General features: G+C 69.7%; 114 protein-coding genes and 1 pseudogene. 45 read left to right on the top strand and 70 right to left on the bottom strand.

Annotation, left to right across the window (positions count from 1 at the left end; genetic code table 11):
- Positions 1-404: 404 nt before the first annotated feature.
- A complete protein-coding gene (locus ACFXC1_RS33380; protein ID WP_381249849.1) occupies positions 405-1,208 on the top strand; it encodes a C40 family peptidase in 804 nt (267 codons plus the stop codon).
- Between the two features lie 178 nt (positions 1,209-1,386).
- A complete protein-coding gene (def, locus tag ACFXC1_RS33385) occupies positions 1,387-2,013 on the top strand; it encodes a peptide deformylase (protein ID WP_381249852.1) in 627 nt (208 codons plus the stop codon).
- A gap of 13 nt (positions 2,014-2,026) precedes the next feature.
- Here the strand turns inward: def and ACFXC1_RS33390 are convergent, their stop codons facing one another.
- Positions 2,027-3,310, bottom strand: a complete 1,284-nt coding sequence (locus tag ACFXC1_RS33390) for a geranylgeranyl reductase family protein (RefSeq protein ID WP_381249855.1) — start codon at positions 3,308-3,310, stop codon at positions 2,027-2,029.
- A gap of 98 nt (positions 3,311-3,408) precedes the next feature.
- On the opposite strand from ACFXC1_RS33390, the gene ACFXC1_RS33395 reads away from it, so the two are divergent.
- Positions 3,409-3,915 (top strand): GNAT family N-acetyltransferase, encoded by a 507-nt coding sequence (locus ACFXC1_RS33395; protein WP_381249857.1) that lies wholly within the window; start codon positions 3,409-3,411, stop codon positions 3,913-3,915.
- Positions 3,916-4,035: 120 nt separating this feature from the next.
- On the top strand, positions 4,036-4,350 hold the full coding sequence (locus tag ACFXC1_RS33400) for a PASTA domain-containing protein (RefSeq protein ID WP_019074295.1): 315 nt from the start codon (positions 4,036-4,038) through the stop codon (positions 4,348-4,350).
- 16 nt (positions 4,351-4,366) lie between these two features.
- Here ACFXC1_RS33400 and ACFXC1_RS33405 read toward each other — a convergent pair whose 3' ends face one another.
- The 4 genes from ACFXC1_RS33405 to ACFXC1_RS33420 form a co-directional block, all read right to left on the bottom strand.
- Positions 4,367-5,071, bottom strand: coding sequence for a demethylmenaquinone methyltransferase (locus tag ACFXC1_RS33405; RefSeq protein ID WP_381249860.1), 705 nt, complete (start codon positions 5,069-5,071; stop codon positions 4,367-4,369).
- A gap of 69 nt (positions 5,072-5,140) precedes the next feature.
- Positions 5,141-6,472 (bottom strand): acyltransferase family protein, encoded by a 1,332-nt coding sequence (locus ACFXC1_RS33410; protein WP_381249863.1) that lies wholly within the window; start codon positions 6,470-6,472, stop codon positions 5,141-5,143.
- Positions 6,469-8,868, bottom strand: a complete 2,400-nt coding sequence (locus ACFXC1_RS33415) for a bifunctional polysaccharide deacetylase/glycosyltransferase family 2 protein (RefSeq protein WP_381249865.1) — start codon at positions 8,866-8,868, stop codon at positions 6,469-6,471. Before ACFXC1_RS33415 ends, ACFXC1_RS33410 begins: the two co-directional genes overlap by 4 nt.
- A gap of 19 nt (positions 8,869-8,887) precedes the next feature.
- On the bottom strand, positions 8,888-9,196 hold the full coding sequence (locus ACFXC1_RS33420) for a hypothetical protein (RefSeq protein WP_381249868.1): 309 nt from the start codon (positions 9,194-9,196) through the stop codon (positions 8,888-8,890).
- 401 nt (positions 9,197-9,597) lie between these two features.
- Here ACFXC1_RS33420 and ACFXC1_RS33425 point away from each other — a divergent pair, with 401 nt between their 5' ends.
- Positions 9,598-10,635, top strand: a complete 1,038-nt coding sequence (locus ACFXC1_RS33425; protein ID WP_381249871.1) for a chitinase — start codon at positions 9,598-9,600, stop codon at positions 10,633-10,635.
- A gap of 77 nt (positions 10,636-10,712) precedes the next feature.
- On the opposite strand, the gene ACFXC1_RS33430 is transcribed toward ACFXC1_RS33425, so the two are convergent.
- The 5 genes from ACFXC1_RS33430 to ACFXC1_RS33450 all read right to left on the bottom strand — a co-directional run bounded on the left by ACFXC1_RS33430 (position 10,713) and on the right by ACFXC1_RS33450 (position 15,676).
- Positions 10,713-11,117 carry a hypothetical protein gene (locus ACFXC1_RS33430; RefSeq protein WP_381249874.1) on the bottom strand — a complete coding sequence of 135 codons (405 nt, stop codon included), beginning with the start codon at positions 11,115-11,117 and terminating at the stop codon, positions 10,713-10,715.
- A 7-nt stretch (positions 11,118-11,124) separates the two neighbouring features.
- The gene (gene mqnC, locus ACFXC1_RS33435; RefSeq protein ID WP_381249876.1) at positions 11,125-12,324 is read right to left on the bottom strand and encodes a cyclic dehypoxanthinyl futalosine synthase; all 1,200 of its coding nucleotides are present in this window, start codon (positions 12,322-12,324) and stop codon (positions 11,125-11,127) included.
- Positions 12,325-12,396: 72 nt separating this feature from the next.
- A complete protein-coding gene (locus ACFXC1_RS33440) occupies positions 12,397-12,978 on the bottom strand; it encodes a hypothetical protein (protein ID WP_381249879.1) in 582 nt (193 codons plus the stop codon).
- A 7-nt stretch (positions 12,979-12,985) separates the two neighbouring features.
- Entirely contained in the window at positions 12,986-14,767 is a 1,782-nt protein-coding gene (locus ACFXC1_RS33445) for a serine/threonine-protein kinase (protein WP_381249881.1), read from the bottom strand.
- Between the two features lie 60 nt (positions 14,768-14,827).
- Positions 14,828-15,676: a menaquinone biosynthetic enzyme MqnA/MqnD family protein gene (locus ACFXC1_RS33450; protein ID WP_381249884.1), complete on the bottom strand. Its 849-nt coding sequence runs from the start codon at positions 15,674-15,676 to the stop codon at positions 14,828-14,830.
- A 286-nt stretch (positions 15,677-15,962) separates the two neighbouring features.
- Here ACFXC1_RS33450 and ACFXC1_RS33455 point away from each other — a divergent pair, with 286 nt between their 5' ends.
- Positions 15,963-16,166: a cold-shock protein gene (locus tag ACFXC1_RS33455; protein ID WP_003992177.1), complete on the top strand. Its 204-nt coding sequence runs from the start codon at positions 15,963-15,965 to the stop codon at positions 16,164-16,166.
- 157 nt (positions 16,167-16,323) lie between these two features.
- On the top strand, positions 16,324-17,025 hold the full coding sequence (locus tag ACFXC1_RS33460; RefSeq protein ID WP_381249887.1) for a class I SAM-dependent DNA methyltransferase: 702 nt from the start codon (positions 16,324-16,326) through the stop codon (positions 17,023-17,025).
- On the opposite strand, the gene ACFXC1_RS33465 is transcribed toward ACFXC1_RS33460, so the two are convergent.
- From ACFXC1_RS33465 to ACFXC1_RS33495, 7 genes are all read right to left on the bottom strand, one after another.
- On the bottom strand, positions 16,978-17,502 hold the full coding sequence (locus ACFXC1_RS33465; protein WP_381249890.1) for a hypothetical protein: 525 nt from the start codon (positions 17,500-17,502) through the stop codon (positions 16,978-16,980). The genes ACFXC1_RS33460 and ACFXC1_RS33465 overlap by 48 nt on opposite strands.
- Entirely contained in the window at positions 17,499-18,008 is a 510-nt protein-coding gene (locus ACFXC1_RS33470; RefSeq protein ID WP_381249892.1) for a hypothetical protein, read from the bottom strand. The genes ACFXC1_RS33465 and ACFXC1_RS33470 overlap by 4 nt, the downstream gene beginning before the upstream one ends.
- 7 nt (positions 18,009-18,015) lie before the next feature.
- Positions 18,016-19,290: a WXG100 family type VII secretion target gene (locus tag ACFXC1_RS33475; RefSeq protein WP_381249894.1), complete on the bottom strand. Its 1,275-nt coding sequence runs from the start codon at positions 19,288-19,290 to the stop codon at positions 18,016-18,018.
- A complete protein-coding gene (locus ACFXC1_RS33480; RefSeq protein WP_381249897.1) occupies positions 19,290-19,592 on the bottom strand; it encodes a DUF6317 family protein in 303 nt (100 codons plus the stop codon). The genes ACFXC1_RS33475 and ACFXC1_RS33480 overlap by 1 nt, the downstream gene beginning before the upstream one ends.
- Positions 19,592-20,080 (bottom strand): SAV_915 family protein, encoded by a 489-nt coding sequence (locus ACFXC1_RS33485; protein ID WP_381249899.1) that lies wholly within the window; start codon positions 20,078-20,080, stop codon positions 19,592-19,594. Before ACFXC1_RS33485 ends, ACFXC1_RS33480 begins: the two co-directional genes overlap by 1 nt.
- A 200-nt stretch (positions 20,081-20,280) precedes the next feature.
- The gene (kstD, locus tag ACFXC1_RS33490) at positions 20,281-22,053 is read right to left on the bottom strand and encodes a 3-oxosteroid 1-dehydrogenase (RefSeq protein WP_381249902.1); all 1,773 of its coding nucleotides are present in this window, start codon (positions 22,051-22,053) and stop codon (positions 20,281-20,283) included.
- A gap of 97 nt (positions 22,054-22,150) precedes the next feature.
- On the bottom strand, positions 22,151-24,064 hold the full coding sequence (locus ACFXC1_RS33495) for an AMP-dependent synthetase/ligase (protein WP_381249904.1): 1,914 nt from the start codon (positions 24,062-24,064) through the stop codon (positions 22,151-22,153).
- A 352-nt stretch (positions 24,065-24,416) separates the two neighbouring features.
- On the opposite strand from ACFXC1_RS33495, the gene ACFXC1_RS33500 reads away from it, so the two are divergent.
- A complete protein-coding gene (locus ACFXC1_RS33500) occupies positions 24,417-25,265 on the top strand; it encodes a MaoC family dehydratase (RefSeq protein ID WP_381249907.1) in 849 nt (282 codons plus the stop codon).
- A gap of 207 nt (positions 25,266-25,472) precedes the next feature.
- Positions 25,473-26,762, top strand: coding sequence for a DUF6716 putative glycosyltransferase (locus ACFXC1_RS33505; RefSeq protein ID WP_381249910.1), 1,290 nt, complete (start codon positions 25,473-25,475; stop codon positions 26,760-26,762).
- 4 nt (positions 26,763-26,766) lie between these two features.
- Here the strand turns inward: ACFXC1_RS33505 and ACFXC1_RS33510 are convergent, their stop codons facing one another.
- The 6 genes from ACFXC1_RS33510 to ACFXC1_RS33535 form a co-directional block, all read right to left on the bottom strand.
- Positions 26,767-27,432 (bottom strand): TetR/AcrR family transcriptional regulator, encoded by a 666-nt coding sequence (locus ACFXC1_RS33510; RefSeq protein ID WP_381249913.1) that lies wholly within the window; start codon positions 27,430-27,432, stop codon positions 26,767-26,769.
- A gap of 27 nt (positions 27,433-27,459) precedes the next feature.
- A complete protein-coding gene (locus ACFXC1_RS33515) occupies positions 27,460-27,759 on the bottom strand; it encodes a DUF4229 domain-containing protein (protein WP_381249915.1) in 300 nt (99 codons plus the stop codon).
- Between the two features lie 98 nt (positions 27,760-27,857).
- A complete protein-coding gene (locus ACFXC1_RS33520; RefSeq protein WP_381249918.1) occupies positions 27,858-28,382 on the bottom strand; it encodes a GNAT family N-acetyltransferase in 525 nt (174 codons plus the stop codon).
- A gap of 10 nt (positions 28,383-28,392) precedes the next feature.
- Entirely contained in the window at positions 28,393-29,556 is a 1,164-nt protein-coding gene (gene mqnE, locus ACFXC1_RS33525; RefSeq protein WP_019074323.1) for an aminofutalosine synthase MqnE, read from the bottom strand.
- A gap of 48 nt (positions 29,557-29,604) precedes the next feature.
- Positions 29,605-30,060: an Lrp/AsnC family transcriptional regulator gene (locus ACFXC1_RS33530; RefSeq protein ID WP_262063773.1), complete on the bottom strand. Its 456-nt coding sequence runs from the start codon at positions 30,058-30,060 to the stop codon at positions 29,605-29,607.
- A 49-nt stretch (positions 30,061-30,109) separates the two neighbouring features.
- A complete protein-coding gene (locus tag ACFXC1_RS33535) occupies positions 30,110-30,796 on the bottom strand; it encodes a UbiX family flavin prenyltransferase (RefSeq protein WP_381249922.1) in 687 nt (228 codons plus the stop codon).
- A 102-nt stretch (positions 30,797-30,898) separates the two neighbouring features.
- On the opposite strand from ACFXC1_RS33535, the gene ACFXC1_RS33540 reads away from it, so the two are divergent.
- Complete coding sequence (locus tag ACFXC1_RS33540) at positions 30,899-31,504, top strand: rhomboid family intramembrane serine protease (RefSeq protein WP_381249925.1); 606 nt, start codon at positions 30,899-30,901, stop codon at positions 31,502-31,504.
- On the opposite strand, the gene ACFXC1_RS33545 is transcribed toward ACFXC1_RS33540, so the two are convergent.
- Genes ACFXC1_RS33545 through ACFXC1_RS33555 form a run of 3 tightly spaced genes read right to left on the bottom strand, consistent with a single transcriptional unit; the run spans position 31,495 to position 34,416 of the window.
- Entirely contained in the window at positions 31,495-32,052 is a 558-nt protein-coding gene (locus ACFXC1_RS33545) for a Uma2 family endonuclease (protein ID WP_381249928.1), read from the bottom strand. The genes ACFXC1_RS33540 and ACFXC1_RS33545 overlap by 10 nt on opposite strands.
- Before the next feature lie 13 nt (positions 32,053-32,065).
- The gene (gene mqnP, locus ACFXC1_RS33550) at positions 32,066-32,968 is read right to left on the bottom strand and encodes a menaquinone biosynthesis prenyltransferase MqnP (protein ID WP_381249931.1); all 903 of its coding nucleotides are present in this window, start codon (positions 32,966-32,968) and stop codon (positions 32,066-32,068) included.
- Entirely contained in the window at positions 32,965-34,416 is a 1,452-nt protein-coding gene (locus ACFXC1_RS33555) for a menaquinone biosynthesis decarboxylase (RefSeq protein WP_381249934.1), read from the bottom strand. Before ACFXC1_RS33555 ends, mqnP begins: the two co-directional genes overlap by 4 nt.
- Before the next feature lie 332 nt (positions 34,417-34,748).
- Here ACFXC1_RS33555 and ACFXC1_RS33560 point away from each other — a divergent pair, with 332 nt between their 5' ends.
- Entirely contained in the window at positions 34,749-35,048 is a 300-nt protein-coding gene (locus tag ACFXC1_RS33560; RefSeq protein WP_381249936.1) for a PLD nuclease N-terminal domain-containing protein, read from the top strand.
- A gap of 96 nt (positions 35,049-35,144) precedes the next feature.
- Positions 35,145-36,572 carry a purine-cytosine permease family protein gene (locus ACFXC1_RS33565; RefSeq protein WP_381249939.1) on the top strand — a complete coding sequence of 476 codons (1,428 nt, stop codon included), beginning with the start codon at positions 35,145-35,147 and terminating at the stop codon, positions 36,570-36,572.
- On the opposite strand, the gene ACFXC1_RS33570 is transcribed toward ACFXC1_RS33565, so the two are convergent.
- The 3 genes from ACFXC1_RS33570 to ACFXC1_RS33580 all read right to left on the bottom strand — a co-directional run bounded on the left by ACFXC1_RS33570 (position 36,548) and on the right by ACFXC1_RS33580 (position 38,567).
- Positions 36,548-37,216, bottom strand: a complete 669-nt coding sequence (locus ACFXC1_RS33570) for a hypothetical protein (protein WP_381249941.1) — start codon at positions 37,214-37,216, stop codon at positions 36,548-36,550. The genes ACFXC1_RS33565 and ACFXC1_RS33570 overlap by 25 nt on opposite strands.
- Positions 37,217-37,325: 109 nt before the next feature.
- Complete coding sequence (locus tag ACFXC1_RS33575; RefSeq protein WP_381249944.1) at positions 37,326-38,171, bottom strand: SDR family oxidoreductase; 846 nt, start codon at positions 38,169-38,171, stop codon at positions 37,326-37,328.
- A 54-nt stretch (positions 38,172-38,225) separates the two neighbouring features.
- Entirely contained in the window at positions 38,226-38,567 is a 342-nt protein-coding gene (locus ACFXC1_RS33580; protein ID WP_381249947.1) for an ArsR/SmtB family transcription factor, read from the bottom strand.
- Positions 38,568-38,659: 92 nt separating this feature from the next.
- Here ACFXC1_RS33580 and ACFXC1_RS33585 point away from each other — a divergent pair, with 92 nt between their 5' ends.
- Positions 38,660-39,655 (top strand): quinone oxidoreductase family protein, encoded by a 996-nt coding sequence (locus ACFXC1_RS33585; RefSeq protein ID WP_381249950.1) that lies wholly within the window; start codon positions 38,660-38,662, stop codon positions 39,653-39,655.
- Positions 39,656-39,678: 23 nt separating this feature from the next.
- On the opposite strand, the gene ACFXC1_RS33590 is transcribed toward ACFXC1_RS33585, so the two are convergent.
- Entirely contained in the window at positions 39,679-40,095 is a 417-nt protein-coding gene (locus ACFXC1_RS33590; RefSeq protein ID WP_381249951.1) for a PNPOx family protein, read from the bottom strand.
- A gap of 67 nt (positions 40,096-40,162) precedes the next feature.
- Positions 40,163-40,846: a hypothetical protein gene (locus tag ACFXC1_RS33595; RefSeq protein WP_381249953.1), complete on the bottom strand. Its 684-nt coding sequence runs from the start codon at positions 40,844-40,846 to the stop codon at positions 40,163-40,165.
- A gap of 116 nt (positions 40,847-40,962) precedes the next feature.
- Between ACFXC1_RS33595 and ACFXC1_RS33600 the strand changes: the two genes are divergently transcribed.
- Complete coding sequence (locus ACFXC1_RS33600) at positions 40,963-41,421, top strand: MarR family winged helix-turn-helix transcriptional regulator (protein WP_381249955.1); 459 nt, start codon at positions 40,963-40,965, stop codon at positions 41,419-41,421.
- 77 nt (positions 41,422-41,498) lie between these two features.
- On the opposite strand, the gene ACFXC1_RS33605 is transcribed toward ACFXC1_RS33600, so the two are convergent.
- Entirely contained in the window at positions 41,499-41,612 is a 114-nt protein-coding gene (locus tag ACFXC1_RS33605; protein WP_381250201.1) for a DUF397 domain-containing protein, read from the bottom strand.
- Positions 41,575-42,522, bottom strand: a complete 948-nt coding sequence (locus tag ACFXC1_RS33610) for a helix-turn-helix domain-containing protein (protein ID WP_381249958.1) — start codon at positions 42,520-42,522, stop codon at positions 41,575-41,577. The genes ACFXC1_RS33605 and ACFXC1_RS33610 overlap by 38 nt, the downstream gene beginning before the upstream one ends.
- A gap of 117 nt (positions 42,523-42,639) precedes the next feature.
- On the opposite strand from ACFXC1_RS33610, the gene ACFXC1_RS33615 reads away from it, so the two are divergent.
- On the top strand, positions 42,640-43,269 hold the full coding sequence (locus ACFXC1_RS33615) for a DUF7848 domain-containing protein (protein WP_381249961.1): 630 nt from the start codon (positions 42,640-42,642) through the stop codon (positions 43,267-43,269).
- A 76-nt stretch (positions 43,270-43,345) separates the two neighbouring features.
- Here ACFXC1_RS33615 and ACFXC1_RS33620 read toward each other — a convergent pair whose 3' ends face one another.
- Together ACFXC1_RS33620 and ACFXC1_RS33625 are read right to left on the bottom strand one after the other, a co-directional pair.
- Positions 43,346-44,014: a hypothetical protein gene (locus tag ACFXC1_RS33620; protein WP_381249964.1), complete on the bottom strand. Its 669-nt coding sequence runs from the start codon at positions 44,012-44,014 to the stop codon at positions 43,346-43,348.
- Positions 44,011-44,505, bottom strand: a complete 495-nt coding sequence (locus tag ACFXC1_RS33625; RefSeq protein ID WP_381249966.1) for a sigma-70 family RNA polymerase sigma factor — start codon at positions 44,503-44,505, stop codon at positions 44,011-44,013. Before ACFXC1_RS33625 ends, ACFXC1_RS33620 begins: the two co-directional genes overlap by 4 nt.
- Before the next feature lie 238 nt (positions 44,506-44,743).
- Between ACFXC1_RS33625 and ACFXC1_RS33630 the strand changes: the two genes are divergently transcribed.
- The gene (locus tag ACFXC1_RS33630; protein WP_381249969.1) at positions 44,744-45,664 is read left to right on the top strand and encodes a transglutaminase-like domain-containing protein; all 921 of its coding nucleotides are present in this window, start codon (positions 44,744-44,746) and stop codon (positions 45,662-45,664) included.
- Positions 45,665-46,002: 338 nt separating this feature from the next.
- Here the strand turns inward: ACFXC1_RS33630 and ACFXC1_RS33635 are convergent, their stop codons facing one another.
- Entirely contained in the window at positions 46,003-47,262 is a 1,260-nt protein-coding gene (locus ACFXC1_RS33635; protein WP_381249972.1) for a PucR family transcriptional regulator, read from the bottom strand.
- 100 nt (positions 47,263-47,362) lie between these two features.
- Here ACFXC1_RS33635 and ACFXC1_RS33640 point away from each other — a divergent pair, with 100 nt between their 5' ends.
- The 4 genes from ACFXC1_RS33640 to ACFXC1_RS33655 all read left to right on the top strand — a co-directional run bounded on the left by ACFXC1_RS33640 (position 47,363) and on the right by ACFXC1_RS33655 (position 52,587).
- Positions 47,363-47,821 carry a nucleoside deaminase gene (locus tag ACFXC1_RS33640; protein WP_381249975.1) on the top strand — a complete coding sequence of 153 codons (459 nt, stop codon included), beginning with the start codon at positions 47,363-47,365 and terminating at the stop codon, positions 47,819-47,821.
- A complete protein-coding gene (locus tag ACFXC1_RS33645; RefSeq protein ID WP_381249977.1) occupies positions 47,814-48,779 on the top strand; it encodes an isopenicillin N synthase family dioxygenase in 966 nt (321 codons plus the stop codon). Before ACFXC1_RS33640 ends, ACFXC1_RS33645 begins: the two co-directional genes overlap by 8 nt.
- A gap of 128 nt (positions 48,780-48,907) precedes the next feature.
- Complete coding sequence (locus tag ACFXC1_RS33650) at positions 48,908-51,049, top strand: hypothetical protein (protein WP_381249979.1); 2,142 nt, start codon at positions 48,908-48,910, stop codon at positions 51,047-51,049.
- Positions 51,046-52,587, top strand: coding sequence for a type 1 periplasmic-binding domain-containing protein (locus tag ACFXC1_RS33655; RefSeq protein ID WP_381249982.1), 1,542 nt, complete (start codon positions 51,046-51,048; stop codon positions 52,585-52,587). The genes ACFXC1_RS33650 and ACFXC1_RS33655 overlap by 4 nt, the downstream gene beginning before the upstream one ends.
- A gap of 15 nt (positions 52,588-52,602) precedes the next feature.
- Here the strand turns inward: ACFXC1_RS33655 and ccsB are convergent, their stop codons facing one another.
- The 7 genes from ccsB to hemL form a co-directional block, all read right to left on the bottom strand.
- Entirely contained in the window at positions 52,603-53,685 is a 1,083-nt protein-coding gene (gene ccsB / locus ACFXC1_RS33660) for a c-type cytochrome biogenesis protein CcsB (protein WP_381249985.1), read from the bottom strand.
- On the bottom strand, positions 53,682-55,418 hold the full coding sequence (gene resB, locus ACFXC1_RS33665) for a cytochrome c biogenesis protein ResB (RefSeq protein WP_381249986.1): 1,737 nt from the start codon (positions 55,416-55,418) through the stop codon (positions 53,682-53,684). The genes ccsB and resB overlap by 4 nt, the downstream gene beginning before the upstream one ends.
- 3 nt (positions 55,419-55,421) lie before the next feature.
- The gene (locus tag ACFXC1_RS33670; protein WP_019075722.1) at positions 55,422-56,183 is read right to left on the bottom strand and encodes a cytochrome c biogenesis CcdA family protein; all 762 of its coding nucleotides are present in this window, start codon (positions 56,181-56,183) and stop codon (positions 55,422-55,424) included.
- Between the two features lie 6 nt (positions 56,184-56,189).
- On the bottom strand, positions 56,190-56,792 hold the full coding sequence (locus tag ACFXC1_RS33675; RefSeq protein WP_381249989.1) for a TlpA family protein disulfide reductase: 603 nt from the start codon (positions 56,790-56,792) through the stop codon (positions 56,190-56,192).
- A 77-nt stretch (positions 56,793-56,869) separates the two neighbouring features.
- Positions 56,870-58,168 carry a polysaccharide deacetylase family protein gene (locus tag ACFXC1_RS33680; RefSeq protein ID WP_381249992.1) on the bottom strand — a complete coding sequence of 433 codons (1,299 nt, stop codon included), beginning with the start codon at positions 58,166-58,168 and terminating at the stop codon, positions 56,870-56,872.
- 161 nt (positions 58,169-58,329) lie between these two features.
- A complete protein-coding gene (locus tag ACFXC1_RS33685; protein ID WP_381249995.1) occupies positions 58,330-59,028 on the bottom strand; it encodes a histidine phosphatase family protein in 699 nt (232 codons plus the stop codon).
- A complete protein-coding gene (gene hemL / locus ACFXC1_RS33690) occupies positions 59,025-60,392 on the bottom strand; it encodes a glutamate-1-semialdehyde 2,1-aminomutase (protein ID WP_381249998.1) in 1,368 nt (455 codons plus the stop codon). The genes ACFXC1_RS33685 and hemL overlap by 4 nt, the downstream gene beginning before the upstream one ends.
- A gap of 283 nt (positions 60,393-60,675) precedes the next feature.
- Between hemL and ACFXC1_RS33695 the strand changes: the two genes are divergently transcribed.
- Together ACFXC1_RS33695 and ACFXC1_RS33700 are read left to right on the top strand one after the other, a co-directional pair.
- The gene (locus ACFXC1_RS33695; RefSeq protein WP_381250001.1) at positions 60,676-61,347 is read left to right on the top strand and encodes a hypothetical protein; all 672 of its coding nucleotides are present in this window, start codon (positions 60,676-60,678) and stop codon (positions 61,345-61,347) included.
- Positions 61,348-61,492: 145 nt separating this feature from the next.
- Positions 61,493-61,702: pseudogene (locus ACFXC1_RS33700) on the top strand (ASCH domain-containing protein); the annotation flags it as partial.
- 139 nt (positions 61,703-61,841) lie between these two features.
- Here the strand turns inward: ACFXC1_RS33700 and ACFXC1_RS33705 are convergent.
- The 3 genes from ACFXC1_RS33705 to ACFXC1_RS33715 all read right to left on the bottom strand — a co-directional run bounded on the left by ACFXC1_RS33705 (position 61,842) and on the right by ACFXC1_RS33715 (position 64,614).
- A complete protein-coding gene (locus tag ACFXC1_RS33705) occupies positions 61,842-62,198 on the bottom strand; it encodes a hypothetical protein (RefSeq protein ID WP_381250004.1) in 357 nt (118 codons plus the stop codon).
- 77 nt (positions 62,199-62,275) lie between these two features.
- Positions 62,276-62,824 carry a hypothetical protein gene (locus ACFXC1_RS33710; RefSeq protein ID WP_381250007.1) on the bottom strand — a complete coding sequence of 183 codons (549 nt, stop codon included), beginning with the start codon at positions 62,822-62,824 and terminating at the stop codon, positions 62,276-62,278.
- 2 nt (positions 62,825-62,826) lie between these two features.
- On the bottom strand, positions 62,827-64,614 hold the full coding sequence (locus tag ACFXC1_RS33715) for a DEAD/DEAH box helicase (protein ID WP_381250009.1): 1,788 nt from the start codon (positions 64,612-64,614) through the stop codon (positions 62,827-62,829).
- Between the two features lie 302 nt (positions 64,615-64,916).
- On the opposite strand from ACFXC1_RS33715, the gene ACFXC1_RS33720 reads away from it, so the two are divergent.
- The gene (locus ACFXC1_RS33720; protein ID WP_381250012.1) at positions 64,917-65,735 is read left to right on the top strand and encodes an SAM-dependent methyltransferase; all 819 of its coding nucleotides are present in this window, start codon (positions 64,917-64,919) and stop codon (positions 65,733-65,735) included.
- Here ACFXC1_RS33720 and ACFXC1_RS33725 read toward each other — a convergent pair.
- Both ACFXC1_RS33725 and ACFXC1_RS33730 read right to left on the bottom strand, forming a co-directional pair.
- Positions 65,732-65,872, bottom strand: a complete 141-nt coding sequence (locus ACFXC1_RS33725; protein ID WP_381250015.1) for a hypothetical protein — start codon at positions 65,870-65,872, stop codon at positions 65,732-65,734. The genes ACFXC1_RS33720 and ACFXC1_RS33725 overlap by 4 nt on opposite strands.
- Positions 65,869-66,201 carry a hypothetical protein gene (locus ACFXC1_RS33730; RefSeq protein WP_381250017.1) on the bottom strand — a complete coding sequence of 111 codons (333 nt, stop codon included), beginning with the start codon at positions 66,199-66,201 and terminating at the stop codon, positions 65,869-65,871. Before ACFXC1_RS33730 ends, ACFXC1_RS33725 begins: the two co-directional genes overlap by 4 nt.
- A gap of 166 nt (positions 66,202-66,367) precedes the next feature.
- On the opposite strand from ACFXC1_RS33730, the gene ACFXC1_RS33735 reads away from it, so the two are divergent.
- Both ACFXC1_RS33735 and ACFXC1_RS33740 read left to right on the top strand, forming a co-directional pair.
- The gene (locus tag ACFXC1_RS33735; protein ID WP_381250019.1) at positions 66,368-66,541 is read left to right on the top strand and encodes a hypothetical protein; all 174 of its coding nucleotides are present in this window, start codon (positions 66,368-66,370) and stop codon (positions 66,539-66,541) included.
- A gap of 57 nt (positions 66,542-66,598) precedes the next feature.
- Positions 66,599-67,969, top strand: coding sequence for a histidine-type phosphatase (locus tag ACFXC1_RS33740; RefSeq protein WP_381250022.1), 1,371 nt, complete (start codon positions 66,599-66,601; stop codon positions 67,967-67,969).
- Between the two features lie 130 nt (positions 67,970-68,099).
- Here the strand turns inward: ACFXC1_RS33740 and ACFXC1_RS33745 are convergent, their stop codons facing one another.
- The 4 genes from ACFXC1_RS33745 to ACFXC1_RS33760 all read right to left on the bottom strand — a co-directional run bounded on the left by ACFXC1_RS33745 (position 68,100) and on the right by ACFXC1_RS33760 (position 72,141).
- Complete coding sequence (locus tag ACFXC1_RS33745) at positions 68,100-69,551, bottom strand: sensor histidine kinase (RefSeq protein ID WP_381250025.1); 1,452 nt, start codon at positions 69,549-69,551, stop codon at positions 68,100-68,102.
- Positions 69,552-70,304 carry a response regulator transcription factor gene (locus ACFXC1_RS33750; RefSeq protein ID WP_381250028.1) on the bottom strand — a complete coding sequence of 251 codons (753 nt, stop codon included), beginning with the start codon at positions 70,302-70,304 and terminating at the stop codon, positions 69,552-69,554.
- A gap of 161 nt (positions 70,305-70,465) precedes the next feature.
- Positions 70,466-71,053 carry an FMN reductase gene (locus tag ACFXC1_RS33755; RefSeq protein ID WP_381250031.1) on the bottom strand — a complete coding sequence of 196 codons (588 nt, stop codon included), beginning with the start codon at positions 71,051-71,053 and terminating at the stop codon, positions 70,466-70,468.
- A complete protein-coding gene (locus ACFXC1_RS33760) occupies positions 71,050-72,141 on the bottom strand; it encodes an LLM class flavin-dependent oxidoreductase (protein WP_381250034.1) in 1,092 nt (363 codons plus the stop codon). Before ACFXC1_RS33760 ends, ACFXC1_RS33755 begins: the two co-directional genes overlap by 4 nt.
- A gap of 126 nt (positions 72,142-72,267) precedes the next feature.
- On the opposite strand from ACFXC1_RS33760, the gene ACFXC1_RS33765 reads away from it, so the two are divergent.
- The 4 genes from ACFXC1_RS33765 to ACFXC1_RS33780 all read left to right on the top strand — a co-directional run bounded on the left by ACFXC1_RS33765 (position 72,268) and on the right by ACFXC1_RS33780 (position 76,545).
- On the top strand, positions 72,268-73,092 hold the full coding sequence (locus ACFXC1_RS33765; RefSeq protein WP_381250037.1) for a DUF6597 domain-containing transcriptional factor: 825 nt from the start codon (positions 72,268-72,270) through the stop codon (positions 73,090-73,092).
- A 77-nt stretch (positions 73,093-73,169) separates the two neighbouring features.
- Positions 73,170-74,603 (top strand): MFS transporter, encoded by a 1,434-nt coding sequence (locus ACFXC1_RS33770; RefSeq protein WP_381250039.1) that lies wholly within the window; start codon positions 73,170-73,172, stop codon positions 74,601-74,603.
- A gap of 89 nt (positions 74,604-74,692) precedes the next feature.
- Complete coding sequence (locus tag ACFXC1_RS33775; protein WP_381250042.1) at positions 74,693-75,856, top strand: sensor histidine kinase; 1,164 nt, start codon at positions 74,693-74,695, stop codon at positions 75,854-75,856.
- Positions 75,853-76,545: a response regulator transcription factor gene (locus ACFXC1_RS33780; RefSeq protein WP_381250045.1), complete on the top strand. Its 693-nt coding sequence runs from the start codon at positions 75,853-75,855 to the stop codon at positions 76,543-76,545. The genes ACFXC1_RS33775 and ACFXC1_RS33780 overlap by 4 nt, the downstream gene beginning before the upstream one ends.
- Here ACFXC1_RS33780 and ACFXC1_RS33785 read toward each other — a convergent pair.
- Both ACFXC1_RS33785 and ACFXC1_RS33790 read right to left on the bottom strand, forming a co-directional pair.
- Positions 76,514-77,071, bottom strand: a complete 558-nt coding sequence (locus tag ACFXC1_RS33785) for a hypothetical protein (protein ID WP_381250047.1) — start codon at positions 77,069-77,071, stop codon at positions 76,514-76,516. The genes ACFXC1_RS33780 and ACFXC1_RS33785 overlap by 32 nt on opposite strands.
- Positions 77,072-77,280: 209 nt before the next feature.
- Complete coding sequence (locus ACFXC1_RS33790) at positions 77,281-78,171, bottom strand: NADP-dependent oxidoreductase (RefSeq protein ID WP_381250050.1); 891 nt, start codon at positions 78,169-78,171, stop codon at positions 77,281-77,283.
- A gap of 148 nt (positions 78,172-78,319) precedes the next feature.
- On the opposite strand from ACFXC1_RS33790, the gene ACFXC1_RS33795 reads away from it, so the two are divergent.
- Positions 78,320-78,718, top strand: a complete 399-nt coding sequence (locus ACFXC1_RS33795) for a winged helix-turn-helix transcriptional regulator (RefSeq protein WP_381250053.1) — start codon at positions 78,320-78,322, stop codon at positions 78,716-78,718.
- On the opposite strand, the gene ACFXC1_RS33800 is transcribed toward ACFXC1_RS33795, so the two are convergent.
- Positions 78,700-79,230, bottom strand: coding sequence for a hypothetical protein (locus ACFXC1_RS33800; RefSeq protein ID WP_381250056.1), 531 nt, complete (start codon positions 79,228-79,230; stop codon positions 78,700-78,702). The genes ACFXC1_RS33795 and ACFXC1_RS33800 overlap by 19 nt on opposite strands.
- A gap of 134 nt (positions 79,231-79,364) precedes the next feature.
- On the opposite strand from ACFXC1_RS33800, the gene ACFXC1_RS33805 reads away from it, so the two are divergent.
- Complete coding sequence (locus ACFXC1_RS33805; protein WP_381250059.1) at positions 79,365-80,648, top strand: sensor histidine kinase; 1,284 nt, start codon at positions 79,365-79,367, stop codon at positions 80,646-80,648.
- On the top strand, positions 80,636-81,286 hold the full coding sequence (locus ACFXC1_RS33810) for a response regulator transcription factor (RefSeq protein ID WP_381250061.1): 651 nt from the start codon (positions 80,636-80,638) through the stop codon (positions 81,284-81,286). Before ACFXC1_RS33805 ends, ACFXC1_RS33810 begins: the two co-directional genes overlap by 13 nt.
- A gap of 21 nt (positions 81,287-81,307) precedes the next feature.
- Here ACFXC1_RS33810 and ACFXC1_RS33815 read toward each other — a convergent pair whose 3' ends face one another.
- The gene (locus tag ACFXC1_RS33815) at positions 81,308-81,781 is read right to left on the bottom strand and encodes a MarR family winged helix-turn-helix transcriptional regulator (RefSeq protein ID WP_359609076.1); all 474 of its coding nucleotides are present in this window, start codon (positions 81,779-81,781) and stop codon (positions 81,308-81,310) included.
- A gap of 87 nt (positions 81,782-81,868) precedes the next feature.
- Positions 81,869-82,348 (bottom strand): hypothetical protein, encoded by a 480-nt coding sequence (locus ACFXC1_RS33820; protein WP_381250064.1) that lies wholly within the window; start codon positions 82,346-82,348, stop codon positions 81,869-81,871.
- 133 nt (positions 82,349-82,481) lie between these two features.
- Between ACFXC1_RS33820 and ACFXC1_RS33825 the strand changes: the two genes are divergently transcribed.
- The 3 genes from ACFXC1_RS33825 (at position 82,482) to ACFXC1_RS33835 (ending at position 83,857) form a co-directional block, all read left to right on the top strand.
- A complete protein-coding gene (locus ACFXC1_RS33825) occupies positions 82,482-82,817 on the top strand; it encodes a YnfA family protein (protein WP_019075857.1) in 336 nt (111 codons plus the stop codon).
- 87 nt (positions 82,818-82,904) lie between these two features.
- Positions 82,905-83,681, top strand: a complete 777-nt coding sequence (locus tag ACFXC1_RS33830) for an SDR family NAD(P)-dependent oxidoreductase (protein ID WP_381250068.1) — start codon at positions 82,905-82,907, stop codon at positions 83,679-83,681.
- Positions 83,681-83,857: a hypothetical protein gene (locus ACFXC1_RS33835; protein ID WP_381250070.1), complete on the top strand. Its 177-nt coding sequence runs from the start codon at positions 83,681-83,683 to the stop codon at positions 83,855-83,857. Before ACFXC1_RS33830 ends, ACFXC1_RS33835 begins: the two co-directional genes overlap by 1 nt.
- A gap of 18 nt (positions 83,858-83,875) precedes the next feature.
- On the opposite strand, the gene ACFXC1_RS33840 is transcribed toward ACFXC1_RS33835, so the two are convergent.
- Both ACFXC1_RS33840 and ACFXC1_RS33845 read right to left on the bottom strand, forming a co-directional pair.
- Positions 83,876-83,998 carry a hypothetical protein gene (locus tag ACFXC1_RS33840; protein ID WP_381250072.1) on the bottom strand — a complete coding sequence of 41 codons (123 nt, stop codon included), beginning with the start codon at positions 83,996-83,998 and terminating at the stop codon, positions 83,876-83,878.
- Between the two features lie 63 nt (positions 83,999-84,061).
- Complete coding sequence (locus tag ACFXC1_RS33845; RefSeq protein WP_381250075.1) at positions 84,062-84,955, bottom strand: aminoglycoside phosphotransferase family protein; 894 nt, start codon at positions 84,953-84,955, stop codon at positions 84,062-84,064.
- A 746-nt stretch (positions 84,956-85,701) separates the two neighbouring features.
- On the opposite strand from ACFXC1_RS33845, the gene ACFXC1_RS33850 reads away from it, so the two are divergent.
- A complete protein-coding gene (locus tag ACFXC1_RS33850) occupies positions 85,702-85,980 on the top strand; it encodes a hypothetical protein (protein WP_381250078.1) in 279 nt (92 codons plus the stop codon).
- Between the two features lie 46 nt (positions 85,981-86,026).
- On the opposite strand, the gene ACFXC1_RS33855 is transcribed toward ACFXC1_RS33850, so the two are convergent.
- Complete coding sequence (locus ACFXC1_RS33855) at positions 86,027-87,220, bottom strand: RtcB family protein (RefSeq protein WP_019075865.1); 1,194 nt, start codon at positions 87,218-87,220, stop codon at positions 86,027-86,029.
- Between the two features lie 219 nt (positions 87,221-87,439).
- Here ACFXC1_RS33855 and ACFXC1_RS33860 point away from each other — a divergent pair, with 219 nt between their 5' ends.
- From ACFXC1_RS33860 to ACFXC1_RS33870, 3 genes are all read left to right on the top strand, one after another.
- Entirely contained in the window at positions 87,440-88,267 is an 828-nt protein-coding gene (locus ACFXC1_RS33860) for a DUF3558 domain-containing protein (protein WP_381250081.1), read from the top strand.
- Positions 88,268-88,400: 133 nt separating this feature from the next.
- Complete coding sequence (locus tag ACFXC1_RS33865) at positions 88,401-89,294, top strand: DUF3558 domain-containing protein (protein WP_381250084.1); 894 nt, start codon at positions 88,401-88,403, stop codon at positions 89,292-89,294.
- A gap of 194 nt (positions 89,295-89,488) precedes the next feature.
- A complete protein-coding gene (locus ACFXC1_RS33870) occupies positions 89,489-90,844 on the top strand; it encodes a DUF2637 domain-containing protein (protein WP_381250202.1) in 1,356 nt (451 codons plus the stop codon).
- A gap of 47 nt (positions 90,845-90,891) precedes the next feature.
- Here ACFXC1_RS33870 and lysS read toward each other — a convergent pair whose 3' ends face one another.
- Complete coding sequence (lysS, locus tag ACFXC1_RS33875) at positions 90,892-92,634, bottom strand: lysine--tRNA ligase (RefSeq protein ID WP_381250087.1); 1,743 nt, start codon at positions 92,632-92,634, stop codon at positions 90,892-90,894.
- A 504-nt stretch (positions 92,635-93,138) separates the two neighbouring features.
- Between lysS and argS the strand changes: the two genes are divergently transcribed.
- Positions 93,139-94,905, top strand: a complete 1,767-nt coding sequence (gene argS / locus ACFXC1_RS33880; protein ID WP_381250205.1) for an arginine--tRNA ligase — start codon at positions 93,139-93,141, stop codon at positions 94,903-94,905.
- A gap of 66 nt (positions 94,906-94,971) precedes the next feature.
- Here the strand turns inward: argS and ACFXC1_RS33885 are convergent, their stop codons facing one another.
- The gene (locus tag ACFXC1_RS33885; RefSeq protein WP_381250090.1) at positions 94,972-95,442 is read right to left on the bottom strand and encodes a peptidoglycan-binding domain-containing protein; all 471 of its coding nucleotides are present in this window, start codon (positions 95,440-95,442) and stop codon (positions 94,972-94,974) included.
- 315 nt (positions 95,443-95,757) lie between these two features.
- On the opposite strand from ACFXC1_RS33885, the gene ACFXC1_RS33890 reads away from it, so the two are divergent.
- From ACFXC1_RS33890 to ACFXC1_RS33900, 3 genes are read left to right on the top strand one after another with little or no spacing between them, the layout of a single operon-like run.
- Positions 95,758-96,573, top strand: coding sequence for a peptidoglycan-binding protein (locus tag ACFXC1_RS33890; RefSeq protein ID WP_381250093.1), 816 nt, complete (start codon positions 95,758-95,760; stop codon positions 96,571-96,573).
- Entirely contained in the window at positions 96,570-97,403 is an 834-nt protein-coding gene (locus tag ACFXC1_RS33895) for a helix-turn-helix domain-containing protein (RefSeq protein ID WP_381250096.1), read from the top strand. The genes ACFXC1_RS33890 and ACFXC1_RS33895 overlap by 4 nt, the downstream gene beginning before the upstream one ends.
- A 17-nt stretch (positions 97,404-97,420) precedes the next feature.
- On the top strand, positions 97,421-99,370 hold the full coding sequence (locus tag ACFXC1_RS33900) for a glycosyltransferase family 2 protein (RefSeq protein ID WP_381250099.1): 1,950 nt from the start codon (positions 97,421-97,423) through the stop codon (positions 99,368-99,370).
- Here the strand turns inward: ACFXC1_RS33900 and ACFXC1_RS33905 are convergent.
- The 7 genes from ACFXC1_RS33905 to ACFXC1_RS33940 all read right to left on the bottom strand — a co-directional run bounded on the left by ACFXC1_RS33905 (position 99,363) and on the right by ACFXC1_RS33940 (position 107,360).
- Positions 99,363-100,067, bottom strand: a complete 705-nt coding sequence (locus tag ACFXC1_RS33905) for a hypothetical protein (RefSeq protein WP_381250102.1) — start codon at positions 100,065-100,067, stop codon at positions 99,363-99,365. The two genes, ACFXC1_RS33900 and ACFXC1_RS33905, sit on opposite strands and share 8 nt — an antisense overlap.
- An 11-nt stretch (positions 100,068-100,078) precedes the next feature.
- The gene (locus tag ACFXC1_RS33910) at positions 100,079-100,483 is read right to left on the bottom strand and encodes a hypothetical protein (protein WP_381250104.1); all 405 of its coding nucleotides are present in this window, start codon (positions 100,481-100,483) and stop codon (positions 100,079-100,081) included.
- 46 nt (positions 100,484-100,529) lie between these two features.
- Complete coding sequence (locus tag ACFXC1_RS33915) at positions 100,530-100,925, bottom strand: hypothetical protein (protein WP_381250107.1); 396 nt, start codon at positions 100,923-100,925, stop codon at positions 100,530-100,532.
- 15 nt (positions 100,926-100,940) lie between these two features.
- Positions 100,941-104,891, bottom strand: coding sequence for a ricin-type beta-trefoil lectin domain protein (locus ACFXC1_RS33920; protein ID WP_381250110.1), 3,951 nt, complete (start codon positions 104,889-104,891; stop codon positions 100,941-100,943).
- Positions 104,892-105,364: 473 nt separating this feature from the next.
- Positions 105,365-106,333 carry a calcium-binding protein gene (locus ACFXC1_RS33930; RefSeq protein WP_381250113.1) on the bottom strand — a complete coding sequence of 323 codons (969 nt, stop codon included), beginning with the start codon at positions 106,331-106,333 and terminating at the stop codon, positions 105,365-105,367.
- On the bottom strand, positions 106,255-106,857 hold the full coding sequence (locus ACFXC1_RS33935) for a Type 1 glutamine amidotransferase-like domain-containing protein (protein WP_381250115.1): 603 nt from the start codon (positions 106,855-106,857) through the stop codon (positions 106,255-106,257). Before ACFXC1_RS33935 ends, ACFXC1_RS33930 begins: the two co-directional genes overlap by 79 nt.
- 71 nt (positions 106,858-106,928) lie before the next feature.
- Positions 106,929-107,360, bottom strand: coding sequence for an ATP-binding protein (locus tag ACFXC1_RS33940; RefSeq protein WP_381250118.1), 432 nt, complete (start codon positions 107,358-107,360; stop codon positions 106,929-106,931).
- A 122-nt stretch (positions 107,361-107,482) separates the two neighbouring features.
- On the opposite strand from ACFXC1_RS33940, the gene ACFXC1_RS33945 reads away from it, so the two are divergent.
- The gene (locus tag ACFXC1_RS33945) at positions 107,483-108,295 is read left to right on the top strand and encodes a helix-turn-helix domain-containing protein (RefSeq protein ID WP_381250121.1); all 813 of its coding nucleotides are present in this window, start codon (positions 107,483-107,485) and stop codon (positions 108,293-108,295) included.
- On the top strand, positions 108,292-108,540 hold the full coding sequence (locus ACFXC1_RS33950) for a DUF397 domain-containing protein (protein ID WP_381250124.1): 249 nt from the start codon (positions 108,292-108,294) through the stop codon (positions 108,538-108,540). The genes ACFXC1_RS33945 and ACFXC1_RS33950 overlap by 4 nt, the downstream gene beginning before the upstream one ends.
- Here the strand turns inward: ACFXC1_RS33950 and ACFXC1_RS33955 are convergent.
- A complete protein-coding gene (locus ACFXC1_RS33955; RefSeq protein WP_381250127.1) occupies positions 108,537-109,355 on the bottom strand; it encodes a helix-turn-helix domain-containing protein in 819 nt (272 codons plus the stop codon). The two genes, ACFXC1_RS33950 and ACFXC1_RS33955, sit on opposite strands and share 4 nt — an antisense overlap.
- Between the last annotated feature and the right edge of the window lie 62 nt (positions 109,356-109,417).

The following is a 109,417-nucleotide window of genomic DNA, read 5'->3' on the forward strand; positions in this document are numbered from 1 at the left end:
CAAATTGGAGTTGGACGCGACGGCTTGATAGTGGGAGCCCGTTCACACGTCGGAAGGAGTCGCGCGGCACGGTGTGGACGCGTGCACACGTTCACGAAGTCGACCGCTCGCGATACCCACGCGAGACGCGAGCATTCCGGTAACCGTTCCGTGACCTCCGCCACACCCATGAGAGGCGCATGAGAACCGGGGTTGGCCACCTGTCCCAACCGGTGGTAGGCGGCGGGCAATTCGGGCGTAACGACGAAAGACCGTGATCACGGGCCGGATCACCCAGGTCCGCAATGTCCGTTACGGCGTCAATAAGGAACGAGGCACCCGAAGTTCGTGGGTCCCGTTGAACAATTGTGGCGCAGCACACGTTTCTTGAAGGTATGGAGGAGCCCCTGATACCGGTTGGTCTCATGTCCCACACCGCTCACATACGCAGCCACCGGAAACCCCGCCGCAGCGCGACGACGAACATCGCCGTGCGTGCCGGAGTTGCCGGTGGCGTTCTCAGCATGGCGGCGGCGGGCGCGGCCTCGGCCAACGCGGCCGAGACGACGCAGACCCTGCAACTGCCCACCCTGACCGCCGACCTGTCCGCGCAGGTAGCCCAGTCCGCCGAGGCCACTCAGCAGGCCGCGGCGAACTATCAGCTGCAGGCCGAGCGCGACACGGCCGCCGCAAACGCCGCGAAGCAGGCGAAGGCGGACCTGGCGGACGCCAAGAAGAAGGCGGAGGCGAAGAAGAAGGCCCAGGAGGAGGCCCGTAAGGCCGCTGCGGAGCGCGCCACGTCGCGCAGCACCGAGCGGACCACCCTGGCCACCTCGGCGAGCACCAGCACCTCCACGAGCTCTTCTACGGCCACGGGTTCGGCCGCGGCCGTCGTGGCCTTCGTGAAGGCGCAGATCGGCAAGTCCTACGTCCTGGGCGCCACCGGCCCCAGTGCCTACGACTGCTCCGGGCTCGTCGGTGCCGCCTTCAAGCAGGTCGGCATCAGCCTGCCGCGCGTCTCCCAGGACCAGTCGACCGCCGGTACTCAGGTGTCCCTGAGCAACCTGCAGCCCGGCGACATCCTTTACTGGGGCAGCGCCGGCAGCGCCTATCACGTGGCCGTGTACGTGGGCGGCGGCATGTTCGTCGGCGCGCAGAACCCCTCCACCGGCATCGTGGAGCGGCCCCTCTCCTACGACCCGCCGACCGGCGCGGTGCGGGTGCTCTGAGCCCGCGCACGACGCCGTGAGCATGGGACCGTTGCCTCGGGGGCAGCGGTCCCCTCGGCGTACCCTCGCCAGGCCTCTCCCCTGCCGGAGTTCGCGGCTCTCCTGAAAGGCTCTTCTCTCAAGGTTCTTCAGTTCGGCTGACCGGACAGCCGGACGCCAAACCCGAGGAGAGCAAGTCGTGCCACGTGTCTTCGTCCAGGGAAGTCCCGTCGACTCCTACCCCCGCCCCGCACCCGAGGCCGGGCGCGGCCGCGTGCGCCGCGTCACCGAGGTCGGCGAAGAGGTCCTGCACCGGCCGAGCCGGGACGTCACCGAGTTCGGGCCCGACCTCGCCGCACTCATCGACGACATGTTCCTCACCATGTACGTCGCCGACGGAGCCGGCCTCGCGGCCAATCAAGTGGGCGTGGATCTGCGCCTGTTCGTGTACGACTGCCCGGACGACGACGGTGTCCGACATGTCGGACACATCGTCAACCCGGTGCTCGACCCGCTCGGCCCGGCCGGGCGCCGGCTGCTCGACGAGGGCGAGGGGTGCCTGTCGGTGCCCGGTGCGGTGATGGACGTACCGCGTCCGGACCGGGCCGTGGTGCGCGGGCTCGACAAGGACGGCAACGCGCTTGTGATCGAGGGCACAGGGTACTTCGCGCGCTGTCTCGCCCATGAGACCGACCACGTCAACGGTCAGGTCTATCTGGACCGGCTCTCCAGGCGGGACCGCAAGGAGGCGCTGCGGCAGGTGGCGGACCGGCGGGACGAGGTGTTCGCCCGCCGGGCCGCCAAGACCAAAGCCCTGACCACCTGATCACCGCCAGGGGTCACGCCTTCGGCGCCACCTTGCTCAGCCCGTTGATGATGCGGTCCATCGCGTCGCCGCCCGTGGGGTCGGTGAGGTTGGCCAGCATCTTCAGGGTGAACTTCATCAGCAGGGGGTGCGTCAGGCCGCGCTGGGCCGCGATCTTCATGACCTTCGGGTTGCCGATGAGCTTCACGAAGGCGCGGCCGAGCGTGTAGTAGCCGCCGTAGGTGTCCTTGAGGACCTGCGGGTAGCGGCGCAGGGCCAGTTCGCGGCCGGCGGGGGTGGGGCGGGCGTGGGCCTGGACGATGACGTCGGCGGCGATCTGGCCGGACTCCATGGCGTAGGCGATGCCCTCGCCGTTGAAGGGGTTCACCAGGCCGCCGGCGTCGCCGACCAGCAACAGGCCCTTGGTGTAGTGGGGTTGGCGGTTGAAGGCCATCGGGAGGGCGGCGCCGCGGATCGGGCCGGTCATGTTTTCGGGGGTGTAGCCCCAGTCCTCGGGCATGGACGCGCACCAGGCCTTCAGCACCTCGCGCCAGTCCAACTCCTTGAAGGAGTCGGAGGTGTTGAGGACACCGAGGCCGACGTTCGAGGTGCCGTCACCCATGCCGAAGATCCAGCCGTAGCCGGGCAGGAGACGGTCCTCGGCGCCGCGGCGGTCCCACAGTTCCAGCCAGGACTCCAGGTAGTCGTCCTTGTGGCGGGGGCTCTCGAAGTAGGTCCGCACCGCCACGCCCATCGGGCGGTCCTCGCGGCGGTGCAGGCCCATCGCGAGGGAGAGGCGGGTGGAGTTGCCGTCGGCGGCGACCACCAGGGGCGCGTGGAAGGTGACTTCGCGTTTCTCCTCGCCGAGCTTGGCGTTGACGCCGGTGATGTGGCCGGTGCGCTCGTCGATGATCGGGGCGCCGACGTTGCAGCGCTCGTAGAGGCGGGCGCCCGCCTTCTGGGCGTTGCGGGCGAGTTGTTCGTCGAAGTCGTCGCGCTTGCGGACGAGGCCGTAGTCCGGGAAGGAGGCGAGTTCCGGCCAGTCCAGCTGGAGGCGGACGCCGCCGCCGATGATGCGCAGGCCCTTGTTGCGCAGCCAGCCGGCCTCCTCGGAGATGTCGATGCCCATGGCCACGAGCTGCTTGGTGGCGCGCGGGGTGAGGCCGTCGCCGCACACCTTCTCGCGCGGGAACTCGGTCTTCTCCAGCAGGAGGACGTCGAGTCCGGACTTGGCGAGGTGGTAGGCGGTGGCGGAGCCGGCTGGCCCCGCGCCGACGACGATCACATCGGCGGTGTTTTCGGAGAGGGGCTCGGTCACGGCGGGATCTCCCCAAGTTCGGAATCTGCGTGCCGACCGGCACTGGACATGGGCAGTCTATTCAGCGCCACTGATCACCAGGCTGAAGGGCTGCCCCCGTGAACCGAGCTCTCCCCGCAGTACGGCTGCGTGTCCCCACCGACGAGGACGCCGTGGCCTGGCACCGGGTGTTCGACCACCCGGACGTCATGGAGTTCCACGGCGGCAGGCCGGCGGAACTGTCCGTCTACGAGGAGCTCACCGCCCGCCAGCGCCGGCACGACGCGGAGCGCGGTTTCTGCCTGTGGACGATGCTCGACGACTCGGACCGGGTGATCGGCTTCACCGGCGCCCAGCCGTGGCCGCAGGAGTGGGGGCCCAAGGGCGAGATCGAGATCGGCTGGCGGCTCGGGCGGGAGTTCTGGGGTCAGGGCTATGTCACGGCGGCGGCGGAGATGACCCTGGAGCGGGTGCGCGCCGCGGGTGTGCCGAGCGTGGTCGCGATGGTGCTGGCCCGCAACACCCGGTCGATCGCGGTGACCCGGCGGCTGGGGATGAGCCTCGACGAGGTGTTCACCACGCCCTCACGCGCGGAGGAGGGACACTGCTACCGGCTCGTACTGTAACCGACAGTAACCAACAGCTACAGAACGACACTTGACGCTTCCGGTCGGGACCGGACCGGGGTTACCCTTCCGGTACCGCTGGGGGTGACATCTGTGCGCTTAACGCCCAAAACACCTGAAGTGCGCGTGCCGCGGCTCGTCGGCCTGATGGCCGTGGACGCGCGCGAGACAGCCCAGGCTCGCGGCCTGTTCATCAACGCGCCGGACCGGCCCGACTTCCACCTCGCCGTCGTCGACTACGTCGTACGGCAGTACCCGCAGCCCGATGCCGAGGTGCCGCGGGACTCCATGGTCTATGTGTGGTTCGACTTCGGTGAGGGGGACGGCGGAGGCGGTATGCGCGAGCCGCGGATACCGAGGCCGCCGAGCGGCGGGATGCAGCGCGAGTTGGACGAGCCGCCGGGCGACGCGTTCTTCGCGACGGTGATCAGCTAGCGGAGCCGCCCAGCCCTCAGAGTTCCCCGGTCCCCTTGAAGCCGCGGTGCAGGGCGACGATTCCGCCGCTCAGGTTGCGGTAGGCGACCTTCGACCAGCCGGCCTTGCGCAGTCGCTCGGCCAGCGCGGGCTGGTCGGGCCAGGCGCGGATGGACTCGGCGAGGTACACGTACGCGTCCGGGTTCGAGGAGACCGCGCGGGCGACCGGCGGCAGCGCGCGCATCAGGTACTCGGTGTAGACCGTGCGGAAGGGCGCCCAGGTCGGGTGCGAGAACTCGCAGATCACCACCCGGCCGCCGGGCTTGGTCACCCGGTACAGCTCGCGCAGCGCTGTGTCGGTGTCCTGCACATTGCGCAGCCCGAAGGAGATGGTCACGGCGTCGAACGTGTCGTCCTTGAAGGGCAGCTTGGTCGCGTCGCCGGCCGTGAGCGGCAGCCAGGGGTGGCGCTTCTTGCCGACCTGGAGCATGCCGAGGGAGAAGTCGCAGGGGACGACATAGGCGCCGCTCTGAGCAAACGGCAGCGAGGACGTGGCCGTACCGGCGGCAAGGTCCAGGATCTTCTGCGCGGGGCGGGCGTCGACCGCCTTGGTGACCTCCTTGCGCCATCGGCGGTCCTGGCCGAGCGACAGCACGTCGTTGGTGAGGTCGTACCGTTCCGCCACGTCGTCGAACATCGAGGCGACTTCGTGCGGCTGCTTGTCCAGGGATGCGCGGGTCACCGGCCCATTGTGGCAGTACGGACCGGACACCCCGAAGGCGCCCGGCCCGTACGTCCACCTTTAAAAAGCTCACGACGGCAGGAGTCTCGGTTTCTTCTTCGCCGCCACGTCCTCCACCCAGCCGCAGAGCACGATGAAGACGGCGATCAGAATCCAGCCGATGCCGAACATGAACCACTGGCTCCCCAGCGGCAGCCACTTCTCGAAGGCGGGCACCTTCCAGAACTGGTCGGTCAGCGGCACCGCCAGCACGAGGGCGATCTCGTGCCACAGATAGATCGTCACGGCCCGGGAGTTGAAGATCGTGACGACCCGGTCGGGCCGCTTGAAACGGGTCAGCCAGGCGAAGTCGATGTTGAAGTAGGCCTTGGCCCACATCAGCAGCATGACGTAACCGGCGGACCAGTAGGTCTGGGCGAGCGGGTTCTCGTCCAGGTCGTAGGTCCCGGCCTCGGCCTGGTGCGTGAAGGCGTACCAGCCGCCGAAGACGATCGCGGCGATCGACAGCGTGACCACCAGGAAGGGCTTCAGCTTCTGGAGCACACCGTCGCGGTGGGCGAAGCCGAGGATCCAGCAGAAGAGGTACGTCGACAGGTCCCAGAGGGCGTTGCCGAAGCGGTTGTCCGGCCCGGACCACACATACTTCAGGACCACGATCGGCACCAGCGTCAGCAGCAGCACCGGGATCGGCGCCTTGCGGAAGATCCACAGCAGCGCCGGCGAGAGCAGCACGAACCACAGATACGTCCGCAGGTACCAGAGGATCTCCCAGGCCTGCAGCCCCCAGGAGTTGCCCGGCGGATCCCCGACCGGCACCACCCAGAAGATGATCTGCCAGCCCGGCATCCAGTCGTGGATCATCATCGCCACCACCACGAAGAAGCCCCAGAACCAGAACGGCGGCAGCAGCCTCCGCATCCGGCTCCTGACCACCTTGAAGGCGGGCCGCTCCAGCGACTTCGCCATCAGCGTCCCGGCCAGCCCGAACATGATCCCCATGGAGGGGAACACCATCCCGCACCAGGCCCACCCGAAGGTGTGATACGTCACGACCCGGATCAGCGCGACGGCCCGCAGGGTGTCGAAGTACCGGTCCCGTCCCGCCGGTTTGGGCGCGGCCTTCGCCTCGGGAGCCTCCTCGACGACCTTCTCGGCAACCGGCTCGGGCCGGGGTTCCGTCTCGGCCTCCGGCTCCAACTCCGGTTCTACGACCGGAAGAGGCGCCGTGGCGTACACCGGCGGCCCGTAGTCGACGTACTGCGGAGGCTGTTGCTGCGGCTGATACGCGTACGGCTGCTGCGGCTGGCCGTACGCGTCGTAGCCGTAGGGCTGTTGGGGGTACTGCGGTTGCTGGGGCGGGCCGTAGCCACCGCCGTATCCCGGTTGCTGTTCCCAGGTCATCCGTTCGCCCCCGCTGGTGTGCCGACCTCGCCGGTGCGCTTGAGTTTCTGCCAGCGCAGCCGGCCGCCGGTCAGGGCGGTGATGCTGGAGTGGATGAGGACCAGGTACATCATCTGGCGGTAGGCCAGTTGCTGGAGCGGCATCATCAGCAGGTAGCGGTACTTCTCCCGGTCCAGCCTGAACGCGTAGGCCGCGCACAGGAGTTGGATGCCGAGGACCGCGAACCACATCGCGAGGGACGCCCAGAAGTCGACGAAGATCATCGAGTAGACGGTGAAGACGTCGATCAGCGGGGCGAAAACCGGCGTGATGATCTGGAAGATGACCACCAGGGGCATGCCGACCCGGCCGAAGCGCCCCGAAGGACCCTTGTCCGTAAGGGACTTGCGGTGCTTCCAGAGGGCCTGCATGGTGCCGTAGGACCAGCGGTAGCGCTGCGACCAGAGCTGTTTGAGGGAGGCCGGGGCCTCGGTCCAGGCCCTGGCGTGCTCCTGGTAGACGACCCGCCAGCCCTCGCGGTGCATGGCGATGGTGATGTCCGTGTCCTCGGCGAGGGTGTCCTCGCTCATGCCGCCGACCTGGAGCACCGCCTCGCGGCGGAACGCGCCGATCGCGCCCGGGATGGTGGGCATGCAGCGCAGCAGGTCGTACATGCGGCGGTCGAGGTTGAAGCCCATCACGTACTCGATGTGCTGCCAGGCGCCGATGACCGTGTTGCGGTTGCCGACCTTGGCGTTGCCCGCGACCGCGCCGACCTCGGGGTCGGCGAAGGGCTGCACGAGCTGCCGTACGGTGTCGGGTTCGAAGACGGTGTCGCCGTCCATCATCACGACGATGTCGTAACTCGCGCTGCGCACACCGTTGTTGAGGGCGGCCGGCTTGCCGGCGTTCTCCTGGCGGATGACGCGGACGTTCGTCATGCCGAAGGAGCGGGCCGCCTCGCGGGCGATCTCGGAGGTACCGTCCGAGGAGCCGTCGTCGACGACGATGATCTCGATCGGGTGGGTGCTCTTCGCCAGCGACTCGAGGGTGTTGGCGATGCACTCCTTCTCGTTGTACGCCGGGACGATCACGGTCACCGGCCGGGTGACCTCCGGCCCCCAGCTGAACCGGCGTTTGTTGCGCTGTCTGTAGTGGCGGCGGGCGAGGATCAGCATCATCCCGAACCGGCTCATGACGGCCACGCCGACGACCGTGAGGCCTGCCGCGAGTCCCGGCACCACCCACTCGGCGACCATGACGGCGTAGATGAGCGCCTTGCCCTCGTAGAGGGTCATGCCGGCGGCCTCGCGGTGGGCGCCCTGCTGGACCGAGATGCGCCGCGTTCCGCTCTGGGTGCCGCTCCCGGTGCCGCCGACGGCCGAACCGACCGTCTGACCGCCGCCGGTGGTCGTGCCGGCGGGCGCTCCGGAAGGTGCCGCGGAGGGCTGCGCGCCGGCCTCGACGGTGCCCGTGCTCGTCCCGGCGGCGGCACCAGCACCCGCACCCGTGCCGTTGGCCGCCCGCTGGGCGGAGGCGTTCTTGGCGATGGCGCCGCTCACCGTGGTGAACGAGTAGCCCTTCGCCTTCATCTTCTCGATGTACTGCGGCAGCGCCTTCATGGTCTGCGTGCGCACACCGCCGGCGTCGTGGAAGAGCACCGAGGAGCCCGAAGTCCCGGACGGCGTCGCCCACTTGATGATCTTCGCGACACCGGGCTGCTTCCAGTCGTCGCTGTCGGTGTCGACGAAGACGCTCGTGTAGCCGGAGGCGCCGAGCTTCTTGTAGACGGGGTAGCTGTAGTTGTCGATGGCGTCCGTCTCCGAGGAGTACGGCGCGCGGAACAGCGTGGTGGTGATGCCGGCCGCGCCCGCGAGCGCGAGCTGCGTCTGTTCCATCTCCCGCTTGATGCGGGCGTCGCTCTGGTAGGAGAGGTCGACGTGGGTGAAGGTGTGGATGCCCACCTCGTTGCCCTGCGCGACCATCTGCTTCACGATGCTCGGGTAGCGCGAGACCATCGAGCCCACCAGGAAGAACGTGCCCGGCACGTCGTACTTCTTGAGGATCTTCAGGACCGTGGGCGTGTAGGTGGGGTTCGGGCCGTCGTCGAAGGTGAGGACGATGGTCTTCTTCGGGATCGTCTGGGTGACCGGCGAGCCGTTGCGGAAGGTCAGGATCGGGCCGCCGTTGAGCACCTTGTCGGGGACCTTGCTTGCGCTCGCGCCGTCCCGGACGCGCTGGTCGCCGCCGACTTCCGCGCGCAGGTAGCCGTCGAGCAGCATCACGCAGGTGAGGCCGAGGAGAAGCAGCAGGGCGAGGATCACTCGGGGCCGTTGGAGCGCGGCGGCCTTGCCGGCCGCGCGCTCCATCCGAGTGGGGGCGCGTCGGCGCCCGCGCGAGGGAGTCGTCGTAGTCATGGCTGCGGTGGCGCTCCGGTCAGTGTGCGGTGGCTGAGGAGGACGGGGCCGCACCCGTGGGGGTGCCCGAGGGGATGTCGGTCGGAGCGCCGGTCGGAACACCGGAGGGCGCTACGCCGCCTCTGCCGCCGCCTGGGCCGTAGCCGCCCCCGGGGGCCGAACCGGCCTGGCCGCCGCCGAACGGCAGCAGCGAGGAGGGGTTGAGCGAGATGCCCCAGCCCATGAACGCCATGCCGAGTACGAACGCGTACCCCAGGCAGACGATGCCCATGAGGAGGCCGATCCGGCGCAGCACCTTTGACCGGCGGCCGGAGTTGTCAACGAACACGGGGCCTTCTGCGGCCCCGTTGCCGGCTTTGCGGCGGCGACCGCGCGCAGAGGCGTGGTTATCGATGGCGGACTCGGATTGCATTCCCCAGACATTAGGCCGCCTTTATGTGACAGAAACTCTGGTTCTCTTGTGAGCCCGCCAAGAAAAACGCCGCAACCTGTGCCTTTACTTAGAGAACCCAGGAAATGCCTTATGAACGGCCGGTGTCAGTAGTGTCCTCAATCTTCCGCTTCGTCGCCCGACTTGACCGATTCGAGCAACGATACCCGTGGGTTTCCTATGTTTCCTCTGTCTTCGTAAGACACAGCCCCATGTGCTTCATTTAGGCTGCGGAATCCGACTCTGTTTCCATCCTGAGACAGAAATCACCGTCCCCACGCGGAAAGGGTGCATGCTCAATGAGGAGTTTCCTGAAACCGGCGGCCGGGCTCACCTGCTTGTTTGCCCTGACGGTCACCGGCTGCTCCTCGAGCTCCGACGACTCGTCCGACGCGGCCCCGTCTCCAGCACAGAAGGCGAGTGCGACCCCCTCCGAAAGCGCGTCCTCGACACCCTCGTCGAGCACGTCCTACGCCCCGTACGTCAGCGTCACCACCGCCTCCGACATGGACGGCACGGGCTCACCGACGACGTACAACCTCGCCTTCGCGATCGCCTCCGGCAGCAGCTGCACGCCGAAGTGGAACGGTACGACCGCGATCGACAACGCGGCCGTGAAGTCCCGGATCGCGGCGCTCAAGACGTCCGGCGCGACCGTCCGCGTCTCCTTCGGCGGGGCGTCCGGCAAGGAGCTGGCGGAGACCTGTACGAGTGTCACCGCGCTCGCGAAGGCCTACGGCGAGGCGCTGGACGCGGCCGGTTCGACACAGGCCGACTTCGACATCGAGGGCGACGCGCTCACCGACTCGGCGTCGGTCGCCCTGCGGTCCAAGGCGATAGCCGTACTCCAGAAGGAACGCACCGACCTCAAGGTGTCCTTCACGCTCCCCGTGATGCCGTCCGGGCTCGACTCCGACAGCCTGGCGCTGCTGGAGTCCGCGAACGACAACGCGGTCGCCGTCTCCACGGTCGACATCATGACGATGAACTACGGCGAGTCGTACACCAAGGACATGGGCGACTACGCGATCACGTCCGCCACGGCCACGCACACCCAGTTGAAGAAGGTGTTCGGGCTGTCGGACGCCGGGGCGTGGCAGGGGATGGCGCTCACCTCGATGATCGGGGTGAACGATGTGTCGGGGGAGACGTTTTCGCTGGCCGATGCGGCGCAGGTGCGGAAGTTCGCCGAGGAGAAGGAGATCGCGTGGGTTTCGATGTGGTCGACGTTTCGGGATCAGCAGTGTGAGAGCGGGAGTTCGAATGATGACGCTGCTACTGATTGCAGTGGGGTGACGCAGAGTTCGGGTGCGTTCGGGAAAGCTTTTGCCGGGTGACGGGTGCGTTGCCGGGTGACGGTGCGTTGTGGCTGGGCGCGCAGTTCCCCGCGCCCCCAAAGACAAAAGACCCACACCTACCGGCGTCTGTGGACCAGCCGCCCTGCACACACCGTTGCGATGCACTCGCCGGCCTCGTCGAATACGGCGAGGTCGGCACGGCTCTGGTCAGCGGCCATGGGGTGGGCGAGGATCAGGACGTCGTTCCGCTCCGCCGCTGCCCGGAGTTCAGGCGAGTCGACATGTTCCGCCAGGACGGCGGTGGCTCCCAGCTTCAGTACGGCGTGGATCCGCTCCCGTGGGCTCGGGGCGTCCGGGAGAGGGCCCTCGTGGACGCGGGCCGGGCCCAGGACGCCCGGCCAACTCCGCACCCGGGCACCGGGAAAGCGGCCCTGGATCTCCGCCAGCGTCCCGGTGCCCACGACCCTGGCGCCCTCGACGGCGACCGCCCCGCCCTCGTCCGCAGTGTGAATCGTCAGCACGGCAGCCCTAGTTGGCGGACAGGAGCTTCAACTCGGGGTGGGCCGTGCCGCCTTCGATCGCCGTGGACGAGATGTGGGACATGACGCGCTCGTCGACGGGGTCGTTCGCCGGGTCGTCGTGGACGACGATGTGCTCGTAGGTGGTGGTGCGCTGGGCCGGGACGCGGCCCGCCTTGCGGATCAGGTCGATGATCTCCAGGCGGTTGGAGCGGTGCTTCGCGCCCGCGCTGGAGACCACGTTCTCCTCCAGCATGATCGAGCCGAGGTCGTCCGCGCCGTAGTGCAGGGAGAGTTGGCCGACCTCCTTGCCGGTCGTCAGCCAACTGCCCTGAATGTGCGCGATGTTGTCCATGAAGAGACGCGCGATGGCGATCATCCGCAGGTACTCGAAGAGCGTCGCCTGCGTCCGGCCCTTCAGGTGGTTGTTCTCGGGCTGGTAGGTGTACGGGATGAAGGCGCGGAAGCCGCCCGTCCGGTCCTGTACGTCACGGATCATCCGCAGGTGCTCGATGCGCTCGGCGTTGGTCTCGCCGGTGCCCATGAGCATGGTCGACGTCGACTCGACGCCCAGCCCGTGCGCGGTCTCCATGATCTCCAGCCAGCGCTCGCCGGACTCCTTGAGGGGCGCGATCGCCTTGCGGGGGCGGGCGGGGAGGAGTTCCGCGCCGGCGCCGGCGAAGGAGTCGAGACCGGCCGCGTGGATGCGCGAGATGGCCTCCTCGACGGAGACCTTCGAGATGCGGGCCATGTGCTCGACCTCGGACGCGCCGAGGGAGTGGATGACCAGCTGGGGGTACGCGGCCTTGATCGCGGCGAAGTGCTTCTCGTAGTACTCGACGCCGAAGTCCGGGTGGTGTCCGCCCTGGAACATGATCTGCGTGCCGCCGAGTTCGACGGTCTCCGCGCAGCGGCGCAGGATGTCGTCGAGGTCACGCGTCCAGCCCTTGGCGGTGTCCTTGGGCGCGGCGTAGAAGGCGCAGAACTTGCACGCCGTGACGCACACGTTCGTGTAGTTGATGTTCCGCTCGATGATGTACGTCGCGATGTGCTCCGTACCCGCGTACCGCCGCTTGCGTACGGCGTCGGCGGCGGCGCCGAGCGCGTGCAGCGGGGCGTCGCGGTAGAGGTCGAGCGCCTCTTCGGGGGTGATGCGCCCGCCCTCGGCGGCACGGTCGAGGACGGACTGAAGCTCGGCCTTCTCGGTCACCGGGAGGTCCCTTTCGTCAAGGGTTGCGGACGGACTCGGCCAGCCTACGCCAGCGGAATTCCCGAACCGACCTCAGGCCGTGTACGCCCCGACCAGCAGCCCGAGGAAGGCGCCCGCGAGCAGAAACGGCCCGAAACGGACGCCGACCCGCCCCCTCCGGCCGAGGACACCCCCGTAAAGCCCCCTGAGCACAAACCCCGCGAACGCGCCCAGCATCAGCGTCGGCCACCCGTACCACCCGAGTACGGCCCCCGCCCCGACCGCGAGTCTCACCTCCCCGGCGCCCAGGCCACCGCCGCCGGGGTCGAGGCGGGACAGCGCGTAGTACGCGGCGCCGAGCGCGAGCGCACCGCGCAGGGCGGTCGTCCAGTGACCGGCGTGTTCGGGCAGCAAGGTGACGACACCGAGCAGGGCGAGGGCGGCACCCGTGGCGGGCAGCGCCAGTTCGGTGACGGCGGGCAGCAGCGCGACCGGTGCGAGCAGCAGCCAGACCGCCAGCTCGGGTCTGATCCCGGTGGCGACGGCGAGGGCGACGCACACCAGGACGACGAGGAGCGCGGTACCGGCACCGCGCCGCCCGGCCCGCGCGACCACCGCGCCCGCACCGGCGCCCCACACCCCCGCGAGGGCGATGAGCAGATGGTCGTAGTCCATCGGACCGCTACCCGACCTTGGACAGCCGCGCGGTCGGGGAGCCCTCGGCGGAGCTGTCCGAGGCGTAGGTGAGGTCGTCGCCGGTGGGGGTGAGGGTGACCGTGTGGGCGGCCTGGTTGCACACGTCGCGGTTGGTCTTCGCGCCCGCCGCGCTCGCGACGAGCCGGGTCCTGGTCACCTGCTTCAGGGTCAGTACGTCGTCGCAGACACCGCCGAGCTGGTCGGTCTGCCGGAGAACGCCCAGCTGCTGCCCGACGCTCGCCTTGGCGATCGTCAGCCGGAAGCTCCCGTCCGGGAGGGTGCCGCCGAGCGCGGTGCCCTCGCCCTCCCAGGTGCCGAGGTAGGAGGCGGGGACGGACTGCGGCAGGGTGGGGGCGGGTGAACTCGGGCCGCTGCTCGGCTCCTTGCTGGCCGCGGTGGTCGTCCCGTTGCCCGGTTCTCCGGTCGAGGTCGAGGTCGCGGTGGGGGCCGAGCCCGCGGAGGCGTCCGAGCCCTTGTCGCCCGGGTGGATCCAGTACAGGAAGGTCGGCACGAGGGTCGCCACCGCGAGCGCCCCGGCGACGGCCAGGGCCACCGTGCAACCGACCCTGCGCCCCCGCCCGTCCACACCCGGAGCCGACGTGGCGGCGACGGACACGGAGAACTTCCCCGGCCGCTTGCCGGAGTCCGGCGGGACGGTGTCGTCCAGGGGCAGGCCGTCGCGCGGAGGCGCGTCACGGGGCTCGGGCACAAAAGTGGGCGGTCCCACGGGCGGCCCCACGGGTGGCCCCACGGGCTGCTTGGGCATCACCGGCGCCGGCCCGAACGCCCCGCCCTCAACGGCACCGCCCCCCGCCCCCACCGAGGGACTGCTGAACGCCACCGGCCCCGACGGCACTCCCTCGGCCACCCCCGCCGCCTCAAGGTTCAGCAGCTGTACGGCACTTCGGCTGACCTGCTCGACCAGTGCCCCCGGCAGCCACCCACCGGCGACCAGGCGCGCGGCCCCTTCGGGAGCGAGCCGCCTGGACACCTCGCCCGGACTCGGCCGCGAGGCGGGGTCCTTGGCGAGACAGGCCATGGCCAGCTCCCGCAACTCGCCGCCCAACTCCCCCAGTTCGGGTTCCTCGTGGACGACCTTGTAGAGCAGCGCGGCCGAGGAGTCACCGCGGAAGGGCGACTCACCGGTGGCCGCGTAGACCAGCACGGCCCCCAGGGAGAAGACGTCCGACGCTCCCGTCGCGCCCTTCCCGAGGATCTGCTCGGGGGCCATGTAGCCGGGCGAGCCGACGGAGACGCCGGTGGAGGTGAGGGAGGCCGTGCCGTCCGTGGCGCGGGCGATCCCGAAGTCGATGAGGAGGGGGCCGTCGAGAGTGAGAAGCACGTTGGACGGCTTCACGTCCCGGTGCACGAGCCCCAGTTCGTGGACGGCCGTCAGCGCCTCGGCGAGCCCCGCGCCCAGGGCCCGTACGGAAGCGGTGGGCAGTGGCCCGCCGTCCGTGACGGCGGCGGAGAGCGAGGGACCGGCCGCGTACGCCGTGGCGACCCAGGGCACGGCGGCCTCCGGGTCCGCGTCCAGGACCGGCGCGGTCCAGGCGCCGCCCACCCGGCGCGCGGCGTCGACCTCGCGGCGGAAGCGGGCGCGGAACTCCTCGTCGAGCGCGAAGTGCGGATGCACGATCTTGACCGCGACCGTACGGCCGCCCGCGCTGCGCCCGAGATAGACGCGTCCCATCCCGCCGGAGCCGAGCCGTCCGAGCAGCCGGTAGGGCCCCACGACCGTGGGTTCGTCGCTGCCGAGCGGTTGCATGCCGTCCACCCCTCCCCCGTACGACTTCCAGCAGGGTAGTGCGCCGCGCCCCTCCGGTTCCTAGGGCTGGAGCAGATCCACCTTCACGTCGGCCGGGAAACCGGTGGTCGCCCCCACCCGGCGGGCGAACTCGGCGACAGCGGCCAGCTGGGGTGCGCCGAAGCGGAAGTCGAGGGTGGTGAAGTAGCGCTCCAGGATCTCTTCGTCGAAGTCCTCCCAGCGGGCGGCCTGTTCGGCGACCTTTCCGACCTCTTCCAGGGAGAGGTTGCGGGACGCGAGGAAGGCCTCGTGCACCTTGCGGGTGATGCCCGGTTCGCGCTCCAGGTAGTCGCGGCGGGCGGCCCACACGGCGAAGACGAACGGCAGCCCGGTCCACTCCTTCCAGAGCGTGCCGAGGTCGTGCACCTCCAGCCCGAAGCGGGGCCCGTCGAGCAGGTTGGCGCGCAGCGCCGCGTCACCGATGAGCACGGCGGCCTCGGCCTCCTGCATCATCAGGCTCAGGTCGGGCGGGCAGGTGTAGTAGTCGGGGCGCACGCCGTAGCGCTCGGCCAGCAGGAGCTGGGCGAGGCGGACCGAGGTGCGTGAGGTGGAGCCGAGGGCGACCCGGCGGCCGTCCAGCTGGTCCAGCGGGACCTGCGAGACGATCACGCAGGACATCACCGGGCCGTCGCAGCCGACGGCGATGTCGGGGAAGGCGACCAGATCGTCCGCGTTGCGGAGGAACTCGACGAGTGTGATGGGGCCGATGTCGAGGTCCCCCCGCACCAGCTGCTCGCTGAGCTTCTCCGGGGTGTCCTTGGTGAGCTCGAAGTCGAGAAGCGTGCCCGTTCTCGCGAGCCCCCAGTACAGGGGCAGGCAGTTCAGGAACTGGATGTGGCCGACGCGCGGCCGGGTGCGAGAATTGTCCACAACGCGAGGCTAGACCTCATGAGGTACGCTCCATACTTCGGCCCCACAGTCAAGCGTTTGGCGATCTTCAAACGTCCGGGTGATGTGATCTTGGCCTCTATTGCTTTCGGCTGCCCGCGTGCTAGGCTCGCCGCAAGTTGCAGTTTGGTTTCCCTTGCAGTACAGAGCCTGCGGAGCATGTAACCGCAGGCTCTAGTCGTTTTCAGACGTATGCAGTAGTGCGGGACTTGTTTTCACACTTGCAGGGTTCTGGAGCAGGGCAACCCTTTGGGCCCAAGGAGGGCTTATGGCTACCGGAACCGTGAAGTGGTTCAACGCCGAAAAGGGCTTTGGCTTCATCGCCCAAGAAGGCGGCGGCCCCGACGTCTTCGTTCACTACTCCGCGATCAACGCGAGCGGTTTCCGTTCGCTGGAGGAGAACCAGCAGGTCTCCTTCGACGTGACCCAGGGCCCGAAGGGCCCGCAGGCGGAGAACGTCACCCCCGTCTGAGTCACACGATCGTAGTTATTCGGTCTCGGAGCCTGGTGCTTTGATCCGGAACAGATAGCAGTACCCAAGGAGCCCCGCGCCGCAAGGCGACGGGGCTCCTGCCTTTGCCTCCGGCGGTCGGGCGGGCTGTCGGTGGGGGTCGGTAGGGTCCCGGCCCATGACATCCACCGAAGACGAGGCCGAATCCGAGGCCCCATCCGAATCCGAAGCCGGCTTCGTGACCACCACCCGGATCTTCTACGACGCGATCGCCGAGGACTACGCGGAGATGTTCGCCGGGGAGCTCACCGGGCCGCGGGACGGGGCGGTGCTGGCCGATTTCGCGGAGCTGGTGATCCGGGCCGGAGGCGGACAGGTGGCCGACCTCGGCTGCGGGCCGGGGCGGGTGACCGGGTACCTCTCCTCACTGGGCTTGCCGGTCTTCGGCGTGGACCTGTCCGAGCCGATGCTCGCGATCGCGCGCCGCGAGAACCCGGACCTGTGCTTCCGGCAGGGCTCGATGCTGGAGCTGGACATCCCGGACGAGACGCTCGCGGGGGCCGTCTCCTGGTACTCGTCCATCCACACCCCTGTGGACCGACTCCCGTCCCTCTTCACGGAGTTCCACCGCGTCCTGGCCCCCGGCGGCCACCTCCTGATCGCCTTCCAGGCGGGCGACCACCCCCTCACCCTCGACCGGCCCTTCGGCCACCCGGTACGCCTGGACTTCGAACGGCGGCGACCGGAGGCGATGGCGGAACTGCTGGAGGCGGCGGGGTTCGAAGTCCGGTCACGGACCGTGCGGGAGGCGAAGACGGAACTCGGGGAGTCGTCAGCCCAGGCGTTTCTGACCGGCCGCAAGGCGGTCCCGGTTCTGTAGGGCTTGGCGGGCACCGACCTCGCTGGGGTATTCGCGGACGGTGAAGGCGGCGGCCAGCGTGCCGACGCTCCATGCGAAGAGGGCCGGTACGACGGGGAGCACGAGCAGCGCTGGGATGAGAGCGGCGCGGCCCAGGTTCTGGCCGCGCCGGGTGTCATAGCGCTTGTCCGTCCAGGCCTGGGCAGGGGTCGGCGGGTTCAGCAGCTTCTTGTGAATGGCCCGGCGCTGTTGCGACCAACCCCAGACCGCGAATCCGCACGATGCGGCCGCCTGCGTCCAGTCCCACACCAGGCGCAGGGCCGGAGGCAGGTGAACGCGGAACGACTGGTAGAGCTCGACGACGACGCCACACATCAGGGCCATCAGTACGAACCAGAGGAGCGCACCGGAGGCACGGCGCAGCCAGTAGCCGAAGCCGCGCTTGTACCAGGTCCTGCCGAGGCCGGGAAGCTTCGGGATGTCGGAGGGGGTGGTCATGTTCCGGACGAGTGCTCCTGCAGCCAGCGGCGGGCGCCGACCTCGCTGGGGTATTCGCGGACGGTGAGCCAGGCGACGAACCAGCTGACGGCGTAGGCGAGAATCGCCGGCAGCACGGGAGCCACGATCAGCGCAGGGAGCACGGCGGCACGAGCCAGACCCGGTGCCCGCGTGCTCTGCCCGCGTCTGGCGGCCTGGGCCTGCTTGGGAGTGGGCGGGTCCAGGAGGCCCTTGCGCAGTTCCCGGCGCTGCTTTACCCACCCCCAGACCAGGGCGGCAGAGCACATGATCGCCTGCACCACGTCCCAGACCCTACGGACGGTCGGCGGTAGATCAGTGCGGGGAACACCCAGGTAGAGCCTGAGCTCGATGTAACAGAGGAAGGCCAGAACCGAGAGCCACAGCACGGCCGTCGCGATCCTGCGCAGCCAGTAGCGCACCCCGCGCTTGTACCACGTGGTGCCCAGCGCAGGCAGAGCCGGGATCTGGGCGGGACTTCCCGTCACCGGGGTATCAGAAGAGGCTCTTGATGCCATGCCACACGTCATCCTTCAGTCGTACGACGTCGTCCCCGGTCTCCGAGGCGACATTGCCGACGCCGTGCAGCACGCCGCCGACCACACCGTGGTCATGAACGTCCTCGCTCCAGTGCTCGTGGAACGAGTGGTCAAGGACATCCGTCCCGAGGATCGCCGCCCCGACGCCGACCGCCGCCACGGCCACCGCGCCTTCGACGGGCGCCGCCGCCACCGCGAGGGCGCCGACGACCACACCACCGACAGCCGCACCGACATCCACCGTCACCGAGTGCTGCCACGACCACCCCTTGTCATGGTCGTCCTTCGCCTCGATCAGCCCACAAGCGGCCGCCGCCGCGACATCCAGGACCGGTATCTCCTTGAGGAACTCCGGCACTGCCTCAAGCCCCTTGCCCAGCCTCAACGCGTCCGCCGCGTCCGCGAGTTTGACGTTCAGGAGCCGGTCGTAGGGCAGCTTGCTGCTGCCGACGTCGGCGCGGGCGACGGCCTCCTCCAGGGAGTCGACCTGCATGACGGCGTCGCGGTAGGCGCTCTTGGCGGGCAGGTCCTTGGGGAGGGAGCGGCCCGCTTTCTGGTACGCCTTGCGTTCCGCGCGGAGTTCCTTCTTCGCCGTCTGCTCCGCGGCCTTCGCGTCGTCGAGCTGGGCGCGCGCCTTCTTGCCGCCGGCCCGCGCGTCCTCCGCGTCGTAGGCGTACAGACCGCGCAGCGCGTCCGCGATGGTGATCTTGTCGCCGGTCGACACCGGGTCCGTGACCTGGGCGTACAGCCCGCGCAGCTTGTCCGCGGCGACCAGCCGTGCGTGCTGGGCGGTGTGCTCGACCTGCTTGCGGACCGTGTCGTACTCGGTCATCGCGGAGATGGCTTTCTGGTCGGCCGCGCTGGGTGGGTTCGCCGTGAGCATGGGCAGGGGTACGCCCTTGTCGCCCATGGACACGCCCTTGCCCGTGGCGACGTGCTCGGCGTTCTGGAGTGCCGTCTCGCAGGTGGACAGCGCGTCGGCGAGGGTGCCGAGGATGTCCCCGGCCTCGAACACCAGGCTGGCGAACGCGCCGGCCGTCAGCGCGTCCTCGCTCCACTTCGCGCGGAACTCCTCCGCCGCGTCGCCCTTCCACCCGGCGTCTTCGACGAGCGACTCGACGGCATTGGTCACCGGCCGTACCACGTCGTCGAGTTGGTCCTTGGCGTTCTTGTACGTGGTGGCCATCGTGTGCAGTCCGCCGATGTCGCCGCCGATCCAGCTGTCGCCCATCAGTCCTCTCCCACCATCAGGTCGTCGAACACCCCGTGGACGTCGACGTCGTGCCGATGGAACGAGTCACGTGCGTACGCGACCTTGTCGCCGTGGTCGTCGAGCCGGTCGGCGAAGAGGCCGTGCAGGCCGAGGATGAGATGGGCGACCTCCTTGATCGCGTCGTCGAGGCCCGCGTCCCCGCCGCTCACCACGGGCGGGGAGACCTGGGGCTGGAGTTTGCGGTAGTCGGTGGCCTGGTCGTGGAAGGTGGTGGCCATCGAGGTGAGGTCGCTCAGCACCGCCTTGAAGTCGGCCGACATCAGCGCACCTCCCGCGCGTAGGCGGCCACGTCGGCCGGCTGCCAGTTGTGCCGCCCCGGGGCGACCTTCGGGTCGAGGACGACGGTGGCTCCCCGCTCCCCCAGCGCCTCGGCGAGCGGCCCGATCGAGGTGAGCACCCACGGCTGGGCCTCGCCGAAAGCGGCCACCAGCTTCTCCACCGTGGTGAAGGCGTAGGCCGCGGTGTGCCGCGCGGGATGCTCGAAGAGTTCGTAGACGACGAACGGCACACGGACCGGCCGCCCGTCGTCGTCCACGACGTCGACGTACCGGGGATGGGCGGGCACGAATACGGGCGTCTCGTACGGTGGCACCCCGGGCCGTGGCCCCGGCCGCCCGTCCGCCGAAGGCCCCGGTGGCGGTGTCGCCTCCGCGTAGTCGAGCAGGCTGGACCGGCGCACCTCGGGCGCCTCCGCGGCCGCCGGCCCCTCCGTGTACTCAAGAAGGCGTGAACGGTTCGGCTCCCCCACCGCCGTCTCCTCATCCCCGTAGGTCGTGATCGTCGCTGTGGACGTGTTCGCGCCATCACAGTAGCCATCGACCGAGGGCTCAAATCCGGCTATGTCCGCCCTACCGGCCCGTTGCATGCGCAATGCATACGGCCGCTTGGGCGCAGCCTGGCCATCACTTGACCGGGTGATGACCAGGCCGGCCCGCGGCGCCACGACCGCTACAGCACCCCCGCCAGATCCAGCGCCGCCACATACCCGAACGTCATCGCCGGACCGATCGTCGAGCCCGCGCCCGCGTAGCTGTGGCCCATCACCGCCGCGCTCGCGTTGCCCGCCGCGTACAGACCGGGGATCACCGAACCGTCGGCCCGCAGCACCCGTGCCCGTGCGTCCGTGCGCATGCCGCCCTTGGTGCCGAGGTCGCCGGGGACGATGCGGAGGGCGTAGTACGGGGGGAGCCAGAGCGGGGCGAGGCAGGAGTTGGGGAGGATCGCGGGGTCCGTGTAGTAGTGGTCGTAGGCGCTGTCGCCGCGCCCGAAGTCGGTGTCCTTGCCGCTCGCCGCAAGGGAGTTGAAACGGGTCACTGTGGAGCGCAAAGCCGCCGCCGGGACGCCGATCGACGTGGCCAGGGCGTCCCACGTCCACGCCTTGTGGGCCGCGCCCGAGCTGTACCAGTCGTCGGGGAAGGCGAACGTCGGCAGCACGTCCCGGAAGAGGTAGCGGTTGCGGTAGTTCTGGTCGACGATCAGCCAGGCCGGGATGTCGGGGGCGGCGGCGTTGCGGTCGTACATCGTGTGGACGACGTCGCTGTAGGGGGCGGCCTCGTTGACGAAGCGGGAACCGGCCTGGTTGACCAACAGGCCGCCGGGGAGCGTGCGTTCGGCGAGGCAGAAGTAGGGGTCGGCGGGGAGCGGGATGGCCGGTCCCCACCAGGCGTCGTCCATCAGCGCGAGCGAGGCGCCCGCCCTCTGGCCCGCCCGGATGCCGTCTCCCGTGTTCTCCTTCGCGCCGACCGTCCAGTCCGTGCCGATGGGCTGGCGCTGGTACTGGGCGCGCATGGCCGCGTTGTGCTCGAAGCCGCCGGAGCCGACCACGACCCCGCGCCGGGCGCGGACCAGTCCGGCGGTTCCGTTGCGGGTGACGACGGCTCCGGTGACGGCGCCGCTCTCCAAGTACAGGTCGGTCAAAGGGGTGTTGAGCCACACCGGCACCTGCGCGGACTGGAGTCCGGCGCGCAGACCGGCGGCGAGGGACTGCCCCATGGTGAGCGGCTTCTGCCCGAGCAGCGCCGCCTGCGTCCCCCGGGCCAGGCACTCGGTCGCCACGGCGGCGCCCTTGACGTTGACCGCGGCCAGGTCGAGCCACTTGTAGTCGGCGCTGAAGACGACCATGCCGGCCGGGACGGCGAGGTACGGCGGGTTGAGGTGGGCGAGTTCGGTGCCGAGGATGTTGCCGTCGAGCTGATCGGGTTCTATGGAACGGCCGTTGGGCAGGCCGCCCGGCAACTCCGGGTAGTAGTCGCTGTATCCCTCCATCCAGCGGAAGCGCAGCGGGCTGTTGGCCATGACGAAGGAGATCATGGCGGGGCCGTGGGCGAGGAAGGACTGCTGGCGGTCGGCGGGGACGTCGGCGCCTACGACAGCGGAGAGGTAGGCCGCCGCCTTCGCGGGGGTGTCGGGGACTCCCGCCGCCACGATCACCGGGTTGTTGGGGATCCAGATCCCGGCCCCCGAGCGGGCGGCCGAGCCCCCGAAGGTCGGCGCCTTCTCCACCACGACACAGCTCAGGCCCTGTTTGGCGGCGGTCAGCGCGGCGGTCATCCCGGCCGCTCCGGACCCGATCACCACGACGTCGTAGGTGCCGAGGAGGGGGAGGTCGGCCGCTTGGGCCGAGGAGGAGACTCCGGCGACGGCGAGCGCGGCGACCGCACCACCGGCCAACACGCTTCTTCTGCCCGGGAGTTCCGCATGTGCGTCCGTGCTCGGGGTCATGGTCGCTCCAGCCCGACGGGGAAATGGGCTGGGAATGTCGCGCGGGGGTCTTGTGAAGTCAATAACCGAGACTCCCTCAAACCACCCTGAACGACGCTTAGTTCGCGTACAGCGCCTCGATGTCCCGTGCGAAGTCCCGCATCACGACCTCCCGCCGCAGTTTCATCGACGGGGTGAGGTGGCCCGCCGCCTCCGTGAAGTCCACCGGGAGGACGCTGAAGCGGCGGATGGACTCGGGGCGGGAGACGAGCTTGTTGGCGTCGTCCACGGCCCGTTGCAGGACCCCTCTCAACTCGTCGTCGTCGACGAGGAGTTCGGCGGGGACCGGGTGTTTGCCGTTCATCTGGCGCCAGTGGGTGATGCCTTCGAGGTCGAGGGTGATGAGGGCGGCGACGTAGGGGCGGCGGTCGCCGACGACGATGCACTGGGCGATCAGGGGGTGGGCGCGCAGCCAGTTCTCGAGCGGGGCCGGGGCCACGTTCTTGCCGCCGGCGGTGATCAGGATCTCCTTCTTGCGGCCGGTGATGGTCAGATAGCCGTCGTCGTCGAGGTGGCCGATGTCGCCGGTGGCGAGCCAGCCGTCCTGGGAGGCGGGGGTGACCCCGTCGCCGTGCGGGTCCCAGTAGCCGCGGAAGACCTGGCCGCCGGCGAGCAGGATCTCGCCGTCGGAGGCGATCCGGACCTTGGTGCCGGGCATCGGCCAACCCACCGTCCCCAGACGGGGTTTGAGGGGTGGCGTGCAGGTCGCGGCCGCCGTGGTCTCGGTGAGGCCGTAGCCCTCGAAGATCTCGATGCCCGCGCCGGCGTAGAACGCGGCGAGCCGGCGGCCCAGCGGGGAGCCGCCGCAGATGACGTAACGGAGCTTGCCGCCCAGCGCGTTGCGGATCTTGCGGTAGACGAGCGGGTCGTAGAAGGCGCGGGCCGTCCGCAGCGGGCCGCTGGGGCCGGAGCCCTGGCCGGACTGGCGGGTCTCCAGGGCCTCGCCGTAGCGGACGGCCGCGTTGGTCGCGCGGTCGAAGACCTTGCCCCGGCCGCCCTTCTCGGCCTTCGCCCGGGCGTTGTTGAAGACCTTCTCCAGCATGTACGGGATGGCCAGCAGGAAGGTGGGCTGGAAGCTCGCCAGGTCCGCCAGCAGGTCCTCGGACTTGAGGCTCGCGGCGTGGCCGAGGCGGACCCGGGCGCGGATGCAGGCGACCGCGACCATCCGGCCGAAGACATGGGAGTAGGGGAGGAAGAGGAGGGTGGAGGGCTCTTCGTTCGCCTTGTTCTTGAAGACGCCGTAGAGGAGTTCGATCGCGTTGTCGACCTCGGCGAGGAAGTTGCCGTGGGTGATCGCGCAGCCCTTGGGGCGGCCGGTGGTGCCCGAGGTGTAGATGACGGTGGCGAGCGTGTCGGGCAGCAACACCCCGCGCCGTACGGCGACTTCCTGGTCCGGGACGGTCCGGCCCAGTTCGGCCAGCCGGTCCAGATGGCCCTTCTCGAAGATCCACATGTGGCGCAGGTCGGGCAGCCGGGGTGTCTCCGGGCCGAGCGCCGCCGCCTGCGCGACCGTCTCGGCGGCCATCGCGACCGCGCCCGTGTCCTGGAGGATCCAGCGGATCTGGAAGATGGAGGAGGTCGGGTAGATGGGGACGGTGACCAGACCGGCCGCCCACGCGGCGAAGTCGAGGAGCGTCCACTCGTACGACGTACGCGCCATGACCGCGATCCGGTCGCCCGGCGCGAGGCCCTCCGCGATCAGCCCCTTGGCGACGGCCTGCACCTGCTCGGCGAACTCGGCCGCGGTGACGTCCGCCCAACTCCCGTCCTCCGCCTGTCTGCTGAGGACCAGGTGGTCGGGGGCCGCCGCCGCGTTCTCGAACGGCACGTCGGCGAGCGAGCCGTGGGTGGCCGGCGCCACCAGCGGCGGCACGGAGACCTCACGGACCACGCCGTCCAGCCGCCGTATCTCGGGCTCCACGAGTACGGGCGCACCGTCGTAGTCGTAGCCGGACGGGTAGGCGAGGGACATGGCAGCTCCTGAGGCGCGCAGCTTGTACCGCTCTGCTGCATTAGGTACGCATGATGCGTACCGAGGTGTTCATCCACGACCGACGGCCGGGTGTTACCTCGGGTCAGGTCGAAGATCGTACGGGTCCCTCGTGGGGACTTTGTGCGGGTTCGGGGGTGGTACGGAGCCGGGCCTGTGCAACCTCGGCGGGTTCGCAGCGTTTTGTCGGCCATACGTCGGCCGTGCGTCACCAATGCGTCACCCATGCACCCACCATGGACCGCCCGGCTCGCCCCACTTGGCCTTACCTGCGGTAACCTTACTCCGAAGTAAGCCGAAAAGAGCCGCCCAGGACATCATCCGGGAGTGGGACATGGCCAACCCCTATCCACCCCTCACCGACACCCCCGCGCTCACCCCGCTCCTTCTCCGCGGCGCCCTCCTCTCCCCCTTCAAACGGCCCCGCGCCGACGCCGAGTTCCCCCGCACCCGGCTCGTCCTGCCCGGCGTCCGCGTCGACCTGGCCAAGCTGGCCGCCTACGAGCGGGTGTGCGGTTTCCCCACCGGCGACGACGCCCTGCCCATCACCTATCCGCACGTCCTCGGCTTCCCGCTGGCCATGCGCCTGATGAGCTGCCGCGCCTTTCCGCTGCCGCTGCTCGGCCTGGTCCACACCTCGGTGGAGATCACCCGGCACACGGCGACACCGGCCACCGGCGAGTACGAACTCACGGTCTACGTCGACGAGTTGGCCCCGCACCGGCGCGGCACCGAGGCGACGGTCACGACGGAGATGCGGGCCGGGGGCGTACTCGCCTGGGAGTCACGGAGCACCTATCTCGCCCGGCACCGCACGGAGGCGCAGCCCCCCGCAGCGACCGGGGAGCCCGAACCCCTGCCCACTGTCGCCGAGTGGCGGCTCGGCGAGGACGTGGGCCGGCGCTACGGCGCCGCGTCCGGCGACCGCAACCCGATCCACCTCCACCCGCTCACCGCCCGCCTGTTCGGCTTCCCCCGGGCCATCGCGCACGGCATGTGGACGGCGGCCCGCTGTCTCGCCGCCCACGGGACCCCCGAACGGGCGCTGGTGCGGGCCGAGTTCAGGGCGCCGGTGCTGCTGCCGGGAACCGTGGAGTACGCGGCGCTCGGCGACCGGTTCGCGTTGCGGGACGTGACCGGCCGGACACACGTGGAGGGGTTCGTGCGCCCGCCCGTTGTCTGATCTCCAGTGAACACTGAGCGAACAAAAAACGTCCGGCTCCTTTCGGCGCTTCACGGAACCCCAGGCGAACAAAGGGTCCTTGAGCATTCCGCACAGGAAAACCCCAGCCCACCCAAGGCACTTTCAAGCGATCGCTCATGCATTCCTCAGGGTTCCTTCTTACCCTCGCCTCACTTCGCCGGACCCGCCAGGAAGGGCCCCTGAGCCATGCCCCCCAGACGCATCGCCGTACTCGCCGACTCGGACACCCGCTGGAAGTGGGGCGCGTCCGTGGCACAGCAGATCGCCCCGGGGCACGCCCTCGACGCGTACTTCCTGCGCGGCCGGTCGACCCCGACCGAGCGGCAGCTCGCCGAGATCGGCATCGAACCCGACACCGCGCGCGAACTCCCCACCGCCGAACTGGTCGACGACGCGGACCTGGCCGACGCGGACATCGTCGTCATGGCCGTCTCCGGCGGCACGGTTCTCGCCCTCACCCACAGCCTCGGCCTCGCCTGGTCGGGCCGCGAACACCGGCCCATCACCGTCACCGGATACGTCGGCGTCGTCTACGAGAAGATGATCGACGGACTGCTCACCCGCGGCGGCACCGACATCGTCCTCGCCAACTCCACCTACGACGCACGCCGGTTCGGCGCCGCGTTCGCGAGCGTCGGCGTCGACCCGGACTCGGTCGTGGAGTGCGCGCTGCCCTTCCTCGGCGGCGAGCCCTACCGGCCGTCCACCGAACGGCCGTTCACCCTCACCTTCGCCGTCCAGCCCTCCGTCCCCAAGGGCAAGCAGGACCGGATGCGGCTCCTGGAGCGGGCCGCCGCGCACGCCCGGCGCCACCCCGACCGCCAGGTCCTGATGAAGCTGCGCAGCCTCCCCGGCGAACACACCACCCACGTCGAGGCCGACCCCTACCAGCTCCTCATCCAGAACCTCGCCGAACCCGCCCCCGCCAACCTCCAGTTGGTCTACGGCAACATGGGCGAGGTCCTCGACCGCACCGACCTCCTGGTGACCGTCAGCTCCACCGCCGCCCTGGAGTCGATGCAGCGGGGCATACCCACCGCGATACTCACCGACTTCGGCGTCCGCGAGGCACACGGCAACCACTACTTCATCCACTCCGGCTGCCTGGCCTCCTGGGACGAACTCGACGCCGGCGCCCTCCCGTTGCCCGACCCCGCCTGGGCCGACGCCCAGGGCATCGGCAAGAGCGACCCCTACGCCGCCGCCCGCGCCCGCGTGGCCGCGCTGCGCGCCGCGGGACCGCTGCCGACGCTGCGCCCCTACTACACACCGGAACGCGCCGGCATCTACCTGGGCGGCCTGCTGGCCCGCAACGGCTTCGACGAGAAGGGCCGCCCGCTGGGCACCCCGCTGGGCACGGGCGGTTCGGGCCTGAAGAGGGCCGTACGAGGAGTCGCCCGGCGCGGTGCCAAGGCCGTGTACCGGGTGGGATACCAGCGGGTGGCGCCGACGCTGCGCAAGTGGGGGGCCGTCTGAGACCTCAGGGCCGGTCCTCGGTGACGGCCGGCGGTGACCAGGGCCGCCCCTCCATCAGGTTGCCGAGGCCGGCCCACGCGAAGTTCATCAGGGTCGCCGCCGTCTGCTTCGCGGTGACGCCCGGGGTCGCGTTGGACCAGGCGGCGAGGGACTCGGCGGCACCGACCAGCGCCTCCGCGAGGCCGGCCACCTCGCGCTCGGCGAGGTCGGGGTCACGGTCGCGGTGCGCCTCGCGGGCGGTGACCGCGATCAACTCGGTGACGAACGCGACGAGTTCGGCGCGCAGCGCGGCCACCTCGGCCGCGAAGGGCTCGCCGTGCGTGCGGGCCTGGAGATGCAGGACGGACCAGCCGTCCGGATGTTGGGCGGTGTGGGTGAAGAACGCCCGCAGCCCGTCCCAGAGTTGGCGGTCGGCGGGCAAGCGGGTGTCGACCCCGGCCCGTACCGCCTCGGTGAGGGCCTGGCCCTCGCGCCGGATGCACGCGGTGAACAGGTCTTCCTTCGAGTTCAGATAGAGATACACCAACGGCTTGGACACGCCCGCGAGTTCGGCTATCTCGTCCATCGACGCGGCCATGTAGCCACGCTGTCCGAAGGTCCGCACGGCGGCGTCGAGCATCTGCTGCTCACGGACCGCACGCGGCATCCGCTTGGTCTTCACGGCACCCATGGGGGCAAGGGTAGTTCGGCCCAGGTGTCAGGAAGTCTGCCCCTGCGCACCGGCGGCGTCGACGGCCTCGTCCTCCTGGTTGCGGTTGGCGTCCAGGTTCGCCTTCATCCGGTCGACCCGCTCGACGATCTGCACCGAGGCCCGGTCCCGCACCCCGCGCAGCACCACGAAGCTGATCGGCGCCGAGATCACCAGCGCCAGCAGCACGATCCACATGCCGTTGGACTCACCGAAGCCGCGCGGGAAGACGCCGAGGTAGACGAGGCCCCAGACGACTCCGAGGCAGCCCGCGAAGACTCCGAGGCGCATCAGCGTGTAGCGGAACATCTCAATCCACTCTTCCGTAACCGTGACGAACAGGCCCAACCAGTGAAGCACGCGCCCCCACCGATCTTCGGGCGGGGTACGCGGCTCACCTCAGCGGCTCACAGCAGGGGCAGCAGCATGAAGATGTCGTCCCGGTCGTCACCCGGGGCGACGCGGATCGCGCCGGGCACCCGGCCGACCTCCTTGTAGCCGCAGGAGCCGTAGAAGCGCTCCAGACCGTGGCCGCCCCGGCAGGTGAGGCGGATCGCCTCGATGCCGTCGAGACCGCGGGCCGCCGTCTCGGCGGCGGCCAGCAGATCCCGCCCGTAGCCCTTGCCCTGGTGGCGGGGGTGGACCATCACCGTGTAGAGCCACAGCCAGTGCAGCATCAGGCGGTGGGTGTTGAACGCGAGGAACACGGTCGCGGCGACCGTGCCCGTCTCGTCCCGGCCGACCAGCAGCCGGGTGCGGCCCTCCGCCATGGAGACGAAGTGCTTGATCAGCTCGGGCCGTATCTCGTCCACCGTGACCGGTGCCACGAAGCCGACCGAGCCGCCCGCGTTGGAGACGTCCGCCCAGAGCGTGAGGATCTCCTCGCGCAGGGCAGGGGTTATCGCGGGGTCCAGTTCGAAGGTGAGCGCCATCGTTCCGTGTTCACACTCGCATCGGCTGCGGCGACTCCCGCCGCGCCGGGTCCGGGCCGTCGTACTCGCGGATGATCTCGTAGCGCGTGTTCCGCTCGACCGGCTGGAAACCGGCGTCGCGGATCAGGTCGAGGAGGTCGTCGCGGGTGAGCTTGTTCGGGGTGCCGTAGTTGTCGGCGTCGTGCGTGATCTTGTACTCGACGACCGAGCCGTCCATGTCGTCCGCGCCGTGCTGGAGCGCGAGCTGGGCGGTCTGGACGCCGTGCATGACCCAGAAGACCTTGACGTGCGGGACGTTGTCGAAGAGCAGCCGCGAGACCGCGAAGGTCTTCAGGGCCTCCGCGCCGGTCGCCATCTGCGTACGCGCCTGGAGGCGGTTCCGTACCTTCCCGTCCTTCATGTCCACGAAGTCGTGCTGGTAGCGCAGCGGGATGAAGACCTGGAAACCGCCGGTCTCGTCCTGGAGTTCACGCAGCCGCAGCACGTGGTCCACGCGGTGGCGCGGCTCCTCGATGTGGCCGTAGAGCATGGTGCACGGAGTCTTGAGCCCCTTCTCGTGCGCCAGCCGGTGGATGCGCGACCAGTCCTCCCAGTGCGTGCGGTGGTCCACGATGTGCTGGCGGACCTCCCAGTCGAAGATCTCGGCGCCGCCGCCGGTCAACGACTCCAGACCCGCGTCGATCAGCTCGTCGAGGATCTCGGAGGCGCTGAGCCCCGAGATCGTCTCGAAGTGATGGATCTCCGTCGCCGTGAAGGCCTTCAGCGAGACGTTCGGGAGGGCCTTCTTCAGCTCGCTCAGGGAGCGCGGGTAGTAGCGCCAGGGGAGGTTCGGGTGCAGGCCGTTGACGATGTGCAGCTCGGTGAGGTTCTCGCCCTCCATCGCCTTCGCGAGGCGGACGGCCTCCTCGATCCGCATCGTGTACGCGTCCTTCTCGCCCGGCTTGCGCTGGAACGAGCAGTAGGCGCAGGACGCCGTGCACACGTTGGTCATGTTGAGGTGGCGGTTGACGTTGAAGTGGACGACATCGCCGTTCTTCCGCGTCCGCACCTCGTGCGCCAGCCCGCCCAGCCAGGCCAGGTCGTCCGACTCGTACAGCGCGACGCCGTCCTCGCGGGACAGCCGCTCACCGGAGCGGACCTTCTGCTCCAGCTCGCGCTTGAGCCCGACATCCATGCCCATACCTCTTCCTGAGACAACTTCTTAAACGGTACGCCTACGCCACTACGCCTCTTCGGGCAGCTCTCCGACCCGGTTCTCCCACTTCGTGGAGAGCACGATGGTCGTACGAGTACGGGACACGCCCTTGGTCCCGGACAGCCGCCGGATGGTCTTCTCCAGGCCGTCCACGTCCGGTGCCCGCACCTTGAGCATGAACGAGTCCTCGCCCGCGATGAACCAGCAGTCCTCGATCTCGCTGAGGTCCTTCAGCCGGGCCGCCACGTCCTCGTGGTCGGCGGCGTCCGAGAGGGAGATGCCGATCAGGGCGATCACGCCGAGGCCGAGCGAGGCCGAGTCGACGGTCGCGCGGTAGCCGGTGATGACACCGGCCGCCTCCAGCCGGTTGATGCGGTCGGTGACGCTGGGTCCCGACAGGCCGACGAGGCGCCCCAGCTCCGCGTAGGAGGCCCGGCCGTTCTCTCTCAGGGCCTGGATGAGCTGCCTGTCCACCGCGTCCATGCGATCGATTGCCTTCCGGTGATGAGGATGAATAGGTGCGTGCCGTACGTCAGTTGCCGGTGGAGCGGGAACCCCCGAGGTCGCCCTTCCACCGGCGGTAGAGATCGTGCTCGACGCCCGCCGCGTCCAGGACCCGCCCGGCGACGAAGTCCACCAGGTCCTGGATGTGGGTGGCGCCGGCGTAGAAACCGGGCGAGGCCGGCACCACGGCCGCGCCCAGGTCGTCCAGGGTCACGAGGTGCCGCAGCGTCTGCCCGTTCAACGGCGTCTCGCGTACGGACACCACCAGCCGGCGCCGCTCCTTGAGGGTCACGCTCGCCGCCCGCTGCAACAGGTCCTTGCTCAGCCCGAGGGCGACCCCGGCGACACAGGCGGTCGACGCGGGCACGATCAGCATGCCCTTCGCGGGGTACGACCCCGAGGACGGCCCCGCCGCGAGATCGCCCGCGCTCCAGTGCCGTACGGCGGCGATGTCGGGCTCGAAGGTGCCGGGCTTGCCGTCGGCGCCGCGGGCCAGCCATTCGCGCAGGTCGTCCCGCCAGTGCGCGTCCCTGAAGGAGATCCCCGTCTCGTCGAGGAGGGTGAGCCGGGACGCCCGGGACACGACGAGGTCGACACTCTCGCCCGCGTCGAGGAGCCCGCGCAGCACCGCAGCCGCGTATGGGGTGCCGGAAGCGCCGGACACCCCTACGATCCAAGGCGTACGCGGCGTCTCTCCTGGCTTGACTGGGTTCACGGGACCGAGCCTAGCTGGCGTCGCGGAACGGGAACCGGCCAAGGGGCCCGGGGCGTTCTTCTGTGGGGACAAGTGGACCGCGAGTGGACCGTGGGGGGTGCCATGTCGGGTACGGAGTCGGAGTGGTCGCGGGGCGACCGCGCGAAGGCCGCGGCCAAGCTGATGGTGGGCTGGGTCGCGCTGTTGTGGCTGCTCGAAGTGGTGGACGTGGTGTCCGGCCACGCGCTGGACAGCCTCGGGATCGTGCCGCGCGAGCCGTCCGAGCTGCTCGACATCGTGCCGGCCGCGTTCATCCACTTCGGCTTCGCCCATGTGGCGGCGAACAGTGTGCCGCTGCTGGTGTTCGGCTTCCTCGCCGCGCTGGGCGGCCTCCGCCGCTTCGCCGCGGTCTGCGCGCTGATCATCGTCGCGGACGGCCTCGGCGTCTGGCTCATATCCCCGGCGCACACCAACACGGCGGGCGCCTCCGGCCTGATCTTCGGCCTCTTCGGCTTCCTGCTGGTCACCGGCTTCGTCGAGCGCCGCCCGCTGGGCATAGCCGTCGGCCTGCTGATCGGCGTGGTCTGGGGCACGTCGATCCTGTTCGGCCTCGCGCCCACGCAGTCGGGGGTCAGCTGGCAGGCACACCTGATCGGACTGGCGGCGGGGGTGACGGCGGCGTTCGCGTTCCGGCGCCCCGCCCAACAGAGGCCGGCGCTTCAGGCCTGAGGGCGGGCTTTCGGGTCGACCGGGAGGTGAGCGGTGGGGATGGTCAGCTTGCCCAGGGGGGAGTCGACGGCGACCTCGGTTCCGTACGGGATGGTGTCGCGGCCACGGTAGCCGTCAGGTCCCGGGTTCCACATCGTGACGCAGTGGCCCTTGAGGGAGTCGAGGATCAGGTAGTTGGCGATGCCTCGGGAGGCGTACCAGCGAGGCTTGACGTCGTAGTCGCGGCGGATGCTGCCCTCAGACACCACCTCGGCCACGAACTCGATGAGGTCCGGCGGATACGCACTGCTGTTCTCGGCCTCCGCCATGGCGGGGATGACCGCGAGGTCCGGGCAGAACTCATTGGCGTCGTCGAACGGAAAGGCCACATCGCTCACCAGGACCCACTCCGACGGCAGCTGCTCCTCGATGACGGCCCACACACCCTGAATCGTGTGCCCGTGGTGCGGTGTGACCGGTGTCGCCACCACGCTGCCCTCGACGATCTCTGTCAGGAAACCGGGAAACGCGTCCTCGAAACGAGAGAGCTGCGCGTGCAGACGGTCCATGGACGCACGCTACTCACACGGTCAGCCCCCGGACCAGAAGATCGAGAAGCGCACACGCGAACAGGGCGATCCCGATGAACCCGTTGACGCTGAAGAACGCCCTGTTCAACCGCGAAAGATCATGCGGCCGGACGATCGAGTGCTCGTACACGAACGCGCCCGCGACGATCAGCAGGCCGAACCAGAAGAAGGCACCCGCGCCGGTCGCCGCGCCGTACCAGGCGAGGAGGGCCGTGGTGATGGTGTGGCAGACGCGCGCGCCCCAGATGGACGCGGGGATGCCGAAGCGGGCCGGGACCGACATGACGCCGATCTCGCGGTCGGTCTCGATGTCCTGGCAGGCGTAGATCAGGTCGAAGCCGCCGATCCAGATGCCGACGGCGAGACCGAGGATCACCGCGTCCCAGGACCACTCGCCGGTGATCGCCAGCCAGCCGCCGACCGGGCCCATGGCCTGGGCGAGACCGAGGATGGCCTGCGGGAAGTTCGTGAACCGCTTGCCGTAGGGATAGATCACCATCGGGATCACCGCGATGGGGGCCAGCGCCAGACAGAGGGGGTTCAGCAGGGCCGCCGAGCTCAGGAACACGACCAGCGCGACGAGCGCGCCCGTCCACGCGTGCTTCACCGTCATCGCGCCGGTGACCAGCTCGCGGTGTGCCGTGCGCGGGTTACGGGCGTCGATCTCCCGGTCGATGATCCGGTTCACCGCCATCGCGAACGTCCGCAGCCCCACCATGCAGATGGTGACCAGCAGCAGCCGCCCCCAGTGGATGTTCCTGTCCCACTGGAACATCGCGGTCAGCGCGGCGATATAGGCGAAGGGCAGGGCGAAGACGGAGTGCTCGATCATGACGAGGCGTAGGAACGCCTTGGTGCGCCCCGGCTGCGGGATCGCGGCTGACGCGCTGCTCACAGGCCGTACTCCTTCCACCGGCGGTCGACCTTCGCCGCCGTCTCCGGGTCGGACAGCACCATCTCGGGCCAGCCGCCGTCCCGCGTGTAGCCCTCCTCGGGCCACTTCCTCGTCGCGTCGATGCCCGCCTTGCCTCCCCAGAACTGCTGGTAGGAGGCATGGTCGAGATGATCGACGGGTCCTTCCACGACCGAGAGGTCACGGGCGTAGTCCGTGTTGCCGAGGGCCCGCCACGCGACCTCGTGCAGATCGTGGACGTCGCAGTCGGAGTCGACGACCACGATCAGCTTGGTCAGGGACATCATGTGCGCACCCCAGACCGCGTGCATCACCTTCTGGGCGTGCTTCGGGTACTTCTTGTCGATGGAGACGATCGCGCAGTTGTGGAATCCGCCCGCTTCGGGCAGGTGGTAGTCCACGATGTCCGGCACGATGATCTTCAGGAGGGGGAGGAAGAAGCGCTCCGTCGCCCGTCCCAGCGGTCCGTCCTCCGTCGGAGGCCGGCCTACGACGATCGACTGAAGCAACGGCCGCTTCCGCATCGTGACGCAGTCGATGGTGAGCGCGGGGAACGGCTCCTGCGGCGTGTAGAACCCGGTGTGGTCGCCGAACGGCCCCTCCGGCAGCATCTCGCCGGGCTCCAGCCACCCCTCGATGACGACCTCGGCCTGCGCCGGCACCTGCAACGGCACGGTCTTGCAGTCGACCATCTCGATCCGTTTGCCCGCGATGAACCCGGCGAAGAGGTACTCGTCGATGTCACCGGGAAGGGGCGCGGTGGAGGCGTAGGTCACGGCGGGCGGACACCCGAAGGCGATGGCGACCGGCAGCCGCTCCCCGCGCCTCGCGGCGACCTGGTAGTGGTTCCGGCTGTCCTTGTGGATCTGCCAGTGCATGCCGATGGTGCGCTTGTCGTGCCGCTGGAGCCGGTAGAGCCCGAGATTGCGGATCCCGCTCTCCGGGTCCTTGGTGTGCGTGAGCCCGAGGTTGAAGAAGGACCCGCCGTCCTGCGGCCAGGTGAAGAGGGCCGGCAGCGCGTCGAGATCGACGTCGTCGCCCTGGAGGACGACCTCCTGCACGGGCGCGTCCTTGACCTTCTTCGGCGGTACGTGCGTCATCGAGCCGAGCTTCCCGAAGGCGTCCCGCACCCCCACGAACCCCTGCGGCAGCTCGGGCCGCAGCAGCCCGCCGATCTTCTCGGAGATGTCGCCGTACGACTTCAGCCCGAGGGCTTTGAGCAGCCGCCGGTCGGTCCCGAAGACGTTCATGGCGAGGGGCATGGACGAGCCCTTCACCTTCTCGAAGAGAAGCGCGGGCCCACCGGCCTTCTGAACCCGGTCGACGATCTCCCCGACCTCCAGATAGGGGTCCACCTCGGCCTTGATGCGCTTGAGGTCTCCCTCGCGCTCCAGTGCCCTGAGCAGGGAGCGAAGATCGTCGTAAGCCATGTGTCCCAGTATCCGGCACGGGCCCGGCGACCCGGCTCACGGGTCGCCGTTGCGGGTCGCGCGGTCGGTTGCCTGCCGCACCAGCCGGAAACGTCCGCATTCGGGACATCTCTGATAGCGCGATCGTCCCAGCCGCACGGCTTTGAACGAGGCGAAAGGCACCCACACCGTCGAGAAGCGATGCCCCTGACTGCACTGCACGACCACTCGCGCCATCCCCCCATCCTGCGCGCGGTACCGAACAGGACAAGGCGGGGACCGCGTTTCTTACCCACCCGCTAACCTGACCCCGTCACCGGGGCCGTCCCACCACTCAGGAGAATCTCGCCGCCATGCTCAGGTATCTGCCCTTCCTGCTGGTCCTGGCCCTGTGGATCTACGCCTTCGTGGACTGCCTGAACACGCCCGAGGAGGATGTGCGGGGCATGCCGAAGCTGGCGTGGGTGTTCGTGATCCTGCTCTTCGGCGAGGTGCTGGTCGGTCCGGTCGCGTGGCTGATCGCGGGCCGGGCGCGGCGTACCCAGGACGGGGCGTCGGCAGCGCAGGGCCAGTGGGTCGCGCCGGACGACAACCCCGAGTTCCTGAAGTCCCTGAACAAGGACGACCCCAAGCCGGACCCGAAGACCGAGTAGACCGAGCAGTACGTGCAGGTTGTACGCCGGTGAGCGGCCCGGTACGGACAATGCGCCTCTGTGCCCGGACCGGCAGGAACCGGACACTTACCTCGCATGACGACTGCTCCCGCCGACGCAACCGGCACCCTCGCCCCCGAATACGGTGACAAGGTCATCGCCGTGGAGACGGCCGGTGCCGAGCCGATCCCCGACGCCGAACGCCACGGCAGTCCCCTCCAGCTCCTGTGGACCTGGGCGTCCCCGAACATCGAGTTCGCGACCGTCTACATCGGTGTGATCTCGGTCCTCTTCTTCGGCCTGAGCTTCTGGCAGGCGACCGCCGCGATCGTCCTGGGCACCGGCCTCGGCGCGATCACCCAGGGCTTCCTCTCCCTGGACGGCCCGCGCTTCGGCGTCCCGCAGATGGTGATCGGCCGCTTCTCCTTCGGCTTCCGCGGCAACATCCTCCCGTCGGCGGCCAACGGCCTTGTCGCGGGCGTCGGTTGGTTCGCGGTGAACAGCGTGAGCGCGGCGTTCGCACTGAACACGCTGACGGGCCTACGACCCCTCCCGTCGCTGTTGCTGGTGGTCGTGGCCGAGATCCTCATCGGCTTCATCGGCCACAACTTCGTGCACACCTTCGAGAAGTACGCGTTCCCTGCGCTCGCGGTGATCTTCCTGCTGGCCGGCGTGTGGACCTTCAAGGACGCGCACCTCGGCGGGGGCGGCACGGGCGGCGGAATCGGCGGCTTCCTTCTCGCACTCAGCGCGGCCTGGGGCTACGCGGCGGGCTGGAACCCGTACGCGACGGACTACTCGCGCTATCTCCCGCGCACGGCGAACAGGTTCAAGACGATCCTCTACCCGGCGGTCGGCCTGTTCGTGTCGGTGACGTTCGTCGCCGTCATGGGCGCGGCCTCGGCAACGCTGCTGGCCCCCAAGGACGCGACGCCCACGGCCGCATTCACCGGCCATCTCCCCGGCTGGCTGGGCGACTTGGTGCTGATCGCGATCATCCTCGGCGCGGTCTCGGCGAACGCCCTCAACGTCTACTCCGGCGCGATCTCCCTCACCGCGCTGGGCCTGAAGCTCCCCGCGTGGCTCAACCGCAGTGTCCTGGTAGTGGTCTCGGGCGTGGCCGGTACGGCGGCGGCGTGGGCGTCACTGTCCGACGCGGGCTCGGCGTACGAGGCGTTCCTGCTGGTCATCGCGTACTGGGTGGCGCCGTGGCTGGGTGTGGTCCTGGTGGAGCGCTGGTTCCAGTCCCGCACGCCCACCGAGGAACTGGCCCCCCGCCTGACCGACCCCACCTTCACCAACTGGCCCGGTCTGGCAGCCCTGTTGATCGGCATCGCGGTCTCGGTCCCGCTCTTCTCCAACCAGGAGGACTACGTCGGCTACGTCCCGAAGCACTGGCCGTCGTTCGGCGACAGCACGCCGATCGTGGGGTTCGTGCTGAGCGCGGTGCTGTATGTGGTGCTGCGGTCGGTACTGGGAACGAAGGGGCGGGTTCAGGCTCAACCGGTCAAGGCCGACGCCTGATTCACGTGCCCGACCTTGATGTACGGGGCGTTCTTCGCCCCGTACGCCTTCTTGATGATCGGCTCGGCCTTGTCGGGGTCGTCGACCCCGACCCGCACGAACCCCCGCTCGTCCACGCCGACTTCGCGCATCTGGAAGGTGCCGTCCCAGCGGCTCATGTCGTCGCCGACCCGCTCGGCCAGCGCGTCGAGCGTCTTCCGGTCGAGGTCGGCGTCGTGCAACCGCACGGTCACGCCTTTCACCACGCTCCCGCAGACGTCGTCGTCGAAGGCGGCCGAGGACACGCGCCACACGTCCACGCTCTTACTGTCCTCGTCGAGGGAGAGGCCGGTGTAGGCGGCGGCGTAGCGGTGGGCGTGGGCGAGCTTGTCGATGCGGGCGACGACGCGTTCGAGGGGTTCGAGCGGGGAGCTGTCGTCGTAGGCGTGGGGGAGGCTGTCGACGGGACGGGTGCCGACGCACTCGCGATCGACGCCGGTGCCGGTGCCGGTGCCGGCACCGGCCTTCGGCCGGGCGTCGCTCACGGTCTCCTCGTCGGCGCCCGGATTCATGAGCCCGTGCACGGCCAGGGCGACCAGGACCGCCACGGCGACGATCGCGACGACCACGAAGGTCCACAGGTACTTCTTCAGGTGCTTCTTCACGCCGACGCCCCCTCTACGCCCCACTCGGCACTGTGACGCGGAGGCGGCCGGAGGCGTTCAGTCCCCTTTGCCGCGCTGCCCGGCGGGGCGGTGCGGGACGCCGGGACGGTCAGCGCACCCAGCTACCGGTGAGGCTCTGGACGGCGGAGCCGTCGGGGTCGGCGAGGGTGGTGGCGACGAAGTCGCGGGCCCACTGCGAGGTCTGGACGCGGAAGGGCGGGTGGGCGGCGGTCAGGGCGTCGACGATCGGAGCGGCCGCCTCGGCCGGCGTCTGGGCGTTGCCGAACGACTGCTGGGTGCGGGCGATGTAGGCCTGAAGCGCCGGGGCGTAGGGACCGGCGGCGGCGAGCAGGGCCGGGACGTCCAGGCCGAGGTTGGCGACGAACTCGCTCGCCACCGCGCCCGGTTCGACCACGGTGACATCGACGCCGACGGTCGCGGCGACCGGCGCGAGCGACTGCATGAAGCCCTCGACGGCGAACTTGGCCGCGCAGTACGCCTCGTTGAAGGGCTGGCCGACGGCGCCGCCGACGCTGCTGACGGTGATCACCCGGCCCTTCGACGCGCGGAGGTGCGGCATGGCGGCCCGGGTCATCGCCACCACGCCGAAGAAGTTGACCTCCATGGCCGCGCGGACGTCCTCGACGCTGCTCTGCTCGATGGTGCCGACCTGGGCCGCGCCTGCGTTGTTGACCAGCGCGTCCAGGCGGCCGTGCTCGGCGACGACCTCGTCCAGGCAGGCGGTGAGGCCGGCGGTGTCGGTCACGTCCAGACGCCTGACCTGGACGCGGTTCGCGACGCCCGCCTCGGCGGCGGCCTTGAGCAGGGCGTCCGCCTTGCCGGTGTCGCGCATGGTGGCGATGGTCGTCCAGCCCGCCCGTGCGGTGCCGACGGCCGTGGCCAGGCCGATGCCGGAGGACGTACCGGTGATCAGAACCGTCTTCGGGGAGGTCATGAGGTCTTCCTTGCCTGGAGATACGACGGGCCCGCGTTCAGCACGTGACCCGACTCATTCTGCACGCAGTACGAGTTCCAGCAGCCCCGGGAACCGGGCACCGAACTCTTCCCTCCGCAGCCGGTTGACCCGCTTGGGCCCCTCGTCCCGCTGTTCCACGATCCCCGCGCCCCGCAGCACGGCGAAGTGGTGACTCAGGGCGGCCTTCCCCACCGGCACGTCAAAGCTGCCGCAGCTGCGCGACCAGTCCGCCGAACCGGCCAGCTCCCGCACCAGGGTGATGCGTACGGGATCGGCGAGGGCGGCGAGAGCCGTCTGTACAGGGACGCCGTCGGGGTGGGTGTGTTCCGGGGCGGCGCGGTGACTGGTGCCGACGCCGGTCCGCTGTGCCGCCATGTCCGCCTCCCGCTTGCCGAGTGTTCGATGAAAACCATACACTCGCGAGTGTTCGCTTTTCATTGAACAGTCGAGCGGGGAGTGTGTGCGGCATGCGCGCAGTCGAGTTCCAGGAGTACGGCGGTCCCGAGGTCCTGAAGGTCGTGGAGACGGAGATACCACGCCCCGGCCCCGGCCAGGTGAGCGTCGACGTGGCGTACACCGGGGTGAACTTCGCCGACCTGAAGGCGCGGGCCGAGGGGTACCGGGTGCCAAGTCTCCCGTTCGTACCGGGACTTGAGGTCTCGGGGCGCGTACGGGAGATCGGCGCGGGCGTCTCCGACGGCCTGACCGTGGGCCAGGAGGTCGTCGCCCTCACGGCGGGCGGCGCCTACGCGGACGTCGTCGCCACCGACGCGGTGACCGTCTTCCCCCTCCCCGAAGGCATCGACCTCCGCACAGCCGCCACCCTCCCCACCGTCCTCCCGACCGCCTACGCCCTCGTCCACACCGTGGGCCGGCTGCAACCCGGCGAGACGGTGCTCGTGCAGGGCGCGGCGGGCGGAGTCGGCACGGTGGTGGGGCAGTTGGCGCGGGCGGCGGGGGCCGGGGCGGTGTACGGGGTCGTATCGAGCGCGGGGAAGGCGGAGTTCGCGCGGGGATACGGCTACGACGAGGTGTTCGTGGGCGAGTTCGAGGCGCCGGTGCGGGCGGCGACGGGCGGACGTGGGGTGGACCTCGCGCTGGACCCGGTAGGCGGCGACACTCTGCGCGCCGGTCTGGCCTCCCTCGCGACCTACGGCCGCCTCGTCTCCTTCGGCAACGCGAGCTCGGCGGCACCGTGGCAGGTGGGCCAGCCGGAGCTGTACCCCGGCGCCCTGTCCGTTTCCGGCTTCTCGATCCTCACCCTCGCGAAGACCGACCCGGTGGCGCTACGGGCCCTGACCGAGCGGGCATTCGCGACGGTGGCCGACGGCACGGTGTCGCTGCCGGTGACGGCGGAGTTCGGGCTGGAGGAGGCGGCGGAGGCGCATCGGGCGATGGGGGCGCGGACCAGCACCGGGAAGCTGTTGCTGCGGGTTGCGGGCCAGGAACTCCTCACGAAATGATCTCCAAGGTGGCTGGATCGCCGTTATCGCAGGGTCAGCCTGAGTACTCGTGCGCCATTTCGCCAGACCGACCGGAGGTCGTCCCGGTCAGGCTCGCCGTCCTCGTCGAGGCGGATGCTGTTGAACCTGGCGAAGGTCGGGTTGGCGCGCACCATGTGGGCGTGGGCCGAGACGACTTCGGACTCTTCGGTACAGGTCTGGACATCGGTCCAGCGACGCCTGCCTCTGAGTCGGATCGCGACCTGCTCGCCCGTTTGCAGGTTGCGTCCCCATCCGGCGGAGGCACCGATCAGAAGTTCGTCACGTTGACCCAAGTAGGCGACTGGGACGACATAGCGCCGTCGCGACGTACGACCCACGACGTAGAGGGTGACCAGTCGAAGGCCGATGATCCGGGACAGGACCGGCGTTCGCAGTAGGCCGCGGACCAGCAGGTTCACCAGGCGCTGTCCGCGCACCATCCGGGCCCGGGGCTCGGGCCGGGAACCTGAACCGCCCGCACTCGCGTCAGTGGTCGTCGCTGCTCGTGGTGACCTGGTCGACTTCGGGGAGTCGCTTGTCGTTCGCCGAGGTGGGGACCATCCGCGTAACTGCGGTGGGCATCGCGCCGACAGTGAACACGCGGACCAGGTCGTCGACGGCGACGGTGACGAAGGAGGCTTCGAACGGCACTTGGTCGGGCAGCGGGATGACGTGGACTCCGACCCCGTGATCGCCGTCGAAGACCCGCGTCGAGGTGCTCTTGGGCTCGGGAGGCACGAAGGACGTGAGCCACAGAGCCTCGACAGTCACGTGCGCGGGTTCCTTGAGCGCCAGTTGCACGGACCGGCGGACGACGTCGTAGGTGATCTCGGCTCCGCCCGGGTCTTGTCGCTCGTCAGCGGTGAGGGCCTCGACCTGGGCGGCGATGACGCCGGCGATGCCGGCGAGTCCCTGGACGAAAGTCACCTGCGGGTTGCGCCGGGAGACTTCCCCGCGCAGGTACTGCTTGGTGTCGGCCGGGACCATCCCGCCGAAGACCAGCACGTCGAGGTCGGTGACCTCGTAGTCGTCGAGAACATGGTCGAACTGGTTGGTCGCGTCGGCGATGTAGCCCTTGGCGCGCAGGATGTCGACCGTGGCAACGAGAACGCTGGGGCTGCGGCCGACCACGAGGACGCGATCGGGTTCGTCGGTGGGCGTGGAGTTCATCGTCAGATCTCCTTGGTGATGGATCCGCCGCCAACCCGGCCAGTGTTGGCTTGTCCAATGTTGGCTCATCCAACATAGAGGTTGTTGGCCGCACCCACAATCAGTAATCTGAGGGCATGCCCGCGCATCCCGTTCAGCCCGGCCGTACGCCGGATCGGCTCAAGGACCGCCCGACCTGGCTCATCAGCCGCGCCTACGCGCGCTCCACGGCATTGCTCAACGCCGGATTCGAGGCCGGGGGCAACGGCCTGCGCAGTTATCACTACCGGCTGCTAGCCGCACTCGAACAGTGGGGGCCCGCGAGCCAGGCCGCCCTCGGTCGCGACACCGGGATCGACCGGAGCGACGTCACCGCGGCGCTCACCGAGCTCGAATCACGCGGCCTCGTCGAACGCAGGGTCGACCCCGACCACAAGCGTAGAAACATCGTGACGATCACGCCTCAGGGCGTGGACACCCTCCTCGACCTCGACGCGGTGATCGACCAGATCCAAGAGGACGTGTTGGCACCCCTGACAGCCGCCCAGCGACGTCAGTTCGTCAGCCTCATGTCACGACTGCTCGCTGTCACCTGACGGTGAACCCTCAGGAGTCTTGGTGTCACGCACGGGGACCACGGTCGCCGCGCCGAGTTGCTGCGCATCCATGGGCGTCACCGCAGAGCCGCCGTGAACGCGGACCAGGCGGAGCGGGTGACGACCAGTACCGGGCCCTCGGACACCTTGCTGTCACGCACCGGAACCACGGCGGGGAAAGCGGGGGCGATTTCTACGCAGTCGCCGCCGTTGTCGCCGCTGTAGCTGCTCTTGATCCAGGTCGCCGCGCCGAGTTCGTGCCTGCCCATGGTGCTCGTAACCCTCCATCACGTCGCTGATCAGAGCGGCGGATTCGCGGGCTGACAGGATGTCTGCCCTGAGCACATCATAGGCCTGACTGTGACGCGCGAAGAGGGCCGGATCATCGTTGAAATGCCCACGGTCCAGCGACTCCGAGTACACCCACTCATGTCCGTCCGGCAGCTTGATCAACGACACGGACGTACGCGGGCGGATGAGCCCGAAGAGGTCCGAAGGGGCAACCTGGATACGGATGTTGGGACGCCGTCCGACACTCAGCAGATGGGCGCACTGGTCCCTCATGACCTGCGGACCACCCACCGCGTTGCGCAGGCAGCTCTCGTCCAGGACAGCGATGTAGAGCGGCCCGTCATCGGCGAGGAATCGCGGCTGACGGCTCAATCGAGCCCGGACACGCGACTCGACCTCATCGACATCCGTACCCCTACGACTGAACAGCGCATGCGCATAAGCGGGCGTCTGCAACAGACCTGGTACGACCTGCTCCTGATAGGCCCTCAGCGCGACCGCCTGCCCATCCATCTCAGCCCGCCGCTCGAACCAATCGGGATGCTGAACCTCGGGATACCAGTCGATCTGGCGCCACATGCGCAGCAACGCCCCACCCGTGCCCAGGATTTCGTCGCACTTCTTCGCGAACGACTCCTGCGGAACCCGCGTCCCCGCCTCGACCTTGGCCACATGGGAACGGTCGCAAGGGATCTGCTTGGCCAGCGCCTCCTGAGTGAGCAACTCGGCCTCGCGATAGAAGCGGAGTAGGTCACCGAAGAGCACCGCGTTACTGACTCCGCCCGTGGCCTCCGCATTTCGCTGGGTCACAGAACCCGCCTCCCCTCCGTGGCAATGGCCCAGTGGCACGCGTCAAGCATTGATACGCACTGTTCCCCTGGGCGACTCTCAGTACACCCAGAGTGATGAAGTGGCCCCGGAGTGAACATGGTTGAGCCGATCTCGAAGCGGATCGAACAAGGAACGCTCGTTTACGACGCCAGTACGAACAAGGTCGGTGAGTACCGAGGCAAAGCGGGCCCCTACGCGATGCTGCGCCCCGTAGGCGGCGGCCGGGAGTGGGAGGCCAACCCGGGGTCCGTACGTCCCGCGACGCCGGAGGAACGGCTGAGCGCGAGCGTGAAGGCAGCCAACTCCCGCTCCGGCGAAGGGAATTCGGTGCCCTACGACATCGGTACGCCACCCTCCCCCATCCCCGGCTGCGCGTCCTGCGCCGACCTCGCCGCACTCCGGCACGACGCCCGCGCCCGCGGTGACGGCACCGCCGAGACCGACGCGAACGTCCTGCTGCGCCGGCACCAGCACCGGGATCACGACATCCGGCACCGGCGGATCTTCCGGTTCGTGCCGTACGCGATCGTGCAGGACCCGGGCGCGGAACCGGAGTACGAGGCTCGCTGCGTCTCCGGCGACGAGGACGACTGCGGTGCCGCGTCCGGACCGTGCGGCGACCCGACGACCGTAGAGGAATGGCAGCGCAACCACACTCAAGCGACCCGGCACACCCGCTACCGCCGCAGCTTCGCGGACTACGCGGTGCTCGAACCGCAGCCGTAGGCCTGGCTGCGGAGCCGGCGTGCAGACTGCCACGCCGACTCCGCGCCGAGCCCCCTCTTTGGCCCCTCTCCTCGGGTCAGCCGAACTTCGGCAGGTCGCTGGAGCAGGTCAACTGACTTGTGTCCGCAGGGACGATGCGCTCGACGGAACCAGGCCGACCGTCGGTGATCTTCAGTTGAGCGGCCGACAGGTAACCGATGAAGAACTGCTTCCCGTTGGGCACGGCGGCGGGATGGAAGTCGAAGACGACCCGGTCGTCAGCCTCCCGGTGGGCGGTGCGCACCTTCTCGACGCCGGGCCCGGAGCCATGCCGGTCCAGCGTCGCGGGGTCACCGATCCCCCGGCAGAACTCTCCCACCTTGATGAGCACCGGGAACCCCGCCGCGTCCAGCGCCCGCTCCAGCCCCGCGTGATCGTCGAAGTAGGCCTGCTTGTCCCAACTCACCCTGACCGAACCGTTCTTGAGGCTGTCGACGGCGTAGGCGGCGGTGTGGATGTGCACGGTGCCCACACCGGTGGCGAGTTCGTCCGACGGCGGTGCCGTGGACGGGTTGCCGTAGGTGGACACCCCGAGCGCCAGCCCGGTCACGGCCACCGCGCCCACCAGGGCGACGACGCGCCGCCTGCTCCGCCGCGCGCGTCCGGCGGCGGTGATCCGCTCGACGGGGGTGTCGAGAGTGACGTCGGCGAACGAGGTCCGCAGCGCGTCGAGTACGTCGGTTACGTCCGTGTCGTGTTCGGTCATGGTCCGGCCTCCGGGGTGACGAGATGGCCGCGCAGGGTCGCGACGGCCCGTGACAGGTGGGCGGTGACGGTGCCGGGCGCGATCCCGAGGGCCTTTGCCGTCGCCTCGGTGTCGAGGTCGAGGAAGACCCGGAAGGCGATCACCTCCCGCTGACGGCGCGGCAGTTGGCGCAGCAGGACGAGCAGCGCGGGGTCGAGGCCGGCCTCGGCGACCGCGGGTCCGGCCAGGTCGTGCCCGGCATCATCGAGGGCGAGGGCCACCTCGCGCCGTCTCCGCCGCCACCACGAGACACGCGCGTTGAATGCCGTACGCACGACCCATGCCCGGGGCGCCGGATGCCGCCCGACTTTCGGCCAGGCCACCCATGCCCGGGTGAACGCCTCGGCCACCAGATCCTCGGCGAGCTGCCGCTCCCCCACACCGGCGAGCACGGCCCTGAGGCACACGTCCCGGCTACTGCTGTAGAACTCCGCGAACTCCAGCTCCTTCACACTCCCTATACGCGCCGGGGTCGGGATTCGCTTACTCGGGGATGTCGAGGGTGGCCCAGGGGGGGGCGGTGGAGTGGACGCGTGCTGATACGTGAACGTCGGGCCGCCCGCTTCTCTGCCAGTGTCGGGCTTCCACGGCCCGACACTGACAAAGAAGCGAGTGGCCCAACGGTGACTTGTGAAGTCCCATCCCTGAACTCTGGACAATCCGGGGCGAATTTTGACACGGTTCGGTGTCATGCCCCTCGACTCCCGCACCTTCTACGCCACCCAGAGCACGTACTCCACTCCCGGCACCCTCGCCCACCTCTACACCGACCTCCCACCCGACCCCGCCCAACTCGCCCTCATCACCCGCGACTTACTCATCCACCGCCTGGAGGCCGGTTTCTACGACCACACCCACCCCACCGACCGCCTGCACAACGACGCCGAGACCCGCTACATCGACGACATCCTCCGCATACTCGTCGACCGGAACGACGCCCCGCTCGACCGAAGACGCGCACCAGGCGACCGGTTCGTCGGGATCTGCCGGGACTTCTCGCTGCTGCACTGCTCGTTCCTGCGGCACCTGGGCATCCCGGCCCGTATCCGCTCGGGCTTCGCCGACTACTTCACAGAGAACACCTCCGACCGCTTCCACAGCGATCACGTCGTCACCGAGTACTGGCACGACGACCGCGGCTGGCTCCTCGCCGACTCCCAGCTCACCGACCCCGTCATCACGGACCACTGGAACATCGACTTCGACCCGATGGACGTGCCCCGCGACCGTTTCCTCGTCGCGGGCGAGGCCTGGCAGGCCATCCGTACGGGCGGAGCCGACCCGGCGACCTTCGGACTGCATCCGCCGGAGGAAGGGCCGTTCTGGGGCGAGCGGTTCGTCGCGGGCAACATCCGCCTCGACCTCGCCGCCCTCAACAAGGTCGAGACCCTGCTCTGGGATGTGTGGAGCGAGGACGAGGGCAAGCCCGGCGAGCCGTTGCCGGAGCCGTCACGCCTCTTCTACGACCGTGTCGCCCCGGTCGTCAGCGGCGAGGTCTCCTTCGACGCCGTACGGAAACTGTTCGCCGAGAACGACATCCTGCGCACCCCACCCACGGTGACCTGCTACGCCCCCTTCAACGGGCCCAGCCAAGTCACCCTGCGCCACTAAGACGGCGGGGTGGGCTCCCAGATGCCTTGCCGAATCAAGCGTCGCTGACGGGCCCGCTCGTAGATCGCTGTCAAGTAGCACATCAGGCCGAGGAGAGCGCCGCCGACGATCCCCACCTCGACGTCCACGGTCTGTCGGCCAGGGGGCCCGGCAATCAGCGCGGGGTAGAACAAACCGATTGTGACAGCCAGGGCCAAGGGGTGGCGCGCGGCAAAGCGCTCGAAACGGGTTGGCGGTCGATTGCCTCCGATGCGGCGATCAAGCGCCCAAAAGCCCCTTACCAGAGCTCGCAGTATCTTCGGCATGCTGGTGAGGGCAAGGACTTCCGGAACGGGCCACTAGGCCACGGTCCGCAGCCCCCGCACCTGAGTCGCTCCCATCCCCCGCACCACCCGATGCGCGCACACCGCCGCCAGCAGCTCCCCCAGCAGATCGGGGTCGTCGATCTCCAGGCCGAGCAACGACTCGATGCGTTCGAGGCGTTGGTAGAGCGACTGGCGGCCTATGTGCAGCAGGGCCGCCGTGCGGGTGGGTGAGCAGCCGTGTCGTAGGTGTACCTCCAGCGTGCGCACCAGGTCGCTGGGGTGTGCCGCCTCCCACGCCAGCAGCGGGCCCAGCGCGTGCTGAACCAAACGGGCCAGGCGGTCGCGGTTCGCGTCCACACCGCCCCGCGTCAGCTCCCGTTCCAGTGCGAGCGCCCGCGCGGAGGTCACCAACGGGCCTTCCGGTGCGGCGGGTTCGGCGGCCGGGACCGTCAGCGCGAGTTCCAGGGTCGTACGGGCCGCCCGCAGGGTGTCGCTCCAGCGGAGCCAGCCACTGCCCGCGTCGACCACGTGCCCGACCGCGACCGTCAGCCCGGGATCGGCGGCCGTACGGAAGGCCTCCTGGACAGCGCGGATCGGGTCGCCCGAGACCGAGCCGGACAGCGCCAGCAGCGCCAGTACGTCCCCCGGAAACGCCGCCCGCAGCACGCTCGCCCCGCCCAGCAGCCGTACCGCCCGGTCGACGGAGGAGACCTCGCGCGTGCCGTGGACCGAGACACCGATCAGGCGGGCGCCGGGGCTGGGGTGGAAGCCGGCGAGTGCGGACCGTGCCTCGACCTCCGGCTGGTTCAGCGCGGCCCGGTCCGCGAGGTCGGCCAGCAAGGCGGCGGTGTGGTCGTCGCCCCACGGCCGTACGACGGAGCGGCCGGACAGGCCACGGGCGACGATCGCCCGGTTGGCGGCCTCGGTGATCCGTACGAAGGGGACGACCCGGTGGAGGGCCAGGAGGGGAAGGCCGAGGCGGCGGGCCTCGTCCGTGACCTCCGGCGGCATCGTGGGCAGGGAGCGGCCGATCTCCACCGCCAGGCCGGACGCGCCCCGGGCCGCCAGCTCGCGGACATAGCGGCGGCGGATCTCGGCGTCCGTGTCGGTGAGACCGAAGCCGTTGGTGAGGAGGAGTTCGCCGCCGTCGAGGAAGTTCGCGCCCTCGTAGACCTCGCTGGAGTGGACCCAGCGCACGGGGCGGTCGAGGGCGGCCTCGCCGGCGAGGAGTTCGGGCTCGGAGGCGCGGACCGGGTCGAGGGCCAGGACCTCGCGGAGGGTGAGTGCGGGCACGGGAACCTCCAGAGGCGCGGACAGTTCGTCCGGGTACGGGTTGCGGGGAGAGTACTTTCCGCACGTTGCCCTCGTGTTTCGGCCACTGGAGAGTGAGCACATGAAGCCTTTGGATCAGGCACAGGCGAGCGCCTGGCTCGCCACCGCCGTCGAGGAGGCCCGCGCCGGGCTCGGCGAGGGCGGCATCCCGATCGGTGCCGCGCTCTACGGCGCCGACGGCACCCTGCTGGGGCGCGGCCACAACCGGCGCGTCCAGGACGACGACCCCTCGATGCACGCGGAGACGGCCGCCTTCCGGGCGGCGGGGCGGCAGCGGTCGTACCGCGGGACGACCATGGTGACGACCCTCTCGCCGTGCTGGTACTGCAGCGGGCTGGTCCGCCAGTTCGGGATCTCGCGGGTCGTCGTCGGTGAGGCCGCCACCTTCCACGGCGGGCACGACTGGCTCGCCGAGCACGGTGTGGAGATCGTTCTGCTCGACGACGCCGAGTGCACCCAGCTGATGCGCGACTTCATCAAGAACAACCCGGCACTCTGGAACGAGGACATCGGTGACTGAGCCCCGTATTCCGACCATTGATCTCCGTCCCTGGATCGACGGGGACGAGGAGACCCGTAAGGACATCGCCCGTACCGTCGACAATGCCCTCCAGACGGCCGGGTTCCTGCTCGTCACCGGGCATGGTGTCGATCCGGCGCTGCGGTCCCGGATCCGGGAGGCCGCGCGCGCCTTCTTCGCATTGCCGACAAACCTCAAAGAGCCCTACTCCGCCAAGGTCGGCGGGCGCGGGTGGCTCGGGCCCGGCGCCGAGGCCAACGGGTACTCGGAGGGGACCGAGACCCCGCCGGATCTGAAGGAGTCGCTGACCTTCGCCACGCACCGGCCGTTCGAGGACCCGGTGATCAACGCCGAGTGGTACGCGCCGAACGTGTGGCCGACGGAGATCCCGGGGCTCCAGGAGCTCTGCGAGGAGTACCTCGACCGGATGGGCGAGCTGGAGAAGCAGCTGCTGTCGCTGCTCGGGGAGGCGCTCGGGCTCGAACCCGACTTCTTCTCGCGGCACATGGACCATCCGACGTACGGGTTCAACATCAACTGGTATCCGGGCGTGGAGGTCGTCGGGGAGCCGGAGCCGGGGCAGTTCCGGATCGGGCCGCACACCGACTTCGGGACGGTGACGATCCTCGACCGGCAGGCCGGGAAGGGGGGACTTCAGGTCTTCACCGACGAGGGCGGATGGGAGGACGCGCCGTTCGATCCGGACGCGTTCACCATCAACATCGGTGATCTGATGGCCCGTTGGACCGGTGACCGGTGGCGTTCGGGGCGGCACCGGGTGCTGCCGCCGCCCGCCGACGCGCCCGCCGAGGAGCTGATGTCGCTGGTGTACTTCGGCGAGTGCACGCCGGGCACGCCGGTGGAGTCGGTGCCCGCGCCGGTCGGGCGGGTGGCGTACGAGGCCGTCGACTCGCATGTCTATCTGCGGGAGAAGCTGGACTCGATCACCGTCGAATAGGCCCCTGTTCCGACATTTTCGTAACCCAACGGACACCACGTGACCTAGTCCGAACCAACTCCCCCTATTTACCCTGGTGTTGATAGACAGGTTCCGGTGTGCCGGGCGACCGCTCAGGGGGAGATGCGGTGGGTAGAGGGCTGCACGGCCGCGGGGCGCTGTTCGAGGCACAGCCGCCCGGTCTCGCCTCGCGCCTGACCGGGCTGCGCCCCTACCAGCTGCTCACCTCGCCGTACGAACACCCGGAACCGCCCTTCGTGGTGCTCGCGGGCGCGCGCGGGCTCGGCAAGAGCACGGTGCTGGCCGAGTTGCGGACCGCGTACCGCGAGCACACGCCGGTCGCGCTGATCGACTGCGAGGCCGACCGGCTGACCAGGCTGCCGGACGGGCGGCCCGCCGCGACCTGGTCGCCGGTGTGGCAGGCGCTGACCACGATCGCGGAGCAACTGCGGGAGCCGGTGGTGCACGGCGCCGGCGCCATCGACTTCCCGCGCCTGGAGGCCGGGCTGCTCGCGGTGTGCGCCACCGGCTGGGACGCCCGGGACGAGGACAGTGCCCGTGAGGAGGCCCGCCGGATCCTGCTGCTGAGCGATCCGGCCCGGCGCTGGTCCGTGATCGCGCAGGGCTGGGCGACCAAGGTGGCCTCCCGGCTGATCGCCAACGTGTCGGGTACCGGTCCGGTCGGCCAGGCCTTCATCGAGGCGACCCTCGACACCCTCTTCGACCTGGTGTGGACGCCGAACGGGCTGCTGAAGGCGGGCGCCGACTGGTATCGCGACTATCCGGGCGCGAGCGGCGACCCCAAGCGCGGGCTGATCGAGATCGCTCGCGACTTCCGCGCCGACGGCACCTCCCGCACGGACGCGGAACGCTGGCTGCTGCGCGCGCTGCTGGCCGACCTGGGCGACACCTACCGGCGGCGGTGGGAGCGGATGCGCCGGGTCGGGCGGCCGGTCGTCCTGATCGACAACGTGCAGTCGGGGCCGGGTCCCGGGCTGATGAAGGCCGTACTGAAGGAACGTTCGGACGGTGTCGGCGACCAGGTGGCCTTCTTCGCCGCGCTGCGCGGTGACCGGCATCCCGATCTGCCGGACGCGGTGCGTCATCCGCTGCCGGAGGTGGGGCGGGCGAGCGGCTGGGTGCCGGGGGCTTCGCCGTCCTCGCGGGCCCTGCTGGTGACGCTGCCGCCGCTGACTCCGGAGGAGACGCGGCGGGTGATCGCGGACGTGTGCGCGGCCGAGCCGATCCGGGTCGAGGTGCCACCCCAACTGCCGTACGCCATCCACCGGTTGACGGCGGGCAGTCCGCTGGGTGCGGCGCTGCTCGGGGAGGCGGTACGGCAGACCCGGCCGGCGGGGGCCGTGAGTCCGGGGGAGCTGCTGACCGCCGGGCTGAAGCCGGAGGGTGACGTGGCGAGTGATCCGCGGCCCGTGTACCGGGAGTTGCTGGACCGGCTGGTGGCTCCCGGGGTCGCGGAGGAGCTGGCGGTGCTGGCCACCGCGCACGACGGGGAGTCGGCGCGGGCGCTGGCCCAGGGGCGGCGGCTGCGGGACAGTTTCGGCGCGTCGGGGGTCAACCGGCTGCGCACGCAGCTCACTTCGGAGGGGCTGCCGCCGGCTGCGGGCTATTTCGTGGGCGATCCGTTTCTCCGCACGCTGCTCCTGCTGCGGCTGCATCTGGACGACGCGGACCACGGGCGGTGGCGGGCCGTGCACCGTTCGCTGCTCTCGCACTACGAGGGGCTGCCCGGCAGCCCGGACGCCCCGGCCCGCGCCCGCTACCGGCTGCACCACGAACTCGCGCTCGGCGACACGGCGGACGCGGTGGAGTACCTGCGGGACAACTTCCGTCTCATCCCGCCGCGGGCCTGGCTGGAGACGCTGCTCTTCGTGACCGCCGCGCCCTACTACCACGCGCACGATCCGCACGGCCGGGACATCGGCGCGGCCGGCGACCACCGCAAGGCCGTCGCGCTCGCCCGTACGGACGCGGCGGAGCGGCCGCCGGAGGGCGTGGACCCGGTCCTGCATCTGACGGTACGGCGGCTGCTGCACGCGGTGTGGCAGGTGACGGATCCGCTGGTGCTGCCGGACGGGGAGGTCGCGGACCGGATGCACTTCGATCTGGAGCAGCTGTCGACCGTCTGGCCGGCGGGCAGCGAGCTGCTGTACCGGGCCGCGCAGCGGTGGCCGGAGGACGCGTTGGCGGGGCGTGCGCTGCGGGTGCCCGCGGGGGCGGACGGCGACGACGGAAGCGGGGGGCTGCGGTGAGGCGACGGCTGCGCGAGCTGTTCGAGGAGATCCGGACCATCCCGGTCTACCGGTACACGGCCCTGGTGGTGGCTGCCGTCCTGGTCGCCGGCCTGGTCGTGCTGGTCCGTACGGCGCTGCGCGAGGACCGGTCCTGCGCGGCCGGGGTGGCCCGTCCCGAGGGCAGCGACGAGTGCGTGGGGGTGTCGACGTCTGCGTTCGACTTCGGCCGGCGGCGGCTCGCCGACACGGTCAGGGCGGTGGCGCGTGAGAACAGCAGGCTGAAGGCGGGGACGTATGTCTCGGTCGCGCTCTTCGAGCCGTTCACCGCGACCGACACCGACACGATGAACGACGTACTGCACGAGTTGCAGGGCGCCTATCTCGCGCAGTACGCGGCCAATCACGACAACAACGGCGAGACGCCGTTCATCCGGCTGGTGCTCGCCAACCCCGGTGCCACGGGCGCCCATTGGGAGCAGGCGGTCGACCGGATCGTGGCGATGACGAAGTCGTCGGACCGGCTGCGGGCGGTCACCGGGATAGGGATGAGCACCGACAACAACAAGAAGGCCGTGGCGGAGCTGACCCGGCGCGGCATCCCGGTGGTCGGCTCCTCCATCACCGCCGACGACCTCGCCAACGGGCAGCGGGGCAAGGACCCTTACCCCGGTCTCGCCCGGGTCTCCCCCACCAACACCGACGAGGCCCGCGCACTGGCCTCCTTCGCCAAGGTGACGGCGGACCGCGCGCTGCTGGTCTACGACAAGCCGGGCGACCCGTACACGAAGACACTGCAGCAGGCCTTCACCACGCTGCTGAAGGGATCGCCGTACGGCTCCTGGCCGTTCACCCCGCCCGCGGACCGCAGCCAGGAGGGCAGCACGCCCAACACCTTCCGGCAGATCACCGACCTCGTCTGCGACACGGACGCGAAGCTGGACACGGTGTTCTTCGCCGGGCGCCACACCCAACTGCGCCAGTTCATCAACGCGTTGGGCCGCCGCGGCTGCCAGTCACGGAAGTTCACGGTGCTCACCGGCGACGAGGGCTCGTACCTGACCGGCGACAGCCAGCTCGACGCCAGTGCCCTCCAGCACGGGGTCTCGGTCCGCTACACCGCGCTCGCCCACCCCGACGCCTGGCTCAAGAACGCCCCGGCGACCGGGGGTTCGGCCCAGGGCTCGGCGGAACTCGACAAACTGCTCGCCGCCGCCAAGGCCGCACCGGTCGGCCCGATCGGCACGGTCGCCCTCGCCGACGGGCAGTCGATCATCGCCTACGACGCGATGCAACTCGCCGTCCACGGCGTCCGCGAGGCCACCCCGAACCAGCAGAAAATCCCGCCCCTGTCCGACGTCGGCCTCCAATGGCCGCAGGTCAAGGGCTCGTTGCGGGTGAGCGGGGCGAGCGGCTGGATCTGCCTGGACGTCCACGGCAACCCGTACGACAAAGCCGTACCGATCGTCGAACTCACCCCGAAGGGCACCGCCCGCTTCGTGAAACTCGCCTGGCCGGAGGGCAGGCCCCCGTCGAAGGAGTGCCTGCCGCCGGCCTAGGCGCCGTGAGGGACGTCAGACGCCGGCGTAGGAGTGCTTGCCGCCGACGAAGATGTTGACGCCGTAGTAGTTGAACAGCCAGCAGCCGAAGGCGATCAGGGCCAGGTAGGCGGCCTTGCGGCCCTTCCAGCCGGCCGTGGCGCGGGCGTGCAGGTAGCAGGCGTAGGCGACCCAGGTGATGAACGCCCAGGTCTCCTTCGGGTCCCAGCCCCAGTAGCGGCCCCACGCGGACTCGGCCCAGATGGCGCCCGCGATGATCGTGAACGTCCAGAGGGGGAAGACGGCCGCGTTGACGCGGTAGGAGAACTTGTCGAGGTTCGCGGAGGCGGGCAGCCGCTCCATCACGGAGGTGGCGAAGGTGCCGGGAGTGCCGCCGTTGGCGAGCTTGTTCTCGTAACTGTCCTTGAAGAGGTAGAGCAGCGTGCCCACCGCGCCCACGTAGAAGACCGCGCCGCAGATGATCGCCGTCGAGACGTGGATGTACAGCCAGTACGAGTGGAGGGCGGGAACCAACTGGTCGCTGGCGGTGTACAAGACAGTGACGGCGATACCGAGATCGAGGAGGACCGTGGTGACCAGGAACAGGCCGAGCCAGCGCACGTTCTTCCTGAGCAGCAGCAGCGTGAGGTACACGCCGACGGCGACCGTGGAGAAGGTGATGTTGAACTCGTACATGTTGCCCCAGGGCGCCCGCTCCACCGAGGCCGCGCGGGCGAGGACACCGCTCAGCTCGACGAGGAACGCGAGCACCGTCAGGGACACGGCGATACGGCCGTAGAGGTCGCCCTGTTCGTCGCCGCCGTGCGCGCCGGGACCGTCCGGCACGTCGCGCGAGCCGGACGCGGCCCGGACGACGACCTTCGGCCGCTCCAGGACGGCGGTGCCGCCCGCGGTCTGCACGGTGACGGCGGGCGCGGCCGCCTTCTTCGCGGCGGCACCGGTCAGCGCGGCGGCCGTACGGCCGATCTTGCTGCGGCTGCCGAAGGTCCACTCGGCGATGTACGCCAGGAAGGCCAGGGTGTAGACGGCCATCGAGGAGTAGATCAGCGTGTTGCTGACGTTGGCGAGGTGTTCGTTGGTGGCGGCGGCGAGATTCACTGCTGCTCAGCCCCTTCGGGGGGTACGGAGGGTTCGTCGTCGGTCTTCGTCGGGGCCCGGTCGTGCACGAGTGCCGCCAGGTCGCCGAGTTCCTCGGGGAGTTTCGCGGACTCGCTGCGGCCGAGCCCGGCCATCTCGACGACGGTGGTCCCGTCGTCGCCGGTGGTGGCACGCACCCAGACGCGGCGGCGCTGGATGAACAGGGAGCCGGCCAGACCGAAGATGGCGGTGAGCGCGCCGGCCAGCGCCCAGTCGGTGCCGGGCTGCTGGACGACCTGGAAGCCCGCCCATTCCTTGATCTGCTTGTCGAAGGTGATCGACCCGGCGCCGTTCGGCAGGGTCATCGTCTCGCCGGGCAGCAGCTGTTGCTTGAGGATGTTGCCCTTGGAGTCCTTGAACTGCTTCAGGTTCTTGGTCTCCAGCTGGTACACGTTCTGCGGGATGCCCGAGTTGACGCCCAGGTCGCCGTGGTAGCCGGTGACGTTGAGCACCGGGTAGTCCAGGCCCGGGTACTGGGAGAACATCGTGCCGCTGCTCTTGGCGTACGTCGGCACGAACACGGCGGCGAAGCCGAGCTGTTCGGTGACGCCCTGGGCGTTCTTGTAGCCGTCGAGGACCTTGATCGCGCCCTGCGAGGTGACGTTGGAGTCGATCGGCAGCATCGGCACGGCCTGGTGGAAGACCACCTTGCCCTTGCCGTCCCGGACGGTGACGACGGGGGCGTAGCCGTGGCTGACGAGGTAAACCTTCGAGTCGCCGATCTCCAGCGGCTCGTTGACCTTGATGGTGTGCTTCTTGGCCTTGCCGTAGGCGCCGAGGCTGTAGGTGATGTCGGCCTGGAAGGTGCGCGGGGTGCCCCGGTTGGGGCCGGTGCGCTCGTAGGTGCCGACGAAGTTCTTCAGGTTGAAGCTGAAGGGGACGAGGTCGTCGTCGCTGAAGAGGTTGCCGGACTTGAAGTCGTCGTACTGGGTGAGGGTGTTGGAGAAGCCGTCGCCCTCGACGATCAGTTTGTCGCCCTCGGACTTGAAGAGCTGGCCCCAGGCGAAGGCGATCAGCATCACGATCAGCGCGAGGTGGAAGAGCAGGTTGCCGGTCTCCCGCAGATAGCCCTTCTCGGCGGCTACGGCGTCTCCGGCGACGTGGGCCCGGAAGCGCCGCTTCTTGAGCACCTGGAGGGCGACTTCCCGGACCTCGTCCGGCTCGGCGGCGGTGCGCCAGGTGGCGTACGCGGGAAGGCGGTTGAGGCGCTTGGGCGCACCCGGCGGCCGACCGCGGAGCTGGCCGACGAACTGCCAGGTGCGCGGGATGATGCAGCCGATGAGGGAGACGAAGAGGAGGACGTAGATCGCGCCGAACCAGGCGGAGCCGTAGACGTGGAAGAGGCCGAGCTTCTGGTAGATCGGGCCGAGCGTCTTGTGCGCGGCCTGGAACTCGGACACCTTCAGCGCGTCGGTGCCGGACTGCGGGATCAGCGAGCCGGGGACCGCACCGAGCGACAGCAGGAACAGCAGCATCAGCGCGACCCGCATCGAGGTCAGCTGCCGCCAGAACCAGCGCGCCCAGCCGAGCACCTCACGGCCGGTCCAGGCGAGCCAGCCGGTGACACCGGGGGCGCGGTTGCCGCCGAAGGAGCCGGGCATGGCGGTCTCGACGGGGGCGGTGGAGAGCTGGGAGCCGGCCGCGCCGAGGTCCTGTTCCTCGGCGGCGGACGTGTCGGTGGTCGTCTTGCTCATCGATCAGATCCCTACAGTGAAGCCGTCGGACCAGCTCTGCATGTCCTGCACCAGCGCGTCCCAGGCGCCGGTGAGCAGCAGCACGCCGGTCACGATCATCATGGTGCCGCCGACGCGCATCACCCAGACGTAGTGCCGCTTGACCCAGCCGAAGGCACCGAGGGCCTTGCGGAACGCGACCGCGGTGAGGACGAAGGGGACACCCAGGCCGAGACAGTACGCGACGGTCAGTATGGCGCCGCGACCGGCACTCGACTGGTCCATCGAGAGGGCCTGCACCGACGCCAGGGTCGGACCGATGCACGGGGTCCAGCCGATCCCGAAGAGCGCGCCGAGCAGCGGAGCTCCTATGAGCCCGGTGGCCGGCCGCTTGTGGAACCGGAACTCGCGCTGGGTGAGCCAGGGCATCATCCCCATGAAGAACACACCCATGAGGATCATGAGCACGCCGAGGATCTTGCTGAGGACGTCCTTGTTCTCCTGGAGCGTCTGCCCGAAGAAGCCGAACAGGGCGCCGCCGGACACGAACACGACGGTGAAGCCGAGGACGAAGAGAGAGGCGCCCGCGACCATCCGCCCGCGCCGGGCGTCACCGAGGTCGGTGCCGGTGACTCCCGTGACGTAGGAGAGGTAGCCGGGGACGAGCGGCAGGACGCACGGCGAGAAGAAGGAGACGAGTCCGCCGAGGACGGCGATCGGCAGCGCGAGCAGCAAGGCCCCGTGGCTGACCGTGGTGTTGGGCTCGGTAACGGCGGCGAGCAGCACGTCGGCTCACTTCTCCGCGATGACCGGGTCGAGCATCTCGCGCAGCTTCTCCTCGCTGAGTGCCTGGAGTGCGCGCGCCGCGATCTTCCCGTCCCGGTCGATGACGATCGTGGAGGGGATGGCCTGCGGGTTGAGCGTGCCCTTCTTGAACCGGAGCATCAGCTTGCCCGTCGGGTCGTACAGGCTGGGGTACGGGACGGCGTACTTCTTCTCGAAGGCCACGGCCGGTTCGGTGCTGGTGTCGCGGGTGTTGAGGCCGACGAACTGGACGCCCTTGCCCGCGGTGGCCTTGGCGACCTGGACGAGGTTGTCCGCCTCGGCGCGGCACGGGGAGCACCAGGAACCCCACACGTTGACGACGACGACCTTGCCCTTGTAGTCGGCGGTGTCGATCGTCCTGCCGTCGATGGTCTTGCCGGACAGGTCGGGGGCGGCCTGGCGGTCGCCCTTCTTGACGGTCGCGATGCCGTCGGAGCCGGTGATGAAGTTGGTGTTGCCGGAGCCTCCGGAGGTTCCTCCGGAGCTGCACGCGGAAAGCACCAACGCGGCGACGGCAACGCCGGCGGTCGACAGGACGGCGCGGCTACGGGCGCGACTGGCGGCACTCATGTGAAAAGTTTCGCATGCCCGTTCTGAGGATCTTGCGCGCCCCCCTCAAGGGCGCCCGGCGGGCGGAAACCCGCATTTCAGGCGGCGTCTCCGGTGGCCGTGGAAGAGGCGGTGGGGCTCGCGGCCAGGTACGACTTCCAGCCGCCGGCCGGCGCCTGGCCGACGTCGAGGCCGCGCAGCTTGGCGAGCACCTCGGGCTTCTGCACGTCGATCCAGTCGGTGAACTGCTTGAAGGAGACCATGCGGACGTCGGCGCCCTTCTCCTTCTCCGCCGCGATGTGCTTGAAGGCCTGCTCGACGGCGTCCATGTAGATGCCGCCGTTCCAGTGCTCGAAGTGGTTGCCGATGAAGAAGGGCGCGCGGTTGGTCTCGTACGCCCGCTGGAAGCCGGAGATGTAGGCCTGCGCGGCCTGGGTACGCCAGCCCGGGTAGTTGTAGGCGGGCGCGTTGGTGGAGTTGACCGACTGGTTGGCCAGCATGTTGTAGTCCATCGAGAGGACCTCGAAGCTGTGCCCGGGGAAGGGGACGGCCTGGAGGGGGAAGTCCCACACGCCGTTCTTCTTGTCGGGCCAGACCTGCCGGCCGCCGGGCGAGGAGGCGTCGTAGCGCCAGCCGAGCGAACGGGCGGTGGGCAGCAGCTGGTTCTGGCCCAGGAGACAGGGCGTACGGCCGCCGACGAGTTCCTTGTCGTAGTCGAAGGGCAGGGCCGGCAGGTCGTGCCAGCCGGTGTTGGTGCGCCACTCCTTGACGAAGGACTTGGCCTGGTCGATCTCGCTGCGCCACTGCTGGGGCGTCCAGTTGGCGACGGTGCCGTAGCCGGAGCAGAAGTGGCCGTTGAAGTGGGTGCCTATCTCGTGGCCCTCGAGCCACGCGCGGCGGACGTTGGTGAGGGTCGCCTTGACGTGTTCGTCGGTGAGGTAGCCGATGTCGGAGGCGCCGCGCGGGTTGTTCGGCGGGTTGTACAGGCGCTTCTTCGACTCGGGCAGCAGATAGATGCCGGAGAGGAAGAAGGTCATGCTCGCGCCGTGCTGCTTGGCGAGGTCGAGGAAGCGGGGGAAGAGTCCGTTGCCGACCTCGCCCGCGCCGTCCCAGGAGAAGATCACGAACTGCGGCGGGGTCTGCCCGGCCTCCAGCGGCACGGGCTTCGTGGGCTGCTTGGGCTGGGTGCCGGTGAAGGAGGTGGAGCCGTCACCGATGGGCTTGGCCCGGGGTTCCATGGACTTGGTGGGACCGCCGGAGTGGCCCTTGCCCGAACCGGTGGAAGGGCTCGACCCCTTCGACCCGTCCGAACCGAGCGTGCCGCACCCCGCGAGTCCTACGGCTGCCGCGGCGCCGGCACCGACTCCGAGCGCTCCTCGTCGAGTGAGACTCCGCATTGCTTCCCCATCCGTCGCGTCCTCTGTGGTCTACCTGTGAGAGGACGCGACGGACGGGAAAGTTCGCCGGGAACCATCTGGGTTCCGAAACAAATGTCACAGGACTGTCCGTGACTCTTACCTTGACGAGCGGTCAGGCGTTGTCGGTCGGGCGTTGTAGGTCAGGCGCCGAACGCCTTGTCCTTCCCCTTCACCGGCTTCGCGCCCGCGAGGAGATGCGCCGGGACGAGATCACGGGCCGGCTCGGTGTAGCCGACGGACACGATCTTGTCGCCGCGGTAGGTGAAGCTCGTCAGGGACGCGAGCGTGCACTGCCGCTTGCGCGGGTCGTGCCACAGCCGCCGCCGCTCGACGTAGGACCGCACGATCCAGATCGGCAGCTGATGGCTGACCAGCACGGCTTCATGTCCACGGGCGGCATCCTTCGCGGCGTCGAGCGCCGCGACCATCCGCACGACCTGGTCGACGTACGGCTCGCCCCAGGACGGCCGGAACGGGTTGACCAGGTACTTCCAGTTCCCCGGCTTCTTCAGCGCGCCGTCGCCGACGCCGAAGGTCTTGCCCTGGAAGACGTTGTCGGCCTCGATGAGCCGCCCGTCGGTCGCGAGGTCGAGCCCGTGCGCCTTGGCGATCGGCGTGGCGGTCTCCTGCGCGCGCTCCAGCGGGGAGGCGACGACATGCGTGACATCGCGGGAGGAGAGGTGCTCGGCGACCCGGTCGGCCATCTGCCGCCCGAGTTCGGAGAGGTGGTAGCCGGGCAGCCGCCCGTACAACACCCCTTCGGGGTTGGCGACTTCGCCGTGCCGCATCACATGGACGACGGTGATGTCGCTGGTGTCCTTGGTGGGGTTGTCGCTCATGCTGCCGTGGCCTCCGCCGCCGCTCGGGCCGCTGCCGGGAGGGCGTCGGCGATCCGCTGGATGGCCCGTTCGTCGTGGGCCGTGGAAACGAACCAGGACTCGAAGGACGAGGGGGGCAGATAGACACCCTGCGCCAGCATCGAGTGGAAGAAGGCGGTGAAGCGGTACGACTCCTGCGCCTTGGCGTCCTCGTAGTTGCGCACGCTCCGGTCGGTGAAGAACACGGAGAACATGTTGGAGGCGTTCTGCAGCCGGTGCGCGACACCCTCCTTGGAGAGCGCCTCGGTGACCAGCGCCTGGATCTGCGCCGATACGGCGTCCACGGTCTCGTAGGCCGCGTCGTCGAGGAGCCGCAGCTGCGCGAGACCGGCGGCGGTGGCGACGGGGTTACCGGAGAGGGTGCCGGCCTGGTAGACGGGCCCGGCGGGAGCGAGGTGCCCCATGATGTCGGCACGCCCGCCGAACGCGGCGGCGGGGAAACCGCCGCCCATCACCTTCCCGAAGGTCATGAGATCGGGGACGACCCCGTCGATCCCGAACCACCCGGCCCGGCTGGTCCGGAACCCGGTCATGACCTCGTCGGAGATGAAGAGGGCACCGTTCTTCGAGCAGGCGTCCTTGAGCCCCTGGTTGAACCCGGGAGCGGGCGGCACGACGCCCATGTTCCCCGGCGAAGCCTCGGTGATAACGCACGCGATCTCACCGGGATGCCGGTGGAAGGCCTCGTTCACGGCTTCGAGATCGTTGTACGGCAGCACGATCGTGTCGCCGGCCTGGGCACCGGTGACGCCGGGGGTGTCGGGCAGCGCGAAGGTGGCGACACCGGAACCGGCGGCGGCGAGAAGCGCGTCGACGTGACCGTGATAACACCCGGCGAACTTGATGACCTTGGGCCGCCCGGTGAACCCGCGGGCGAGCCGGATCGCGGACATGGTCGCCTCGGTCCCGCTGCTGACGAGCCGCACCTGCTGCACGGGCTCCACCCGGGCGACGATCTCCTCGGCGAGCGCGACCTCGCCCTCACCGGGGGTCCCGAAGGAGGTCCCGCGCGATACGGCGTCCTGCACGGCGGCGATCACGTCGGGCTGGGAGTGCCCGAGGATCATGGGCCCCCAGGAGCACACGAGGTCGACGTACTCGCGGCCGTCCGCGTCCGTCAGATAGGGACCGTTGCCGGACACCATGAACCGGGGCGTGCCGCCGACCGCGCGGAAGGCGCGCACCGGGGAGTTCACGCCGCCCGGTGTGACGACCGACGCACGGTCGAAAAGAGCCTGCGAGACGGGTGCTTCGTAGGGATAGGGCAGTGTGCTGGGCAGTACACCTGCCGGTTCGCTGGGCGTTTCGCTGGGCGTTTGGCTCATGACCTGCGACTTCTCCGACTTCTCGGACTCCGGGACCTCAGTTACCTCCTCAGGGTAGGCGGCGGGAGCGCGGGCACGGGCCCCCACCCATCTGCGAGACTGGGAGGTGATACACACAGATACACACAGCTCATGCGGGCGCCGGTGTACAGGGCTTGCGCAGATCCTGCGGACAGGTGTTTCAGCGCACGTTTCGGCGGGCGGCCGTGGGGGAGGTCACTGACACGATGATCGGGTTGCGCGGCTGGGGCCACGCGTCCTAGAAAAGCAGTCGGGTGGAGATATGCATCGCGGTGGCGGACTGGGCGAGGGGACTGACGATCTGGGTCCTCGGCGTGCCCGGCGGGGGAAGCACCGACGCGACGCGGAGGAGGCCGCCGAGGCGGCACGGCAGAGTGGTCCCGGGTCCGGTGGATCCGCTGGATCCGGTGTGAGTTCGGATGAGTCGGATCGCGACGAGCGACGTATCGAACGTCGGATCGATCAGTTGCGGGCGGGGAGCAGGAATGGTGGTCGGGTGGGGGTGACGTACAAATACTTCGGCGCGCCCGACGGCGCGACCGCGGCCCGCGTCCCGATCTCGATGCGCCCCGAGGAACTCGGCGGCGACGAGCTCGGGATGAACGGCATGTTCACCAAGATCAAGCCGGAGACGATGGCCGCGATGGTCCTCACCGGCATCGAGGGCGTCCCCCTCAACAAGGTGCCCCCACTGGAACTGGTCGTCCTCCACCCCGACTACGCCGTAGTCAAACTCCCGATGACGGTCGTCGACCCCCTCCGCGGAATCGGCGAGGAGGCGGTGGGCGCGGCGGCGTTCATCTGGTCGACGGTGCCGGACCGGGGCGGGCCTCGGGACGCGTTCAATGTGTACCAACTCCTGCACGAATGGCAGGACTTCAGCCATCGGCTGCATGAGGCGGGGCATCAGCCTTATTGCCTTGTCTGGCCTTGAGCGGGCTGAGGGTTCATGGGTGAGGGTTGGGCGGGGTTCTCGGACCCCGCCTTTTCATGTCTCGGGGCGTACGAGCCGGTCGGAACGCCGAAGCCGAGAACGGCCGCCTCACCACCGCGCCAGCGCCCAGGAGCATTGCGACCCCATCAACAACACCACCCCGCGCATCCGCGAACTCAACCTCTACCGCGAGTACTTCGACCTCGTGGCCGCAGGCAGCAAGACCGTTGAGATACGGGTCAAGTACCCGCAGCTCGCCGACCTCACGGCCGGTGACGTCATCCGGTTCCGCGTCAAGGGCACGGACGGGACCTGCGAGGTCGAGGTCGTGCGTGTGACCGAGTACGCCGGCTTCGGGTGAATGAAGCCCTCGGCGCTCTGGCCATCGAAATCCGGCTTCTGGCCTGACGCCCGGTCGTCGCCGCGAGCGGTCCGAGCCGCGGCTCGATACAGGCGTGACGTGTCGTGATGTTCGCATTCATTCGCGGGCAGCCCTACAGATCCGCCCACACATGCCCAGGCACATACGGCGAGACACCGCTGACGAGCCAGTACTGCAGATCCCTCAGCCTCTCCAACGCCGCCTCGTAGTACGCCGGAGGCCCGGGGCGGGGAAATCGCGGATGGGCCGTGTGATCGGGCAGCCAGTCCACGCAGATCCAGAACCCCTCCACGACCCACCGCGGCAGATCCTGCTGATCGCGTTGCTCGAACGTCTCGCACACCTGCCGCATGGCCCGCTCCAGCCGGGAGAAGGCGTGCTCGTCCCAGCGTTGATCACGCATCACGATCGTGAGAAACGCGTCGTCGTCCTCCGAGAACTCACGCCGTAGCAGAGCGAGATCGTCCATCTCTTCATCATGGCGGTCCCCGCTGACGATCACTTACTCGGCGTTCATGGGGGCGGGACATGAGCCTCCGACGCCTGTCAGAAGTAGTCGTCCGGTTCAAGGGCGTTGAGCGCGATCCACCGCTGCGGTGGCGCAGGGGTCGTCACGCCGGCGCTCTGCGACGCGGCGCGGAAATAGCCCTGTGCGTCGAGAGCCACCCGCGGATCGTCGTCGACGCGGCGCGCCATCTCGTAGTAGGCGGCCAGCGCATGGACGCATCGGGGAGTGGCGGCCGGGCAGGTGCAGTCGATGGCGGCGATGTGCGGTGCGGGCCGGCGGCCCTCGTCGGTCAGGGTGCGGTACAGGTCGTCGGTGAGGGCGGGGCGGGTGCCGGAGAGGCGGCGGGTGATGGCGGCCGTCGTCTCGGGGGGCATCGGCGTGAGTTCGATGCTCGCCGTGAAGGCGTTGCGACCGTGGAGGACGAGGGCCCGTACCGTCCGGTCGTCGATCGTGATCTCGACCTTGCCGGCGCGGGCGAGGCCGCGCGCACGCGGGAGTTGCGGGTCGGGGCGGGTCTGGCGCAGTGGTTCGGCGAGGCGGACCCAGTCCTTGCCCCACGCGGTGTAGCCGAAGTCGCTGTCGGGCATGGTCAGTTGTCCCGCTTCCGGCGCAGGATCTCGATGAGGCTGTTGTCGTCCAGGAGTGCCAGTTGCGCGACACCGGACATGTCGGCGGTGTCGGTTACGCCGGTGAGCGTGGATTTGCGTGTGTGCATGGCCGCGATGTGCTCCTCGACCGTCGTCCCGGTGGTCAGGGTCGTGATGGTGACCGTGCGGGTCTGCCCGATCCGGTGGACGCGGTCGGAGGCCTGTGCCTCCACGGCCGGGTTCCACCAGCGGTCGAAGTGGATGACGTCGGCCGCGCGGGTGAGTGTGAGCCCGGTGCCGCCGGCTTTCAGGCTGAGGACCATCACCTGCGGGCCGTCGGGGGACTGGAAGCGGCGGACGAGAGCGGAGCGCTGGTCCTGTCGCAAGCCGCCGTGGAAGAACGGCACTTCGATCCCGAACTGTTCAGCGCAGTGCCGCACCAGCAGTTCACCGGTCCGCACGTACTGCGTGAAGATCAGGGTGGGCGAGCCGTTTTCGAGGTTGTTGGCCACGATGTCGGTGCAGAGGTCGAGCTTTCCCGACCTGCCCGCCAGTTCATCCAGCCCGTCCAGCTCGTCCAGGCCGTCGGTGAGCAACGCCGGATGGTTGCAGACCTGTTTGAGCGCGGTCAGGGCCGCCAGCACCTTGGTCCGGCGCCCCGGCCCGCTGCCGAAGCCGTCGTCGACGACCCGGTCCAGGACGCGGTCGTACGACCGCTGCTGTTCCTCGGTGAGGTCGCAGATCAGGTCGGCGTGGATCTTGGCCGGGAGCGAGCCGGCGACCTGGGCCTTCTTCCGTGCCAGGACCACCGGTTCGATCACGCCGCGCAGTCGGGCCGCGGCGGCGACGGAGCCCTCCGCGATCGGACGGACGAAGCGGCGGCGGAATTGTGTCCGGTTCCCGAACTGGTGCGGTGCGACCAGGTTGAGCAGCGCCCAGAGTTCTTCCAGGTGGTTTTCCACGGGCGTTCCGGTCAGGGCGATCCGGGTGTCGGCGGCAATGGTCCGCGCGGCTTTCGACACCTGGGTGCGGGGATTCTTCAGGACCTGTGCCTCGTCGAACACCGCGGTGATCCAGCGTTGTTCCGTCAGTGCGGGGCCGTGCAGGCGCAGTGTCGGGTAGCCGGTGAGGACGACCGTGCCGGCGGCCACCGTCTCCAGTGGGCCGCCGCGCCAGATCGCCGTGCGCAGGGCGGGGGCGAACCGTTCGATCTCGTGGGCCCAGTTCCCGACCAACGACGTGGGACAGACGACCAGTTGGGGGCCTTCCGCGGCCCGGCCGGTGAGGTAGCCGATGGCCTGGAGTGTCTTGCCGAGCCCCATCTCGTCGGCGAGCACCGCGCCGCCATACACGTCGGCGGTCTCCCGCAGCCAGCTCACCCCGCGGACCTGGTACGGCCGTAGGGCGGCGGTGAGTGCGGCGCGCAGTTCGGTGGCGACGGCGCGGGTGTGGCGGAAGACGGCCACGGCGTGCGCGGCGGACGTCACGGCGACGCCGGTGGCGTCGGGGACGGCGTGCGCCGCGATCGGGAGGGCCGCGTCGCCGCCCGCGAGCAGTTGGCGCCAGGCGTCCACCGACCGGCCGGGCGCGTCGAGGGGCGCGTCGGCGAGCCGTTCCGGCTCGATGAGCGCGCAGTCGACGTCGGTCACCTCGAACCCGTCGAGGTCCGGGGTCGGGACGACCAGGGCTACGGCCTCGACGTCATCGGCGGGCGGGGCGGCGCCCACGGCGTGGCCGGACCAGTTCCACAGAGCGAACATGTGCCGGTCGGGCAGATAAGTGGCCTGCACGAAGAAACAACCTCGGGTGCGCTCGAATAAAGAACTGACGCCTGGAAGGTAGGGAACGCAAAGCCTTCTGTCAATTCCATCTCCTCATGAACCGGCTTATCCGCAGAGGGAGTTACGGGGACCACACCACCCCTCCCCTGTCAACTAATTCAAGAGAAATAGCGACCCGTTTCATAAATCCACCGAGGACATATCGAAATGCGTTTTGTCAATTCCCGATCCGCCGGAGTCGTCTCCCGGACCACAGCGGGCGTGTCAGGATGATGATCTGACAGCCACTCACCAAGACGGAGCCTGGCCTCATGACCTCTCCCAGCGGCGGCAGCAGCGGTGCGCAGCCCTTGCAGATCGACACCAGCAAGCCCCACCCGGCGCGGATGTACGACTACTTCCTCGGGGGCAAGGACAACTACCCGGTCGACCGGGACGCCGCCGAGCAGTTCATCAAGGCCGCTCCCGAGGTGCGGGAGGGCGTCCGGGCCAACCGGCGCTTCATGCACCGGGCCGTCCGGCATGTGGTGGAGGAAGGCGGGGTGCGGCAGATCCTCGACATCGGGACCGGGCTGCCGACCGAGCCGAACGTGCATCAGATCGCGCACGCCGTCGCCCCGGACACCCGGATCGTCTACGTCGACAACGACCCGATCGTCAGCACCCACTCGATGGCCCTGATGGAGGACACCGACACCTCCGTCATCCTGGCCGACCTGCGCGATCCCCGCGCCATCCTCGACCACCCCGAGGTCCGCAAGGCGATCGACTTCGACCAGCCGGTGGCGGTACTGCTGGTGGCGGTCGTGCACTTCCTCGCCGACGACGGGGATCCGTACGGCATCGTCGCCACCCTGCGCGACGCGCTGCCGGCCGGTTCCTATCTCGTCCTCTCCCACGCGACGGGTGACGTCCACGAGGACCAGCGCGAGGAGGCGGCGTCCGTCTACAACCGGGCCACCGCCACCCTCAACCTCCGCACCCACGCCCAAGTCCTGGACTTCTTCGGCGACTTCACCCTCGTGAACCCGGGCCTGGTCCGCGTCACCCACTGGCGCCCCGAGCAGACACCGAACCCGGACGCCCCGCCGATCGGCATCTACGGCGGGGTGGCGCGCAAGGACGGTTAGTCGCCGACCGTGATCGTCCGGCCCTCCCGGGCCGGCAGTGAGAAGCCCAGCACGGTGCTCGTGTCGCGCAGGGCTTCCGGGAGGGCTCCTGCCGGGCCGGTGCCCCGGGCGCGTTCGAGGCGTTGGGGGCGGGTCATTCAGCGCGGACGGCGCGGACGCCGTCGATCAGGGCGGTACGGAGGGCGGTGTCCGGGTGGTGGCGTGTTCTGGTGAGGAGGACGCCGGGTCGCCGGCGTAGTACGCCTCGCTCGACGAGTGCGCTCGTGTGCAGCGCGAGTGCTTCCCGGCCGCGTTCCCTGAGCCAACGGGTCATCGTGAGGGGGCGCTCTGTCTCGCCGCGGAGTCGGTAGATCTCGACGCCCAGTTTCCTGGTCTTCCTCGGCCTGACCAACAGCCCTCTCCGCACGGCCGGTTCACCGAGTTCCGCCGCCGCGCAACCGGCCGCGGCCTGACGGGAGTTGGGCACCCTGCCGTTCTCGTCCTCCTCCTCGCCTACCGGCGTGACGGTGGAGCCACCTACACCCCCGACCCGGCAGCCCACCCCCTCGTGGCGGCGGCCCGCCGGCGGGATCGTAGATCTCAGAAGGCCTAAGCCAAGGCCGAGTTCAACGGCCCACCGGAAGGAACCCGACATGCCGCACGCCGCCGCCACCTCCCTCACGAAGAACACCCGTACCGCCGCCCAGCCGTCGGCAGCCGCTCCCCGGCGGACCCCTCGCTCCACGCCCCGCGTCATGCCCCTGTGGCAGGCGATGGCCCACCTGTTCGCCCCGGTCGAGAGTGCGGAGAGCGCCGTACGGCCCTGAACCCGACGTCACTCCCAGTGCACCCGGCGTTCACATCCCCCGCGAAACATGCCGCTCATGAGACGTGTCACCCCCGCCGCGGTCCTCGGCGTGGCCGCGCTGCTGGCCACCCCGTTCGCCGCGCAGGCCGCCCCCGGCGGCAACGCGCACACCGACAGCTACGGCACGAAGGCCGTGTACGCGCCGGAGCAGAACTCCCGGTCGTACCAGAAGGCCCCGGCCGGCTTCACCCCCGTCTTCACCGAGAACGTCTCCCGGCACGGCTCGCGCTCAGCGACCGACAGCTCGGACGGCGACCTGATCCTCGCGCTGTGGAACAAGGCCGAGGCGGAGGGTCAACTCACCGCGATGGGGAGGGAGTTCGGGCCGAAGACACAGGCGCTCGAAGCCGCCATGAGCACGATCGGCTACGGCAACCTCAGCGCGCGCGGCAAGGCGGAGATCCAGGCCACCGCGACCCGGATGGCGAAGCGGCTGCCGACCCTCTTCGCGTCGATCGCGAAGAACAAGGAGCCCATCGACGTCGTCAGTTCGGGTCAGGGACGCGCCGTCGACAGCGCCAACCTCTACGGCGCCGCCCTCGCCCAGAACGACCCCGACCTCACCTCCCTCATCGGCGCGACCCGTACCGACAAGGACCTCCTCTACTTCCACAAGGCCGCGGGCGGTGCCGCGTACCGCGACTACATCGCCAACAACCAGCGCCTCGCCACCACCCTGACCTCCATCACGGACCAGCCGAAGACCCACCGCGCCGCCCGTGACGTACTGAGGAAGCTGTTCACGCCCGCGTTCGTGGACCGGATCACGGCGGGCGAGTTCGCGTCGATCGGCACGGACGTCGAGGCCGCCACGGCCGTCTACAACCTCTACGCCATCGCCCCCGCGATGAGCGAGGAGAGCCCGGGCGGCAAGGGCTGGGGCATGGACCGGTACATCTCGGCGCGCGACGCCGACTGGTTCGGGTACATCTCCGACGCCGAGGACTTCTACGAGAAGGGGCCGGGCTTCGCGGACAGCGACATCACGTACAAGATGGCCGGCGTCCTGCTCGACGACTTCTTCAAGAAGGTCGAGGCCAAGCGCGACGGCACGAGCGACCTGGGCGCCGAACTCCGGTTCACGCACGCCGAGGAGATCATCCCGCTGGCGGCGCTGATGGGCCTGCCGGGGAGCACGAAGGCCGTCACGGTCGAGCAGCCGTACACCTACGCCGGCAACCCCTGGCGGGGCGCGACCGTGGCACCCCTCGGCTCGAACATCCAGTGGGACGTCTACCGCAAGGGCAACACCTACCTCGTGCGCATGCTCTACAACGAGAAGGAAACCGCGTTCAAGGCCGCCTGCCGTCCCGTCTCGAAGGGCAGCAAGTTCTACGACCTGAACGAACTGGAGCGCTGCTTCGGGCGCACGCCCTCGAACGGCTGACAGGCTGTACACAGTGCGGGCGCACACCGGACGTCCCTCCGGCAGCCCTCCCGGACCCTGTCCCGAAAAAGTGTGTCACTTTCCCCCCAAAGTGACACACTTTTTCGCAACACCCACCACCCTGAGACCGTCAGCCCCGGCCACGTGCCCCAGCCCCGGTACGCGGTTCGACCACTCCCCCGACCGTGAACCCGATCACCGCGCCGCCGCCCTCCCGTCGTAGCGCGAAGGGGGCTCCGGCGTGGGCGAGGGCCACCTCGCGGACGATGGAGAGGCCGAGGCCGGAGCCGGGGAGGGAGCGGGCGTCGGCGGCGCGGTAGAAGCGGTCGAAGATGCGGAAGAGGTCGGTTTCGGAGACTCCGGGGCCTCGGTCGAGGACCTCGACGCGGACCGTGCCGGGGCGGGCGGGGCCGGAGACCGCGATCTCGATGGGGGTCTGGCCGGCGCGGTCGAACTTGGCGGCGTTCTCGACCAGGTTGGAGATCGCGCGCTGGAGCATGCCGGGGCGGCCGTCGGTCGTCGTGTCACCGCTCGCGCGGACGGTGATGTCGCGGCCGGTGCGGCGGCGGGCCAGGACCGCGACGTCCTCGGCGATGTCGGCGAGGTCGACCTGCTGGGGCGGTTCGGTGTCGGACTGGCCGGCCGCGAGGTCCACCAACTCGTTGACGAGGTCGGTGAGTTCGCGGGCCTCCTGGGAGAGGTCCGCCACCAGTTCCTCGCGGGTGCCGGGAGGCAGTTCGTCCATGCGGCGGAGCAGGGAGATGTTCGTGCGCAACGACGTGAGGGGGGTGCGGAGTTCGTGGCCCGCGTCCTGGACCAGGCGGCGCTGGTCCTCCTCCGACTGCGCGAGCCGGCCGAGCATCCGGTCGAAGGCGCGGCCGAGCCGGCCCACCTCGTCGTAGCCGGTGACGGGGACCTGCACGCCGAGGCGGCGGGTGCGGGCCACGTCCTCGGCGGCGGCGGTGAGGATGATCAGGCGCCGGGTGATGCGCCGGGCGAGCCACCAGCCGCACAGGCCCGCCAGCACCACGACCGCCGCCATCAGCACGAACGTTCGCTGCTGCAGGGCCCGTAGGAGATCCTCGGTGTCGCTGAACTCCTGCGCCACCTGCACCGCGCCCTGCCCGCGGCCCAGCGAGACGGTCGCGATGCGGTACACGTCCTCGGCGACGGCGACGTCCTTGTGCTCGACCGTCTTCCCGGCCACCTTCTCGCCCGCGACCGCCCGGTCGTCACCGGTGACGGGGAGCGCGGGACTGCCGCTGTCGAGGACGGCGCCGGCCGGTCCGAGCACCTGCACGTCCGTACGGGCCGGCCGCACGATGTCGTGGCCGGGCGCGGAGGAGGAGAAGTCGTCGGGCGCCATCTGGTGCGTGCGCACCTCGTCCTGCAGGTCCTGGACGACCTGGTCGAACACGGACTCCTGGTCGACCCGGACCAGCCGGGCCGCGGCGCCGTAGGAGAGCACGCCGACGAGGAGGGTGACGGCCGCGGTCACCGCCGCGAAGGACAGCACGAAGGTGGTGCGGAGGGAGACCAGTCGGGGCCGCCGGACGGCCACCAGCCGCCGCAGGCGGCCCACTCAGTCCTCCCGCAGCACGTAACCCACGCCCCGCACCGTGTGGATCAGCTGCGGTGCGCCGGGCTCGTCGAGCTTGCGGCGCAGATAGCCGACGTAGACGGCGAGGTTCTTGGAGCCGGGGCCGAAGTCGTAGCCCCAGATACGGTCGTAGATGGTGGAGTGGTCGAGGACGATGCCCGCGTTTCGGACCAGCAGTTCGAGGAGTTCGAACTCGGTGCGGGTCAGCTCCAGTTCACGGGTCCCGCGCCAGACGCGGCGGGCCTGGAGGTCCATGCGCAGGCCGGCCGCCGAGATCTGCTTGTCGGAGGAGGAGGAGAACGCCGAGGGCTGGGGCTCCTCCCTGAGCGCGTCGGCGGCGGTGCCGGTGACGCCGTTCGCCGGGACCGGGCTGGTGCGGCGGAGCAGGGCGCGCAGCCTGGCGAAGACCTCCTCGACGTCGAAGGGCTTCACCACGTAGTCGTCGGCGCCCGCGTCCAGGCCCGCGATGCGGTCGGCGGTCTCCACGAGGGCCGTCAGCATGAGGATCGGGGTGCGGTCGCCCTCGGCGCGCAGTACCCGGCAGACCTGGAGGCCGTCGATGCCGGGCATCATCACGTCGAGAAGCAGCACGTCCGGTGGGGTGCGGTGGGCCTGCGCGAGCGCCTCGACACCGTCGGCGACCGCGGTCACCTGGTAGCCCTCCAGAGTCAGGGCCCGCTCCAGGGCATGACGGATGGCACGGTCGTCTTCGGCGAGCAGCACAGTCTGGGGCACGTCCCCCAGTGTGCCAAGGCCTCCGGCGGTAGGGCGGTGGGGGCAGGTCTACGATCACCCTTTTTACCTGCCTCTCACCGTGGTGGACGCAACCCGGTCCGAGCTCCTACCGTCTTCTCACGGTCGGCACCCGATGACCTGATCCGTGCCGACCGGTGCGGTTACTTCGAGGGCGCCAGCGCCGCCAGCTGCTCCGCGAACGGTACGACCGTCTGCTTCTTCTCCGGGCGGGCTGTCGACAGGCCCGCCATCAGCGCGCTCAGCTCCCCCGCCGCCCGTTCGATCCGCTCCGGCAACCCCTCCGCGCCCCAGTCCTCGGAGGCGGCGTAGACACCGGTCGGGACGACCACTGCCCGGAGGTAGGCGAAGAGCGGGCGGAGGGCGTGTTCGAGTACGAGGGAGTGGCGCGCGCTGCCGCCCGTCGCGGCGATCAGTACCGGCTTTCCGGTCAGGGCGTCCTTGTCCAGGACGTCGAAGAAGGACTTGAACAGTCCGCTGCACGACGCCGAGAACACCGGGGTGACGACGATCAGCCCGTCCGCCTCCGTCACCGCGTCCAGCGCGGCGGCGAGGGAACGGCCGGGGAAGCCGTTGGTGAAGTTGTGCGCTATCTCGACCGCGAGGTCGCGCAGTTCCACGACCTGGATGTCGACGGGGGTCCGGCGGTCCACCGCCGCCGCCAGCCGGTCGGCCAGCAGGCGGGTGGACGAGGGCACACTCAGCCCCGCCGAGACGACTACGAGCTTCATGCGACGGTCACCTTCTCCGATGCGGCTGCGAGCAGCGACTGATGGGTCGGCGCCTCCGGCACGTCCGCCGGGCGGTTCACCGCGAACTCCTTGCGCAGGACGGGTACGACCTCCTCGCCCAGCAGGTCGAGCTGCTCCAGGACCGTCTTGAGCGGCAGGCCCGCGTGGTCGAGCAGGAACAGCTGGCGCTGGTAGTCACCGGCGTAGTCCCGGAACGCGAGGGTCTTCTCGATGACCTCCTGCGGGGAGCCGACGGTCAGCGGGGTCTGGTCGGTGAAGTCCTCCAGGGAGGGCCCGTGGCCGTAGACCGGGGCGTTGTCGAAGTACGGGCGGAACTCGTTCACCGCGTCCTGGGAGTTCTTGCGCATGAAGACCTGGCCGCCGAGGCCGACGATGGCCTGCTCGGGCGTGCCGTGGCCGTAGTGCGCGTACCGCTCCCGGTACAGCTCGACCATCCGCTTGGTGTGGTCGGCCGGCCAGAAGATGTTGTTGTGGAAGAAGCCGTCGCCGTAGAACGCGGCCTGCTCGGCGATCTCGGGGCTGCGGATCGATCCGTGCCAGACGAACGGCGGTACGCCGTCCAGCGGGCGGGGCGTGGAGGTGAAGCCCTGGAGCGGGGAGCGGAACTTGCCCTCCCAGTTCACGACGTCCTCGCGCCACAGGCGGCGCAGCAGGGCGTAGTTCTCGATGGCGAGGTTGATGCCCTGCCGGATGTCCTGCCCGAACCAGGGGTAGACCGGGCCGGTGTTGCCGCGGCCCATCATCAGGTCGACCCGGCCGTCGGCCAGGTGCTGGAGCATCGCGAAGTCCTCGGCGATCTTCACCGGGTCGTTGGTGGTGATGAGGGTGGTGGAGGTGGAGAGGATCAGCTTCTCGGTCTGCGCGGCGATGTAGCCGAGCATCGTCGTCGGGGACGAGGGCACGAACGGCGGGTTGTGGTGCTCGCCGGTCGCGAAGACGTCCAGCCCGACCTCCTCGGCCTTCAGCGCGATGGCGACCATGGCCTTGATGCGCTCACGCTCGGTCGGCGTCCGTCCGGTGGTCGGGTCCGGTGTGACGTCGCCGACGCTGAAGATCCCGAACTGCATGGTCGTTCACCCTCCAGGTTGTTGATTATTCAACTATACCCCCCAACGGCCACCCCGCCGCACATATTCCAGGCACCGGGACGCGGCCATCCGCCCACTGTCAGTGGCCGGTCCTACGATCCCCACATGGCCGCCCCACACCGCAGCGCCTCCGGAGAAGCCGACGACACCCGGGGAATCGTCGACCCCGCCGAACTCCTCACCCGCGTCCACTTCCGCCGCCCCGAACCGGCGCCGCCCCTGCGCCCGTACATCGAGCACTACTGGCTGATCGACTGGGACCTCACCGAGCCCTACGTCTCCCACGTCGTCCCGCACCCGGCCGTGCACATCGTCTTCCAGCGACTGGCCGGCGAGGACGCCTTCGTCGAGATCGCGGGCATCCCGCACGGCCTCTTCGCCCAGAAACTGGAGGGGCGGGGGCGCGTGTGCGGGATCAAGTTCAGGCCCGGCGCCTTCCGGAGCGCCGTCCCCGACCGCCCGGTGTCCGAATGGACGGGCGCGCGGATACGGCAGCCCGAGGTGTTCCCGGACACCGACCCCGCCACCGTCCTCGACCCGCTCGACGAACGCGACCGCGTCGCCGCGCTCGACGCCTTCCTGCTCGCCCTCGACCTCCACCCCGACCCCCAGGCCGAACTGGCCACCGCCCTCGTCGACCGCGTCCGCACCGACCGCACGATCCGCCGCGTCACCGACTTCGCCCGCGCCGAGGGCCTGTCCGTACGACTGCTCCAGCGCCTCTTCGCCGCATACGTCGGCGTCGGCCCCAAGTGGGTCATCCTCCGCTACCGCATCCACGAGGCCCTCGAGCGCGCCGGCGCCGACGAACCCGTGGACTGGGCAGACCTCGCCGCCGACCTGGGCTACGCCGACCAGGCCCACCTGATCCGCGACTTCACGACGACGGTCGGGGTGTCGCCCGCGGCTTACGCACAGGGCCAGTCCTAGCCCGTGTCCGCACAGTCCCGCCTCCCCCTTGTTAATCCGGTTGACCCGACCGAGGGCACCCATGGATATTCGTCTGCGTGACGCAGATATTGCATGACGCAAACAAACCCGGCGAAGACCCTCCCCTCCCCGCCCGCACCCGCTGGGCGATCCTCGCCGTCGTCCTCGCCGCCGACGTCCTGGACCTCCTCGACTCGACGATCACCAACATCGCCGCCCCGACCATCACCCGGGACCTGGGCGGCGGCCCCGGCCTCGTCCAGTGGCTCGGCGCCTCCTACGCCCTCGCCCTCGGAGTGCTCCTCGTCCCCGGCGGACGGCTCGGCGACCGGTACGGCCGGCGGCGGCTCTTCCTCGTCGGACTCGCCGGGTTCGTCGCCGCCTCCCTGGCCTGCGGACTCGCCCCCGGCCCCGCCTTTCTCGTGATTGCCCGGCTGACGCAGGGCGCCTTCGGGGCACTCGTCGTCCCGCAGGGCTTCGGCATCCTCGGCGCCACCTGGCCCCGGGACCAGATCGGCAAGGCGTTCAGTCTGTTCGGGCCGGTCATGGGACTGTCGGCGGTGGGCGGGCCGATCCTCGCCGGGTTCCTCGTGGACGCCGATGTCGGCGGTCTCGGCTGGCGGTCCATGTTCCTCATCAACCTCCTCCTCGGCGGCGCCGCCCTGCTCGCCGCCCTACGTCTCCTCCCCCGCGACACCGGTGACGGCACCGCGCCCGTCGACGGCCCGGGCTCGGCGCTGATCGCGGGTGCGATGCTCGGTCTGCTCGGCGGGCTCATCGAGGGCTCGCAGCACGGCTGGACGGGACGCGCCCCCGCCCTGCTGCTGCTCGGCCTCGCCCTGTTCGCCGGGTTCTGCCACCGCCAGCGCACCGCTCCCGAACCGCTCATCCGGCCCTCGCTCCTCCACAACCGGGGCTTCACCGCCGGCCTGCTCCTCGGTGTCGTCGTCTTCGCGGCGGTCGCCGGACTCCTCTATGTCGTCTCCCTCTTCTTCCAACAGGGCCTCGGCCGCTCCCCCGCGGGCACCGCACTCGGCCTGATCCCCCTCTCCGCCGGGATCGTCGTCGCGTCGATCGCCTGCTACCGGCTCGTCCACCGCTTCGGCCGCCGGCTCGCCGCCACGGGCCTCCTGATCATCCTGGCGGGCTGCGGCTGCCTCGCCGCGCTGGTCGCCAACTCCGGTACGAGGGTGAGTGGTTGGGCTCTCGTGCCACCTCTCCTTCTGGTCGGGCTCGGTATGGGTACCTGCTTCGGCACGGTCTACGACGTCACCATCGGCGACATCGAACCGGCCGAGGCCGGCAGCGCGAGCGGTTCGCTCAACGCGGTGCAGCAACTGGCCAACGCGATCGGCGCGGCGGCCGTGACCACCGTGTACTTCAGGGCGGTCGGCGGCGGCGCTGCCCACGCCCTGCTGGTGAGCCTCGCCGTGGTCGGCGCGGCCGTCGCCCTGTGCCTGTGTCTCGTACGGCTGCTGCCGCGCACGGCACCGGAGGACCACGGTCACTGACGGCCGACGGGCCCGCTGATAGCTTTCGCTCCGGCCGGACGGCAGTGGGAAGCGTGCCCGGACGGGAGTGGGAAGAGAAGAGAGCCGCAGTGAACCGAACTCAGGCCCTGAACCGGTGGTTCACGGCGGACAACAACCCCGTCCAGATCTTCGGCACCGCCGTCGCCCTCACCGTCGGCGCGCTCGTCGTGCGGCCGGTCGGGACCTCGGGGACCGGGCTCGCGGTGCTGTGTCTGCTGGTCGTGGTGTCGCTGCTGCTGTGCACGCGGCTCATCCCCGAGGGGACGTTCTCACCCGGTGTGCAGCTCGCGGTGCTGTCTGCCTGGGCCCTCGGGGCTGCGGCGCTGATGAGCCTGGAGACCTCCGGGGCGTCGGCGCTGTTCGCCTACTTCGTGACCGGGCACGCCGGGTACCGTCTCGAAGCCCGCCGCGCGCTGCCCTTCGCGGCGCTCACCAGTGCCCTGTGCGCGGGCGCGCTGCTGCTGCCGTGGGGCGGCGGCACCTCGTGGATCGTGGGCGCCTTCACCGGTGTCAGTGTGCTGGTGGGTATCTCCAACCGGGCCCGCGCCGACGCGTTGCGCTCCGCGCGGGCCGCCGCCGAGCAGGCCGAGCTGGCCGCACGGGCCGTGGCGCGGGCGGAGGCGCTGGCCGAGCGGGCCCGGATCGCCCGGGACGTGCACGACGTACTGGCCCACTCGCTGGCCGGGGTGAACATGCAACTGGAGGTCACCGACGCCCTGTTGGAGTCCGGTGACGTCGACCGGGCCCGGCAGGCCGCCCAGCGGGCGCAGAGCCTGGTCCGCTCGGGGCTGACCGAGGTGCAGCGCACGGTCGGGGACCTGCGTGAGGACGCGCTGCCGCTGGTGGAGACGCTGCGCTCGCTGCTCGCGTCCGCCTCCGACGCCGGTACGCTGACCGTCGACGGGCCGCCGCGCGAACTGCCCGTCCGCCTCGCCCAGGTGATCGTGCGCTGCGCCCAGGAGGCGCTGACCAACGCGCACAAGTACGCGCCCGGCGCCCCGGTCCGCATGCGCCTGGAGTATCCGGAACAGTCCGCCGAGGAGACCGTCTTCGAGGTGGTGAACTCCGCGCCGCCGGCCGGTTCGCGGCCGTTGGCCGGTGCGGGGAGCGGGATGGGTCTGGTCGGGATGCGTGAGCGGCTCGACCTGGTGGGCGGCGCGGTGACGGCCGGGCCGATCGTGGACGGCGAGGACACAGGAGGCTGGCGAGTGCGTGTGGTGATCCCGGGATGAGCGACGAGCGGCAGGACCGACAGCAGCCTGTTGTCAGGGTGGTTGTGGCCGACGACCAGACCGCGGTGCGGGAGGCGCTGGCGACCGTACTGGATCTGCAGTCCGGTGTGGAGGTCGTGGCGACGGCGAAGGACGGCGGGGAGGCCGTGCGGGCGGCCGAGGAGCACACGCCCGATGTGATCCTGATGGATCTCAACATGCCCCGGGTGGACGGGGTGGAGGCCACCCGGCTGATCGGCGAGCGCTTCCCCGGGGTCGCCGTCGTGGTGCTCACCACCTTCGCCGACGAGGAGTACATCCTCGCCGCGCTCGGCGCCGGCGCCCGCGGCTACCTGACCAAGGAGTCCGGCCGGGAGGACATCACCCGCGCGGTGCGGGCGGCTGCCGCCGGGCAGTCCGTGCTCGACCCCGCCGTACGGGACCGGCTCGTCGCCGCCGCCGCGCGGGGCGGCGCCCCTGCCGAGCGGCCGGGCGCCGGACTGGCCGCGGACCTCACGCCCCGGGAGATCGAGGTCCTCACGCTGATCGGTGAGGGCCTGACCAACCGGGGTATCGCCGAGCGGCTGGTGGTGAGCGAGGCCACGGTGAAGACCCATATCAACAACCTCTTCTCCAAGGCTCATCTGCGGGACCGGGCGCATGCCGTGAAGTACGCGTTCATCCACGGACTGGTGAAGACCCCTGGGTGAGGGCCTGCCCCTGCGCTCCGGCCGGCGCGAGGAGGCGCACGCGGGCCAGGAGCAGGAACACCCGGGTGAGGACCATGGCCAGCGCCATGATGACGAAGAACGGCGCGATGGCGTCCTGGACTATGTGGTGCTCCGCCATGAACGTGCCCAGGTGGTCGCGGAACCAGGTGTTGTGCTCGGCGAGGTGGATGAACGCGACGCGCAGGCCGACCACCGCCGTCCAGATCGCGACGAACCCGACGCCGCAGCGGGTGTGGACCCTGCCCGAGGCCGGGTCCCGCTCCACACCGGTGGTGAGCGTGGCGACGACACCGCAGGCGAGCCCGATCGCGGCACCCACCAGATAGACCACGACGTCGACCTGCTGGCCGGGCATCCCCTTCAGATAGAAGTAGCCGATCGCGGACACCGTGCCGATCGGCATCAGCACCTTGTGCAGGTCGTACTTCCGGCGCCCGTACTGCGTCAGCATCATCACCGCGAAGATGCCCCCGCTGATCGTCAGCGCCTGCTCCATGTCCGTCATGACGTCCCACTCCTCGGTCTCCGGCGGTCGCCCCGCCACGCGTTTGCCTGAGATCGACTCTCCCGCCGAAGCCGGAAAAGCTCCCGGACCCACGGGTGGAAATCCGGGTGGAGACGCAGGGTGGAGGCTTCCCCCAGGGGCGGCTCGGGGGTCGGGCGCCAGGGGGCGAGGAGACGGAGGCCGTACGGAGACCACGGGGACCGAATCCCCTACGGCACCAGCACCAGTCGCCCCCGCACCCCGCCCTCCGCGAGTCGTGCGTGCGCCTCGGCCGCGTCCGCCAGGGGGTATGTGTCCGCCACCCGCAGGGTCAGTACGCCCTTCTCCACCAGGGCGACCAGTTCGGCGAGGCGGGTGCCGTCCGGGCTCACCTCCACCGCCCCGGTGCGCACCCCGCGCTCCGGGGCCGGCGCGGCCTGCGGGATCACCCCGGTGAACGCGCCCCCGGCCCGCACCCACGCCAGCGCCCGCTCCCCGAGGACCGCCGCGTCCAGCACCGCGTCGACGGTCCCCGCGGGCACGCCCTCACTGGTGAACTCGGCGGCGCCCAGGGCCCGTACGAACTCCTCGTCACCGGCGCGGGCGAGTCCGGTCACCAACACTCCACGCTGCGCGGCGAGTTGGACGGCGAAGGCGCCCACGGCACCCGCCGCGCCCGTGACCAGAAGTGTCTGACCCGGCGTCAACTCCAGTAGATCCAGGGCCTGTAGGGCGGTCAGCGCGTTGAGTGGGAGGGTGGCGGCATGGACCGCGTCCACTCCCTCCGGTGCCTTCGCGACCGCGTCCGCGTCGACGACGACGTACTCGGCGTGCGTGCCCAGCGGCTTGACCGCGCCGTAGTGCAGGGCGACCACCTCGTCGCCGACCTGCCACGCGGTCGCGGCGCCGGTCGCGTCCACCGTCCCGGCTACGTCCCAGCCCAGTCCAAGCCGTTCGCCCGCGCCCCCGAACGCGCCCGCTCGCACTCCCGCGTCCACCGGGTTGAGCGAGGCCGCCGCGACCTTGATCCGCACCTGCCGGGCGCCCGGCTCGGCAATTTCCGTCTCCACGACCCGAACCGCCTCGGGCCCGCCGAACGTCGTCACCACTGCAGCACGCATGCCGGACAGCTCCTCGTATGGGGTGTTCGCTTCGGTATCTCCTCAGCTGTCGACAACCCTAGGAAGAGCTACTATCCATCGGGAAGTAGTTACCCGAAGGTGCGTACCTACCCCGCAAGTGAGTGCAAGTGAACGGAGGCCACGGCCCATGGCGACCATGACAGCGGCCCAGAAGCGCGAACAGGCACGTGTCGAGTACGACGCGTTCATCCGCAGCTGCCCCACCAACCAGCTGCTGGACCGCATCAGCGACAAGTGGGTCAGCCTCGTCGTCGCCGCCCTGTCCCGCGGCCCGATGCGCTACAGCGACCTCGCCCGCAAGATCGCCGGCGTCAGCCCCAAGATGCTGACGCAGACGCTCCGTTCACTGGAACGCGACGGCATCCTCTCCCGCACGGTCACCCCGTCCGTCCCGGTCCGCGTCGACTACGAACTCACCCCGCTCGGCACCAGCCTGAGCATGCTCCTGCTCGCCGTGAAGGACTGGGCGGAGACCCACATCGAGGAAGTCCACGAGGCGCGTGGGCGCTACGACGGGGACGAATGACGGCGGGGCCGGCCCGGTGCCCGGAGCGCGAGCCACGCGCACAGCGCGGCCAGCGGCAGTTCGGCTCCCAGCGCCATCGTCGCCGCCGCGGCGAGGTCACCACCGGCGGCCGCGGTCGTGGTGTCGAACCAGGCGTCGACCACCAGCAGTGTCGCGGTCGCGGTGGCCGTGAGGACGTACCGCCGGTCGCCGCGGGCGGCGAGGACGCCGGTGGCGATCAGACCGGCCGCCTCCAGGGCGTCGAGCCCCACCCAGGCGACCGGCCAGTGTGCCGCCGTCGCGGTGTCCGGCAGCCCCGTCGCCAGCACGTACAGCCAGGGCAGCAGCGCGAACCCGCAGCCGCCCAGCAGCCACCCGACCCGGCCGACCAGCCGCGAGCCCGGCTCCGGCCGGACAAGGTCCGGGAGCGGAACGTCCTCCGTGCTCCCACCGCCTCCAGCCGTGAACTCCCGTGTCTCCAGGACCGGTTGACGCATGCTCTCGTTCCCCTCCCCGTGGGTGCTCTGCTCCATGACCTCCAGCCTCCGCCGCGCACCCGGGCGTCGTCAGTCACGCAGGTATCCGACCCGAGGTGGAGAAAAGTGCACCCCGGCACCGGGCGGAAACGTCATGGTCCGGGCAGTGGCCGCGGTTCTACTGTTCGGGCATGCCCTTGAAGACATGGCCACCGGGCCTTCTGCGGCGGCCGTTCCGGGGCGCGGGACGTGCGACCGCCTTCCACTGCGCCGGCATCGCGATCCAGTTCGCCGTGCTGCTGGTCCTGTCACTGCCCTGGATCTATTTCGTGCCGGTGGCGACCTGGGCCGTGACCGTCGCCCTCGTGGTGCCGTCGGCCGCCCTGGTGCTCGCCGGTCCGCTGCTCACCCGGGTGCAACGGGCCCGTTTCCGCGAGCGGATCGGCGTGGTCGTGCCCGCGCCCGCGGGCCTGTCGGAGCGGCCCGGACGGCAGGGCATCCGGCGGTGGCTGAGCTCGCCCCTGGGCCGCCGCCAGTTGCGCTACCACCTGCTCGACGGTCCGCTGCACGCGCTCGGCGGGCTGCTGGTGCTGACGCTGTGGGCGGTGGGAGCCACGGCCACCTCGGTCCATGTGTGGCTGTGGGTGTTCCCGTGGCAGGAACGGGCGGAGAACGCGGGCTACTCGGTGAAGGGGACGTACGTCACCGCCGCGGCGGTCACCGTCGCAGGCGTCGCCTTGCTCTGCGCGACCGCCTGGCTGGCGAAGTGGCTGGCCCGCCACGACACCCGCGCGGCACGGGCGCTGCTCGGGCCGAGCCGGGAGGAGGAACTGACCCGACGGGTGGCCGACCTCGCCGAGAGCCGCGCCGGCGTGGTCGACGCGGCCGACGCCGAGCGGCGGCGGATCGAACGCGACCTGCACGACGGCGCACAGCAGCGACTGGTGGCGCTCGCCGTCAACCTCGGCCTCGCCAGGGCCACCCTCGGTGACCTTCCGGAGGAGGCCCGCAAGGTGATCGACGAGGCGCACCGCGAGGCGAAGGAGGCGATCTCCGAGCTGAACGACCTGGTGCGCGGCCTGCATCCGGCGGTCCTGGAGGACCGCGGCCTCGACGCCGCCCTCTCCGGTGTCGCCGCCCGTATCCCCCTGCCGGTGCGGCTGTCGGTGAGTCTGGAGCAACGCCCGTCGCCCACCGTCGAGGCGGTCGCGTACTTCGTGGTCTCCGAGACCCTGACGAACGTGGTCAAACACGCCCGGGCCTCGCGGGCCGACGTGACCGTCGGGCAGAAGAACGGGACACTGTCGATCGCCGTCACGGACGACGGCGTGGGAGGCGCGGATGTCTCGGGCGACTCGGGCACCGGGCTCGCGGGACTCGCCAAGCGCGTGGCGTCGGTCGACGGCACGTTCTCCTGCCGCAGCCCCCTCGGGGGCCCGACCGTCGTAGCCGTGGAGCTGCCGTGCGCGCCGTGATCGCCGAGGATTCCGTCCTGCTGCGGATCGGGGTGGTCAAGGTGCTGGAGCGGGCCGGCTTCGAGGTGTGCGCCGAGGTGGCCGACGCGGAAGGGCTGCTGGCGGCGGTCGAGGAGCACCGGCCGGACCTCGCCGTGGTCGATGTCCGCATGCCGCCCGGCTTCACCGACGAGGGGGTACGGGCCGCCCTCGTGATCCGCCGGCAGTGGCCGGACACCTCCGTGCTGCTGCTGTCGCAGTACGTGGAGGAGCGGTACGCGGCCGATCTCCTCGCCGCCAACACGTCCGGCGTCGGCTACCTGCTCAAGCAACGGATCGCCGACGTCGAGGAGTTCGCGGAGTCGGCACGCAGAGTGGCGGCCGGCGGCACCGCGCTGGACCCGCAGGTCGTCGCGCAACTGCTGGTACGCCGCCACAGCGATCCGCTCGACCGGCTGACACCGCGCGAGCGCGAGGTGCTGGAGCTGATGGCGGGCGGCCGGTCCAACGCCGGGATCGCGGCCGAACTCACGGTCGGCGACAGCGCGGTGGCCAAGCACATCAACAGCATCTTCACCAAACTCGACCTGCCCAGGGCCGACGCCGACCACCGCCGGGTCCTGGCCGTCCTCCGCTTCCTCGGCCTGGCGGCTGCCTAGGCCCTCCCGACCGGACAGGCCCTAGACCTCCCCCGCCCGCAGCCGCGCGATCTGCCGCCCGCTGAACTCCACCGTCCGCCTCATGTGCCCGACGATCACGGCGAGTTCGGCGTCGGCGAGGTCGTCGAAGAGTGTGAACCAGCCACCGCCCAGCCGGTTCCACATCCGGCCGAACTCGGTGATCTTCTCCGGGACGGTCGCCACCAGGACCCGCCGCCGGTCCTCCGCGTCCCGCTCCCGGACGACGTACCCCGCCCGCTCCAGCCGGTCCACGAGCCGCGTCGCCGACCCGGTCGTCAGCCCGGTCAGCTCGGCGATCCGGCCCGTCGTCACCGGGCCCGCCTCCAGCGTGAGCAGGTTCAGGCACTGCAGATCGGTGGGGTGCAGCCCCAGGCGGTCGGCGACGGCCTGGTTGAACAGGGCGTACGACGCCATGTACCGGCGCGAGACGGTGGACAACTCGTCCAGCAGCCGCGCCCGCGCGTTCCCGGACATGTCGAACCCCTCGTCGCCTGTGCCGTGCGGAGATCGAGATCGTACGACGAGCTCGGCCAAGTGGCTCAGGGGTACTACGGGCGTGGCTCAGAAGTAGTAGCTGTCACCGGTGTCGAGGACGAGCACCCGCTGCTGGTCGTTGGCCCGGTTCCCGTCCACCGCGCCGCCGCCCCACACCGTGTCCAGCTCCAGCAGCACCTCGGAGGACGCGTCCCGCAGCCGTACCCGCAGCTCGATCCGCTCACCCACCTCGTCCGCCGCGAGCGCCCCCGTCCGGCACACCACCACCCGCTCCCCCGACCGCGCGCACCCCTCCGGCAGCGTCTGCCGGTCCGCGAGCGGCTTCGACCAGCGCAGCCGTACGGTCGCGTCGGGGACGGCGGACGGACCGTGGTTGCGCGGGGTGAACCGCACGTCGATCCGGCCGGCGGTCATCGCGACGGAGCCGTGGTACGAGAGATCCGCCTCCGGAGCCGACGAGTCGGGAAGACCGGGCGCCGCTCCCATCACCGCGAACGCGGCACCCACTACGGCACCGACCCGTAGTACCCGTACGACTTCCCGCATGCCACCCACTCCTCAGTACATCCGTAGGCCATCGTGGTCGTACGGATGTATCCCACGCGGAGCACGCGACAGGCGCCGTCCATCAGGTGACACCCGTGTGGTCGGGTGACGGCCGTGTGATGGGGTGGCGGTCATGCTCGTACTTCGTTCCGCGGCCCTCTTCGTCCTCGCCGCCGTCTTCGAGATCGGCGGCGCCTGGCTGGTCTGGCAGGGGGTGCGCGAACACCGCGGCTGGTTGTGGATCGGCGGCGGGGTCATGGCCCTCGGCGTGTACGGCTTCGTCGCCACCTTCCAGCCCGACGCTCACTTCGGCCGCATCCTCGCGGCGTACGGCGGGATCTTCGTCGCCGGGTCACTGGCCTGGGGCGCGGTCGCGGACGGCTACCGGCCCGACCGCTGGGACATCACCGGCGCCCTGATCTGCCTGGCCGGGATGGCCGTGATCATGTGGGCACCGCGCGGAAACTGAGCCGCCGCCGGGCCCGCCTATCCTGGACGGAGTCGTACACACGGAGTCGTACGCACGAACCAGTTGATCCCTCCCGAGGAGCAGCCCATGGCCACCGCCGCACCGTCCGCCGCCTCCCGTATCGCGGTCGTCACCGGGGCGAGCGGCGGAATCGGCGCCGCCACGGCCCGCAGGCTCGCCGCGGCCGGTTACCGCGTCGTCCTCACCGCCCGCCGCAAGGACCGTATCGAGGCGCTGGCCGAGGAGATCAACAAGGCGGGCCACAAGGCGACGGCGTACGAGCTCGACGTCACCGACCGGGACGCGGTCGACGAGTTCGCGACCGCCTTCAAGACGATCGGCGTGCTGGTCAACAACGCGGGCGGCGCGCTCGGCGCCGACCCGGTCGCGACCGGCGACCCCGCCGACTGGCGCACGATGTACGAGACGAACGTCCTCGGCACGCTGAACGTCACCCAGGCCCTGCTCCCCGCCCTCACCGCCAGCGGCGACGGCACGGTCGTGGTCGTCTCCTCCACGGCGGGCCACGGCACGTACGAGGGCGGCGCGGGCTATGTCGCCGCCAAGCACGGCGCCCATGTCCTCGCCGAGACACTGCGCCTGGAGATCGTCGGCACCCCGGTCCGGGTCATCGAGATCGCGCCCGGCATGGTCAAGACGGACGAGTTCGCGCTGACCCGGTTCGGCGGGGACGCGGAGAAGGCGGCGAAGGTCTACGCGGGCGTCGCCGAGCCGCTCACGGCGGACGACGTGGCCGACACGATCTCCTGGGCGGTCACCCGCCCCAGCCACGTCAACATCGACCTCCTCGTCGTCCGCCCGCGCGCCCAGGCCTCGAACACCAAGGTGCACCGGGAGCTGTGATGCCGGACGAGGAGGGACGCCCGGACAACTCCCAAGAGGCCCTGGACAAGCGCCGGCTGGCCGAGGAGACCAGGAACGAGCGCAAGGTCTGGTACTTCCTCGCCTACTTCCTCTTCGGCATCCACATCGTCGCGTTCGTGATGATCTACGCGGTGACGCACGCGCCGAACAAGTGAGGGGCGGCCTTCAGGCCTTCAGACCTGATCGCCGTTCCCGTTCAGGAGCTCGCTCGCCGAGCGGTGGACCTTCCGCAAGGCGCTGAGCAGGGCCGCGCGTTCGGCGTCGGTGAGGTCCGCGGTGACCCGCTCCTCGATCAACTGCCGTTCCGCCTCGACCGGTTCGCGCAGCGCGCGCGTTTGTGATCCTCGGATCCGCCGACGTCAAAGGCCCTTCAGGACACGATCAAGTGCGGACCGGCCCACGGGCCCCCAGTTCGACTTTCCGCCGGGCAGACCAAGGTCGCCGTTACGCCCCATCGACATCAGGAACAGGCTCTTCATCGCGGCCAGCCCGCGCGCCCGTCGCACCGCCGCCTCGTCCGCCCGCGCGTACCGGTCGAAGAACCGTGCGGCGCCACCCGCCGGGAGCAGCAGCCACGCGGCCACCAGATCCCACGCCGGGTCGCCGGCGAAGAGCGCGCCGAAGTCGACGACACCTGCCAGCGTCCCGTCCGCGACGACGACGTTCGCGGGATGCAGGTCGCCGTGCACCCACGCCGGTGCGCCCTCCCACTCCGGGGCCGCCACAGCCTCTCCCCAGACGTCACGGATTGCGTCGGCGAGGTCGGCGGGGGCGGCTTGGAAGAAGTGCTCGAAACCGTCCGTGCAGTGCTTGGGGTGGGCGCCGAAGTCTGCGGAGGCCGGTGCGTCGGCGGGTGCCTCCACGTGCAGCGCGCCGAGGAAATCGGCCAGTGTGTCGGCCGCGTGGTCGCCGCGAGTGATCGAGCCGTGGTCCAGCGGCGTGCCCTCGACCCACGTCATCACGGTCCACATCTTGGGGAAACGCTCGGACGGCACACCGTCCCGCAGGGGCACCGGAATCGGCAGCGGCAGGCGCGGGGCCAGCACCGGCAGCCACCGGCGCTCCTTGAGCTGCGGATCGGGGCTCGTGTCCATCCGCTGCATCCGAACGGCCAACTCGTCCCCGAGCCGCCACATCTGATTGCCCCAACCACCCACAACTTCACGGATGGGCAACTCGGCCAGATCCGGATGCTGCTCCCGAAGCAGGCCGCGCACCAGGTCCTCGCTGATCTCCTTCTCGGATTCGATCATGCGGAGCCACAGTACGGGAGGTGGCCGGAGGCCCGCCACGCATCTCTGGATTCACCCACAAGGAGGAACCGTATCGATCACCAGCACGCCGTCCGAACGGTCGATCCAGGCTCGCGCCACAACATCAACACGACGGCCCTCGACCGGGACGGCAATCCCGACCGAGGGCCTGACCAGCACGGAAGTGGAGCTTCCCTGTGGCTGATTGCGAGCCTATCGCTCACCGGTTCATGGACCTGTCAGTCCCTGAGTACGCGTACATGTTCGGGTTCTTGCAGGCGGACGGGCACCTCCAGCAAGGGGCCGGACAAAAGGGCCCTCTGTCCGTCGAACTCAACGCGCGGGACATCGATCTACTGCGCGAGTTCCAGAAACTGACGCCGTACTACAGCAGCGTCCGCGAGCGCACACGGTCCACGAACTTCGCCGAGACGCACACTCGGCGGTCTGGAGTCTCTGCCCCCTCGAAGCCAGGACCAAGATCAACGAACTCGGGCTGCCTTACGGTCGCAAGTCCAAGAGCGTCGCTCCTCCTACAGGCGAGTTCTCAAGTCGCGACTACCTCCGAGGACTCATCGACGCAGACGGTTCGGTGGGGCACACGAACAAGGGCACCCCCTTCATCTCTCTGATCTACGGCCAGCACAGCCATTGGCACTTACCTGTGCTTCTACGCATGGCAGATCACAGGTGTCGATCGCCATTCGCGGCGCAACCAGCGGGACGGCGTCTACAACATCACCCACGTGGGCAAGGCTGCCCGCTCTCTGACTGAGCACCTCTACTACTCGAACCGCCTGTCGCTGAAGCGCAAGCAGTCAGCTGCCGATAGCGTCGCGGCCTGGGTCCGTCCGGCCGGCAGGAAGCCAGGGCCGGAGCGGATCCAATGGACTTCCGACAAAGACAGGATCCTGCTCTCCGCGCCAACAGTCGACGACGCCTGCGCCGAGTTGGGCCATTCTCGGAACGCGTGCCGAGCGCGGCTCACGAAACTGCTCGAAGGCATGGTGCCTCTACCCAACTGAACAGCACGGTGGGGCACGGCTCCTCCGCCGCGCCCCACCGATGTAGCTAACCCTTCACGCACACAACCTGCTTCAGCTTGGCCACGACCTCCACGAGGTCCCGCTGCTGATCGATGACCTGCTCGATCGGCTTGTACGCGCCAGGGATCTCGTCCACGACGCCGGAGTCCTTGCGGCACTCCACACCCCGCGTCTGCTCCTCCAGGTCCTTGGTCGAGAAACGGCGCTTGGCCGCGTTGCGGCTCATACGGCGACCGGCGCCGTGGGAGGCCGAGTTGAAGGCCTTCTCGTTGCCGAGGCCCTTCACGATGTACGAACCCGTGCCCATCGAGCCCGGGATGATCCCGTACTCGCCGGAACCGGCGCGGATCGCTCCCTTACGGGTGACGAGCAGGTCCATGCCCTCGTACCGCTCCTCGCTCACGTAGTTGTGGTGACACGAGATCTCCGGCTCGAAGGCCGGCTTCGCCTTCTTGAACTCCTTGCGGATCACGTCCTTCAGGAGCGCCATCATGAGGGTGCGGTTGTACTTCGCGTACTCCTGCGCCCAGAACAGGTCGTTGCGGTACGCCGCCATCTGCGGGGTGTCCGCGATGAAGACGGCGAGGTCGCGGTCGACCAGCCCCTGGTTGTGCGGGAGCTTCTGCGCCGTGCCGATGTGGTGCTCGGCCAGTTCCTTGCCGATGTTGCGGGATCCGGAGTGGAGCATGAGCCACACATCCCCCTGCATATCTATGCAGACCTCGGTAAAATGATTCCCTCCGCCGAGCGTCCCCATCTGCTTCGCAGCCCGCTCCTCCCGGAACTTCACCGCATCCGCAACCCCCTCGAACCGCCCCCAGAAGTCGTCCCACCCCGCAGTCGCGAACCCATGCATCCGCCCCGGATCGACCGGACTGTCATGCATCCCCCGCCCCACCGGAATCGCCTGCTCGATCTTCGAGCGCAGGCGGGACAGGTCGCCGGGGAGGTCGTTGGCCGTGAGGGAGGTCTTGACCGCGGACATTCCGCAGCCGATGTCCACGCCCACCGCGGCCGGGCAGACCGCGCCCTGCATGGCGATGACGGAGCCGACCGTCGCGCCCTTGCCGTAGTGGACGTCGGGCATGACGGCGAGGCCCTTGATCCAGGGGAGGGTGGCGACGTTGCGGAGTTGCTGGAGGGCGCCCTCCTCGACCGACGCCGGGTCGGTCCACATGCGGATGGGAACCTTCGCGCCCGGTATCTCTACGTATGACATTTCGTCCTCATTCCCCCGAAAAACAGCAGAAGTCTAAAATCGCAAAACCGTCGCCAAGGTCAACGAAAGGGACACCGGACCGGCGTTCACGGCTGTGCGTGCGATACACATTGTCTCCAGGGGGTCCCCCGGTGCGGCAAGCGATTAACCAGCGGGGACACTGGCAGGACCCTTGATCATCGTCCAGAGCCCTTGATCGTCGTCGAGAGGAGCCCGTCCGTGCAGCGGAAGGCATACGTACCCGGCGCCGCCGCGCTCCTCGTGGCGCTGCTGGCCAGCTGCACGAGCGGTTCGGGCAGTGGGGGTACCACGGACGACGCCAATCCGGGCGACGCCGGTACGGCTACCGCGGCGGCCCAGCCGGGCAAGTACCGCACGCTTCCGGAGCCCTGCGGCGCGGTCGGCCAGAGCACGCTGGACTCGCTGCTCCCGGGCATCAAGCAGATCACGGACGCGGAGCAGCGCGCGGCGGCCTACGCGGGCGAGGCGACGCTGACGTACGACACGGACCGCAAGGTGGGCTGTCGTTGGAAGGTGGAGTCCACGGACGCGACCGACCATCTGCTGGTCGACTTCGAGCGGGTGGTGTCGTACGACAACGCCGTGAGCGACGACAGCCAGGCGAAGGCGATCTTCGCGACGAAGGAGACGGCGGCGGATCTTCCCGAGCCGGCCGCCGGCACGACGACGACGACGACGGACTCCGCGTCCCCCTCTACGTCCCCCACCCCCTCCTCCTCCGCGTCCTCCTCCTCCGCGTCCTCCTCGGTCTCCGCCTCCCCCTCCGACTCCACCACCCCGTCCGCCCTCCAGCCCCGCACGCTCTCCGGTCTCGGTGACGAGGCGTTCCTCGACGACGCGTTGAGCAGCTCCGGTTCGACGGCCAAGCAGCGGACGGTGACTGTGGTGTTTCGCACGTCCAACGTCATTGTGACCATCGAGTACGAGGAGCAGCCGGCGACGGTCGGCGTGGTCCCGGACAGTCAGAAGATGCAGGACAGGGCGCGGAAACTGGCCGCGCAACTGGCCGACTCGCTCAACGGTTAGGGGCTCGTACGGCCGCTTCCGGGGGTGCGTTCAAAGCCCGTGAACGGAGACCGCACAGCTGACTCACCGCGTACCGTGGCCCCTCGGACCCGATCCGACGGCAGGAACCACGAGCGTCATGAGTGAAGGAACCATGCATCAACCAGCACAGCGTGACCGGCAGACCCACCAGCGAGCGAAGCGTCTTCACCGCGTCCTTGTCTGCGCGGCAGCGGTCCCGGTGATGCTGATCGCGGCCGGCTGCTCCTCGGACTCCGGTTCGGACGGCGGCTCGGCGAAGGACACGGCCGGTCTCGGCGCGACGACCTCCGCGGACGCGACGGCCGCTCCGACGGTGCAGGCGGCGGCGTACAAGAAGTTGCCGGAGCCGTGTGCGGTGGTGTCGAAGAAGACGTTGACCGAGTTGGTCCCGGAGGGGGCCAAGTCGGGCAAGGAGGGTACGTCGACGGACACGGCGTCGCGCGGCAGCTGCTCCTGGACGAGCCTGGACAACAACGGGGTCAAGGGTTCGCAGTTCCGCTGGCTGAACGTGTCGTTGCTGCGGTTCGACTCCTCGCAGACGCAGGGCGAGGGCGACAAGCTGGCGGCGGCGTACTACGCGAAGCAGGTGCAGGAGGCGCGGTCGGTCACCGGCGCGAAGAACACCAAGTCGGAGCCGGTCGCGGGTGCGGGTGACGAGGCCACGGCGGTGCGCTACGACCTGAAGAAGAAGGAAGGCGCCTTCAAGCAGCAGACGGTGGTGGCGCGGGTCGAGAACGTGGTCGTCACGATCGACTACAACGGCGCGGGTCTGGCGGGCGACAAGACGCCGAGCGCGGACACGTTGACGAAGGCGGCGGAGAAGGCCGTGAAGGAGGCCGTGGCTGCGGTCTCGTCGGCCAACGGCAGCGGCGGTGACACCTCCGGCGGCGGTTCCCCGTCCCCCTCCAGGTCCGCGTCGCCCTCCGCGTCCTCCTCCAAGTCCGCCTCGCCCTCCAAGTCGGCGTCGAAGGCCGCTCCTTCCGCTTCCGCGAGCAAGAAGAGCTGACTGTCACATTCACACCGTTTTCCGCCCTCAACTCGCAGGTCAGCCAAGCCTTTTGACGGAGCCCGGTCCCGCCTCGGTGCCGGGCTCCTGGTAGACCGGCACCCGGGACGCCGCACACATGTGCCACCCTGTTCCGCGCAAGACCATGCAAGGGGAGGGGAGTACGGGTGTCCGCGCCCATTCAGCTCACACGTATGCACCGGGTGCTCATCGGCGTGGTGGTCTCCGGTGCGATGGTCATCGCCGGTATCGGCTTCGCCGGTTCGTACGCCGCCGTACGCGAACTCGCCCTGAAGAAGGGCTTCGGCAACTTCGCGTACGTGTTCCCGGTCGGTATCGACGCGGGTATCTGCGTCCTGCTCGCCCTGGACCTGCTCCTGACCTGGATCAGGATTCCCTTCCCGCTGCTGCGCCAGACGGCGTGGCTGCTGACGGTCGCGACGATCGCGTTCAACGGCGCGGCGGCCTGGCCCGACCCGCTCGGTGTCGGTATGCACGCGGTGATCCCGATCCTGTTCGTGGTCTCCGTCGAGGCGGCCCGGCACGCGATCGGCCGGATCGCCGACATCACGGCCGACAAGCACATGGAGGGCGTCCGCCTCACCCGCTGGCTGCTCTCGCCCCTGCCGACGTTCCTTCTCTGGCGCCGGATGAAGCTGTGGGAGCTGCGTTCCTACGAGCAGGTCATCAAGCTGGAGCAGGATCGTCTCGTCTATCAGGCGCGGCTCCACTCCCGCTTCGGCCGCGCGTGGCGCCGCAAGGCCCCGGTGGAGTCCCTGATGCCTCTGCGCCTGGCCCGCTACGGCGTTCCGCTCGCGGAGACGGCTCCCTCGGGTCTGGCGGCGGCGGGCATCGAGCCCGTACTGCTGCCCCCCGCCCCGCAGTTGGAGCCGGCACGGGAGCCGGAGCCGGCGCCTGCGGCTGTGCAGAACAACCCGGCACCGGTCCAGCAGCTCCCGGCCCCCGCGCCGAACGAGCAGCCCCAGCAGCCGCAGCAACGGCAACAGCCGGAGTACGTCGAGGCGCAGAGCCCGTGGCTCCAGGCGCGCGATCCCCAGTCCGTGGCGTACCAGGGCGGCTACGACCCGACTTACGACCCGGATGCCGCGTATCAGGAGTGGTACGCGGAGCAGCAGCAGGCGGAGCAGTTCCAGCAGTACGAGGAGGAACAGCAGCAGTTCGCGCAGCAACGGCGGTTCGAGCAGCAGCAGTTCCAGGAACAACCGCAGTTCCCGCAACAGCAGCAGCGGTACGAGGAGCAGCCGCCGGAGCCGGAGCCCTCGCCCGAGGACACCGGTACGTTCCCGATCCCGGCGGGTCCGGGTCGTACCCGTGAGCTGGGTGCGGGCGGCGGCACGGAGCCGTCCGAGGACGACTACTACCTGATCTTCAAGAAGTCGATAGACGGCAGCTACCCGACCGGCGGCCAGTTCCGGGGTGACGTGGAGGCCACGTACGGCATCACGCTCCCGCAGCGGGAGGCGGACCGGATGGTCAACCGCTTCACGAACCGTCACACGGCGGAACTCCAGGAAGACCACATCGCCTGAAACGGGTGAGGGGCCCTCGGCGAGGGCCCCTCACCCGTTTCGGTCGTCTACTCCCCGAGCAGGCTGCGCACCTTCTCCTGTCCCACCGCGAGCAGCAGCGTGGGCAGGCGCGGGCCGGTGTCGCGGCTGACGAGCAGGTGGTAGAGGAGGGCGAAGAAGGTCCGCTGGGCGGTCTTGATCTCCGGCGGGAGTTCCTTCGCGGTCGCGTCGGCGGAGAAGCCGGCCTGGACCTTCGGGACGCCGTAGACGAGGTGGCTCAGGCCGTCCAGGGACCAGTGGTCGGCGAGTCCGGCGGTGAGCAGGCGCAGGGACTGCCGGGCGGGCTCGTCGAGGGACTTGAGGAGGTCGGTGTCGGGTTCGTCGCGCACGATGGTCCGCTGGTCGGCGGGGACGTGCGTGTTGATCCAGGCCTCGGCCTTGTCGAGCCGGGGGCGGACCTCGTCGAGGGTGGACAGGGGGTTGGCGGGGTCGAGTTCGCCGAGGATGCGCAGCGTCTGGTCCTCGGCCCCGGCGGTGATGTCGGCGACGGACGCGAGGGTCCGGTACGGCAACGGGCGGGGCGTGTACGGGAGTTCACCGGCGGCGGTGCGTACGGCACGGGAGTGCGCGGCGACGTCGGCGGGCAGGGCGGAACCGTCCGCGACCTTGCCGTCGAGCTTGTCCCACTCGTCGTAGAGGCGCTGGATCTCCTGGTCGAAGGCGATCTTGAAGGACTGGTTGGGGCGGCGGCGGGCGTAGAGCCAGCGCAGGAGCTGCGGTTCCATGATCTGGAGCGCGTCGGCCGGGGTGGGGACCCCGCCCTTGCTGCTGGACATCTTGGCCATGCCGCTGATGCCGACGAAGGCGTACATCGGGCCGATGGGCCGCTCGCCGCCGAAGATCCCGACGATCTGCCCGCCGACCTGGAAGGACGAGCCCGGAGACGAATGATCCACACCACTCGGCTCGAAGATGACGCCCTCGTAGGCCCAGCGCATCGGCCAGTCGACCTTCCAGACCAGCTTGCCGCGGTTGAACTCACTCAGCAGGACGGTCTCGGTGAAGCCGTCCTCGGTGCAGACGTACGTCAGCTCGGTGGTGTCGTCGTCGTAGGCCGTGACGGTGGTGAGGTCCTTGCCGCAGGCGCCGCAGAAGGGCTTGTACGGGAAGTACCCGGCGGACCCGGAGCTGCCGTCGTCCTCTTCGGCGGCCCCCGACCCCTCCTCGGCCTCCAGCTCGGCGGCGTCGACGGCCTTCTGCTGCTGCTTCTTGGCCGGGGCCTTCTTGGTGCGGTACTGCTCCAGGATGGCGTCGATGTCACCGCGGTGCTTCATGGCGTGCAGGATCTGCTCGCGGTACACGCCGGAGGTGTACTGCTCGGTCTGGCTGATCCCGTCGAACTCCACGCCCAGCTCGGCGAGGGACTCGACCATCGCGGCCTTGAAGTGCTCCGCCCAGTTCGGGTACGGCGATCCGGCCGGGGCCGGGACGGAGGTCAGCGGCTTGCCGATGTGCTCGGCCCAGCCGGCGTCGGTCCCCTCGACCCCGTTGGGCACCTTGCGGTAGCGGTCGTAGTCGTCCCAGGAGATGAGGTGCCGGACCTCGTGGCCCCGGCGGCGGATCTCGTCGGCGACGAGGTGCGGGGTCATCACCTCACGCAGATTGCCGAGGTGGATGGGCCCTGACGGGGACAGCCCGGACGCGACGACGACCGGTTTGCCCGGGGCCCGACGCTCCGACTCCTCGATGACCTCATCCGCGAAACGGGAGACCCAGTCGGTGGTCTCGGTGCTCTGAGCCACGATCGGCACGTCCTTCTTTCTGGCACGGGGCAGCCGGTACGGTCGCACGACTGACCCTGCCATTGTCCCAGGCGACCCGACATCCACGAAAACGGCTTTTCCAAGGCCGTGACTCTGAAGCGTGCGCTGGGGGTGGCGGGTTTTTTGCTGCGGGCCGGTGGGGGCTGGCCGCGCAGTTCCCCGCGCCCCTGAGAGGCGGCTGCGCCGCCATCCAGGCTCAAGCCCCCCCACCGCCCTTGGACGGCGGCACAGCCGCCTTCAAGGGGCGCGGGGAGCTGCGCGACCAGCCCCCACCGGGCCCGCAGCCGACGAGGCCCGAGGCAAAGATGCCGGCGCACCCGCCTCGCAGGCGCGCGAGGACCGAGGCCTGGGACGGCGGCGCAGCCGCCTCCTGGGGGCGCGGGGAACTGCGCGACCAGCCCCCACCGGGCCCGCACCCGAAAAACTCGCTTTACCCCCCGTGGGATACTGACCGTGTCTGCACAAACCCACGAGGAGAACGGCTCCCACCCCATGGCTCCGGTCACGTCGCTCACCGACCTAGTCCACCAGCGCCTCGCGAACGCCCTCTCGGCCACCCTGCCGGAGGCGGACGCGGACCCCCTGCTGCGACGGAGTGACCGTGCCGACTTCCAGGCGAACGGCATCCTCGCCCTCGCCAAGAAGGCCAAGGCCAACCCCCGGGAGCTGGCGACGCAGGTCGTCTCGCGGATCACGACCGGTGATGTGATCCAGGACGTCGAGGTATCCGGCCCCGGCTTCCTGAACATCACGATCACCGACAGGGCGATCACCGAGAACCTGGCCGCGCGCTACGCGGACGAGGCCCGCCTCGGCGTGCCCCTCGCGGAGCACCCCGGCACCACCGTCATCGACTACGCGCAGCCGAACGTGGCGAAGGAGATGCACGTCGGTCACCTCCGTTCCGCGGTGATCGGTGACGCGCTGGTCCAACTCCTGGAGTTCACCGGCGAGTCGGTGGTGCGGAGGCATCACATCGGCGACTGGGGAACGCAGTTCGGCATGCTGATCCAGTATCTGGACGAGCACCCGGGCGAGTTGGACCACGGCGACGCGCAGGTGACCGGCGAGGAGGCGATGTCGAACCTCGACCGGCTCTACAAGGCCGCGCGCAAACTCTTCGACTCCGACGAGGAGTTCAAGACGCGGGCCCGGCGCCGGGTGGTGGATCTCCAGGCGGGCGAGCCGAAGACGCTGGCCGCGTGGCAGAAGTTCGTGGACGAGTCGAAGATCTACTTCTTCTCCGTCTTCGAGAAGCTGGACATGGAGATCCGGGACCCGGACATCGTCGGCGAGTCGGGCTACAACGACATGCTGGACGAGACCTGCCGGCTGCTTGAGGAGTCGGGGGTCGCGGAGATCTCGGACGGCGCGCTGTGCGTGTTCTTCGACGACATCAAGGGCCCGGACGGCAACCGGACCCCGCTGATCGTGCGCAAGTCCGACGGCGGCTACGGCTACGCGGCGACGGACCTGTCCGCGATCAGGGACCGGGTCTTCAACCTGAAGGCGAACTCGCTCCTGTACGTGGTCGACGTGCGGCAGTCCCTGCACTTCAAGATGGTCTTCGAGACCGCGCGGCGGGCCGGCTGGCTGAACGACGACGTCACGGCGTTCCAGCTGGCGTTCGGCACGATCCTCGGCAAGGACGGCAAGCCGTTCAAGACGCGTGCGGGTGTCTCGGTGAAGCTGGAGGACCTCCTCGACGAGGCGGTCCAGCGGGCGACCGCGGTCGTCCGGGAGAAGGCCGAGAAGGTGGGCCTGACCGAGCAGGAGATCGTCGAGAACGGGCGGTACGTCGGGATCGGCGCGGTGAAGTACGCCGACCTGTCGACGTCCGCCGTGCGGGACTACAAGTTCGACCTGGACCAGATGGTGTCGCTGAGCGGCGACACGTCGGTGTACCTGCAGTACGCGTACGCCCGTATCCAGTCGATCCTGCGCAAGGCGGGCGAGGCGCGGCCGCTGGCTCACCCGGAGCTCGAACTGGCCCCGGCGGAGCGGGCGTTGGGCCTGCACCTGGACCAGTTCAGCGAGGTGGTCACGGACGCGGCGAAGGAGTACGCCCCGCACAAGCTGACGGCGTACCTGTACCAACTGGCGTCCGTGCTCACGACGTTCTACGACCAGTGCCATGTGCTGTCGCCGGACAACGCGCCGGAGGTCGTGGAGAACCGTCTGTTCCTGGTGGACTTGACGGCCCGCACCCTGCACCGGGGGATGGCTCTGCTGGGCATCAGGACGCCCGAGAAGCTCTGACCGTTCCACGGAGCGCGCGACCGCGGCCCGTCCTTCCCTCGGGGAGGACGGGCCGCGGTCTGTCGGTCAGCTTCCGTAGACGCTCACGCACCAGTTGGCGAAGGTCGCGAACGCCGCCTGGGTGCCGGAGCCCGCGATGCCGTCGATATTGCCCGTGTAGCCCCAGCCGTTGTCCCGCAGGAAGCGCTGGAGCGCGGAGACCGTGCCGCCGCCGACGATGCCGTCGATGTTCCCCGTGTAGCCGTGGTGCGCTTTCAGGAAGCGCTGCATGGCCTGCCAGCTGTGGGTACCGAGCTGTCCGTCGATGCCGTCGGTGTAGTTGTAGTTCGCCGCCAGCCAGCGCTGGACGCCCTTGGCCTGAGCGGTGCTCAGGCCGAGGTTGACCGTCGCCTGGATCTGGACAGGCCGCGTGACCGCTGCCGGCTTCGTGGTGTGCGTGGCGGCGAAGGCCCCGCTCGCGCCGGCCAGGCTGCCGGCGGCGAGGCCGACGAAGGCGGTGACGCTGACGAGCGCCTTCGCGACAGTGCTGGATCGCATTGCTTCCCCTCGGGTCGTGTTCGGGTCGTGTTTCGGTGCCGGATGGTGTCGGCGCCGGGTGACGACACGACAATGCGGGCCGGGTGGCGGGGGCGGCCACAGTCGCCGCCGAAGTGACGCCTGCGCGGGACGTCCCCTCCCCCGGCCTGCGGGGACGCGGTGCGCCGGGACGGTACGGCGGGACGGGTGTGACGCGAGGTGGCCGGTTCCCGACCGGCGCCGGGAACCGATCACCGCCCTTCCTCGTGCACAATGCGACGGCGAACAGGGACCGTTGACCGCGGATGCCCTGAACTGAGCGCGAGTGGGGGATACATGTCGCGTTGGAAGCACCTGCCCGCTGAACTCGACCCGCGTGTACGTCAGTTGGTGATCAGGATGCGCCGGCTGAAGGACCACGGCGGGCTGAGCATCCGTCAGCTCGCGGCGAAGACGGGGTACAGCCCGAAGTCCTGGGAGCGCTACCTGAGCGGCCGGACTCTGCCGCCCCCGGAGGCTGTCGAGGCCCTGGCCCGCATCGCGGGCGAAGCCGATCCGACCCGGCTCCTCGCCCTGCACGAGGTAGCGGCGGAAGGGTGGGCGTCGCCACGGCACCTGGCCGCCGAACCGGGGCCCGGGCCCGACGTGGAACTCCTCTCGGCCGGGTCCGCCGCCAACAGCCCGGCCCCTCCCGGGCGTTCCCTCCTCATCGCCCTCATAGCGGGCGCGGTGACCCTCGTGCTGGCCGTCTCCTCGGCGGTCCTCATCACCGTACGGATCATGGACGACAACAACGACGGCGCCCCGAACGCCGGCGGCAGCGCCACCACCTCCACCGCTCCCCTCGCCGCCCCGGCCACCCTCACACCCGCGCCGCCGCAGCTGTCGTACACCTGCCGCCCGAAGCGGGTCGACGGCCTCTGGTACGCGGGCAACAGCCGTACCCGGGAGGACGTCGTGGCGTACGGCAACAAAGGGGTGGAGGTGGCCGAGGCGCAGTGTCTGCTGCGGCGGGCGGGGTTCTCGCCGGGTGGGATCGACGGGGACTTCGGTCCGCTGACCCTGGGCGCGGTCAGGGCGCTGCAACAGCACGCGGGGCTGCGGGTGGACGGGATGGTCGGGCCGCAGACCTGGAAAGCTCTCCGGAGATGAACCAACTGGTCTCCTCCCTGCGGGAGTTGAAGGCACGCACCGGGTTGAGTCTGGCGGGGCTGGCCGCCAGGACGCCGTACAGCAAGTCGTCGTGGGAGCGGTATCTCAACGGCAAGACGCTGCCGCCGCGGGAGGCGGTGGAGGAGCTGTGCCGGCTGGCCGGGGAGCCGGTGGGCCGGTATGTCGCGCTGTGGGAGATCGCGGAGGCGGAGGCGAGCGGACGCGGCGCGTCGGAGGGCGGGACCCCGACCGTGCCACCCCCGCCACCCCCGTCCCCGTCCCCGTCCCCGGACGGCACGGAGGTCACGGAATCCAGCCATCGCTGGGGCGTGGCCGCCCTGGCCGTGCTCGGCTCGGTCTGTGCCGTGGCGGTCGGCGGCGTGGCGGTCGCCCTGCTCCTCCTCCCCCACCACTCCGCCGCCTCCTCCTCCACGCCCCCGTCCTCGTCCGGCGTCGCCGACGGCTCGGGCTGCCGCGAGGCGGGCTGCGAGGGCCGGAGCCCGATGACGATGCGCTGCGCAGGCCGGCCGGACACGCTCGTCACGCGCCGGACGGCGACCGGGGCCTGGTTGCAGTTGCGGCACAGCAGCGAGTGCGGGACGACCTGGGCGCGGATGTGGGGCGGCCGGATCGGGGACCGGATCGAGTTCGCCGTGCCCGGCCGGGCGGGCTCCGGGTACGCGGCCGAAGTGGGCAACGCGGTGGAGGCGGACACGTACGTCTACACGATGATGGCCGTGACCGCGCCGGGAACCGCGGTCCGGGCCTGCTTCCTGCCCGCGGGAACCGATACGGGGAAAAGGGAGTGCTTTGACGGACGTGTGACGTAGCTGTGTAGTGTCCGGGGATGCCCAGAGTCAAGGTCAGTGTGATCGTTCCCGTCTACAACACCGGGAAGTACGTCGACGAGTGCGCCCCCTCGCTGCTGGGGCAGAGCCTGCCCGCCGACGAGTACGAGATCGTCTACGTCGACGACGGCTCGACCGACGACACCCTGAGCCGCCTGGAGAAGATCGCCGCCGGGCACCCCAACGTGCAGGTGCACACCCAGCCGAACTCGGGCTGGCCGGGCGCCCCGCGCAACCTGGGCATGCGGCACGCGAAGGGCGAGTACGTCCAATTCGTCGATCACGACGACAAGTTGGGGCCCGAGGCGCTGGAGCGGCTGTACGAGCACGCGAAGCGCACCGACGCCGACGTCGTCCTCGGCAAGATGTCCAGCACGATGGTGCGGCCGAGGCGGCTGTTCCGGCACACGGTGGACGCCTGCACGATCGAGAACGACGAGCTGATGCAGAGCATGTCGCCGCACAAGATGTTCCGGCGGGCGTTCGTCGAGGAGCACGGGCTGCGCTTTCCCGAGGGCCCGTGGATCCTGGAGGACCTGGCGTTCGTGAGCGCCGCGTACCTCAAGGCGGAGCGGATCGCGATCCTCGCCGACTATCCGGTCTACTACTGGATGAAGCGTGACGACGGCGGCAACAACACCCAGCACCGTTTCGACCCCCGGCACGGCTTCTGGGCCAACACCCGCACGATCATCGGCCAGATCAAGGACGGCACCCCCGCCTCCGACGACATCGACGCCCTCCAGAACCGCCTCCTCCACCGCCTCTACCACGTGGAGGTCCTCTCCCGGACCCGCGAGCCCGAGATCCTGCGCGAGGACCCGACGGAGCAGCGACAGCGTTTCGAGGCAGCGCGGGAGGTGGCGGTGCAGGACTTCCCGGCGGCGGTCCGCGAGGGCCTGCCCGCCGTGTCCCGACTGCGCGCCGCACTCCTGGAGGCCGGCGACTTCGACGGCGCGGTGACACTCGCCGAGCGCGTCCGCGAGATCAAGCCCCGCACCACGGTGGGCGAACCCCGCTGGGAGAACGGCCAGTTGACCGCCGACATCACGCTGGAACTCCTCCGCGGCGACGGCGAACCCCTGACCCTGATCGAGCGCGACGGCAAGCAGTGGCTCGACCCGGACCTCCTGGACGGCGTCCCGGGCACGGCGGACGGCTGGGAGGTCCCGGACCCCTTCCGCCTCGCCTACGCGGAGCTGATCGTCAAGGACCGCGACCGCGAGGACTGGTGGTACCCGGAGGGCGACCTCGTTCTGGGGCTACGACCGCTCGGCGAAGGCCGCTCCCAGGTCGTCGCCTCCGGCCAACTGCGCCTCGACCCGGAGCGGCTGGCGGGCGGCCGTCCGCTGGAGCGCGGGGTGCACGACGTATGGGCCTACGTCCAACTCCTGGGCGTGGACCGGATGGTGCGCGTGACGGGGAGCGACGCCACGCCGGGCACCCCGGCGGCAGGCCCGGCCCTGACCGGCGGCAGACTCTCCCTCCCCTACTGGACCGGCAGCGGCCAGCTCGCCCTCGACGTGGACCAGCGCCAGCGCAAGCTGGGCCAGGACACGTCGACGCCGGCGGCGACCAACGCCGCCCGGGGCGAGGGCAGTTCACTCCCGCTCCCGTACCTCGCGGCGGCGGTCGACAGCGCCCCCGTCCGCGTCAAGGTCACCGTGGGCACGCTCGGAGTACAGGCCGAACTGCTCCCGGCCCCGAGCAGCGATGTGGCCCAACTCCGCCTCCCCGCCCGCCTGAAGCTCCCCGCCGGCCGCCACCCGGTCAACCTCCCCAAGACCGCCAAGCCCCTCGCCTACGCCGTCGTCCGCAACGGCACGGTGCTCCGCGTGGAGGGCCCGGCATACGACTCGACCGGCGGACGCCGCTTCCTCGACGCGGTGGCGGACAACCGTCAAGTACGGCGGGTGCGGGGGCTGTTGGGGCGCAAGAGGGCTAGCTAGGGCTGCCCGGCAGCTCCCCCAGCAGGGTTCTGGCGGCCGGGACCAGATCGTCGAGGCGCTGAAACGCCCTGGTGTGTTCCAGCGCCTCCGAGGACCACAGGACGTAGCCCTCGTCCCCGTCCCGCGGGTTCGGCTTGAGGAAGAGGAGGCCCGGGTCGGAGGTGTGGCAGTCCGTGGCCAGCCGCAGGACCCACATGGAGAAGTAGGGGAAGGCCAGGCGCAGTTGGGGGTCCGAGCGCAGGGCCAGCAGCAACGGCCGGTACGCGAGGAACGTGTCGTCGCCGGTGAGGATGTCCCACTGGGTCTCGACGGGGTTGCCGTCCTCGTACGCCTGGCTCAGCCTGCGGAACTCCATGAAGGGGAAGCGCTCGGCGAGTTCGGCGAGCTTCGCGCCCTCCCGCCAGTACGCCATCATCGCAACGCCCTCGGCCAGGTCGCCCGTGCTGCCGCTCGCCCAGACGTGGGTGTGGTTGCTGTCGAGGGTGAAGGAGAAGCGGCGGACGCCGTGGCCGAGGAGGATCCGCATCGTGCCTCGCGGGGACGGGAATTGGGCCGCGTTCCAAGGTTCGCCCGCGGTGGCACCGGCGGCGACGGTGACTCCGAGATCGATCCCGTTCTCGCGGGCGAGGTCGAGGACGACGACCCGCAGTCCGCCCCGCTCGACGATGTCCGCGTAGGGGTACGGCCGAGACTCCATGGCCCCGGATCCTAGGAGACCTGCCCCGACACCGCACCGGGATACCGATCGATCTCCCCCGCCCGGGAGAAGAACGACGGTGCGTCGACAGGCGCTTCGGCCATCGCCCATGAAGGGTTGCCCGAGACCAGGAGTCCCTCTCCGCTGGGGGAGTCCAGCAGGAACATGTGGTCCAGGTGCTCGGTGATGCCGTAGTTCCGCGCCATGAGCTCGGTTTCGGCGAGAGCGGAGACCCTTCGGAGGGTGAGCCCCCTCATCAGCGATCTGAGGAACATGACCTGGACGTTGCCCGCGCTCAGCTCGATGCGCGGGCGGGATTTCAGGGCGAGGTCGGAGTCGCTGCGCAGAAGCAGCGTGCGATGAGTACGAGAGTACTCCCACACTTTGAAGAGCCGCTCGGGCTCACTGAACTGCACGGGTGGCCGCTTTCCCGGACCGACTTGGCGGCATTGTTACGTGAGATTAATTCACGTCGCCCGCCGAAAGCTCACCAACAGCCGCAAGAAGCCCTTGGGCCATATTCGTCAAGTTCTCCCTGTAAGCCCCGACCCTGGCGAAGAAGGCTTCTTCAGAATTGAAGGACGTGGGCAGCCACATCAGGAGAACGTAGAGGGCATGAATCTGCCCACCCGACAGGGAAAGTTCAATCCCACCATTGGCTTCGCTCCCTTTTTCGACATCTTCGACAGCGGACAGCAGTTCACGCGAAGACGGCCCAAGAATTAGCGATCGCTGGTCAGGATCCGTAACATACCGCGAGAATGTCATGGCACTGTTGACCACCATCAAGTACTGAGACTTGACCAGGTCAAGCACAAAGATTCCATTCTTGCGAGCGACGACCACTTTCCTTCTCACGGATCACTCATCCCATCACTTCGGCACGTAACGCGCCGCGAATTCCGCAGGGGTCATCATATAGCCGTGGATCATTCGAGTATTCCGAATGATCGCTACACCCTTATTCGCATCGTAAAGGGCCTCTGCCGCAAAGGTACCACTCCTCACAATGGCGTCCACATGCGTGAAAGTCGCATTCTTGAAACTCGCAAAGTAGTTCCCGAGCGCAGCAGGGTCGTGCCCTATATTCGGAATTACGTGGTCAGCAGCATTGCTGACCTCTTGAGCCGTGGCCTCCGGATGATCGGCTGAATGCATCCGCTGCACCTGATAGTCAACGCCATCAGCGATCTGTGGCCCGTGAGCCTCATCGATGGAATTGTATGTATCTTCATCGAGTCCGCCAAGTTCTTCGTCAATGCCATCGCAGTTGTGAACCAGGACTGGTGCAGCCCCCGCCAGCGCATAGTACGTATGCGTGCCGGAGACGGTCAGGTTGTTCACCGTCGCCGTCTGCGTCCACGCCCGTACCGCCCTGACCTGGACATACGTCCCGGCCGACGTCTGCAGCCAGTCCCCCGGCCGCAGTTCCTTCGCCTTCGCCCAGCGGTGCAGCTTCGGCAGCCAGATCGGGTGGCCGTCCGTGGCGGTGAGGGACTTGCCGTTGGCCAGGGTCAGGCGGACCAGGTGCTTGGTGCCGTGGCCCTGGATCGTAGCCGTGACCGTGCGGGACGCCGTCGTGCCGAGGACCGGGTCCGTCGATCTCACCTTGTCGCCGGGGCGCAGGTCCTTGATCGCCTTGGTCTTGCCGTTCGCCAGCAGCACGCGCGTCATCGGTGTGAAGCTGTTGCACTTGCCGCCGGACTCGACCGCGTCCTCGCCGGCGTCCGACGCCTTGCCCGCGTCCTTCTCCGCGGTCTTCGCGGCCGACTTCTCCATGGCCTTCGCCGCGGCCTTCTTCTCGACCGCCTTGGCCGCCTTCTCCTCGGCCGTCTTCACGACCTTCTTCTCGACGGCCTTGGCCACGGTCTTGGCGGCCGTCTTCTCGGCCGTCTTCACCGCCGCCTGTTCCGCGCCGCGCGCCAGCACCCCGCCGCCGAAGCGCATTCCGCCGCGGGCCGCGGCCAGGGCCACGCCCCCTTCCCCGAAGGTCGCGACCGTGATGATGATGGTCGCCGCCGCCATCAGGCAGCCGCCGAGCGTCGGGTTGGTGGCGCAGTTGACGATGTCGGCGAGGCCCGAGTACTCGTAGGCCACGTGCGCGACCGTCTTGGTGGCGGACCAGGCCGCGTGCTTGATCTGGGACCAGCCCCACATCTGGCCGTTGGGGTCCTCCTTCGTCACCGGGCTGTTGTCCGCGTACGCGTAGCCGCCCAGTTGGAGGAGGTCCGAGAAGTCCATCACCGTGTCCAGTGATGTGAAGCGGCCGGTCACCGGGTCGTAGTCGCGTGCGCCCAGGTGCATCAGGCCCGTGCTCGACTCGTCCGTCCCGCCGATGTACGTGCGCGAGCCCGCCCAGCCGGTCAGCGACGGTTCCTGGTCGCCGCGCAGGTTGCCCCACGCGTCGTAGGACCGGGTCTGGACGGCCATTCCGGAGGCCAGTTTGATCTGGACGGTGGCTGTGCCCTGCGGGTTGGTGACCTGGGCGACCAGGGTGTGGGCGCTGGTGGCGCTGGAGGTGTAGCGGACGACCGTGGGGGCGCCGGCCTGGGCGTAACTGCGCATCGCCTTGGTCGCGGTGGACGTCTGGGAGCCCATCACCTCGGTCTCGCCGAGGTACAGGGTCGTCCAGCCGCCCGTCGTCTTGGAGATGCGGTTGCCGTCCGCGTCGTAGAGGTACGACGTGCTCGCGGCGAGGGTGAACTTCTGGGTGTCGGCGCTCGCCGTGCACGCGGCCAGGGTCAGGTCGGCGCTGACCGTGGCACTCGCCACGTTCAGGCAGAGCTTGGATGCCGCGTTGTAGAAGGTGCCGTCGGTGCGGAGAACGAAGGACTGGGTCGTCGCGTCCGGTACGCACGTCTTCAGCGTGATCGTGGAGCCGGTCGTCGTGCCCGAGGCCGTGGCGCACTTGCCCAGGACCGTCAACTTGCCGCCGTTGGCGGTGAACTTCTGTCCTGCCGTGCCGTTGCAGGTGTAGATCTGGATGATGTTGCCGTCGGCCGTGTGGCCGCCGGAGTCGTCCATGCACAGCCCGCCCGGACCGGTGATCGCGCCCGAGCCGGCGCCGAACCCGGTGACCGTCTTCAGCAGGCCTTCACCGTCGTAGACGAAGGACTGGGCATCGCCGTTGATCGTGCGGGTCTGGGTGCGGCCCGCGTCGTCGAAGGTCGCCGCGTTCGCCTCGGTGACGGTCTTCGTGCCGGAGTCCGCCGCCGTCACCGTCTTCTGCGTCCAGCCCGTCAACGTGTCCGGCTGGCCGGTGTCCCCGTAGGCGTACGAAGTCGAGCCGTCCAGCGCGGTGTTGAGGGCGCCGGTGGAGGTGCGCTGGGTGCTGTGGTCGGTGAGCGTGGAGCGGTTGCCGAGGTCGTCGTAGCGGTACGACTGCCAGTACGGGAGGGAGCCGTACGCCGCCGTGCCCGTCGCGATCGTCGAGGCCGACGGGGTGGTCCCCACGCCGCCCGATGCCGTCGCCGAGGAATCGGTCGCCTTCCACGTCGTGCCCGCCGAGTCCGTGCAGGACTTAGCCGTGGCGCCCGTCCAGGCCTCCACCAACTGGCCGCGCGCGTCGTACGTGAAGCATTGGTTGTCCCAGGTCGTGGTCGTCCCGGAGGTCGAACCCGTCGCCAGCAGGCTGGTGTTGCCGGCCTGGTCGTAGGCGTAGGCGGACTGGGAGACCAGGCCGTTCGCCGTCTGGGTGGCCGCGTAGGAGTGGAGGAGGAGGCCGGTGGAGTCGTCGTACAAGGCACTTGTCCACACGCGGTAGGGGTTCTTGCCGCTGGTGGAGCGGGTGATCTGGCCGTACGGGTTGTAGACCGCGCCGGTGGTGTACCAGTCCCAGCCGGAGGTGGAGACGGGCAGGTCCTGGGTGTTGTAGCGGGTGACGACCTTCTCGGCGGTGGTCATGCCGCCGGGGGTGGCCGGCAGGGTCGTCGTGAGCGGCTTGCCGGTACGGGTGTAGGTGTACGACCAGTGGTACGAGCCCGAGAGGTTGTCCGTGCTGCCGCTCACCGCGGGGACCGTGACCGTCTTGCCGGTCAGCTGCCCGTCCTCGGTGTAGCTGGTGGCCTCGCTGACGATGTCGCCTGTGGTGGAGCCGAGCGTGGTGTGGCGGATCGACTTGGCGGGCAGGCCGATGCCCTTGGTGGCGGTGTCGTAGGTCCACTCGTCGGTCGGGAACGTGTCGGAGCCGATGGTGAGGGTGCTCTTGCGGCCGAGCGGGTCGTAGCCGTAGTGCAGGATCTTGCCGGTGGCGTCCTTGGTCTGGGTGACGTGGTCGGCGTCGTCGTACCAGGTCTGGTTGGTGCCGGAGTCCGGGTCGGTGCTGAGGCGGACGCGGTGCCGGGAGTCGTAGGTCCAGGTCCAGAGGTGGCCCGACTTGTCCTTGACCTGGGTGCGGTTGCCGAGCGCGTCGTAGGTGGTCTCGGTGTAGGTGTTCGCGCTGCGGTCGGCGTTGGTGTAGGTGATCGCCTTGACCGCGCGGCCCAGCGCGTCGCCGATGGTCTTCGTGACGGTGGCGCCGGTGGGCGGGACGACGGTGGCGGAGGCGTCGGTGTCGCTGTAGGTGGTGGTGGCGGTGGCGAAGTCCGCGTTGTGGTGCAGGGTCGTCGAGGTGAGCGGGCGGCCGAGGCCGTCGTAGGTCGCCCGCGTCGAGTTGGGGATCGACTGCTGGCTGGTGGGGATGTACGGCGTGGTGGCCGGCAGACCGAGGACGTAGTAGCCGTTGTCGGTGCGGACGGGGGCGCCGTGGTCGTTGTAGCGGACCGAGGTGACCAGGCGGCCGAGGCCGGTGGCGTCCGGTGCCTGGGTCTGCACCGTGCGGCCCATGCCGTCGTAGAAGGTGACGGACTGGGTGTAACCCCCCTTGTCCTTCAGGCTCTTGGTGATGACCCGGGTCGGGGTCTTGGTGCCCAGCGCGTAGCTGATCGTCGTGGAGGGCAGGTCGTCGGCGTCGCCGGGCTGCCAGCCCTTGACCAGGCGGCCGAGGAGGTCGTACTCGTAGCGGGTCTTGTTGCCGTTGGGGTCGGTGGTGAGCGTGGTGAGGCCGCGGGCCGGGTCGATCGTGGTGATCGTCGCCTGCTGCTTGGCGTTGGTGATGGTGGTGCCAGTACGTCAGCTCGATGTCGGCGCTGTTGGCGCGGACCCGGTTGGGATAGGCGGTGCCGTCGAAGACGACGGCCGGCAGGGTCTGGCCCGGGGCGTCGTCCGGGTCGGTGGTGTCGGTGTAGTAGGCGCCGTGCTGCACGGAGGACAAACCCACCGCTTCGTTCGTCCAGCCCAGTTCATCCAGCACGGTTCGTTCAGTCCTGGCGTACGACGTTCCGCCCCGGCCCGCCCGAGAGCGTGTCGCGGCCCGTGCCGCCGTACAGCTTGTCGTTGCCGCTGTTGCCGTAGAGCGTGTCGGCGCCGCTGTCGCCGTACATGAGGTCGTTGCCGTAGCTGCCCAACAGGGTGTCGTTGCCCGCGCCGCCGTACATGAGGTCGTCGCCCGCGCCGCCGCGGATCTCGTCGTTGCCGGCCCCGCCGATCAAGGTCTGACGGCCCCCGCCGCCGTAGATGAGGTCGTCGCCCGCGCCCGCGTCCACGCGGCTGCCGTCACCGCTGGGGTAGAACACGTCGGAACCGGTCCCGCCCAACGCGTTGGACCGGGCACCGACGTAGATCGTGTCGGCGCCCTCGTCGCCGAGGACGAGCGCGTCGGTGCCGGCGAAGACGCTGTCGTTGCCCGCCCCGCCGTCGATCTCGTTGCCGTCGATCTCGCCGGAGTCGATCGCGCCGTCATTGCCGGAACCCAGGCTCAGAAAGACCGAGTTGCGGACCTGGCCGGTGCCGTTGTCGTAGGTGAAGTAGTCGTCGCCGTCGCCGAGGACCACGGCCAGGACGGTGTACCGGTGGCCGCTCGTCCTGCCGGTGCCCGTGCAGGAGATTCTGGTGAGGTCCGCGCTGTCGGGGTGGGTGCAGGGGGCTCCCGCCGCGATGGTGATCGGGACCAGGTCGTCGATGGCGTAGGTGAGGTGAACGCCGTCGCTCGACCTCGCGACGACACTCACGTGGTTGGTCTGGCCGGGCGCCGCGTCGTACTCGAACGTCCCCGCGGCGGCCCGGCTCTTGACGGTCGCCGGTGCCGTCGCGGCACCCGCCGTGCCGGGCAGGGCGACCGACATGGCCAGCGTCGAGCCGACGGCCAGGCTCAGGGCCGAGGCGGCGCGCAGGGTCCTGCGGCTGATGCGGGGACAGCGGGGCGAGCGGGGAGAACGGGGTGAGGGCATGGCACAACCTCCGTACAACGCAGGGGATTCCGACCATCACGAGTGACCGCCGGTGCGTATGGGGGGTTGTGCAGCCCCTTACGGAGTTCATGGTTCCGAGGGGCAGTGTTCAGCGACGCCGCCGCGATGTCCGTCACCTCGATGGCGGTCCGGGCGTCGACGGCGTACGCCGGACCCGCCATCCCGGCGGCCCACCGTTCCGCCTCGGCCATGGTGTTCTCCGGACGACCCGGGCTGTCGCGATGCGGGACGAGGGAGAAGTCGACGACTCCCAGCGTGCGGTCGTCACCGGAGGGCGGCGTCCGGTCGACGCGGGCCTCCCCGATACGCGGGGTCAGCACCATGCTCCCGGCACTGATCCCCACGTGGACCGTGTCGCGCAGCGAGGGGAAGAGGTCGGCCAGTCCGGACTCCCGTATCCAGTGGGACAGGTACGGCGCGTCGCCGCCGTTCTCCAGCAGGGCGTCCGCCTCCCGGACCCAGGAGATCGACCAGCGCCGCCAGGATGCTCGCGTTCCTGACACCGGAGTCGGTGAGGAGAAGCTTCATCGTGCCCCCATCTGTCCCGGCTCCGTGGGTAGGTCGAACGGGCCACTCATTGTGACAACGGCCGCTGCCCCGCACAGGCTGAAAACGCGCCGCCCACGTACCCGAACTCCGCCCACACCACCTTCCCCAAGTCCCGTTCCCCCACGCCCCACTTGTCGGCGAGGGCGGCGACGAGCAGCAGCCCGCGCCCGCCCTCGTCGCCATCGCCGGCCTCGTCGACGTGCGGTACGCCGCCCCCGCTGTCGTGGACCTCGACCCGCACCGCGTGACCGTCGTAGCGCAGGAACACCCGGAACTGGCGTCCAGGCGGCACCCCGTGCACCAGCGCGTTGGTCGCCAACTCGCTGACGCACAGCAGCACATCGCCGCCGCGCTCGGCCTCCGCGAGTCCGCACTCGGCGAGGAACGCGTGCGCGAAGTGCCTGGCGGCGGGCACGGACCGGCGTTCGCGCCGGAAGAACTTCTCACTCGGGTTCACGGGACAAGAGTTGCTGAGCGTCACTACTGTTGACAGGGCGTGAGGTCTGGATCCGTTTTTGTACGGGCGGAGTACGGGTGCGCGCGGGGTCCGTAACGGGTGGATGTGGGGAGCACCACAGCATGAACTCCAAGAAGAACCGCTCGACGATGCGGCTACTGGGCTCACAGGTCAAAGCGGCCCGCATGGCCGCCGGACTGACGCAACGTCAACTCGCGGAACGCGCCATGGTCGACGAGGAGACCATCGCGTCGATCGAGCAGGGCAGGCGGCGGCTGATGCTGTCGCTCGCCAAGACGTTGGATCTGATCCTCGACACGAAGGGGACGTTGGCGGCGGGCGTCGACAACCTCCCCGACATCGACCAATTCCCGCTCTACGCCGAGGAATACATGCTGCACGAGCGCGAGGCCATCGCTCTGTCCTGGTACGACAACGCCGTCATCCCCGGTCTGCTCCAGACCGCCGAGTACGCCCGCGCGGTCCTTACGGAGCGCATTCCGGCGTACGACGAGGACGAGACCGCAGCCAAGCTCGCGGGTCGCATCGAACGGCAGGAGATTCTGCAGCGCAAAAACCCGCCGACGATGAGCTTCGTGATCTGGGAGCCGGTGCTGCATCTCGGCATCGGGACACCGGAAGCCCGTCGCGAGCAACTCCGCTTCCTGCGCGAGTGTGCCGAACTCCCGGGCCTCTCACTCCAGATCCTGCCGATGAACGCCTCCTCACATGCGGGGCTCGCAGGCCCCTTCACCCTCCTGGAAACACCGGACCACCAACACCTGGCCTACACCGAAGGCCAGCGCGGCAGCCAGTGGGTTTCCGACCTGGATGAGGTGTCCATCCTCGCGCGCAAATATGCGATGCTGCGGTCACAGGCCCTGTCACCCCTAGAGTCCAGGAGCCTGCTCGACCGTCTGCTAGGAGATCAATGAGCACCGCACTTCAGTGGTTCAAGTCGAGCTACAGCAGCGACGAGGGCGGCCAGTGCCTCGAAGTCGCCTACGCCTGGCGCAAGTCCAGCTACAGCAGCAGCGAGGGCGGCCAGTGCGTCGAGGTCGCCACCTGCCCCCACACCATCCACATCCGCGACTCCAAGAACCCCGAAGACAGCGGCCCCACCCTCACCGTCTCCCCCACCGCCTGGACCGCGTTCACGGCCAACTCGGCAGCCCGCTAGCCGATCGCGCGAAGCGTGCGGTGGCGGAGGCGCTCCACCGCCTGGGCCGTCGCCTCGTCGGCGGGCAGGAGGACGACCAGTTCCTGCGCGTCCGTGCGCGGCAGCTCCAACCGCTCGCGCTGCCAACGCAGTTCGTGCCCGGTGCGGAGCGGGACCTGTGGTGGAGGCAGGTGGCGGTTGAGGCGTCGGGTGAACTCCTGCCCGGCCAGCGGAGCGAGTTCCGCCGTGAACCACTCCGAGGTCTCCAGGGACGGGCCGAGCCACAGGTCGAAGGCCTGCTCGTCGGCCACCTGGTCCCAGTCGGGGAAGAAAGTCCGGGCGCGCGGATCGGTGAACACATAGCGCGTCAGGTTCGGTTCACGGGTCTCCAGCAGCCCGCTGCCACGCATCACCAGCTCGAACCCCGTGGTGTGCGCGAGCACGTCGCCGAGGCGGTTGGTGATGAACGCGGGCGCGGGCTCAAGGAGTTGGAGGGTCGCCAGCACAGTCGGGCGAACCTCGCGGCTGGGCGGCGCGGGCCGCCGGTGCGTGGGGCAGGCTCCGCCGGTGATCTTGGTGAGGTAGCGGAGGTGCTCGCGTTCCGCCGCGTCCAGGCTGAGGGCGTCGGCGATGGCGTTGACCACGGCGGGGGACGGATTGCGGTCCCGGCCCTGCTCGATACGGGTGAGGTACTCGACGCTGATCCCGGCGCGGGCGGCCAGGTCAGAACGTCGTAGGCCCGGTGAGCGTCGGCGGCCCCGCTCGGGGATCCCGAACGACTCGGGCTGGATGCTGTCGCGCTTGGCTCGGACGAAGTCCCCCAGTGGCGTGCCCATAAGTCAAAGGTTAGTGGCGGGGCCGGTTCGCCCGGCCGCCTCAGCGTGGCCCTGCGGGGGCC

The organism is Streptomyces hokutonensis (assembly GCF_042751305.1).
Lineage (GTDB): Bacteria > Actinomycetota > Actinomycetes > Streptomycetales > Streptomycetaceae > Streptomyces > Streptomyces hokutonensis_A.

Bases quoted from the DNA above. Each gene is read 5' to 3' on its own strand.
- ACFXC1_RS33380 (WP_381249849.1), top strand. From the start codon at position 405: ATGTCCCACACCGCTCACATACGCAGCCACCGGAAACCCCGCCGCAGC.
- ACFXC1_RS33410 (WP_381249863.1), bottom strand. From the start codon at position 6,472: ATGACCTGGGAACAGCAACCGGGATACGGCGGTGGCTACGGCCCGCCC.
- ACFXC1_RS33415 (WP_381249865.1), bottom strand. From the start codon at position 8,868: ATGACTACGACGACTCCCTCGCGCGGGCGCCGACGCGCCCCCACTCGG.
- ACFXC1_RS33425 (WP_381249871.1), top strand. From the start codon at position 9,598: ATGAGGAGTTTCCTGAAACCGGCGGCCGGGCTCACCTGCTTGTTTGCC.
- ACFXC1_RS33440 (WP_381249879.1), bottom strand. From the start codon at position 12,978: ATGGACTACGACCATCTGCTCATCGCCCTCGCGGGGGTGTGGGGCGCC.
- ACFXC1_RS33445 (WP_381249881.1), bottom strand. From the start codon at position 14,767: ATGCAACCGCTCGGCAGCGACGAACCCACGGTCGTGGGGCCCTACCGG.
- ACFXC1_RS33455 (WP_003992177.1), top strand. From the start codon at position 15,963: ATGGCTACCGGAACCGTGAAGTGGTTCAACGCCGAAAAGGGCTTTGGC.
- ACFXC1_RS33460 (WP_381249887.1), top strand. From the start codon at position 16,324: ATGACATCCACCGAAGACGAGGCCGAATCCGAGGCCCCATCCGAATCC.
- ACFXC1_RS33465 (WP_381249890.1), bottom strand. From the start codon at position 17,502: ATGACCACCCCCTCCGACATCCCGAAGCTTCCCGGCCTCGGCAGGACC.
- ACFXC1_RS33475 (WP_381249894.1), bottom strand. From the start codon at position 19,290: ATGGGCGACAGCTGGATCGGCGGCGACATCGGCGGACTGCACACGATG.
- ACFXC1_RS33480 (WP_381249897.1), bottom strand. From the start codon at position 19,592: ATGTCGGCCGACTTCAAGGCGGTGCTGAGCGACCTCACCTCGATGGCC.
- kstD (WP_381249902.1), bottom strand. From the start codon at position 22,053: ATGACCCCGAGCACGGACGCACATGCGGAACTCCCGGGCAGAAGAAGC.
- ACFXC1_RS33495 (WP_381249904.1), bottom strand. From the start codon at position 24,064: ATGTCCCTCGCCTACCCGTCCGGCTACGACTACGACGGTGCGCCCGTA.
- ACFXC1_RS33500 (WP_381249907.1), top strand. From the start codon at position 24,417: ATGGCCAACCCCTATCCACCCCTCACCGACACCCCCGCGCTCACCCCG.
- ACFXC1_RS33505 (WP_381249910.1), top strand. From the start codon at position 25,473: ATGCCCCCCAGACGCATCGCCGTACTCGCCGACTCGGACACCCGCTGG.
- ACFXC1_RS33510 (WP_381249913.1), bottom strand. From the start codon at position 27,432: ATGGGTGCCGTGAAGACCAAGCGGATGCCGCGTGCGGTCCGTGAGCAG.
- ACFXC1_RS33515 (WP_381249915.1), bottom strand. From the start codon at position 27,759: ATGTTCCGCTACACGCTGATGCGCCTCGGAGTCTTCGCGGGCTGCCTC.
- ACFXC1_RS33520 (WP_381249918.1), bottom strand. From the start codon at position 28,382: ATGGCGCTCACCTTCGAACTGGACCCCGCGATAACCCCTGCCCTGCGC.
- mqnE (WP_019074323.1), bottom strand. From the start codon at position 29,556: ATGGATGTCGGGCTCAAGCGCGAGCTGGAGCAGAAGGTCCGCTCCGGT.
- ACFXC1_RS33530 (WP_262063773.1), bottom strand. From the start codon at position 30,060: ATGGACGCGGTGGACAGGCAGCTCATCCAGGCCCTGAGAGAGAACGGC.
- ACFXC1_RS33540 (WP_381249925.1), top strand. From the start codon at position 30,899: ATGTCGGGTACGGAGTCGGAGTGGTCGCGGGGCGACCGCGCGAAGGCC.
- ACFXC1_RS33545 (WP_381249928.1), bottom strand. From the start codon at position 32,052: ATGGACCGTCTGCACGCGCAGCTCTCTCGTTTCGAGGACGCGTTTCCC.
- ACFXC1_RS33555 (WP_381249934.1), bottom strand. From the start codon at position 34,416: ATGGCTTACGACGATCTTCGCTCCCTGCTCAGGGCACTGGAGCGCGAG.
- ACFXC1_RS33560 (WP_381249936.1), top strand. From the start codon at position 34,749: ATGCTCAGGTATCTGCCCTTCCTGCTGGTCCTGGCCCTGTGGATCTAC.
- ACFXC1_RS33565 (WP_381249939.1), top strand. From the start codon at position 35,145: ATGACGACTGCTCCCGCCGACGCAACCGGCACCCTCGCCCCCGAATAC.
- ACFXC1_RS33575 (WP_381249944.1), bottom strand. From the start codon at position 38,171: ATGACCTCCCCGAAGACGGTTCTGATCACCGGTACGTCCTCCGGCATC.
- ACFXC1_RS33580 (WP_381249947.1), bottom strand. From the start codon at position 38,567: ATGGCGGCACAGCGGACCGGCGTCGGCACCAGTCACCGCGCCGCCCCG.
- ACFXC1_RS33585 (WP_381249950.1), top strand. From the start codon at position 38,660: ATGCGCGCAGTCGAGTTCCAGGAGTACGGCGGTCCCGAGGTCCTGAAG.
- ACFXC1_RS33595 (WP_381249953.1), bottom strand. From the start codon at position 40,846: ATGAACTCCACGCCCACCGACGAACCCGATCGCGTCCTCGTGGTCGGC.
- ACFXC1_RS33600 (WP_381249955.1), top strand. From the start codon at position 40,963: ATGCCCGCGCATCCCGTTCAGCCCGGCCGTACGCCGGATCGGCTCAAG.
- ACFXC1_RS33615 (WP_381249961.1), top strand. From the start codon at position 42,640: ATGGTTGAGCCGATCTCGAAGCGGATCGAACAAGGAACGCTCGTTTAC.
- ACFXC1_RS33620 (WP_381249964.1), bottom strand. From the start codon at position 44,014: ATGACCGAACACGACACGGACGTAACCGACGTACTCGACGCGCTGCGG.
- ACFXC1_RS33630 (WP_381249969.1), top strand. From the start codon at position 44,744: ATGCCCCTCGACTCCCGCACCTTCTACGCCACCCAGAGCACGTACTCC.
- ACFXC1_RS33640 (WP_381249975.1), top strand. From the start codon at position 47,363: ATGAAGCCTTTGGATCAGGCACAGGCGAGCGCCTGGCTCGCCACCGCC.
- resB (WP_381249986.1), bottom strand. From the start codon at position 55,418: ATGAGCAAGACGACCACCGACACGTCCGCCGCCGAGGAACAGGACCTC.
- ACFXC1_RS33675 (WP_381249989.1), bottom strand. From the start codon at position 56,792: ATGAGTGCCGCCAGTCGCGCCCGTAGCCGCGCCGTCCTGTCGACCGCC.
- ACFXC1_RS33680 (WP_381249992.1), bottom strand. From the start codon at position 58,168: ATGCGGAGTCTCACTCGACGAGGAGCGCTCGGAGTCGGTGCCGGCGCC.
- ACFXC1_RS33685 (WP_381249995.1), bottom strand. From the start codon at position 59,028: ATGAGCGACAACCCCACCAAGGACACCAGCGACATCACCGTCGTCCAT.
- hemL (WP_381249998.1), bottom strand. From the start codon at position 60,392: ATGAGCCAAACGCCCAGCGAAACGCCCAGCGAACCGGCAGGTGTACTG.
- ACFXC1_RS33695 (WP_381250001.1), top strand. From the start codon at position 60,676: ATGCATCGCGGTGGCGGACTGGGCGAGGGGACTGACGATCTGGGTCCT.
- ACFXC1_RS33705 (WP_381250004.1), bottom strand. From the start codon at position 62,198: ATGGACGATCTCGCTCTGCTACGGCGTGAGTTCTCGGAGGACGACGAC.
- ACFXC1_RS33710 (WP_381250007.1), bottom strand. From the start codon at position 62,824: ATGCCCGACAGCGACTTCGGCTACACCGCGTGGGGCAAGGACTGGGTC.
- ACFXC1_RS33720 (WP_381250012.1), top strand. From the start codon at position 64,917: ATGACCTCTCCCAGCGGCGGCAGCAGCGGTGCGCAGCCCTTGCAGATC.
- ACFXC1_RS33725 (WP_381250015.1), bottom strand. From the start codon at position 65,872: ATGACCCGCCCCCAACGCCTCGAACGCGCCCGGGGCACCGGCCCGGCA.
- ACFXC1_RS33735 (WP_381250019.1), top strand. From the start codon at position 66,368: ATGCCGCACGCCGCCGCCACCTCCCTCACGAAGAACACCCGTACCGCC.
- ACFXC1_RS33740 (WP_381250022.1), top strand. From the start codon at position 66,599: ATGAGACGTGTCACCCCCGCCGCGGTCCTCGGCGTGGCCGCGCTGCTG.
- ACFXC1_RS33755 (WP_381250031.1), bottom strand. From the start codon at position 71,053: ATGAAGCTCGTAGTCGTCTCGGCGGGGCTGAGTGTGCCCTCGTCCACC.
- ACFXC1_RS33760 (WP_381250034.1), bottom strand. From the start codon at position 72,141: ATGCAGTTCGGGATCTTCAGCGTCGGCGACGTCACACCGGACCCGACC.
- ACFXC1_RS33765 (WP_381250037.1), top strand. From the start codon at position 72,268: ATGGCCGCCCCACACCGCAGCGCCTCCGGAGAAGCCGACGACACCCGG.
- ACFXC1_RS33780 (WP_381250045.1), top strand. From the start codon at position 75,853: ATGAGCGACGAGCGGCAGGACCGACAGCAGCCTGTTGTCAGGGTGGTT.
- ACFXC1_RS33785 (WP_381250047.1), bottom strand. From the start codon at position 77,071: ATGACGGACATGGAGCAGGCGCTGACGATCAGCGGGGGCATCTTCGCG.
- ACFXC1_RS33790 (WP_381250050.1), bottom strand. From the start codon at position 78,171: ATGCGTGCTGCAGTGGTGACGACGTTCGGCGGGCCCGAGGCGGTTCGG.
- ACFXC1_RS33795 (WP_381250053.1), top strand. From the start codon at position 78,320: ATGGCGACCATGACAGCGGCCCAGAAGCGCGAACAGGCACGTGTCGAG.
- ACFXC1_RS33800 (WP_381250056.1), bottom strand. From the start codon at position 79,230: ATGGAGCAGAGCACCCACGGGGAGGGGAACGAGAGCATGCGTCAACCG.
- ACFXC1_RS33805 (WP_381250059.1), top strand. From the start codon at position 79,365: ATGCCCTTGAAGACATGGCCACCGGGCCTTCTGCGGCGGCCGTTCCGG.
- ACFXC1_RS33815 (WP_359609076.1), bottom strand. From the start codon at position 81,781: ATGTCCGGGAACGCGCGGGCGCGGCTGCTGGACGAGTTGTCCACCGTC.
- ACFXC1_RS33820 (WP_381250064.1), bottom strand. From the start codon at position 82,348: ATGCGGGAAGTCGTACGGGTACTACGGGTCGGTGCCGTAGTGGGTGCC.
- ACFXC1_RS33825 (WP_019075857.1), top strand. From the start codon at position 82,482: ATGCTCGTACTTCGTTCCGCGGCCCTCTTCGTCCTCGCCGCCGTCTTC.
- ACFXC1_RS33830 (WP_381250068.1), top strand. From the start codon at position 82,905: ATGGCCACCGCCGCACCGTCCGCCGCCTCCCGTATCGCGGTCGTCACC.
- ACFXC1_RS33835 (WP_381250070.1), top strand. From the start codon at position 83,681: ATGCCGGACGAGGAGGGACGCCCGGACAACTCCCAAGAGGCCCTGGAC.
- ACFXC1_RS33845 (WP_381250075.1), bottom strand. From the start codon at position 84,955: ATGATCGAATCCGAGAAGGAGATCAGCGAGGACCTGGTGCGCGGCCTG.
- ACFXC1_RS33855 (WP_019075865.1), bottom strand. From the start codon at position 87,220: ATGTCATACGTAGAGATACCGGGCGCGAAGGTTCCCATCCGCATGTGG.
- ACFXC1_RS33865 (WP_381250084.1), top strand. From the start codon at position 88,401: ATGCATCAACCAGCACAGCGTGACCGGCAGACCCACCAGCGAGCGAAG.
- ACFXC1_RS33870 (WP_381250202.1), top strand. From the start codon at position 89,489: ATGCACCGGGTGCTCATCGGCGTGGTGGTCTCCGGTGCGATGGTCATC.
- argS (WP_381250205.1), top strand. From the start codon at position 93,139: ATGGCTCCGGTCACGTCGCTCACCGACCTAGTCCACCAGCGCCTCGCG.
- ACFXC1_RS33885 (WP_381250090.1), bottom strand. From the start codon at position 95,442: ATGCGATCCAGCACTGTCGCGAAGGCGCTCGTCAGCGTCACCGCCTTC.
- ACFXC1_RS33890 (WP_381250093.1), top strand. From the start codon at position 95,758: ATGTCGCGTTGGAAGCACCTGCCCGCTGAACTCGACCCGCGTGTACGT.
- ACFXC1_RS33895 (WP_381250096.1), top strand. From the start codon at position 96,570: ATGAACCAACTGGTCTCCTCCCTGCGGGAGTTGAAGGCACGCACCGGG.
- ACFXC1_RS33900 (WP_381250099.1), top strand. From the start codon at position 97,421: ATGCCCAGAGTCAAGGTCAGTGTGATCGTTCCCGTCTACAACACCGGG.
- ACFXC1_RS33905 (WP_381250102.1), bottom strand. From the start codon at position 100,067: ATGGAGTCTCGGCCGTACCCCTACGCGGACATCGTCGAGCGGGGCGGA.
- ACFXC1_RS33920 (WP_381250110.1), bottom strand. From the start codon at position 104,891: ATGGGCCGCACGGTGCAGACCCAGGCACCGGACGCCACCGGCCTCGGC.
- ACFXC1_RS33930 (WP_381250113.1), bottom strand. From the start codon at position 106,333: ATGCCCTCACCCCGTTCTCCCCGCTCGCCCCGCTGTCCCCGCATCAGC.
- ACFXC1_RS33945 (WP_381250121.1), top strand. From the start codon at position 107,483: ATGAACTCCAAGAAGAACCGCTCGACGATGCGGCTACTGGGCTCACAG.
- ACFXC1_RS33950 (WP_381250124.1), top strand. From the start codon at position 108,292: ATGAGCACCGCACTTCAGTGGTTCAAGTCGAGCTACAGCAGCGACGAG.
- ACFXC1_RS33955 (WP_381250127.1), bottom strand. From the start codon at position 109,355: ATGGGCACGCCACTGGGGGACTTCGTCCGAGCCAAGCGCGACAGCATC.